64 protein-coding genes (1 of these 64 cut by a window edge) are annotated in these 85185 nt (G+C 66.2%); 28 read left to right on the top strand and 36 right to left on the bottom strand.

The annotated features are described in order from the left end of the window. The 6 genes from AC3WK8_RS19465 to AC3WK8_RS19440 all read right to left on the bottom strand — a co-directional run. The coding region (locus AC3WK8_RS19465; protein WP_146043273.1) for a YkvA family protein at positions 1-340 on the bottom strand (340 nt) is incomplete at its 3' end. Between the two features lie 118 nt (positions 341-458). Then, on the bottom strand, positions 459-878 hold the full coding sequence (locus AC3WK8_RS19460; protein WP_103325571.1) for a DUF6691 family protein: 420 nt from the start codon (positions 876-878) through the stop codon (positions 459-461). Next, complete coding sequence (locus AC3WK8_RS19455; RefSeq protein WP_103325570.1) at positions 875-1315, bottom strand: YeeE/YedE family protein; 441 nt, start codon at positions 1313-1315, stop codon at positions 875-877. The genes AC3WK8_RS19460 and AC3WK8_RS19455 overlap by 4 nt, the downstream gene beginning before the upstream one ends. Positions 1316-1385: 70 nt before the next feature. Next, on the bottom strand, positions 1386-2213 hold the full coding sequence (locus tag AC3WK8_RS19450) for a sulfite exporter TauE/SafE family protein (protein ID WP_053128943.1): 828 nt from the start codon (positions 2211-2213) through the stop codon (positions 1386-1388). Further along, positions 2210-3487, bottom strand: a complete 1278-nt coding sequence (locus tag AC3WK8_RS19445) for an NAD(P)/FAD-dependent oxidoreductase (RefSeq protein WP_103325569.1) — start codon at positions 3485-3487, stop codon at positions 2210-2212. The genes AC3WK8_RS19450 and AC3WK8_RS19445 overlap by 4 nt, the downstream gene beginning before the upstream one ends. 26 nt (positions 3488-3513) lie before the next feature. After that, on the bottom strand, positions 3514-4398 hold the full coding sequence (locus tag AC3WK8_RS19440; protein ID WP_068578323.1) for an MBL fold metallo-hydrolase: 885 nt from the start codon (positions 4396-4398) through the stop codon (positions 3514-3516). A gap of 253 nt (positions 4399-4651) precedes the next feature. On the opposite strand from AC3WK8_RS19440, the gene AC3WK8_RS19435 reads away from it, so the two are divergent. Next, positions 4652-5965, top strand: a complete 1314-nt coding sequence (locus tag AC3WK8_RS19435) for a sigma-54 interaction domain-containing protein (protein WP_103325568.1) — start codon at positions 4652-4654, stop codon at positions 5963-5965. A 105-nt stretch (positions 5966-6070) separates the two neighbouring features. Here AC3WK8_RS19435 and AC3WK8_RS19430 read toward each other — a convergent pair whose 3' ends face one another. Continuing rightward, the gene (locus AC3WK8_RS19430) at positions 6071-6601 is read right to left on the bottom strand and encodes a GNAT family N-acetyltransferase (protein ID WP_103325567.1); all 531 of its coding nucleotides are present in this window, start codon (positions 6599-6601) and stop codon (positions 6071-6073) included. Between the two features lie 179 nt (positions 6602-6780). On the opposite strand from AC3WK8_RS19430, the gene AC3WK8_RS19425 reads away from it, so the two are divergent. The 3 genes from AC3WK8_RS19425 (at position 6781) to AC3WK8_RS19415 (ending at position 8929) form a co-directional block, all read left to right on the top strand. Continuing rightward, positions 6781-8280, top strand: a complete 1500-nt coding sequence (locus tag AC3WK8_RS19425) for a helix-turn-helix transcriptional regulator (RefSeq protein WP_085598365.1) — start codon at positions 6781-6783, stop codon at positions 8278-8280. Between the two features lie 135 nt (positions 8281-8415). Further along, positions 8416-8667 carry a CsbD family protein gene (locus AC3WK8_RS19420; RefSeq protein WP_085598363.1) on the top strand — a complete coding sequence of 84 codons (252 nt, stop codon included), beginning with the start codon at positions 8416-8418 and terminating at the stop codon, positions 8665-8667. 1 nt (position 8668) lies between these two features. Continuing rightward, entirely contained in the window at positions 8669-8929 is a 261-nt protein-coding gene (locus AC3WK8_RS19415; RefSeq protein WP_085598361.1) for a DUF1652 domain-containing protein, read from the top strand. A gap of 408 nt (positions 8930-9337) precedes the next feature. On the opposite strand, the gene AC3WK8_RS19410 is transcribed toward AC3WK8_RS19415, so the two are convergent. Both AC3WK8_RS19410 and AC3WK8_RS19405 read right to left on the bottom strand, forming a co-directional pair. Next, positions 9338-10729 carry a sensor histidine kinase gene (locus AC3WK8_RS19410; RefSeq protein WP_103325565.1) on the bottom strand — a complete coding sequence of 464 codons (1392 nt, stop codon included), beginning with the start codon at positions 10727-10729 and terminating at the stop codon, positions 9338-9340. After that, a complete protein-coding gene (locus tag AC3WK8_RS19405) occupies positions 10707-11390 on the bottom strand; it encodes a response regulator transcription factor (protein WP_053128966.1) in 684 nt (227 codons plus the stop codon). The genes AC3WK8_RS19410 and AC3WK8_RS19405 overlap by 23 nt, the downstream gene beginning before the upstream one ends. A gap of 180 nt (positions 11391-11570) precedes the next feature. On the opposite strand from AC3WK8_RS19405, the gene AC3WK8_RS19400 reads away from it, so the two are divergent. The 6 genes from AC3WK8_RS19400 to hcnC all read left to right on the top strand — a co-directional run bounded on the left by AC3WK8_RS19400 (position 11571) and on the right by hcnC (position 16820). Next, on the top strand, positions 11571-11921 hold the full coding sequence (locus AC3WK8_RS19400) for a YdcA family protein (RefSeq protein ID WP_068578310.1): 351 nt from the start codon (positions 11571-11573) through the stop codon (positions 11919-11921). A gap of 40 nt (positions 11922-11961) precedes the next feature. Beyond that, positions 11962-12357 carry a hypothetical protein gene (locus AC3WK8_RS19395; RefSeq protein ID WP_103325564.1) on the top strand — a complete coding sequence of 132 codons (396 nt, stop codon included), beginning with the start codon at positions 11962-11964 and terminating at the stop codon, positions 12355-12357. A 189-nt stretch (positions 12358-12546) separates the two neighbouring features. Continuing rightward, positions 12547-13488 carry a hypothetical protein gene (locus AC3WK8_RS19390; protein WP_085598354.1) on the top strand — a complete coding sequence of 314 codons (942 nt, stop codon included), beginning with the start codon at positions 12547-12549 and terminating at the stop codon, positions 13486-13488. A 371-nt stretch (positions 13489-13859) separates the two neighbouring features. Then, the gene (gene hcnA / locus AC3WK8_RS19385; RefSeq protein ID WP_053128978.1) at positions 13860-14177 is read left to right on the top strand and encodes a cyanide-forming glycine dehydrogenase subunit HcnA; all 318 of its coding nucleotides are present in this window, start codon (positions 13860-13862) and stop codon (positions 14175-14177) included. Next, positions 14174-15583 (top strand): cyanide-forming glycine dehydrogenase subunit HcnB, encoded by a 1410-nt coding sequence (gene hcnB, locus AC3WK8_RS19380; protein ID WP_103325563.1) that lies wholly within the window; start codon positions 14174-14176, stop codon positions 15581-15583. Before hcnA ends, hcnB begins: the two co-directional genes overlap by 4 nt. Next, positions 15576-16820, top strand: a complete 1245-nt coding sequence (hcnC, locus tag AC3WK8_RS19375) for a cyanide-forming glycine dehydrogenase subunit HcnC (protein ID WP_053128984.1) — start codon at positions 15576-15578, stop codon at positions 16818-16820. Before hcnB ends, hcnC begins: the two co-directional genes overlap by 8 nt. Before the next feature lie 172 nt (positions 16821-16992). Here the strand turns inward: hcnC and AC3WK8_RS19370 are convergent, their stop codons facing one another. The 19 genes from AC3WK8_RS19370 to AC3WK8_RS19280 all read right to left on the bottom strand — a co-directional run bounded on the left by AC3WK8_RS19370 (position 16993) and on the right by AC3WK8_RS19280 (position 41726). Next, positions 16993-17973, bottom strand: a complete 981-nt coding sequence (locus AC3WK8_RS19370) for a 2-hydroxyacid dehydrogenase (RefSeq protein WP_103325562.1) — start codon at positions 17971-17973, stop codon at positions 16993-16995. 18 nt (positions 17974-17991) lie between these two features. After that, the gene (locus tag AC3WK8_RS19365) at positions 17992-19287 is read right to left on the bottom strand and encodes an MFS transporter (RefSeq protein ID WP_103325561.1); all 1296 of its coding nucleotides are present in this window, start codon (positions 19285-19287) and stop codon (positions 17992-17994) included. A gap of 74 nt (positions 19288-19361) precedes the next feature. After that, a complete protein-coding gene (locus tag AC3WK8_RS19360) occupies positions 19362-20318 on the bottom strand; it encodes a sugar kinase (RefSeq protein WP_103325560.1) in 957 nt (318 codons plus the stop codon). Further along, positions 20311-21093 (bottom strand): sugar phosphate isomerase/epimerase family protein, encoded by a 783-nt coding sequence (locus tag AC3WK8_RS19355; protein WP_103325559.1) that lies wholly within the window; start codon positions 21091-21093, stop codon positions 20311-20313. The genes AC3WK8_RS19360 and AC3WK8_RS19355 overlap by 8 nt, the downstream gene beginning before the upstream one ends. A 159-nt stretch (positions 21094-21252) precedes the next feature. Then, positions 21253-22278: a LacI family DNA-binding transcriptional regulator gene (locus AC3WK8_RS19350; RefSeq protein WP_085598342.1), complete on the bottom strand. Its 1026-nt coding sequence runs from the start codon at positions 22276-22278 to the stop codon at positions 21253-21255. A gap of 170 nt (positions 22279-22448) precedes the next feature. Continuing rightward, positions 22449-23090: a DUF1345 domain-containing protein gene (locus tag AC3WK8_RS19345; RefSeq protein ID WP_053129007.1), complete on the bottom strand. Its 642-nt coding sequence runs from the start codon at positions 23088-23090 to the stop codon at positions 22449-22451. 125 nt (positions 23091-23215) lie between these two features. Then, positions 23216-23830 carry a glutathione S-transferase gene (locus AC3WK8_RS19340; RefSeq protein ID WP_085598337.1) on the bottom strand — a complete coding sequence of 205 codons (615 nt, stop codon included), beginning with the start codon at positions 23828-23830 and terminating at the stop codon, positions 23216-23218. A 226-nt stretch (positions 23831-24056) separates the two neighbouring features. Then, on the bottom strand, positions 24057-27734 hold the full coding sequence (locus AC3WK8_RS19335; RefSeq protein ID WP_103325558.1) for an AAA family ATPase: 3678 nt from the start codon (positions 27732-27734) through the stop codon (positions 24057-24059). Beyond that, positions 27731-28975, bottom strand: coding sequence for an exonuclease SbcCD subunit D C-terminal domain-containing protein (locus AC3WK8_RS19330; RefSeq protein WP_103325573.1), 1245 nt, complete (start codon positions 28973-28975; stop codon positions 27731-27733). Before AC3WK8_RS19330 ends, AC3WK8_RS19335 begins: the two co-directional genes overlap by 4 nt. Before the next feature lie 135 nt (positions 28976-29110). Then, a complete protein-coding gene (locus AC3WK8_RS19325; RefSeq protein WP_103325557.1) occupies positions 29111-30082 on the bottom strand; it encodes an AraC-like ligand-binding domain-containing protein in 972 nt (323 codons plus the stop codon). Positions 30083-30172: 90 nt separating this feature from the next. Continuing rightward, positions 30173-32263 carry a caprolactamase subunit alpha gene (gene capA / locus AC3WK8_RS19320; RefSeq protein WP_103325556.1) on the bottom strand — a complete coding sequence of 697 codons (2091 nt, stop codon included), beginning with the start codon at positions 32261-32263 and terminating at the stop codon, positions 30173-30175. A gap of 18 nt (positions 32264-32281) precedes the next feature. After that, complete coding sequence (capB, locus tag AC3WK8_RS19315; protein WP_103325555.1) at positions 32282-34027, bottom strand: caprolactamase subunit beta; 1746 nt, start codon at positions 34025-34027, stop codon at positions 32282-32284. A gap of 226 nt (positions 34028-34253) precedes the next feature. Continuing rightward, entirely contained in the window at positions 34254-35888 is a 1635-nt protein-coding gene (locus AC3WK8_RS19310) for a BatD family protein (protein WP_103325554.1), read from the bottom strand. Beyond that, complete coding sequence (locus AC3WK8_RS19305) at positions 35885-37627, bottom strand: VWA domain-containing protein (protein WP_103325553.1); 1743 nt, start codon at positions 37625-37627, stop codon at positions 35885-35887. The genes AC3WK8_RS19310 and AC3WK8_RS19305 overlap by 4 nt, the downstream gene beginning before the upstream one ends. Then, on the bottom strand, positions 37624-38700 hold the full coding sequence (locus tag AC3WK8_RS19300) for a vWA domain-containing protein (protein WP_103325552.1): 1077 nt from the start codon (positions 38698-38700) through the stop codon (positions 37624-37626). Before AC3WK8_RS19300 ends, AC3WK8_RS19305 begins: the two co-directional genes overlap by 4 nt. After that, the gene (locus AC3WK8_RS19295) at positions 38693-39187 is read right to left on the bottom strand and encodes a DUF4381 domain-containing protein (protein ID WP_085598326.1); all 495 of its coding nucleotides are present in this window, start codon (positions 39185-39187) and stop codon (positions 38693-38695) included. The genes AC3WK8_RS19300 and AC3WK8_RS19295 overlap by 8 nt, the downstream gene beginning before the upstream one ends. Continuing rightward, positions 39184-40125: a DUF58 domain-containing protein gene (locus AC3WK8_RS19290; RefSeq protein ID WP_022644091.1), complete on the bottom strand. Its 942-nt coding sequence runs from the start codon at positions 40123-40125 to the stop codon at positions 39184-39186. The genes AC3WK8_RS19295 and AC3WK8_RS19290 overlap by 4 nt, the downstream gene beginning before the upstream one ends. 5 nt (positions 40126-40130) lie before the next feature. Next, entirely contained in the window at positions 40131-41090 is a 960-nt protein-coding gene (locus tag AC3WK8_RS19285; RefSeq protein ID WP_022644092.1) for an AAA family ATPase, read from the bottom strand. Between the two features lie 282 nt (positions 41091-41372). Then, positions 41373-41726 carry a hypothetical protein gene (locus tag AC3WK8_RS19280; RefSeq protein ID WP_085598324.1) on the bottom strand — a complete coding sequence of 118 codons (354 nt, stop codon included), beginning with the start codon at positions 41724-41726 and terminating at the stop codon, positions 41373-41375. Between the two features lie 521 nt (positions 41727-42247). Between AC3WK8_RS19280 and AC3WK8_RS19275 the strand changes: the two genes are divergently transcribed. From AC3WK8_RS19275 to AC3WK8_RS19260, 4 genes are all read left to right on the top strand, one after another. After that, positions 42248-47107, top strand: a complete 4860-nt coding sequence (locus AC3WK8_RS19275; RefSeq protein ID WP_103325551.1) for an NAD-glutamate dehydrogenase — start codon at positions 42248-42250, stop codon at positions 47105-47107. A 334-nt stretch (positions 47108-47441) separates the two neighbouring features. Further along, a complete protein-coding gene (locus AC3WK8_RS19270) occupies positions 47442-48860 on the top strand; it encodes an aldehyde dehydrogenase family protein (protein ID WP_207245080.1) in 1419 nt (472 codons plus the stop codon). 252 nt (positions 48861-49112) lie between these two features. Then, complete coding sequence (locus AC3WK8_RS19265; protein WP_103325549.1) at positions 49113-50252, top strand: NADH-dependent flavin oxidoreductase; 1140 nt, start codon at positions 49113-49115, stop codon at positions 50250-50252. A gap of 144 nt (positions 50253-50396) precedes the next feature. After that, positions 50397-51668, top strand: coding sequence for an MFS transporter (locus AC3WK8_RS19260; RefSeq protein ID WP_207245081.1), 1272 nt, complete (start codon positions 50397-50399; stop codon positions 51666-51668). 221 nt (positions 51669-51889) lie between these two features. Here AC3WK8_RS19260 and AC3WK8_RS19255 read toward each other — a convergent pair whose 3' ends face one another. From AC3WK8_RS19255 to AC3WK8_RS19240, 4 genes are all read right to left on the bottom strand, one after another. Next, positions 51890-52702, bottom strand: coding sequence for an META and DUF4377 domain-containing protein (locus AC3WK8_RS19255; protein WP_103325547.1), 813 nt, complete (start codon positions 52700-52702; stop codon positions 51890-51892). 376 nt (positions 52703-53078) lie between these two features. Continuing rightward, positions 53079-53489, bottom strand: coding sequence for a cupin domain-containing protein (locus AC3WK8_RS19250; RefSeq protein WP_085598312.1), 411 nt, complete (start codon positions 53487-53489; stop codon positions 53079-53081). A 105-nt stretch (positions 53490-53594) separates the two neighbouring features. Continuing rightward, complete coding sequence (gene pdxR, locus AC3WK8_RS19245) at positions 53595-55028, bottom strand: MocR-like pyridoxine biosynthesis transcription factor PdxR (protein WP_103325546.1); 1434 nt, start codon at positions 55026-55028, stop codon at positions 53595-53597. A 90-nt stretch (positions 55029-55118) separates the two neighbouring features. Further along, positions 55119-56483 (bottom strand): glycosyltransferase family 39 protein, encoded by a 1365-nt coding sequence (locus tag AC3WK8_RS19240; protein ID WP_404942582.1) that lies wholly within the window; start codon positions 56481-56483, stop codon positions 55119-55121. Between the two features lie 324 nt (positions 56484-56807). Here AC3WK8_RS19240 and AC3WK8_RS19235 point away from each other — a divergent pair, with 324 nt between their 5' ends. Next, on the top strand, positions 56808-57434 hold the full coding sequence (locus AC3WK8_RS19235; RefSeq protein WP_085598306.1) for an FMN-dependent NADH-azoreductase: 627 nt from the start codon (positions 56808-56810) through the stop codon (positions 57432-57434). A gap of 25 nt (positions 57435-57459) precedes the next feature. Here the strand turns inward: AC3WK8_RS19235 and AC3WK8_RS19230 are convergent, their stop codons facing one another. Continuing rightward, a complete protein-coding gene (locus AC3WK8_RS19230) occupies positions 57460-57774 on the bottom strand; it encodes a hypothetical protein (protein ID WP_085598304.1) in 315 nt (104 codons plus the stop codon). A 193-nt stretch (positions 57775-57967) separates the two neighbouring features. Here AC3WK8_RS19230 and AC3WK8_RS19225 point away from each other — a divergent pair, with 193 nt between their 5' ends. From AC3WK8_RS19225 to AC3WK8_RS19215, 3 genes are read left to right on the top strand one after another with little or no spacing between them, the layout of a single operon-like run. Next, positions 57968-58675: an STN domain-containing protein gene (locus AC3WK8_RS19225; RefSeq protein ID WP_404942581.1), complete on the top strand. Its 708-nt coding sequence runs from the start codon at positions 57968-57970 to the stop codon at positions 58673-58675. Beyond that, positions 58672-59217, top strand: coding sequence for a sigma-70 family RNA polymerase sigma factor (locus AC3WK8_RS19220; RefSeq protein WP_053129044.1), 546 nt, complete (start codon positions 58672-58674; stop codon positions 59215-59217). The genes AC3WK8_RS19225 and AC3WK8_RS19220 overlap by 4 nt, the downstream gene beginning before the upstream one ends. 38 nt (positions 59218-59255) lie before the next feature. Beyond that, positions 59256-60206 (top strand): FecR family protein, encoded by a 951-nt coding sequence (locus AC3WK8_RS19215; protein WP_085598302.1) that lies wholly within the window; start codon positions 59256-59258, stop codon positions 60204-60206. 108 nt (positions 60207-60314) lie between these two features. On the opposite strand, the gene gspJ is transcribed toward AC3WK8_RS19215, so the two are convergent. Continuing rightward, complete coding sequence (gspJ, locus tag AC3WK8_RS19210; protein ID WP_085598300.1) at positions 60315-60926, bottom strand: type II secretion system minor pseudopilin GspJ; 612 nt, start codon at positions 60924-60926, stop codon at positions 60315-60317. Continuing rightward, positions 60923-61384, bottom strand: a complete 462-nt coding sequence (gene gspH / locus AC3WK8_RS19205; RefSeq protein WP_022644106.1) for a type II secretion system minor pseudopilin GspH — start codon at positions 61382-61384, stop codon at positions 60923-60925. Before gspH ends, gspJ begins: the two co-directional genes overlap by 4 nt. Before the next feature lie 118 nt (positions 61385-61502). On the opposite strand from gspH, the gene AC3WK8_RS19200 reads away from it, so the two are divergent. Beyond that, a complete protein-coding gene (locus AC3WK8_RS19200) occupies positions 61503-61937 on the top strand; it encodes a type II secretion system protein N (protein ID WP_103325544.1) in 435 nt (144 codons plus the stop codon). Between the two features lie 3 nt (positions 61938-61940). Here AC3WK8_RS19200 and gspI read toward each other — a convergent pair whose 3' ends face one another. After that, positions 61941-62327, bottom strand: a complete 387-nt coding sequence (gene gspI, locus AC3WK8_RS19195; RefSeq protein WP_022644108.1) for a type II secretion system minor pseudopilin GspI — start codon at positions 62325-62327, stop codon at positions 61941-61943. A 247-nt stretch (positions 62328-62574) separates the two neighbouring features. Here gspI and gspG point away from each other — a divergent pair, with 247 nt between their 5' ends. The 9 genes from gspG to AC3WK8_RS19150 all read left to right on the top strand — a co-directional run. Next, positions 62575-63054 carry a type II secretion system major pseudopilin GspG gene (gene gspG / locus AC3WK8_RS19190; RefSeq protein ID WP_085598408.1) on the top strand — a complete coding sequence of 160 codons (480 nt, stop codon included), beginning with the start codon at positions 62575-62577 and terminating at the stop codon, positions 63052-63054. Positions 63055-63061: 7 nt separating this feature from the next. Continuing rightward, positions 63062-64045: a type II secretion system minor pseudopilin GspK gene (gene gspK / locus AC3WK8_RS19185; protein WP_103325543.1), complete on the top strand. Its 984-nt coding sequence runs from the start codon at positions 63062-63064 to the stop codon at positions 64043-64045. After that, positions 64042-65262 carry a type II secretion system protein GspL gene (gspL, locus tag AC3WK8_RS19180; RefSeq protein WP_085598294.1) on the top strand — a complete coding sequence of 407 codons (1221 nt, stop codon included), beginning with the start codon at positions 64042-64044 and terminating at the stop codon, positions 65260-65262. The genes gspK and gspL overlap by 4 nt, the downstream gene beginning before the upstream one ends. Further along, positions 65255-65821, top strand: coding sequence for a type II secretion system protein M (locus tag AC3WK8_RS19175; protein ID WP_085598293.1), 567 nt, complete (start codon positions 65255-65257; stop codon positions 65819-65821). Before gspL ends, AC3WK8_RS19175 begins: the two co-directional genes overlap by 8 nt. Beyond that, complete coding sequence (gene gspD, locus AC3WK8_RS19170; RefSeq protein WP_103325542.1) at positions 65818-68211, top strand: type II secretion system secretin GspD; 2394 nt, start codon at positions 65818-65820, stop codon at positions 68209-68211. The genes AC3WK8_RS19175 and gspD overlap by 4 nt, the downstream gene beginning before the upstream one ends. A 70-nt stretch (positions 68212-68281) precedes the next feature. Continuing rightward, a complete protein-coding gene (gene gspE, locus AC3WK8_RS19165) occupies positions 68282-69703 on the top strand; it encodes a type II secretion system ATPase GspE (protein ID WP_103325541.1) in 1422 nt (473 codons plus the stop codon). Then, positions 69703-70914 (top strand): type II secretion system inner membrane protein GspF, encoded by a 1212-nt coding sequence (gspF, locus tag AC3WK8_RS19160; RefSeq protein ID WP_053129059.1) that lies wholly within the window; start codon positions 69703-69705, stop codon positions 70912-70914. The genes gspE and gspF overlap by 1 nt, the downstream gene beginning before the upstream one ends. Positions 70915-71431: 517 nt before the next feature. Further along, positions 71432-72610, top strand: coding sequence for a substrate-binding domain-containing protein (locus AC3WK8_RS19155; protein ID WP_085598290.1), 1179 nt, complete (start codon positions 71432-71434; stop codon positions 72608-72610). Between the two features lie 349 nt (positions 72611-72959). Then, positions 72960-85185, top strand: the 5' portion of a protein-coding gene (locus tag AC3WK8_RS19150) for a filamentous hemagglutinin family protein (protein WP_103325540.1). Its footprint extends 302 nt past the window's final position; 12226 of the gene's 12528 nt are visible here — the first part of the coding sequence; its start codon is at positions 72960-72962; its stop codon lies off the right edge, out of view.

Genomic DNA, 85185 nt, shown 5'->3' with positions numbered 1-85185 from the left:
ACTCCCCAAACCACTCCCCCAACCGCCCAGCCGCTTGCTCCTTGACCTCCTGATTGATATGCGCCGCCACCGCCGCGATCGACAGGCTCAGCACGCCGAGGTCGTCGGCGTAGCCGATGCCGGGCAGTACGTCGGGGATAAGGTCCAGGGGCAGGACGAAGTAGCCCAGGGCCCCGTAGATGGTGCTTTTGGCCCAGGCCGGGGTTTCTGGGCGTTGGGCGGCGTAGTACAGCCACAGGGCCTTGGTGATCAGGCTGCGGCCGACATGCAGGGCGTAGCGGCTGATCTTGCGCCAGAGGCAGCGGTGGAAGCTTTGTTCCAGGATATGGCCGGTGGACATGGCGGGCTCCTTGCGGGTAACGGGCGCCAGGTCATGGTGGGCGTTGCGTGTGTGCGCTGGCAGCGGTGAGCTTTTCCCCGGGAACTGCTGGCGGCCATGGGCGTCGCGTGGGTTGCCCTCAGGCCTGGCGCCAACCTTCCAGGTAACTGAACAGCCGCATCCCCAATAGCATCGCCAGCACGAACACCCAGGCCTGCCAATGCCCGCTGGGCAGCAGTACCAGCGCCGGGCCGGGGCAGATGCCGGCAATGCCCCAGCCGATGCCGAACACCAGGCTGCCGCCGATCAGGCGGCGGTCGAGGGGGCGTTTGCCTGGCCGTTGCATCGGTGCGCCCAGCAGGGAGTGCGAGCGTTGCCGGGCCCAGCGCATGGGCCACCAGGCGCTGGCGATGGCGCCGAGCATCACCAGGGCCAGGGACGGGTCCCACTGGCCGGCGAGGTCGAGAAAGCCCAGGACCTTGGCCGGGTTGGCCATGCCGGCCAGCAGCAGGCCGAGGCCGAACACCAGGCCTGCGGCAAAGGCGCTGAGGCGCTTCATGGCAGTAGCCCCAGCAGGTGACGGGTGACCCACACGGTGGCGAAGCCGGTGGCCATGAAGCACAGGGTGGCGATGATCGAGCGTGGCGCCAGCCGGGAGATCCCGCAGACCCCATGGCCGCTGGTGCAGCCGCTGCCATAGCGGGTGCCGAGGCCCACCAGCAGGCCGGCGCCGATCAGGCCGAGCGTGTCGCTGTGGAATTCCACGGGCGGCAGGGCCACGAACAGCCCCCACAGCAGCGGCGCCAGCAGCAGGCCGAGGATGAACAGGGCCTTTTCCGCCCAGCCTTCGCCGGCCGGTTGCAGCACGCTGGCCAGCAGGCCGCTGATGCCGGCGATACGGCCGTTGGCGGCGATCAGCCAGCCGGCCGAAAGGCCGATCAACACGCCGCCGGCCAGGGCCGACCAGGGGCTGAAGTGCAGCAGGTCGATGGACATGCCAGGGGTCCTCACGTCAGGAAGAGGGCCAGCCCGCCACAGGCCATAACCCGTGGCGGGCTCGGATGCTTCAGTGGGGCAGCAGGCCCAGCGCGCCGCCGGCCAGGAGCAGGGCGGCGCAGATGCCCGTGACGGCGAACAGCTGTTGCAGCCGTGGCCCGGCCAGGTGGCTGGCGATCTGGCGGCCGAGCACCAGGCCCAACACCGCGCCGAGGGCGAAGGGCGCGCCCACCGCCCAGTGCATCACGCCGCTGAGGCTGGCGGTCACCACGCTGCCCAGGGACACCAGGGCGATCACCGCCAGGGAGGTGGCGACGATGCTCTTGCTGTCCAGGTTGGTGTAGCGGCTCAGCGCCGGGATGATCACGAAACCGCCACCGACCCCCAGCAGCCCCGACAGCAGCCCGGAGAGCAGGCCGGTGAAGGTCAGCGCCCGGGCGCAGGGCAGGGTCCAGCGCAGCCGGCCCTGGGCCGGGTTGAGCACGCAGGGCTGGAACGCCGGGCGCGGCGCCGGCCGGCCCTGTTTCAGCTCCAGGCTGGCCTTGCGCAGGATGCGCCCGCAGGCGTACAGCAGCACCAGGGCGAACAGCAGGGCCAGTGGCAGGTTCGGCAGGCGGTGGGCCAGCCACAGCCCCAGCGGCGCCATGAGGATGCCGATGCCGGCGACGAACCCCGCGGCGCGATAACGCACGATGCCCTGGCGCAAGCCGAGGATGGCCCCGACGCTGGCGGCCAGGCCCACCGCCAGCAGGCCGATGGGGGCGGCCTCGACCATGCTCAGGCCGAGGCCGAACACCAGCAGCGGCACCGCGAGGATGCCGCCGCCGGCCCCGGTCAGGGCCAGGATCGCGCCGATGATCGCCCCCAGGCCCGCACCCAGCAGACTGTGTTCATTCATGCTTGGGAGGTGTCCGTGGCCAGGGTCGGGTGCGCCAGCCATTCGTGGCCCTTGAGCATGCCGCGCCAGTACAGCGGCGGCAGGATCATCTCCTTCAGCCACCAGGCGCGCCGGGTCGGCTGGCGCCCGTCCAGCAGCCAGGCGGGAAAGCTGGGGGCCAGCTTGCCGCCGTAGGTGAATTCGGCGAGGACGATCTTGCCCCGTTCCACGGTCAGCGGGCAGGAGCCATAGCCGTCGTAATGGGCCAGCCGGGTCAGGCGCTTGAGGGCCACCAGCACGTTGTTGGCCACCACCGGCGCCTGCTTGCGCGCGGCCGCGGCGGTCTTGGCATTGCTGGTGTTGGTGGCGTCGCCCAGGCCGTGGATATTGGCGAAGCGCTTGTGGCGCAGGCTGTGGGGGTCGACGTCGACCCAGCCGGCGGCATCAGCCAAGGGGCTCTGGCGAATGAAGTCCGGGGCGCACTGTGGCGGCACCACGTGCAGCATGTCGAATGGCCGTTCCAGGGTTTGCTGGGTGCCATCGGCCAGGGTGCGGACGAAGGTCGCGCGTTTGGCCGGGCCGTCCACCGCTATCAGGTTGTGGCCGAAGTCCAGGTCGATGGCGTACTTCTTCACGTATTCCATCAGTGCCGGCACGTAGTCGGCGACGCCGAACAGCACGCCGCCGGCATTCATGAAGCGCGGCTTGATCGCGCCCAGGCGGCCCTGGCGCAACCAGTGATCGCAGGACAGGTACATGGCCTTTTGCGGCGCGCCGGCGCACTTGATCGGCATCGGCGGCTGGCTGAACAGCGCCTGGCCCTGTTGCAGTTGCTGCACCAGCTCCCAGGTGTAGGGCGCCAGGTCGTAGCGGTAGTTGGAGGTCACGCCGTGCTTGCCCAGGGCCTGGGGCAGGCCGTCGATGGCCGCCCAGTCGAGCTTGAGGCCGGGGCAGACGATCAACTGGTCATAGGCCAGCACGCGCTCGTCGGCCAGCACCAGGGCATTGTGCTCGGGCTCGAAGCGGCTGACCGCCTGGCGCAGCCACTTGACCCCCTTGGGCATCAGCGAGGCCATGTCGCGGCGGGTGGATTCGGCGCTGAACACGCCGGCGCCTACCAGGGTCCAGCCGGGTTGGTAGTAGTGGGTGTCGGCGGGGTCGATGATCGCCACGTCCAGGTGGGGATCGCGGGACAGCAGGCTGGCGGCGACGGCGATACCGGCGGCACCGCCGCCGACGATCAGCACCTGGTGGCTGCCGTCGACGGCACGCGGGGCAGGGTGGATGGGACGCATGGCAAGGTCTCCGTATGGAGTAATCGTTATAGGGTGTTCAGGGGGATCTTCAGGTAGCTCACGCCGTTGTCCTCGGGCTCGGGGAAGTGCCCGCTGCGCATGTTGACCTGCACCGAGGGCAGGATCAGCACCGGCATGTCCAGGGTCGCGTCACGGGCTTCGCGCATCTTCACGAAGCTGTCCTCGTCGACGCCCTGGTGGATGTGGATGTTGTTGGCCCGCTGTTCGGCCACGGTGGTCATGTACTGCAGCTCGCGGCCGTTGGGCAGGTAGTCGTGGCACATGAACAACCGCGTTTGCGGTGGCAGGGCCAGGATCTTGCCGATGGAGCGGTACAGGGTCCGCGCGTCGGCGCCGGGGAAGTCGCAGCGGGCGGTGCCGTAGTCGGGCATGAACAGGGTGTCGCCAACGAAGGCCACCTGCTCTTCGCCCACCTGCACCAGGTAGGTCATGCACGCCGGGGTGTGCCCCGGGGTGTGCATGGCCCGGGCGGTGAGCTGGCCAATGGCGAACTCGCTGCCGTCGGCCAGCAGCACGTCGAACTGGCTGCCGTCGCGGGCGAACACCGGGGCTTCGTTGAACAGCGCGCCGAAGACTTTCTGCACCCGGGTGATCTGGTCGCCGATGGCCACCTGGGCCCCGAGCTGCTCCTTGAGGTAGGCGGCGGCCGAGAGGTGGTCGGCGTGGACGTGGGTTTCCAGGATCCAGTCGACTTGCGCCTCAAGCTCCCGGACCCGGGCCACCAGGCGGTCGGCGGACTCGGTGCGGGTGCGGCCGGACTTGGGGTCGTAGTCCAGCACGCTGTCGATCAGGGCGCAGCGGCGCGTGGCGAGGTCCATCACCAGGTAGCTGATGGTCCAGGTGTGGCTGTCGAAAAAGGCTTCTACACGCAGCGTGTCGCTGATGATCATGGGGCACTCCGGCAATGAAGGGCGAGGGCAGTCTGCGCTGCCGCTCCTGCCTTGGATTGTCAATAAACGTGCCAACCCGACATAGCGCCGGCCGGCACCCGTTACTGGGTGTGCAAGCTTGCCAAGGCCCTGCTCCGGGGCTTTGGGCGGGGTGACTGTCACCCGGAAGTGGCAGTGAGTTGGCAGTAGGTGGCAGAAAATGGCAGTGGCGGGCGCCTTGCTTTAAGCTTTCGCCATTGCCCTGGAGCCTGTCATGTCCCTGATCGCCACCGACCTTGCCAATTCGCGGATGTCTGCCCTGGTGTCCTACCTGGAGCACGATCCTCAACCGAGCATAGTGCTGGACACCGACTACAACATCATTGCCGCCAACGCGGCCTACCAGCGCCAGTTCGGCGTGGCCGGCAAGCCCCATGTGGGCGCCAAGTGCTACCGGGTGTCCCATCAGTTCGCGGTGCCATGCGACCAGGCCGGCGAGCACTGCCCGATGCGCAAGGCCCACGACAGCCGGGTGCCGGAACGCATGCTGCATATCCATCACACCCCGCGCGGGCCGGAGCATGTGGATGTGGAGCTGCGGCCGATCATTGGCCAAGACGGCACGGTGGTGGCCTATGTCGAGCGCCTGAGTTCGGTGGCCGTTGCCTCGGTGCAGCCGCAGCAACATGGCCTGGTGGGGCGCTCGCCGGCGTTCAATGAAGCCCTTGGCGCCCTGCAACGGGCAGCGCCGGCGCCGATCCCGGTGCTGCTGCAAGGCGAATCGGGTACCGGCAAGGAGTTGTTCGCCCGCGCCCTGCATGACGGCAGCCCAAGGGCCGGCGGACCGCTGGTGGTGGTGGACTGCACCGGCCTGACCGAGAGCCTGCTGGAAAGCGAGCTGTTCGGTTACGAGAAGGGCGCCTTCACCGGGGCCCTGCAACGCAAGATCGGCCTGGCCGAAGCGGCCCACGGCGGCACGCTGTTCCTCGATGAGATCGGCGAAGTGCCGCTGGCAATGCAGGTCAAGCTGTTGCGGTTGATCGAGTCCGGCAGTTTTCGTCCGGTGGGCAGCCTGCGCACCGTGCATTCGGACTTTCGCCTGGTGGCCGCGACCCACAAGCCGCTCAAGGAAATGGTCGCGGCCGGCACCTTCCGCCAGGACCTGTACTACCGCATCAGCGCCTTCCCGATCCGCCTGCCGGCCCTGCGCGAGCGCAGCGACGACCTGCCGCTGTTGATCGACAGCCTGCTGCGCCGGCTCGACCCGGGGGCGATGTTGCGGCTCGATCCGGCGGCCCTGGAGCAACTGCGGCTGTACGCCTTCCCGGGCAATATCCGCGAGTTGCGCAATATCCTGGAGCGGGCACGGCTGTTCAGCGACGACGGGGTGATCCGCCTGCAGGACCTGCCGCCGGAGCTGCGCAGCTCCCAACCTGCGGCCCCGGTGGCCCGGCGTCGCGGCGGCAAGAACCTGGAGCAACTGGCCCACGCCCTGGAAGTGTTCGATGGCTCGCGCGCCGAACTGGCCAAGGCCCTGGGCCTGAGCGAACGCACCCTGTACCGCCGGCTCAAGGCCCTGGGCCTGTAGCCGCTAGATATCGTCTCGTGTAGCCGCGCCGCCAGAGGGCGGTTGGCCAGGCGCTGGCTGAAAGGCCCGGCGGGCCTTGGCGCAGCTTCGCAGGCGCAGCAGCGCCTACAGGGTGGGGGTGGGCAGGTCGCAGGCCATGACCCACATGCCGATCTGTTCCAGGTCGGTGCTGAAGGGTACTTCGCCGACCTGGCGCAGGCCGGCGCTTTCATAGAAGCGCCGGGCGCCGACGTTGCTCTTGAGCACGTCCAGCCACAGGCAGCGCGCGCCGCCCTGGCTGGCCCGTTGCAACACGTGGTCCAGCAGCAGCCGGCCATGGCCCTGGCCGGCCTGGGACTTGAGCAGGTAGATCTTCTGCAACTCGGCCCCGACCTTGCCGCTGCCGGGCATGGGCCGGTTCCAGTTGAGCTTGGCGAACCCGATGGGCACCTGCTGCGCGTTGAGGGCCAGCAGCCACATATGTTGGTGCCGGGCGGCCAGGGATTGCTCCAGCAACTGGGGCGCGAAGTCCTGGTCGAGAAAACGCTGCATGCCCTCGGCGCTCCAGATCGAGGCGAAATGTTCGCGGTAGGTGGCGCGGCCTATGGTCTGCAACGTTTCCAGATCGCGGTGTTCGGCTTCACGGATGGTGATCATGCTGCGTTCCTTGCCAGGTCGGGGTGGCGCAGCTTACTTCGAGCCTGCGTGCCAGGGCCAGAGTGATAGGGCCAGAGTGCCAGGGTGCAATGCCCGGGCACGATGGCGCCGGCCCGTGGTCGTAATGGCAGTTGCCCTTGTCCCTTGCCCGGCCATTGCCGTGGCCTTCAGGAGATGCCATGAGCCAGGCCGTACTTGCCACCGAAACCAATCGCCGCCAATTGCAGCAGATCATCTCGGGACTGTCCGACGGGGTGATCCTGATCGAAACCGACAAGGCCAGGAGCCTGCTCTGGGCCAATGAGGCGGCCCTGGCCATGCACGGGGTCAGCGAAGTCAGCCAGCTGGGCGCCAATGCCCGGGAATACGCCAAGCGTTATGCCTTGCGCTATCGCAACAACCATCCCCTGGCCCTGGACAGCTACCCCATCAGCCGGGTGGCCGCCGGCGAGACCTTCAGCGATGTGGTGGTGGAGGTCCAGGCCGAGATCGACGGCCAGTCCAGGCATTGGGTGCACCGGGTGCGCAGCATGATCCTCACTGATCGCAGCGGCGTCCCGGAATCGCTGGTGCTGATTCTCAGCGATGCCACCGACTGGGCCAGCGCCGAGCAGCGCTTCGAGAAGACCTTCAGCGCCAACCCGGCGCCGGCGGTGATCTGCCGCCTCAGCGACCTGCGCTACATCAAGGTAAACCAGGGCTTCCTGGAAATGACCGGCTACGCCCGGGACCAGGTGATCGGCCGCTCGGTGTACGAGCTGGATGTGCTGGAGGACGCCGAGCACAAGGACCTGGCCATCGAGCGCCTGGGGCAGGGCGCGACCATTCCGCAGATGCAGGCCGAGCTGCGCCTGCCCGAAGGCGGCAGCAAGCTGGTGATCGTCGCCGGCCAGCCCCTGGATATCAACGACGAAGACTGCATGCTGTTTTCCTTCATGGACCTGGAGCCGCGGCGCAAGGCCGAGATCGCCCTGCGCCAGAGCGAGGAGCGCTTCGCCCGCTCGTTCCGCCTGACCCCGGTACCGACCCTGGTGTGCAGCGCCGAGCAGCAGATCGTCGACGTCAACGAAGCCTTCCTCAACACCTGCGGCTACAGCAGCGAGGAACTGCTGGGCAAGACCATCGACAGCATCGGTTTCATCGCCGAGCAGGCGGCGGCCCGGCAGTTGTTCGGCCAGCTGGAGAAGAGCGGCCACGTCATGGGCCAGGACCTCAAGGTGCGCAAGAAGGGCGCCGAGCTGATCGACTGCGTGGCCTACGCCGACACCGTGGTGATCCAGGACCAGCCCAGCTACCTGCTGGTGCTGATGGATATCAGCGATCGCAAGCGTTCCGAACTGGAGCTGGTGGGCGCTATCGAGGAGGTGATGCGCGACGCTTCCTGGTTCAGCCAGACCCTGATCGAAAAACTCGCCAATGTCCGCAACAGCCGTGGCCCTGGCGCCCCGGGCCCGTCCTCGGCCGACCTGACCGCCCGCGAACGTGAAGTACTGGGGTTGATCTACCAGGGCCTGGCGGACAAGGAGATCGCCGCCCAGTTGCAACTGGCCCTCAATACCGTGCGCAACCACGTGGCGACCCTGTATTCCAAACTCGGCGTGCACAGCCGTGGCGAGGCCATCGTCTGGGCCCGCGAGCGTGGGTTGTTCGCTGGCGCCCTGGTGGGCGGGCCGCGTTGAGCTGGTGCACATGCACTAGTGCGGCTAGTGCATATGCGCCTTTTGCCAAGCGTCGCGGCTTCTTAGGCTGTGAGTGTGCGCAGGTCCGTTGGTGGAACCTGGCGCCCGATCAACCACAGCGAAAGGACAATCGACATGGCGAGCGAACAGCTCAAGGGCAAGGTGGACAAGGCGGCCGGCAAGGCCCAGGCGATGGTGGGCGAACTGCTGGACGATGAGCCGATGCAGGCTCGAGGCATGGCCCGGGAAGCGGCAGGCCAGTTGCAGGAGCACTACGGCCAGGTGCTGGACCGGGGCTTGCAGTGGGCCCGGGAGCGTCCGCTGGCCAGCGCGGCGTTGTTGGCGGGTGTCGGCCTGCTGGCCGGCCTGTTGCTGCGGCGTCGCTGAGATGCCCGGGGTGATTACCCAGGCGCAGCTACGGGCCTGTATCGAACAGCGCCTGGCGCCACTGGCTTGCAGCTTCACCACGGCGGGCGACGGCACCCTGACCCTGCGGGTGTTCGAGCCCCACAGCGGCCGGGTCGACCTGGTGGCCAGCGGGCTCAGCCTCAAGGCCCTGCGCAGCGAGGCCGATGTGGCGAAGATGATCGACGAGCTGCTCTATGAGCTGGACAGCAACTCCCTGGGGCGCATCGGCCTGACGCCCTGAGCCTTCTCGATGGCGGCGCCGCTGGCGCTGGACTATAAGCAAAGGGTCGCTGGCCGCGCTCGCGGCCGGCCTTGCGAGTCGGCTCCATGTCCGCAGTCTTTCCCTGCTCCGATCGTGGTGAACCGTGAACGCCCGGGTCCAGGGTGTGCCCGGTCGTTTGGACAATATCGTCCTGGTGGCGGATCTGGCCGGGACCGCGGTGTTCGCCGTGGAAGGCTGATCCTCGCCCGACGCCTGGGGCTGGCACCCATGGCTTGCGCCTGGTTGGCCGGCAGCGCGTGTTTCGCCCTGCGCATGCTCTCGGTGCACTACGGCTGGCAATTGCCCCGGGCCTGACTGGCGCAGACCGCTGCGTGTGGCCGCTGCCGCAGGCTGCGCATGGGCGCGCAGCGGCCACAGGGGCAGCGGCTATTCGGTGATCAGGTTGGGGTGGCAGTCCAGGCTCAGGCGGGCGCCGCCGCGTTCGCTGGTGCCGACGTCGAGCTTGAAGCCGTGCAGGTCGACGATCGCCGCGACGATCGACAGGCCCAGGCCAAAGCCGCCCTGGGCGTTGTTTTCGTCGACCCGGTAGAAGCGCCGGAACACCGCGGCGCGCTCCGCCGGGGGAATCCCCGGGCCGGAGTCGAGCACTTCCAGGCGCGGGCTGCCGCCGTCGTCCAGGCCACGCAGGATCACCTCGCCACCCGGTGGGGTGAACTTGATCGAGTTGCTCAACAGGTTGGCCAGGGCCTCGAACAGCAGCGCCCGGTCGCCGACCATGCGCGGCAGGCTTGGCGGCACCTCCAGCACCAGGCTCAGGCGGCCTTCCTCGGCCAGGGGCAGGTAGAAATCATGCAGCTCTTGCAGCAGCGGCAAGGGGTCGAGTTCGAGAAAACCCGAACGGCGCCGACGGTCTTCCAGTTCCGAGATCCGCAGCAACCCGCGAAAACGCGCCATCAGGGTATCGGCTTCCGCCAGCAACTGGTCCATCTGCAACGCCTGGGGCGAGCCTTCTTCGGCCTGCTGTTGCAGGCGATAGAGCTGGGCCCGCAGGCGGGTCAATGGGGTGCGCAGATCGTGGGCGATGTTGTCGCACACACCCTTGACCTCATGCATCAGCCGCTCGATGCGCTCGAGCATGGCGTTGACGATGGCCGCCAGCATGTCCAGCTCGTCGCGCCGATTGGACAGCGGCAGGCGCCGGGTCAGGTCGCCGGCGACGATGGCGTCGGCACTGGCCTGGATCTGCCGGATGCGCCGCAACGGCCGGCGCCGCAGCAGGTGCCAGCCGGCCGCGCCGGGAATGATGGTCAGGGAAATCCCCCAGAGCAGGGCGTGGAGGATGATGCGGGTCACCGCGAACAGCGAGCCGTTGTCGCGCACCAGCACCAGCCAGCGGCCGTCGCGGGTCAGGGTGGCCACCGCATCGCAACTGTCCCGGGGCAGGCTCGGGTCGTCGGAGTCGATGCAGTTTTTCAGCTCGTGGATCTGGCCATCCAGGGGCAGGTCCTCGGGGATCTCGCGGATCGGCCCGCTCAGTGGCCGGCGCTGGGCGTCGAACAGGCCGTAGGCGTCGATGGCGCGCATGTCGAAGGTCATGCTGGTGGCCAGGGCCTCCACCAACTGCTCGCCCTCGAAGCGGGCGAACAGGTGCTGGCGCTGCATCAGCGAGTGCTTGGCCAGGCTGTCCAGGTAGTTGGAGACCTCGTAGTACAGCACCCCCATGAGGATGCAGCTCCAGGCCACGAACAGCGAACTGTAGAGCGCCAGCAGGCGGCTGCTGGAAGAGCGCCAGCCCTTAGAGGGGTTCAGCGATGACATAACCCGAGCCTCGCACGGTGCGGATCAGCGGGGCCATGCCGGGTGGGTCGATCTTCTTGCGCAGGCGGCCGATGTGCACGTCGATCAGGTTGGTCCCCGGGTCGAAGTGATAACCCCAGACCTCCTCGAAGATCATCATCCGCGAGAGGATCTGCCCGGTGTTGCGCATCAGGAATTCCAGCAGCTTGTATTCGGTGGGCAACAGGCTCAGCAGTTGCTCGGCGCGGGTCGCCTCGCGGCTGATCAGGTTCAGCTCCAGGTCCGCCACCCGCAGGCTGGTGTCGAAATCCTTGACCGTGTTCTTGCGCCGCAGCAGCACCTCGACCCGGGCCGCCATCTCGTCGGAGGCGAAGGGCTTGGTCAGGTAGTCGTCGCCGCCGGCGCGCAGGCCGCGCACGCGCTCGTCGACATCGGACAGGGCGCTGATCATCAGGATCGGCGTCGACACGCCGATGGTGCGCAGGGTGGTGACGATGGCCAGTCCGTCCAGCTCAGGCAGCATGCGGTCCAGGGTGATCAGGTCGTAGTCGCCGCTGACGGCGCGCACCAGGCCTTCGCGGCCGTTGTCCACCCAGTCCACGTCCAGGCCGTGGCTGCTCAGTTCAGCGACGATTTCCCGGGCCGTCACGGCGTCGTCTTCAATGGTCAGAATGCGGGTCATGGGCGGAGCACCTGTTGCAAGGGTTCATGGCACAGGAGGGCATTCTGCCAAGAAACCGCGGCCTGGATTCTAAAAAAACTTTCATCTATCGCACTCACCCCATCATGGTCAGTGAAATCCAGCGTCACTGGGCCAGAACGCTGATATCATCTGGCCACTTTTTTGCCAGGAGGCACGAGCATGGGCAGGGTGATCCAAATGGGCAGCAAACCCGCTTCATTGCTGTGCCTGGGCCTGCTCCTTTTGCTGGGCAGCAGCGTTGCGCTGGCGGGCAACCAGCCCTGCTCCGGGCGCAAGGGCGGCATTGCCCGCTGCGATGGCGAGTTGTTCCTGTGCCGCGACGGCTCCATCAGCGCCTCGAAGAAAAACTGCGCGCTGATGTTCGGCGAACCTGCACCCAGCCCCCGGGCGCAACCGTTGCTGCGCGACGCCGAGGGCTGCAGTTGCGGCTCCGGCAGCTTCTGCACCGGGCCCAGGGGCGGGGTCTATTGCCTGACGCCCAGTGGCAATAAAAGCTACAAGCGGCGCTAGCCAAGCCGGCGCCGGATCCTTCCATTCCAGACTATCGACGATGAACAACACCTCCCGTTTCAAACGCCTGGGCTGGCTGCTGCTGGTGAGCCTGGTGCTCAACAGCCTGAGCCAGATCCTGCTGGCATTGCCCGTGGCCATCGCCCTGGTGGGCGCCGTGCCGCATCATGCCTGGAGCCTGTTGGTGACCACGGGCGTCAAGATCCTCCTGCTGACGCCGCTGACCGCCGTGATCCCGGGCCTCTTGATGCTCTTCGGCCTGCGCTTTGGCGCCTGGGCCTGCCTGCCGATGTGCATCCTGCTGATGATCCTGGGGCCCTGGCCTGGAACCAGCATCGGCCAGTTCCTGCTGGGTTACTGGATCATCGCCTTGCTGGGCCGCTTTGCCTGGCTCAAGGGGCGCGACCTGTACTACTACGTCCGGGCCAAGGCCTGAGTCTGACCGTGCAGAACGCCCGCCGGACAACCGATCCAGTGGGCAATCTGCCCGGCCCCTGGCGTTTTGTTCGCGCTGCAACCTACTGAAAAACAAAGCATTCATTGGTTTCGTGCAACTGGCATGACGACTGCAATCCCCTGATCGAGACTTGCTTCGTCACCTTCATCTGCCAGGAGCAGAACAACAATGAACAGACCTTCTGAACACCTGCTTGCTACCACCGATGTCTCCAGCCATGGCTCGGGGGTGTCATGGTCGGCGATCTTCGCCGGCGCCGCGGCGGCTGCGGCCCTGTCGTTGATCCTCTTGCTGCTGGGCCTGGGCCTGGGGTTCTCCTCGGTGTCGCCCTGGACCGGCAGTGGCCTGGGCGCCAAGGGCCTGGGTATCTCCAGCATCGTCTGGTTGGCTCTGACGCAGATTGTCGCTGCGGCCCTGGGCGGCTACCTGGCCGGGCGCTTGCGGGTGAAATGGGCCAACCTGCACGGTGATGAAGTGTATTTTCGCGACACCGCCCATGGCTTCCTGGCCTGGGCCGTGGCGACCCTGGTCACCGCGACGTTGCTGGTAGGCACCGTTGGCAGCCTGGTTGGCGGCGGCCTGCAGGCTGGTGCTCAGTTGGCCGGCGGCGTTGCAGGAGCGGCGACCCAAGTGGCCGGTCAGGCGGCCAGCCAGGGTTCCCGGGAGGATTATGGCTACTTCGTCGACAGTCTGTTTCGCGATGATCGCCCGGTGGCAGTGAGTGACGATGCGGCCCGGGGCACCGTGTCGCGCATCTTCGTGCGGACCCTGGGCAACGATGGTCAGTTGGCTACCGAGGACCGGGCCTACCTTGCGCAACTGGTGGCCCAGCGTACCAACCTCGGCCAGGCCGAGGCCGAGCGGCGGGTCGATGAAGTGTTCGCCAAGGCCCACCAGGCCGTGGAACAGGCCAAGCAAGCGGCCAGGGAGGCAGCCGATACCGCTGCCAAGGTCGCTGCATGGTCCTCGCTGTGGATGTTCATCGCACTACTGTGCGGCGCTTTCTTCGCCAGCCTGGCCGCGCTATACGGCGGCCGTCGTCGGGACGCGGTGGTCTGGGTCGAGACCGACCTCCAGCCACGTACCACAGCGCCCCTTGCCACCCATTGATCAGGAGATATCCCCCATGCGCTCATTACTCTTGTGGTTCCTCGGCGTACCTATCCCGGTAATCATCCTGATTGCCCTGTTCATGCATTGATGCCCGCGCGTTGATGCCACTGTGAACCGCTGCCGGCCTGTGCCCGCAGCGGTTTTTTTTGCCCCTGGCCCGAGACGTCGGGACACTGGCGGCATTTTCATGACGTTGCGCGGGCATTTGCTTGGCCCAAGTCAATACTCGTGTCCGACAAACCGACTAGATTGGCCCGCGCCTGGTTCTGGCAGAGTCTCCGGAACCGTGACGTTGCCACGTCCCCGCGCCGGGACCCGGACGGCAGGATGCCGGCAACCGCCTTTCACTTCTTCACGGATGAACCGCAATGCGTCAGATAGACCGCAACTTCGATATTCAGCCGCTGCAGCATGCGGACATGACCATCAGCCTCAATGGCCAGCCGGTCACCGCCGCGCTGGGCGAGACCGTCCTCAGCGTCATCCAGGCCACCGGCCTGCGCCAGGTGGCCCGCAACGACCATGGGCAATTGGTGGGTGCCTACTGCGGCATGGGCGTGTGCCATTGCTGCCTGGTGCAGATCGATGGCCGGCACAAGCGCCGGGCCTGCCAGACCCTGGTCAAGCCAGGCATGCAGGTGCAGACCCTGACCAACCGCATCAATGAAACGGAGCCCAGCCTATGAGCCAGAATCCGCTAATCGTCGGCGGTGGCCCGGCGGGCATGGCAGCGGCCATCGAGTTGGCCGAGCACGGCGTGCACAGCACCCTGATCGAAGAGGCTTCGCGCCTGGGCGGGGTGGTCTATCGCGGGCCACTGCGCGATGGCGTACAGCTGGATTACCTGGGGCCGCGCTACAGCGAGATGCTGGCCAAGCTGCACGGTGACTTCGGCGACCATGAACAGATGATCGACGTGCGCCTCAACAGCCGGGTGATCGGCGCCGAAGGCAGCCATAGCCTGATGCTGCTCGATGGCGAGGAACAAGTGCAGGAAGTGCCCTACGGGCAACTGGTGCTGGCCGCTGGCTGCCACGAACGCAGCGTGCCGTTCCCCGGCTGGACCCTGCCCGGGGTCAAGCTGCTCGGTGGCCTGCAATTGCAGATCAAGAGCGGGGTGGTCAAGCCCCAGAGCCCGGTGGTGATCGCCGGCACCGGCCCGCTGCTGCCCCTGGTGGCCTGCCAGCTGCATGCCGCAGGCGTGCGCGTGGCCGGAGTCTACGAGGCCAGTGCCCTGGGCAAGATCGCCAAGCAGAGCCTGGCCCTGCTCAACAAGCCGCAGTTGTTCCTCGATGGCTTGAGCATGCTGGCCTACCTGAAGCTACACGGCATCGCCCTGCGCTATGGCTGGGGCGTGGTCGAGGCCCAGGGCCAGGACGCCCTCAGCGTAGTGACTGTGGCCCCGTATTCCAGCGACTGGCAGCCGGACATGTCCCAGGCCCAGCGCATCGCCGCCCAGACCCTGGCCATCGGCTACGGCTTCATTCCGCGCACCCAGCTCAGCCAGCAGATGGACCTGGAGCACAGCTTCAGCGACGACGGCTACCTGCGGGCCAACGCCAACGTCTGGCAGCAGAGCAGCGAGCCGCATATCCACCTGGCCGGCGACATGGGCGGCATCCGTGGTGGTGAAGCGGCGATGCTCAGTGGCCGTATCGCAGCGTTGTCGATCCTGATGCAGCGCGATGTGTTGAGTAACGAAGCGGCCCTGCGCCGGCGCCAGGGCTACGAGCGCAAGCTGGCCTCGATCCTGCGCTTTCGCGGTGCGGTGGACCGCTACACCGCACGTGGTGTCGGACAGATAGAACTGCCCAAGGGCGACACCGTGATCTGCCGTTGCGAGCACACCACTCGCAACGATATCGAACGGGCGCTGGCCCAGGGCGTCGAGGACATGGCCAGCCTGAAGATGCGCACCCGGGTGAGCATGGGCGACTGCCAGGGGCGGATGTGCGTGGGCTATTGCAGCGACCGCCTGCGCCAGGCCACCGGGCGCAAGGATGTGGGCTGGATTCGCCCGCGCTTCCCGCTGGATCCGATTCCATTCTCCGCCTTTGCGCCGGCCGACCAGGAGGTCTCCAAGCATGACTAAGCACTATGACGTGGTAATCGCCGGTGGCGGCGTGATCGGGGCGTCCTGCGCCTATCAGCTGTCCAAGCGCAAGGGCCTGAAGGTGGCCTTGATCGACTCCAAGCGCCCGGGCAATGCCAGCCGTGCCTCGGCCGGCGGCCTGTGGGCCATCGGCGAATCGGTGGGCCTGGGTTGCGGGGTGATCTTCTTTCGCATGATGTCGGCCAACCGCAAGCGCGAGGCCCAGGGCTCGGCGGTGGTGGTGGACTCCAGCACCCCGCACATCCTGCCGCAATCGTTCTTCGACTTCGCCCTGCAGTCCAACGAGCTGTACCCGCGCCTGCACCGCGAGCTGATCGGCTTGCATGGCATGGACTTCAAGTTCGAGCACACCGGGCTCAAGTTCGTCATCTACGACGATGAAGACCGGCTGTACGCCGAGCATATCGTCGGCTGCATCCCGCACCTTTCGGAGCAGGTGCGCTGGCTCGACCAGGCGGCCCTGCGCGCCTCCGAGCCGAGCATCAGCCATGAGGCCCAGGGCGCCCTGGAGTTCCTCTGCGACCATCAGGTCAACCCGTTCCGCCTCACCGACGCCTACACCGAGGGCGCCCGGCAGAATGGCGTCGACGTGTTCTTCAACACCAACGTCACCGGTGTCTTGCACCAGGGCAACCGGGTCACTGGCGTGCAGACCGCCGAGGCCGGGGTGTTCCATTGCTCGACCCTGATCAACGCCGCCGGCGCCTGGGCTGCGGAACTGAGCCTGCAGGCCACGGGGATGGAGATCCCGGTCAAGCCGGTCAAGGGCCAGATCCTCCTGACCGAGCGCATGCCCAAGCTGCTCAACGGTTGCCTGACCACCAGCGACTGCTACATGGCGCAGAAGGACAACGGCGAGATCCTCATCGGCAGCACCACCGAGGACAAGGGCTTCGACGTGACCACCACCTATCCGGAGATCAACGGCCTGGTGCAGGGCGCGGTGCGCTGCATTCCCGAGCTGGCACAGGTCAACCTCAAGCGCTGCTGGGCGGGGCTGCGTCCCGGTTCGCCGGATGAGCTGCCGATCCTCGGGCCGATGGACGGGATCCAGGGTTACCTCAACGCCTGCGGGCACTTCCGCACCGGCATCCTGACCTCGGCGATCACCGGGGTGTTGCTGGACAAGCTGGTGCATGAGGAGGCGCTGCCGCTGGATATCACGCCATTCCTGGCCCGTCGCTTCGCCCTGGAGCCGCAGAAGAAACTGGCGTAGCGCGCCTGGCCTGAACGCCAGCCAAGCCGGCGGGCCTTTTTGTTTCTAGCGCAGTCGTTGTCGCAGGGGGGGCGATTGCTGGAAGGTCCTGCGGACCTTGGCGCAGCTTCGCAGGCTCAGCAGCGGCTACAGAGGCTGCGCACGGTCGCGCAGCGGCCACAGGGGCGCCGAGTTATTGGCGGTTCCAGGCCGCCGGGTTGACCAGGTTCGCCGGGCGATCGCCGGCCAGGGCAGCGAGGATATTGTCCACCGCGCAGCGCGCCATGGCCTCACGGGTTTCGAAGGTGGCCGAGCCGATATGCGGGGTGGCCACCACATTGGAGAGTTGCAGCAGCGGCGAGTGATGATCCAGCGGCTCTCGTTCGAACACGTCCAGCCCGGCGCCGCGAATGCGCCGCTCCTGTAGCGCTTGGATCAACGCCGCCTCGTCCACCACCTTGCCCCGGGAAATATTGATGAAGATGCTTTCGGGGCGCATCAGGGCGAATTCCCGGGCGCCGATCAGGCCCTGGGTCTGAGGGGTCAGCGGCAGGGTCAGGCAGATGAAGTCGGCCTCTTGCAGCAGTTGCTCGAGGCTGCGATAGCGGGCGCCGAAGCGTTGCTCCACGGCCGGCTTGGGGTGGTTGCTGTGGTAGATCACCGGCATGCCGAAGCCGAAGTGCCCGCGCTGGGCCAGGGCCTCGCCGATACGGCCCATGCCGATGATGCCCAGGGTCTTGCCGTGTACGTCGCTGCCAAAATGCGCCGGGCCGATGCTGTGGTTCCACTGGCCGGCGCGAACCATGCCGGCCAGCTCCACCACGCGCCGGGCACTGGCCAGGATCAACGCGAAGCCGGTGTCGGCGGTGGTCTCGGTAAGCACGTCCGGGGTGTTGCTCAGCAGGATGCCGCGCCGGGTCAGGTAGTCGATATCGTAGTTGTCGACCCCCACCGAGACGCTGGCCACGGCTTCCAGCCGTGGCGCCAGGTCCAGCAGCGGGGCATCCAGGCGCAGGCTGGCGCCCAGCAGGCCGTGGGCCTCGGGCAGGGCCTGGCGCAAGTGCTCCAGGCCGGTATCGTCGAGGTTTTCGATCAGGGTGACCGCCACCTGTTCCTGCAGGCGAGCCATCAGCGACGGCGAGAGTTTCTTGTACAGCAGCAGATGTTTTTTCATGGAAGTCTCTGTGGCGATTCAGGAATGGGCCAGGCGCCGGCGCAGCGCCAGGGGTTTGGCCTGCGGCGTGCTGGCGCCGGGCTTGAGCAACAGGGTGAGCAGCACCGACAGCAGCAGCGCGCCGCTCATCAGCAGGTAGGAGGCCGCCGGCGAACCGGTGGCGCTGTTCAGGTAGCCCACCAGGTAGGAGCCGCCGAACGAACCCAGGGCGCCCATGCTGTTGATCAGCGCCATGGCGCCGCCGGCGACGTTGGCCGGCAGGATCTCCGGGACGATGGCGAAGAACGGCCCGTAGGGCGCGTACATGCAGGCCCCGGCGATCACCAGCAGGCCGTAGGACCACCAGAAATGCTCGGCCCCCAGCAGGTACGAGCCATAGAAGGCGAAGGCGGCCACCAGCAGCGGTGGCCAGACGAAGCGCTTGCGCTTCTGGATCCGGTCCGACCCCCAGGACACCCCGAGCATGGCAATCACCGCCGCCAGGTAGGGCAGGGCCGAGAGCCAGCCGGCTTCGACCATGTCCATCTGCGCGCCATGCTTGAGGATCGATGGCAGCCAGAGAACGAAGCCATAGACGCCGATGCTCCAGCAGAAGAACTGCAAGGCCAGGATGATCACCTTGGGCGAGCGGAAGGCTTCGGCGTAGTTCTTCACCGCCTTGATGCCTTGCTGCTCGGCGGCCAGGGCGTTCTCCAGGTCTTGTTTTTCCTGCTCGCCCAGCCACTTGGCCTGGCTCGGCCGATCATCGGCCAGGCGCCACCAGATGAAGGCCCAGAGCACCGCCGGCAGGCCTTCGATGATGAACATCCAGCGCCAGCTGAAATGCTCCACCAGGTAACCCGACACTACCGACATCCACAGCATGGTCACCGGGTTGCCAAGGATCAGGAAAGTATTGGCCCGCGAGCGTTCGGCCCGGGTGAACCAGTGGCACAGGTAGACCAGCATCGCCGGCATCACCGCGGCCTCCACCACGCCGAGCATGAAGCGGATGCCGATCAGCATGTAGGCATTGGCGACGATGCCGGTGAGGGTGGCCAGGCCGCCCCAGAGAATCAGGCTGACGAAGATCAGCTTCTTCACGCTGCGCCGCTGCGCGTAGATCGCCCCCGGCACCTGGAAGAAGAAATAGCCGAGGAAGAACAGTGCGCCCAGCAGCGACGACAGCCCGGGGGTGATGTTCAGGTCGGCGGCCATTCCCGAGGCGGCGGCGAAGCCGTAGTTGGCACGGTCCAGGTAGGCCAGGCTGTAGGTGATGAAGACGATGGGCATGATGTACCACCAACGGCGGGCGGCGAGTTTGAGCGTATCCATGGCAGTTCTCCTGAGCTTGTTGTTCTTGTCGCAACAGGTGGTTGTTGGGTTCTTGGCCTCGAGGCCGGCCGGCTCTAGAGCGCGGCCGCCAGGCATGGCCGGTCGGTGGGCAGTTCATGGCGGTAGGGCAGGCCCTCCATGTCGCCACGGCTCTGCACCGCGCGGCTGCCGCTCCAGTTGGCCCGCTGCACCGCCTCGACCATGCCGCAGCTTTCCAGCAGGGCGCTGACCAGGCCCACGGCGAAGGCATCGCCAGCGCCCACGGTGTCCACCACCTGGGGCACCGGCACGGCGTCGACGAAGCCGGCATCCAGTTGGGTGCGGTAGTAGGCGCCATGGGCGCCGAGCTTGATCACCACTGCCTCGGCGCCCTGGTCCAGGTAGAAGGCGGCGATGTCCGCCGGATCCTCGTAGCCGGTCAGCAGCCGGCCTTCGCCCAGGCCCGGCAGCACCCAGTGGGCCAGGGCCGCCAGGCGGTTGATCTCGCGGATCATCAACGCTTCGCTGGCCCACAGGCTTGGGCGCAGGTTGGGATCGAACGACACGCTGCGCCCGGCGGCGCGCTGGGTGCGCATCAGGTAGTGGGTCAGTTCCCGGGTCGCATCCGACAGCGCCGGGGGAATCCCGGTGGCGTGCAGGTGCCGGGCGCGCAGCAGCGCAGGGGCGACGTCGCTGATGTTCAGGTGGCTGGCCGCCGAGCCGCGACGGAAGTACTCGACCCGGGGATCATCGCCGGTCTCTTCCCGGGACTTGAGCTGGAAGCCGGTCGGGTGCAGTGGATCGCAACGCACGAAGCGGCAGTCCAGGCCCTCGGCCTTGAGGGTGTCGAGCACAAAGCGGCCCAGGGAGTCGTTGCCGACCCGGCTCAGCCAGGCCACCTTGAAGCCCAGGCGCGACAGGCCGATGGCCACGTTGCTGTCGGCACCGGCGATGCGCTTGTGGAAGTGCTCGACCTGGGCCAGGTCGCCGCTGTGTTCGGCGACGAACATGGCCATGGTCTCGCCAAAGGACAGGATATCGATCTCAGACATTGGTGTTCTCCAGTCGCGACTGGCCCAGGCGGGCCAATTGCTCGACCTGGGTCGCGGTCACCCGCACCAGGTCGTCGCCCTGCAACGGGTATTCCACGGCCCGGGTAATACCTTGGGTCATGTGCCGCAGCAGTTGTTCCCACTGATGCAGTTCCGGGCTGCCGGGCGGTATCGCCACCAGCTTGCCGTCGACCCGCTGGCGCACCGCCTTGCAGTGCACGTAGCCGACATGCCGGCCCAGCACGCGCGCGGCGTTGACCGCCGATTGCTCCTGCCATTGCCAGTTGCCGATATCGAAAGTCATGCGCAGCGGCAGGTTGAGGGTTTCCACGGCGCTGAAGAACCGCTGGAACGGCTCGATGCGCCCGCCGTGGGCGGTTTGGTCGTTCTCCACCAGCAGTTGCAGCGGCTGGCGGAACAGCAGGCTGGCCAGGCAGCGCAGGTCGTGATGCTCATTGAAGTGGCCGAGGGATACCTTGAGCTGGCGGGCGCCGAACTCCCGGGCCCGCTGCAAGGTGGCGGACAGCTCCGGCGCCGGTTCGCTGCGCCCCGGCTGCCACAGCTCCAGGGGCGAGGAGTACACGCTGTCCAGCCCGTGTTCACGGGCGCCCTGGGCCAGCTCGGCGGGGTTCTCGCCGCTCAGCAGTTCTTCGCGCCATTCGATGCAGGACGCCCCGGCGGCGGCTACCAGGGGGATGAAGTACCCCTGGCCGTGCTGGCGCACCAGGTCCGCGCCGTAGCTGGACAGGCTGATGGAAACGGGTGATCTAGTCATGTTGCCTACCTCTGAAACCGGTTTCATTTTTGTTCGAGTCAATACTGTGTTGCTGTCTGTCCCTGTGCTTGCTGCACCTTGTGGCCGCTGCGCGCCCATGTGCAGCCTGCGGCAGCGGCCACACGCGATGCACCCAGCCTCGTACGGCCTTGCACAGCCTTATCCTCGGGCCTGGCAGGTAGAGCCGCGGACGATCAATTGCGCGGGGAAATCCACTACCCGGGCCGGGCCGCTGTCGCCACGCAGGCGCTTGAGCAGGCATTCGAAGGCGCTGGCGCCGATGGCCGCCGTGGGTTGGGCCAGGGCGGTGATGCCGTTGCCCACCAGCGGGTACCAGTCCAGATCATCGAGGGCGATCAGGCCCAGCTCGCCGAACAAGGGACGATCAAGCTGGCGCAGGGCATTGGTGGCTGCCAGGGCAGCCACGCCATTGGCGCAGAACAGCGCCTTGGGCCCGGCGCCGGGACTGTCGAGGAAGGTCTGCAGGCCGGCAGTGAGCCCGGCGCCGGTTTCCAGCACCTGGCCACGCAGGGAGGGGTGGCGGACGATCTCGGCGTGGAAGCTGGTGCTGCGCTCCAGGCGCGAGCTGGTGCCGTCATGGGGTTCGCTGACCAGCAGTAGGTCGCGGTAGCCCTGTTGTTCCAGGTGCTCGATGGCCAGGTGCACCGCCGCCGGGTTGTCCAGGCCCACGAGGTCAGCCTGCAACTGCGCCAGCTTGCGATCCACCAGCACCATGGGCATTTCCTCCTGCAATTGCTGCAATTGGTCCAAGTGGTGGCCCAGGGTGTTCACGATCAGGCCTTCGATGTTGTAGGCCCGCAGGTTGGCCAGGTGCCGGGCTTCCTGCTGGTCGTCGCGGTCGGTGTTGCACACCACCAGGCTGTAGCCGTGCAGGCGGCAGGCGGTTTCCACGCCGTGCATCACGGCAATCGAATAGGGGTTGCGGATATCGGCCACCAGCATGCCGATCAGGCGCGTGCGCCCGCGCTTCAGGCCGCGGGCCATCTGGTTCGGGCGATAGCCCAGTTCGCTGATGGCTTGCTCGATGCGCAGGGCGATGGCGTCGGAAAGCAGGGCGCGGTCTTCGCCGATGAAGCGCGACACACTGGCCTTGGAGACCCCGGCACGGTGGGCGACATCGAGCATGGTGACGCGGCTGCGCTGGGCGGCGGAAAACTGATTCACGGGCGCTGACCTTGTTCTTGGAATTATCGGTTCGCAGGATCTGTGAGGTTGCCCTGAAACCGGTTTCAGGAAACCGCAGAATCGGTTGCGCCGTCAAGTCTGTTGCAGGGGGAAAACAGCCCGCGTTCTTTGCCCAGCTGACCAGCGGTGGGCTGCGAGCCGCTGCCGGGCTAGCTGAACAGCCCGGCGGCGATATTGATGGAAAAGCCCAGGATCGCGGTGTTGAACAAAAAGCCGATCAGCGACTGGGCGAGGACGATCCTGCGCAGCTCGCGGGTGGCCACGCCGACGTCCGAGGTCTGCACGGCCACGCCGATGGTGAAGGAGAAATACAGGAAATCCCAATAGTCGGGATCCTTGAGGTTCTCGGCGAAGCGCAGGGCCGGTTCCGGGCCGTCCCAGGTGTAGTAGAGGCGGGCGTAGTGGACGCTGAAGATCACCCCCACCAGCAGCCAGGAGCCGATCACCGTCAGGCCGGTGAAACCGTAGTGCAGCAGGCGTCGGGTGGTGTCCAGGTCCTTGCTGCCCACCAGTTCCAGGGTGATGGCCACCAGGCTGGCGATGGCGGCGACGCAGACGATCAGCAGCACCAGCCCGGCGTTTTCGTCCTCGGCCTCGGCGATGCGCTTGACCTGGTCGGCCCGGGCCCGGACCGTGAGCCAGAACATCAACGCCAGGTAGGTCCAGACCGCCACGTTCCAGCCGATGAGGATCTTGCCGGTGAGGGTCTGGGCCGGCACCAGCAAGCCGGCGATGCAGCCGGCCAGGACACCGAAGGTCAGGCGGGGATGGGTACGGATCACGATGGACATGGCGACTCGCCGTTGCAGGACAGGTGCTGAACCTTAGCACGGCAGTTTTGCCGGTTTCGCCTGGTGGTAGCTGCGCAGGCCTGTAGATACCGTCATGCCCGTTACCGGGCAAGCGCAACTCGGTGTCAGGCGGGCTTGGCCATGATCGCGCTGAACAGCTCGGACTCCAGCCAGCCCTGCAACCAGGCTTGCAGCGCCGGGTAGGGCGCCTGGGCGAACCAGTCGCGGTCGACATGGGCGAACTGGCGGACGAAGGGCAGCAGGGCCGCGTCCGCCAGGCTTGGATGGCCGCCCAGCAGATAGCGCTGCTGGCTCAGTAGCCGCTCCAGGCGCGCCAGGAACAGTTCGCCCTGGGCCCGGTAATGCTCCATCGGTGCTTCGGGGTAACGCTCGGCGTACTTGTAGCGATTGAGGTGGACCTTGAACACCTGGTCGTTGTCCTCGATCAGCCCCGCCATCTGCGCCCGGGCTTGAGGATCGCCCAGCAGGCGCCAGTCCCCGGGGTCATTGTGTTCCAAGGCCCAGAGCATGATCTGCAGGCTTTCATCGATCACCTGCCCACCGACGTTGAGCACCGGCACCGTGCCCTTGGGCGACAGCGCCAGCATTTCGGGTGGCTTGGCCTTGAGGCTGACTTCGACTATCCGTGGTCTCACCCCGGCATAGCGCAGGGCCAGCCGGGCGCGCATGGCATAGGGGCAGCGGCGGAACGAGTAGAGGGTGGCCTGGGCGTCGTTCATTTCACCTCCGGGTGGCTTAGGGTCTGTTGCCGTTTCGCCGCGACCGCGCCGGAGCCGGTTTTAGCGCGGGGCTAGGCACGAGACGCGAGGTTTGGCCGTCCAAATGAGCGTTCGAGTAACGACGTACCGCGCTAAAACTGGCCCGTCCCTTCGGGTTGCGCGGCAAATGGCGCCATGCGTCGTTGCGGGACTTGGCAAGGGAACAACCATTGCCTGCGTTCCACGCCTAGCCTGGCGCCATTTGTCGCGGCAACGCGGCTTGCGGCGAAACGGCAACAGACCCTAGTCCATTGCCCTGGCGGCTGACCTGGATCTGCACCGCGATGCGCTCGTGCATCTCCTGCACGTGGGAGATCACCCCGACCTTGCGGCCCTGGGCCTGGAGGCCGTCGAGGGCGTCCATGGCCAGTTGCAGCGATTCGGGGTCGAGGCTGCCGAAGCCTTCGTCGATGAACAGCGATTCGATCTTCAAGGTGCTGGAGGCCATGGACGCCAACCCCAGGGCCAGCGCCAGGGACACCAGGAAGGTCTCGCCGCCGGACAGCGAATGCACCGAGCGCAGTTCGTCGCCCATCTCGGTGTCCAGCACCAGCAGGCCGAGCATGCTGCCGCCGCGCTTGAGGCGATAACGCCGCACCAGCTGGCGCAGTTGTGCGTTGGCGTGGTGCACCAGCAGGTCGAGGTTGTAGGCCTGGGCGATCTTGCGGAACTTGTCGCCCTCGGCCGAGCCGATCAAGGCGCTGAGCCGGGCCCAGCGCTGCCATTGCTCGTACGCCTGGGCGATGCCCTGGACCAGGGCCTGGTTGGCCTCCTGGCGGCGTTGATCTTCGCTCTGCCGGGCGCGCAGCTCGGCCACTTGCTGTTCGTCGGCCAGCGCTTGTTGCGAAGTGGTTTCCAGGGCTTGGGCCAGCTCCTCGGCTTCCAGGTTGCCGTTGTGCTGGGCCTGGTGCTGCTCCAGGCGTTGCTGGCGCTCCTCGAGCAGTACCCGGGCCTGCTCGATGGCCTTGTCGTTGGCCTGCAGGCGCTCGCGCAGTTGGCGGACCTGGCTGTCGTCCAGTTCCAGCAGCCCTTGCAGCCCGGCGTCGTCGAGTTGCGGGTGCTGGGCGCGCCACTGCTCGATGCTGGCGGCCAGTTGCTGCTGCTCGGCTTCCAGGGCCTGGCAGCGCTCCTGGCCGGCCTTGAGCTCGGCGGCCAGCTGGATCAGCTGCTGTTGCAGTTCCTGCGCTTGCTGCTGGGCCGCGGCCTGGGCCATGCGGGCCTGCTCGACGCCCTGTTCCAGCTGCTGCTGCCAGTGCTCGGCGCTGTCGTGGGTTCCCAGCAACTCGGCCAACCGCTGCTGACACGCCTGTTGCTGCTGGTGCAGGGCCTCGGCCTGCTGCCGGGCGTCGTGCAATTGCTGCTGGCGGGTCTGCTGGCGGTCTTGTTCCTTGTCCAGGGCCAGCTGGCGCTGCTGCTGTTCCTGGGTTTCATCCTGCTGTTCGCGCAGTTGCTCGATGCGTTGCAGCACTTGCTGGTCCAGCTGCATGAAGCTCGCCGCCGGGTCACGGCGCAAGCCGTCGAGCAGCTCGCCGGGCAGCCACTGGCTGAAGCCGCCGAGCTCTTCGTCCAGGCGCTGGCGATCGGCGTCCAGCTGCTCGCGCTGCTTCTCCAGTTGCTGGGCGGCCCGCTGGCTGGCATCGACGGCGGCCTGCAACTGGCCTTGCAGGCGTGCGGCATCCTTTTGCAGGGTCAACAGGGCGTCCTGGCGCTGCTCGTCCTGGCCGATGCTCTGTTGCAACTGCTCCAACTGCCGTTGCAGCCAGGCATCGCGCTGGGGCGGGTCCTGGTCCAGCAGCTGGGCGCCCAGGGGATGGGCTTGCAGGCTCGGGGCCAGGGCCTGTTGTTGGGTGGCCAGTTGTTCCTGTTGCTGTAGCAGGTCTTTCTGCTGGGCGATCAGGCCCTGGACCTGGGCACGCAGTTCGGCCAGTTGCTCCTTGAGCCCATCCACGACTTTCCGGGCGGCGGCTTCTTCGTTTTCGTCATGGCGCCCAAGGCTCTGCAGCAGGGCCTCGGGTTGGTGATACGGGTGCTCGACACTGCCGCATACCGGGCATGGTTGGTCGTCCTGCAATTGCGCGCGCAACTCTTCCACACTGGCGCTGCGGGCCAGGCGCTGGCGCTCCAGCAGGGCCTGGGTCACGCTCAGGGCCTGCTCGGCCATCACCAGCTCGGCCTTGGCCTGGATCCCGATCTTGTTCAGCTCCTCGCGCTGGGTCGCCGCGGTTTGTTGCTTGTCCTGCAGGGCCTGGGCACGCTGGTCCAGCTCCTGCTGCTGAGCCCAGAGCCGGGCTAGGTCCTCGAACGAGCGTTGCTGCCTGCGGTTGTCCTGGAGCAGGGTGCCCAGCAATTGGATCTGCTCGGCCACGGCCTGGGGTTCGGCGCCGGCTTCGCGGTACAGCAGCTCCAACTGCGACCGCTGCTCGCCCAATTGGCGGGCGGCGGTTTCGGCGCGCTGCTCCAGGCCCGGCAGTTCCGCCTGGCCCTGGTTCAGGCGATTACCGATCTGCACCAGCTGTTGCAAGCGCCCGCGATAGGCATCCCAGGCTTCGCTCAGAGGCGCGAGGGTGGCGCTGTGCTGCAGTTGCCCGGCGATCCGCTCCAGGCGCTCGGCCACCAGGCGTTGCTGTTCCTGCAAGTGCTGGATGTCCTGCTGGCCCTGGGTGTTGGCCTGCTCGGCGCGCTCCCGGGCCTGGGTGGCCTGGGCCAGCTCCTGCTCCAGGCGTTGCAGGTTGCCTTGTTCGGCAAAGGCTTCGCGCAGCAGCGGCGCCTTGGCGCTGGATTGCTCCTGGGCCTGGGCCAGGTTGGCGTTACTGTCCTGGACCTGCTGCTGTCGTTGTTCTTGTTGCTGCTGCAACTGCGCTTGTTGCGCCTGTTGCTGCTCGATCTGCCGTTGCAGAGGTGCGAGGGTCGCGGTCAGTTCGACCTGGCGCAGGAACTGATGGCGCTGCGGCGCCAACTGCTCCAGGCGCTCCAGGCGCAGGCGTTCGGGGGCCAGGACCTGCACCTCTGCCTCGGCTTCCTGCAACTGCTCGGCGGCACTGTGCCGGGCCTCCTGCCACTGGCGCAATTCCTTGAGCCAGCCGTGCTGGGCCTCCAGCTGCTTGAGTTGCAGTTGCCGGGCCTTGAGCTGGTCACGGGCGGCGCCCAGTTGCTGGTCCAGCTCGGCACGTTCCTCGGCTGGCAGCGGGGCAACGCCGCTGGCCTGGGCGGTGAGGGCCTTGTGCGCTTCGTCGGCTTCCTTGGCCTTGCTGAAGGCGCGCTTGCCCAGCTGGCTGTAGATTGCCGTGTTGGTGAGCTTTTCCAGCAGTTCGCTGCGCTCTTTGTCGTCGGCCTTGAGGAAGGCGCTGAACTCGCTCTGGGCCAGCATCACAGCCCGGGTGAATTGGGCGAAGTTGAGCCCCAGCTTGGATTCGATCAGTTGTTCGTAATCGCGCTTGCTACTGGCCAGCAATTGATTGTTGTCCAGATCGGTGAGGCTCTGTCGGCTGGCTTGCAGCTTGCCCGTGGCCTTGTCGCGGGCGCGGTTGGTTTCCCAGCGGGCGCGGTAGCGGTGCCCGTCAATGCCGAAAAAATCCACTTCGGCGAACCCGCTGCCGGTGCCACGGCGCAGCAGGGTGCGTGGGTCGCCGGTGGAGATATCGCTGTCGATTTCAGGAACCTTGTTTTCCTTGGCGATGTTGTTCAGCCGAGGCACGGCGCCGAACAGCGCCAGGCACAAGGCGTCGAGCAGGGTGCTCTTGCCGGCGCCGGTGGGTCCGGTGATGGCGAACAGGCCGGCGCTGGCCAGGGGTTCGGCGGTGAAGTCGATCTCGAACGGGCCGGCCAGGGAGGCCAGGTTCTTCAGGCGGATGGCCAGGATCTTCATGGCTGCTCACCTTCGTGCTGGACGTCCTGCAACAGCAGGGCGAAATCCTTGAGGGTCTGTTCATCCGCTTCATTGGCGTAGGCATCGCGCCAGGCCCGGCGGAACAGTTCTTCGGGGCTCAGTTGATCCAGTTCGATCAGCTGGCCGCCACTGTCTTGAGTGTCGTGCGCACCCTGGCCGGCGTATTCGGCCGCGATCCTCACCAGGCGCACGGCCTTGCCTTGCAAGGCGTTTTCCACCTGCTGGCGCAGGTCCGGCTGCGGTTCGTCCAGGCGTACCCGCACTTCCAGCCAGGGCTGGCGCTGCTCCTCGGCCAGCAGGTCGATGTCCGGCAGGGCGCCGAGCTGGGCCAGGATCTCGCCCAGCGGTGCCGGGCCCAGGCGTTGCAGGTTGACGGCCCGCGGGATCAGCCGCGGCTCGACGCTGAGCAACTGCTCACCGTCCAGGCGAATGTCGAGGATCTGGTGCTTGTAGTCGATCTCGGAGAACGACAGCGGGATCGGCGAGCCGCTGTAGCGGATGCGTTCCTCGCCGTTGACCTTCTGTGGCTTGTGCAGGTGCCCCAGGGCCACGTAGCTGATCTGCGGGCCGAACAGGCTGGCGGGCAGGGCCTCGGCGTTGCCGATCACCAGGCTGCGTTCGGAGTCCTCGGAAACCGCGCCGCCGGCCATGTGCGCGTGGCTCACGGCAATCAGCGCCTGGCCCGGTTGGCGGCGTTCCTCGGCGGCGGCAATCAACCACTCATGGACCTGGGCGATGCCCTGGAGGTAGTCCTCGCCCAAATGGCGGCCGGTGACTTCCGCCGGCCGCAGGAAGGGCAGGGCCAGGCACCAGGCCGCGACCTTGCCGCTGGCGTCGGGCAGCGGCAACAGCAGGCGCCCGGCATCCAGCTGGCCGTCATCGAGCCACAGCACCCGGCCCAGGGCATGGGCGCGCAGGCGGCGCATCAATGGCGCTGGCAGTTCGATGCGCGAGCCGGAGTCGTGGTTGCCGGCGATCATCACGATGCTCAGGCCCGGTTGCTGCTCGTGGGCGCTGACGATGAAGTCGTACAGCCGCTCCTGGGCTTTGACCGGTGGGTTGACGGTGTCGAAGATATCGCCGGCGATCAGCAGCGCGTCCGGCTGCTCGTGCTTGAGCTGGCGCAACAGCCACTCGAGGAAGCAGGCGTGTTCGAAGTCGCGCTCCTGGCCATGGAGGTTCTGGCCCAGGTGCCAGTCGGAGGTGTGAAACAGACGCAAGGCAGTCTCCGCATGCAAAAGGCTTGGCCGCATGGCAAATGATCGCGGCGAAAGGGCAGGGAGTTTACTGGCAAATGCGTGTTCATGCCCGGCGCCGTGGCAAATTCCCCGGCGCCGCTATGTGGGGGCCGGCGTTCAGTGGCGCGGTGCGGCGTTGCTCTGGCCGGCGCGCGCTTCGCTGGCGGTGCACCCGAACTGCTGGCGAAAGTGCCGGGCGAACTGGGCCTGGTCGGCAAACCCCCAGCGCGCGGCCAGCTCGCCGATCGACAGGCGGCAATGGGCGTCGCGCAGTTGGCGGTGCACCGCGTAAAGACGCTGCTGGCGAATCCATTCGCCCAGGCTGAAGGGGCTGTCGGCAAACAGCTTGTGCAGGTAGCGCAGGGAGATGCCGCAGGCGCTGGCGATCTGCCTGGGGTTGAGTTCCGCCGAGCCCAGGTGCTGGTCCACGTAGCTTTCGATGCGTTGCAGGTGCAGGGCAGCCAGGCTGGAGCTTTCGCTGCTGAGCACCCGTTCGTCCTGGCGCAGGGTCAGCAGCAGGGTCGCCAGGGCCTGTTCCAGCAGCATATGCCGCGCCGCCGGGGTGCATTCGTCGAAGCGCGCGGCGCACATGGCCAACTGGTCGGCGAAGATCCGCCCCAGGCCGCGCCGGGCATCGAAACAGAAACGGGTGTAACGCTCGGCGCCGCGCAACTGGCCGTGCAGGGCCTGTGCTGGCAGCTTGAACACCCACAGGTCGTTGTCGCTGGCGTAGCCGAAGCGGTAGGGCGCATCGCCCCGTTCGAAGATGAAGCTGCCGGGGCGGCAACGCAGTTCGCGGCCGTCCTGCTCGAACAGCACCTCGTGGCGTCGGGGAATGGTCACCAGGTAGCAGGCCTGGGCGTCGTTGCTGACCTGCGCCTTGCTCCGCGAATAGCCCAGGCGGCTGGAGCGTAGGCGCGACAGGGCCACGGCACTGCTGGGGGTTTCCCAGATCCGCAGGTTGCCCTGGAAGGGGCCGTCGCTGCTGAATTCAAGGGACAGGGGAAAGTAGGCGTTGCCAATGGCCTCGGCCCAGCGGGGCTGGCATTGGTGCACGGGCCAGTAACGGGTGGAAAGTTGCTGAACCATCATCACTCCTGCTTTTTTGTGTTTTTAGTCAGGACAGCACCGGGTGGTCAGCCACGGTGCCGGTGATCTTTGGGCAAAAGCGCGGGTCGGTCAATCGGCAGGCGTCAGCCGGTAGCAGGCCGAAGGCGCGAGTGTCGCCTGCCAGCCCGGTGGCACCACGATATTGGTGGTGGCTTCCTCGATCACGCAGGGACCCTTGAGGGTCTGCCCGGCCTGCAACTGCTCGCCCTGGTAGACCGGTGTCGGTTGCCAGCCGCTGGCCTCGTCGAACAGCATCGGGCGTTGTTCACGGGGCGTTGCCGGCACCTGCCGCGCGGGGATCGACAACTCCGGCATCGGTGGGTGCTGCAGCCTGGCGATCACCGAGCATTCAAGGTTCACCAGCTCGATGGGGCTCTGCGGCTCGCTGTAGGAGAACAGCGTCTCGTGCCGCCTGTGGAAGGCCTCGCGCAGGGCGTGGAGACCGGCCGGGTCCAGCTCGCTGCTGGCCAGCTCAACGCTGCATTCGTGGATCTGCCCCAGGTAGCGGATTTCCAGGTGGTACTGGGTGTCGATCCGGTTGCCGGTGCTGAAACCGTCCTGGCGTAGGTTCTCCAGGCCCTGTTCGCGCAGCCGGGCCAGGGTCCGGTTGAGTAGCGCCAGGTCCACGTGCTGGTCGTCCAGGCGCATGGGCAGGGTAGTCAACTGGTCGTACCGGATGTCCGAGAGGATCTGCCCGAAGGCACATAGCCCTGAGGCCACCTTGGGAATCAGCACCACCTGGCTGCCGATTTCCTCGGCCAGGCGGATCACGTGCATGCCCGCCGCGCCGCCGGCGCCGATCAGGGCAAACTGGCGCGGGTCGTAGCCGCGTTCCACCGAGACCCGGCGGATGCCGCTGACCATGTTCAGGTTGACCAGGGTGATGATTCCCAGCGCCGCGCGCTCGACGCTGATGCCCAGGGGCTCGGCAACCCGGCTGCCGATGGCCTCCAACGCCGCCTGGCGTGACAGGCGGATGCTGCCGCCGAGCAAGGCGCCGTCCGCCAGGTAGCCCAGCGCCAGGTTGGCATCGGTCACCGTCGGTTCGCTGCCGCCCTTGCCGTAGCACACCGGCCCGGGGTTGGCCCCGGCGCTGCGCGGGCCCACCTGGAGCATGCCGAAGGGGTCGAGGTGGGCGATGGAGCCGCCGCCGGCGCCCAGGGTTTCCACCTGGATCATCGGCACGCCGATGCGGTAGCGCAAAAAGTCGCTGTCCTTGCTGAAGTTGGTGCGCCCGCCCTGGCTCAGGGTGATGTCGAAGGAGGTGCCGCCCATGTCCACGGTGATCACGTTGTCGATGCCGAACGGCCGGGCCACGCACAGCCCGGCCTGGGGCGCCGAGGCCGGGCCGGAATTGATCGCATTGACCGCCCGGGTGCTCATGATCGCGCCGGGGGCCAGGCCGCCATTGGACTGGAAGTAGCGGGTCGGTTGCTGCGCCCCCAGCTCTTGGAACAGGCTGTCGATGCGTTCCACGTAGCGTTGCATCACCGGGCTCAGGTAGGCGTTGACCACGGTGCTGGAGGTGCGAGTGTATTCGCGGATCTGCGGGAAAACTTCATTGCCGGTGCAGACGAAGACCCCGGGCAGGGCTGCGCGCACCAGTTGTGCGGCGCGCTGCTCGTGGGCCGGGTTGCGTACCGACCAGACAAAGGAGATGGCCACCGCCTGGACCTCCTGCTCGCGAAAGTACTCGATGGCCCGCAGGATCGCCGGCTCGTCCAGGGGGGCGTGCTCCTGGCCGTCGCTGCGCATGCGCCCGCCGATGGGCCGGCGCAGGTGGCGCGGCACCAGCATGTGCGCCTGGGGGTAGCTGGCGTCGTAGCGGTGACCGTCTTCCTTGTGCCCCAGGCGGATCTCCAGGCTGTCTTCGTGGCCGTCGGTACACAGCAGGCCGACCTTGACCCCGGTCTTCTCGATCAGGGCGTTGAGGGCCACGGTGGTGCCGTTGATGCACAGGTCGCAGTCGCCGATGATCTGCGCCGGGCTGCGCCCGAGGGCGTCGGCCATCTGCGCCAGGCCGTTGCGGATGGCCAGGGTGCCGTCCTGCGGGGTCGAGGGGGCCTTGAACAGCTGCACATTGCCGAGCTGGTCGGCGAGGATGAAATCGGTGAAGGTGCCGCCGGCGTCGATGCCCAGGCGATAGTGTTGCTTGCTCATGGGAGATGCTCCGTGGGGTCAGGGGCGGGTGCGCAGGGCGCGGGTGGCGTCGTGGTTCAGGCGCTGTTCGGTGTCGAACACCACGCCGTAGTCCAGGCGCGCGCCTTCAAGGGAGACCAGGCCATTGCGCAAGTCTTCGGCCACTCGCTCCGGGGGCCGCAGGAAGGGGTCGCCATAGCCGCCACCGCCGGGATTGAGGTTGATCACCCGCTCCCCCGGCTGTGCGGTCAACTGGGCGTTGTGCTGGTAGGCCTGTTCCTGGCCGTCGGCGCGGCGATGGATCAGGCGTCCGAGCTTGGGCGCCAGCAAGCCGTTGCGCGCGCCCGCGGCGCCGGCGGTGGGCAGCTGCCGGCCTTCACCGAAACCCACCACGGTCATGGGGTGCTGCAAGGGTTCGATCTCGATGCAGGTGCCCGAGCCGCCGCGAAACTGCCCGGCGCCGCCGCTGTCGGTGATCAGGCTGTAGCGGTGGATGAGGACCGGGTAGGCGTATTCCAGCAGTTCGATGTCGCCGGACATCAGCGCGCCGAAGCAGCACAGCGGGCCGCAGGCCGGCCAGCCGTCCATGGCCTGGTTGGCCCCCGCCCCGGAGATGATCGAGGCCAGGACCATGGTCACGTACTCGGCGTTATCGTTGCGCGGGTCGTGGCCGGCGATGTTGATCCCGCTGGCATGGCCCCAGGATGCGGTGACCCGTTCCGGCGCGGCCTGCTCCAGGGCCTGGCGTACTGCGTCGGCGAGGGTTTCCATGGGGGTGGTGGTGCTGTTGACGTGGGGCGCGGGTTCGCTGGCGTTGCACAGGGTTCCGGGCTCCCCCAGGTCGACGCTGATGCAGCGATACAGCCCCTCGTTATAGGGCGGCGGCACCTGGGCGAACATCATCAGCCCAAGGTACACCCCGGACACCGAGTTGCCGGCGTAGGAATTGATGAAATAGGGCACCTGGGGCGGGCTGTCGATGCGCACCTGGGCCTGGTCGCCGCTGATCTGCACCTGGGCGGTGATGGTCAGCTGGCCCAAGCCGTGGCCCGAGTCCTCCAGCACCGCGCTGCCATGATAGAGGCCATCCGGCACCTCGCGCAGCAGCGCGCGCATGTGCCGGTCGGCCATGTCCTTGAGCTCGCCAATGCAGGCGCGCACCTGTTCTACACCGTAGCGCTCCAAAAGCTGCAGCAGGTGCCGTTCGCCGACGCTGCAGGCGCCGTACTGGGCATTCAGGTCGCCCTCCTGATAGACCCGGGCGCGCATGTTGGTCAGCAGCAGGTTGATCACATCCTCGCGGCGCTGGCCCCGCGACCAGAGCTTGACCGGCGGGATCCGCAGGCCCTCGGCGTAGATTTCCCTGGCGTCCGGGTTGTAGCCGGCGGGCACCGGGCCGCCAATGTCGGTGAGGTGGCCCTTGCATACGGCCCAGAACACCAGTTCGCCCTGGTAGAACACCGGTTTGTACATGCAGCAGTCCAGGATATGGCTGCCCTGGTAGGCCGGGTCGTTGTGGTAGATCACGTCCCCTTCGTGGATGTCGTCGCCGAAGAACCCGGCCACGCATTTCATCGCCGGGATCAGCGAGCCGAGGTGGATCGGGATGTCCTGGCCCTGGAGGACCATTTCCGGTAAGTGGTCGAACAACGCATTGGAGTAGTCGTGGGCCAGGTTGAAGACGCTGGAACGGCCGGTTTTCTCCAGGGTCAGGGTCATTTCACGCTGGGCGGTTTCCAGCGCCCCTCGCACCACGGCGAGGGTGATCGGATCTACTGTGCTCATGGCTCACCTGAGTTCTTGTTGTTCTCGGGGTGGGGCGCGACGGCTGTTGCGCCCACGGCCTTAAGCTACGCGCAGGCATGCGTCCCTGGCTTGTCGCCGGGCGCAGGGCTTTTTGCGTTCTGGTGCACTATCGCCGCTGCTGAATAAGGGGCGCTGTGGAAGCTGGCTTTCCTGCGAAAAGGCCCGTGAAATCGACTTCGCCGGCAAGCCTGCTCCTGGGGACGGGTTACTTGGGATAGAGCGGCGGCAGGCTGATGGTATCGGCCTGGGGCGCCTGGACCCGCTCGGCGGTGGGAATGGCACGGATCGCCCGCCACAGTTCCTCGCCTTGCCAGTACTGGCCGCTCTCGCTGTAGAGGGCACCGTTGAGGCCGTCCAGGGCATCGGACAGCGGGACGAAGCGTGCCGCCATCTCGGCCAGGGTCTCGGGCTGCTGGCGGGCCCAGGCGTCCAGGGCCTGGCGGGTGGCCTGGGGATCGTTGGCCTGGCAGGCGCGCTTGAGGTCGTCCAGCAGCGAGCGCGGGCTGGGGCCGCTCTGGACCACCCGGGCCACCGCCGGCTGCGAACGGGCACGCCACCACAAGCCGAAGCCCAAGAGGGTGGTGCAGGCCAGCAGCAGGGTACTCAGTTGCCACAACCACAGGCTGTCGCTGGCCGGGCCGACCTGGGCGGTACTGGCCGGGGCGTCCACCACCAGGCTCGGGTTGTCCGCCACCTGCAGGGTACGAGCCGGCAGGCTGCTGGTTTCCAGGCGATCGGCCTGGGTGTTCCACCAGGTGACTTCCAGGGCTGGCAGCTCGACGTTGCCGGTGCGGGTCGGCACCAGGGCCTGGCGCTCTTCGCGGATACCCAGCACGCCTTGCTCGACCTGCTGGTTGCTCAGCTGCGGCTGGTCCGGGTAGCTGCGCAGGCCGTTGATCTCGGCCATGGGCAGGGGCGGCAGTTGGGCGCTGGACAGGCCTCCGGCGCGCAGGGTCAGGCTGCGGGTCAGGGAGTCGCCGACCTGGGGATGTTCGGGCTCGGGGCTCCAGCTTTCGCCCAGGCTCAGGCTGCGCGCCGGCAGCCAGGGAACGTCGGCGGGATAGGCCGCAGGCTTGGCCATCACCGGCAATTCCATCTCGGCCGAGCTGACGTGGATCAGCTTGCCGGGCCGGGCAGCCTGGGGCGTGGCGTCCTGGCTGGTGCCGGGGTTGGCCAGGGTGGCGCTGAAGGTCAGCGTCGGGATCTGCAAGACGCCGCTGTGCTGGGGATAGATCGCATAGCGCATCTCGATCACGCCGTGGCGCACGCCGTTGATCAGCTTCTCGTAGGTGCGCGCTTCTCCCAGTTGCTCGACCCGGGCATCGCTCAGTTGCAATGGGCTGAGGCTGCTGTCGTCGAACAGCGGCACCGAGTGATAGACGTGCAGGGTCAGCAGGGCCTGGGCCTGGACATAGACCTTGGGCTGGTCCAGCTCGGCATCGATGAACACCGGCTCCAGGTGCGCCTGCTGGTCCTGCTCGGGGCTGGCGTTGACCTGCAGGCTCAGGGCCTGGCTGCGCAGCTCGCCCAGTTGCACAGGCTCGATGGCCAGGGTGCCGGTGTGGCGCGGCAGCAGGGTCACGATCCAGCGGGTGCTGGCGTGACTGTCGCCCAGGCTGTTGAGCTGGTTGACCTGGCGCGTGCCGCGGACTTCGAACTGCGCTTGCAGGGGCGCGAGGTCCGGCTTGCCGAACTGGGTGACATCGGTGGACTCCAGGGTCAGCTCGACGCTCTCCCCGGCGTTCACCTGGCTACGGTCCAGGCTGGCGAGCAGCCCGGCAGCCTGGGACTGCGCGGTCCAGCAGGCGAGGGCAAGCAGAAGGGCGGTGCAGCGGGTCATCGAGTTTTTCCCTGATCCTGATGGGTTTGCTGTTCGTACCAGAATTTACGCCTGAGCAGTTCTCCCGGGTCGTCCGGGATCTTGCGCAACCATTGCTCCAGTGCCTGTTGGTGCTCGGCGTCCAGGCTGTCGTCCACCGGGCGCAATGGAGTGGTGGTGTGGGCATCGTCCAGCTCGCTGCCGGGCACTTCGCTGTGGCCAGGCGCTTGCGGGTCGGCCTGGGTCGCGTCTCCAGGACCTGGTGGGTTGCTGGCGGACGCCGGTGGCGTCTCGCTGCCCGGTACTGGCGTGCTGGCGGTGCTGCCGGATTCGGGCCGGGCATTGTCCTCGGCATCCGGGCTCTGCGGTTTCACCTCTGGCAGGGGCTCCGCTGCCCGCCGCTGTTGCAGCAGTTGCTGGACCAGGGCCAGGTTCTGCTGCGCCGGTAGCAGCTCGGGTTGCAGTTCCAGGGCTTGCTCATAGGCGTCGATGGCCGCTTCCAGCTCGCCGCCATGGGCCAGGGCGTTGCCACGATTGTAATGGGCGCGGGCGTCGTTGCCTTCGGCGAAGCGCTCGGCGGCGGCATTGTAGTTGCCGGCCTCGTACAAGGCCACGCCCTGCCATTGGCGGTCCTGGAAATGCCGCGCGGCCTCGGCCGGGCGCTGTTGCTGCAGCAGGCGCTCGCCTTGCTGGTCCGGACGCAGCCACAGGTCGTTGAAGTCCAGGGCGTAGCTGGGTTGGGGCAGGCCCAGGCACAACAGCGGCAGGCAGAACAACCAGCCCCGGCGCCCGGCGCAGGCGGCCAGCAGCAACAGTGGCAACAGCAGCCAGTAGCCCTGGTCGGCCCAGGTGTCCAGGCGCAGGGTCTGGCCGTCGTCGCGCATGCCCCGGGGACCGCCCAGCAAGCCCAGGCCGCGCAGGTCGTTGTCGTCCAGGCGGGCCTGGCGGTAGCGCCCGCCGACTTCGCCGATGAATTGCTTGAGCCCGGGGCTGTCCAGGCGCGAGACCAGGATCGCGCCCTGGTCGTCCTTGAGGTAGCTGCCGTCTTCCAGCGGCACCGGGGCGCCATCGCGGCTGCCGATGCCGAGCATCAACAGTTGCGGGGCATCGCCGTCCAGGGCCTGGCGAATGCCCTGGCGCTCCTGTTCGCTGAGGGACGAGGCCAGCAGCAGCACCCGCCCCTGGCCGAGGGCGCCCTGGTCCAGCAGCTTGAGGGCCTTGCGCAGGGCCAGGTCGGCGCGCTGGCCGGCCTCGGGCATGATCGATGGCTTGAGGGCATCGAGCAGGTTGCGGCTGGTGGCCAGGTCATCGGACAACGGCACCAGGGTGTGGGCGCTGCCGGCATAGACCACGATGGCGGTCTGGGCGTCGCTGCGCAGGGCCAACAGGTCCAGCAGCTTGTGCCGGGCCTGGTCCAGGCGATTGGACGGCACGTCGCCGGCGAGCATCTGTGGCGTCAGCTCCAGCAGCACCACCAGCGGGTCGGCGGGTTTCTGGCTGGTCTGCTCGACCCGCTGCCAGCTGGGCCCCAGCAGCGCCAGTACCGCCAGCAGCCAGGCCAGGCCCAGGGCGACCCATGGCAGCTTGCTCTCGCGGCCGTTGCCGCCGCTGAGCAGGGCGGCATGGAAGGCCGGTGGCAGGATCATCTGCCAGCGGCCGGCGCGTTTCTGCCGGTGCCAGAGCTTCCACAGCAGCAGGGCCAGCAGTGGCAACACCAGCAACCACCAGGGCCGGAACCAATGGGGCCAGAGTCCGATCATCGACGCCTCCGCAGACGCAGGCGCTTGAGGCGTTGCCGCCAGTGAGGCAAGGGTTGCAGGAAATGCTCCTTGGTGAGGAAGCGTTGCAGGGGGTTGTGCGGCCAGCGTTCGCGCAACACCAGCAACACGCTGAGCAGCAGGGCCGCGGCCAGCGGCCAGTGATACAGGGCCTGGGCCGGACGGGCCTGGGTCGGTTGCTGGGCCACCGGCTCCAGCTGGTCGAGGGTGTCCTTGATGGCCGCCAGTTCCTGGCCGTCGCGGGCGCGGAAATAGCGCCCGCCGGTGACCTCGGCCAGCTCCTTGAGCGCCGGCTCGTCCAGGTCCAGGCTCGGATTGATGCCGAGGATGCCCAGGGTGGCGCTCTGGTCCGGGTCGGCGCCGATGCCGATCGGGTAGATCTTCACGCCTTCCTCGGCCGCCAGGCGCGCCGCGGTGATGGGGGCGATCTGGCCGCCATTGTTGGCGCCATCGGTGACCAGGATCAGCACCCGGCTCTGGGCCGGGCGCTGGCGCAGGCGCTTCAGGGCCAGGCCAATGGCGTCGCCGATGGCGGTGTTCTTGCCGGCGATGCCGATCTTCGCCTCATCCAGCCAGACCCGCACGGTGTGCCGGTCGAAGGTCAGGGGCGCCTGCAGGTAGGCCTTGCTGCCGAACAGGATCAGGCCCACCCGGTCGCCCTCGCGGTGTTCGAGAAAATCGCCCAGCAGGTGCTTGACCAGGCCCAGCCGGCTGACGTCCTCGTCCTGCCACTGCATGTCGGGGAAGTCCATGGAGCCGGAGACGTCCACCGCCACCAGCAGGTCGCGACCGCTGGCCGCCACCGGCAGTGGTTCGCCCAGCCATTGCGGACGGGCCGCCGCCAGCAGGAGCAGCACCCAGAGCAGGATGAAGCGCGCCTGCTGGCGCCAGGCCGGCAGGTTGGCCCGGGCGCGGCGCCGGGCCAGGCCCTCCAGGTCGCCGAGGAAGCTGACCTTGAGCGCCGGCTCGCCGCTGTCGGCCACCGGCAGCACCAGGCGCAGCAGCCAGGGCAGCGGCAACAGGGCGAAGATCCACGGCCAGGCGAACTCAAACATGCTTGCGAATCCAGGTGTCCACCGCCTGGGTCAGGCCGGCGATGGCTTTGTCGTCGAGCTTGCACTCGGGCTTGTAGGCGCCTTCCACCAGCACCATCCAGCGGGTCAGGCCGGCGGCCGGGCAGCGGTTGTCGAGGAACGCCAGCCATTTGCGGCCATTGAGGGTATGGCTCTGGCTGTTGGGGTAGTGGTTGCGGCACAGGCGCTTGAGCAGCCCGTTGAGCGCTTGCAGCCAGGCCCCGGCCGGGGCGCCGTCGTAGGGTTTGGGCAGCAGTGCCAGTTCCGCCAGGGCGGCCAGGCGCACCGGGTCCAGGGGCTGTTCGGCGCGGCTCGGGGCCTTCTTGCGTGGCCACAGGTGGCGCCAGTGCCAGAGGGCGAAGGCCAGGGCCGGCAGCAGCACGGCCAGCAGCCACCAGCCCGGCGCCGGCGGCCACAGGCCCACCGGTGGTGGCGGCAGCAGGGGTTGCAGTTGTTCCAGGCTGCTCATCGGCCGGCTCCCGGACGCTGCGGGTTGAGGTACTCGCGCAGCTGCTCGACCATCTCGCTCTGGGTGCTCAGGGGCATCAGCAGGACCCGCAGCTTCTGCGCCAGGCGCTCCCAGCGGGCGATGCGTGCCTCGCTCTGGGCGCGGTAGGCCTGGCGCAGTTCATAGCTCAGGGTATCGAGTTCCAGCTGTGCGCCGCGCTCGGCGAAACGCATCAGGCCGGCGGCGGGCAGGGCATGGTCCAGGGGGTCGGAGAGCGGCATCAGCAGCAGGTCGCAATGACGCGACAGCAGGCTCAGTTGTTGCTCGGCGGCATCGCTCAGGGCTCGCTCGTCGCAGATCACGATCACCAGGCTGCCGGGGCGCAGCACTTCGCGGCCGCGCAGCAGCGCGGTGCCCAGGGCGTCGCGCTGGGGCTGGGCGTCGGCGTGCAGCGACTGGTTGACCCGCACCAGGCGGTTGAGCAGTTGCAGCAGGCTCTGCTTGCTGCGCCGGGGCTTGATCTCGTAGTGCTCGTCGTCGCCAAAGACCAGGCCACCGACCCGGTCGTTGTGGCCCAGGGCGGCCCAGCCGATCAGGCTCGCGGCCTGGGCGGCGAGCACCGACTTGAACATCAGCCCGGAGCCGAAGAACAGCTGGCGGCTCTGCTCGACCATGATGAAGATCGGCCGCTCGCGCTCTTCGTGGAACAACTTGGTGTGGGGTTCCTGGGTCCGCGCGGTGACGCGCCAGTCGATGGTGCGCACGTCGTCGCCGGCCTGGTAGACCCGTACCTGGTCGAAGTCCACACCGCGCCCGCGCAGCTTGGAATGGTGCAGCCCCACCAGCGGGCTGCGCTGGCTGGGCGTGGAGAACAGCTGCACCTCGCGCACGCGGTGGCGCATCTCGATCAATTCACCGAGGGTGATGCGGATGCCGGGTTCGGCGCTGGCGTGGGTCATGGAGGTCAGGCGACGGCAACGACGTCGAGGATGCGCTGTACCACACGGTCCTGGTCGATGCCTGCTGCTTCTGCTTCGAAGGACAGGATGATGCGATGGCGCAGCACGTCGAACAGCACCGCCTGGATGTCCTCGGGGCTGACGAAGTCGCGTCCGGCGAGCCAGGCGTGGGCCCGCGCGCAGCGGTCCAGGGCGATGGAGCCGCGGGGGCTGGCGCCGTAGGCGATCCACTCGGCCAGCTCCGGGTCGAACTTGCCCGGGGTGCGGGTAGCCATCACCAGCTGCACCAGGTATTCCTCCACCGCGTCGGCCATGTACAGGCCGAGGATTTCCTTGCGGGCGGCGAAGATCGCCTGCTGGCTGACCCGGCGCTCGGGCAGGGTCTCGCCGTTCAAGGCCTCGCCCCGGGCCTGCTGGAGGATCCGGCGCTCTACCGCTGCGTCCGGGAAGCCGATCTTGACGTGCATCAGGAAGCGGTCGAGCTGGGCTTCGGGCAGTGGGTAGGTGCCTTCCTGCTCGATGGGGTTCTGGGTCGCCATCACCAGGAACAGCGGCGACAGTTCATAGGTGCTGCGTCCAACGCTGACCTGGCGCTCGGCCATGGCCTCCAGCAGCGCCGACTGGACCTTGGCCGGGGCCCGGTTGATTTCGTCCGCCAGCACCAGGTTGTGGAAGATCGGGCCTTGCTGGAACACGAAGCTGCCGGTTTCCGGGCGATAGATCTCGGTGCCGGTGATGTCGGCTGGCAGCAGGTCGGGGGTGAACTGGATCCGATGGAACTGTGCTTCGACGCCGTCGGCCAACTCCTTGATGGCCTTGGTCTTGGCCAGCCCCGGAGCGCCCTCGACCAGCATGTGGCCGTCGGCGAGCAGGGCGATGAGCAAGCGCTCGATGAGTTTGTCCTGGCCAAGGATCTGCGTTGAAAGAAAGGTTCGCAGCGCCAATAGCGCTTCACGATGTTCCATCGGTGACTGTTCCTGGAGAGGGTGCGCCCCGGGCGGTGCGAGAACGCCAGGGCTGGGGGCGATACTTTAATCCATAGCGGGCCCCGCCGACTAACGGGGAAAGAGTGATTTCGAAAAAATCCCGGCTTTTTCCCAAGGCGGCTGGCACGACGTGAGCCTGGTGCCCGCCAGGCGGGCATGCGCAGCGGCTACATGAAGCCCCGGGCTACCCGAGGTTGGGCGTGGCCCTGTAGCCGCTGTCGAGCTTGCGAGGCTGCGCCCGGCCGCTGTCCGGGGTGGGTATCAGAGCTGGCTGATGTAGGTGCCCGTACCCTTGAGGATGTTCTTGAGGGTCAGTTCCACTTCGGCCAGGTCGGCGGCGCTGGTGGCGTGGTGGATGTGCAGGTGGTCCGAGCCGTTGAGGGCATCGGCGTCGGTCGCGGCGATCTCGATCAGCAGGGTGGTGGGGCTGAGGGTCACCTTGACCCCGTCCAGGGTCGAAGGCTCGCCGTCGAGGGTGATCTCCAGCTCGTCCTCGTCCGGGTAACGGCTCATCAGGAACATCTCGCCCTGGGTGCTGTGGCAGCAGAGCATGGCCATGTTGTCTTCTTCGTCATCGCAAGGGTTGGCGATCAGGTGGGCGGTGGTCATCTGCATGGGCACATTCCTGGGGCAGGGCAAAAGAGAGGATTCTGCCAGCCCGGGGGAATTTCTGCTGGGTTGTCTGTCAGTACGGCAGTTGTGAACGCCTGGCGCGGATGAGTCATTTTGCGCACGCAAGTCCGGTCCGTGCATGGAAAAACCCAGGTTTTCCGCCAGCTGCTGCTAGTGTTGTTCTGGGCGTGACTGCCCGGTTGCGTGCCTTTGACCGAATATGTCGCAGCATCGCAAGCAGCTGTCGCATCGCACTCGTTAAGCTGCGCAGCGGACAATTTGTTCTCAAGTGCAATAGGTTGCGTCTGTTTTGTGATGATCACCTGCCAGGGCATTGCCCCGTTCGCCCTGGCCGATGCCCATCCCGGGAAGGAGTGAATGTGACCTGCGCGTCTCGTCCAGCTTCATTCACCAGGCATCCTGCAACCTCTGCCCGAGATTCAGGAACAGGATGCGCCGGCGCCCCCCCAGCGGGGCCGAACACGACGCTACCATCAATAACAAGCCCAAGCGGAGTACCACAGATGGCGTTCTTCACCGCAGCCAGCAAGGCCGACTTCCAGCACCAACTGCAAGCGGCACTGGCGCAGCACATCAGTGAACAGGCACTGCCACAAGTGGCGCTGTTCGCTGAACAATTCTTCGGCATCATTTCCCTGGACGAACTCACCCAGCGTCGCATGTCCGACCTGGCGGGCTGCACCCTCTCTGCCTGGCGCCTGCTTGAGCGCTTCGATCACGCGCAACCGCAAGTGCGCGTCTACAACCCCGATTACGAACGTCATGGCTGGCAGTCGACCCACACCGCGGTGGAAGTCCTGCACCATGACCTGCCATTCCTGGTGGACTCGGTCCGTACCGAGCTCAACCGTCGCGGCTACAGCATCCACACCCTGCAGACCGCGGTACTCAGCGTGCGTCGCGGCAGCAAGGGCGAGCTGCTGGAAATCCTGCCCAAGGGCACCCAGGGCGAAGGCGTGCAGAAAGAGTCGCTGATGTACCTGGAGATCGACCGCTGCGCCAACGCCGCCGAACTGAGCGTGCTGGGCAAGGAGCTGGAGCAGGTGCTGGGCGAGGTGCGTGTCGCCGTAGCCGACTTCGAGCCGATGAAGGCCAAGGTCCAGGAGCTGATTAAGAGCATCGACAACAGCCAGTTCGCCATCGCTGCCGACGAGAAGTCCGAGATCAAGAGCTTCCTCGAGTGGCTGGTGGACAACCACTTCACCTTCCTGGGCTACGAGGAATTCGTGGTCGGTGCCGACCAGGACGGCGGGCATATCGAGTATGACCCGAACTCCTTCCTGGGCCTGGCCAAGCTGCTGCGCGCCGGCCTCACCGGCGACGACCTGCATATCGAAGACTATGCCGTGAACTACCTGCGCGAACCGACGCCGCTGTCGTTCGCCAAGGCGTCGCTGCCCAGCCGCGTGCATCGCCCGGCCTACCCGGATTTCGTGTCGATCCGCCAGATCGATGCCGACGGCAAGGTGATCAAGGAATGCCGCTTCATGGGCCTCTACACCTCCTCGGTGTATGGCGAGAGCGTGCGGGTGATCCCGTACATCCGCCGCAAGGTCGAGGTCATCGAGCAGCGCTCCGGCTTCCAGCCCAAGGCCCACCTGGGCAAGGAACTGGCCCAGGTCCTGGAGGTGCTGCCCCGTGACGATCTGTTCCAGACTCCGGTGGACGAGCTGTTCAGCACCGTGATGTCCATCGTGCAGATCCAGGAACGCAACAAGATCCGGGTATTCCTGCGCAAGGACCCGTACGGCCGTTTCTGCTACTGCCTGGCCTACGTGCCGCGCGACATCTATTCCACCGAAGTGCGGCAGAAGATCCAGCAGGTCCTGATGGAACGCCTGCAGGCCACCGACTGCGAGTTCTGGACCTTCTTCTCCGAGTCGGTCCTTGCCCGCGTGCAGCTGATCCTGCGGGTCGACCCGAAGCAGCGCATCGACATCGATCCGCTGCTGCTGGAGCGCGAAGTGGTGCAGGCCTGCCGCAGCTGGCAGGACGACTACGCCAGCCTGGTGGTCGAGAGCTTCGGCGAAGCCCACGGCACCAACGTCCTGGCTGACTTCCCGAAAGGTTTCCCGGCCGGCTACCGCGAGCGTTTCGCCGCCCACTCGGCGGTGGTGGACATGCAGCACCTGCTGAGCCTGAGCGAAAGCAACCCGCTGGTGATGAGCTTCTACCAGCCACTGGGCCAGGTGACCGGCCAGCGCGAGCTGCACTGCAAGCTGTACCACGCCGATACCCCGCTGGCGCTGTCCGACGTGCTGCCGATCCTGGAAAACCTCGGCCTGCGGGTCCTGGGTGAGTTCCCGTATCGCCTGCGCCACAACAATGGCCGCGAGTTCTGGATCCACGACTTCGCCTTCACCGCCGCCGAAGGCCTGGACCTGGACATCCAGCAGCTCAACGACACGCTGCAGGACGCTTTCGTCCACATCGTCAGCGGCGACGCCGAGAACGACGCCTTCAACCGCCTGGTGCTGACCGCCGGCCTGCCATGGCGCGACGTGGCGCTGCTGCGTGCCTACGCCCGCTACCTGAAGCAGATCCGCCTCGGTTTCGACCTGGGCTACATCGCCAGCACCCTGAACAACCACACCGATATCGCCCGCGAGCTGACCCGGTTGTTCAAGACCCGCTTCTACCTGGCCCGCAAGCTGACCCAGGAAGACCTGGACGACAAGCAGCAGCGCCTGGAGCAGGCGATCCTCACCGCCCTGGACGATGTCCAGGTGCTCAACGAGGACCGCATCCTGCGGCGCTACCTGGACCTGATCAAGGCCACCCTGCGCACCAACTTCTACCAGCCCGATGCCAACGGCCAGAACAAGTCGTACTTCAGCTTCAAGTTCAATCCGAAGCTGATCCCCGAGCTGCCCAAGCCAGTGCCGAAGTTCGAGATCTTCGTCTACTCGCCGCGGGTCGAGGGCGTGCACCTGCGCTTCGGCAACGTCGCTCGCGGCGGCCTGCGCTGGTCGGATCGCGAGGAAGACTTCCGTACCGAAGTCCTGGGCCTGGTAAAAGCCCAGCAAGTGAAAAACTCGGTGATCGTGCCGGTAGGCGCCAAGGGTGGCTTCCTGCCGCGCCGCCTGCCGCTGGGCGGCAGCCGTGACGAGATCGCCGCTGAAGGCGTAGCGTGCTACCGCATCTTCATCTCCGGCCTGCTGGACATCACCGACAACCTCAAGGACGGTGGCGTGGTGCCGCCGGCCAACGTGGTTCGCCACGACGACGATGATCCGTACCTGGTGGTGGCGGCCGACAAGGGCACCGCGACCTTCTCCGACATCGCCAACAGCATCGCCATCGACTACGGCTTCTGGCTCGGCGACGCCTTCGCCTCCGGTGGTTCGGCCGGCTACGACCACAAGAAGATGGGCATCACCGCCCGTGGCGCCTGGGTCGGCGTGCAGCGCCACTTCCGCGAGCGTGGCATCAACGTCCAGGAAGACCCGATCAGCGTGGTGGGCGTGGGCGACATGGCCGGCGACGTGTTCGGCAACGGCCTGCTGATGTCCGACAAGCTGCAACTGGTGGCGGCGTTCAACCACCTGCACATCTTCGTCGACCCGAATCCGGATCCGGCCACCAGCTTCGTCGAGCGCAAGCGCCTGTTCGACCTGCCGCGCTCGGCCTGGAGCGATTACGACGCCAGCATCATGTCCGAGGGTGGCGGCATCTTCTCCCGTAGCGCGAAGAGCATCGCCATTTCGCCGCAGATGAAGGAACGCTTCGACATCCAGGCCGACAAGCTGACCCCGACCGAGCTGCTCAACGCCTTGCTCAAGGCGCCGGTGGACCTGTTGTGGAACGGCGGCATCGGCACCTACGTCAAGGCCAGCAGCGAAAGCCACGCCGATGTCGGCGACAAGGCCAACGACGCCCTGCGGGTCAACGGCAACGAACTGCGCTGCAAGGTGGTGGGCGAGGGCGGCAACCTGGGCATGACCCAGCTGGGTCGCGTCGAGTTCGGCCTCAACGGCGGCGGCTCCAACACCGACTTCATCGACAACGCCGGTGGCGTGGACTGCTCCGACCACGAAGTGAACATCAAGATCCTGCTCAACGAAGTGGTGCAGGCCGGCGACATGACCGACAAGCAGCGCAACCAGCTGCTGGCGAGCATGACCGACGAAGTGGCGGGCCTGGTCCTGGGCAACAACTACAAGCAGACCCAGGCCCTGTCCCTGGCTGCGCGTCGCGCCTACGAGCGGATCGCCGAGTACAAGCGCCTGATGGGCGACCTGGAAGGCCGTGGCAAGCTGGACCGGGCCATCGAGTTCCTGCCCAGCGAAGAGCAGCTCAATGAGCGCGTCGCCGCTGGCAAGGGCCTGACCCGTCCGGAGCTGTCGGTGCTGATCTCCTACAGCAAGATCGATCTCAAGGAGCAGCTGCTGGGCTCCCTGGTGCCGGATGACGACTACCTGACCCGTGACATGGAAACCGCGTTCCCGCCGACCCTGGTCAGCAAGTTCGCCGAAGCCATGCGCCGTCACCGCCTGAAGCGCGAGATCGTCAGCACCCAGATCGCCAACGACCTGGTCAACCACATGGGCATCACCTTCGTGCAGCGCTTGAAGGAGTCCACCGGCATGAGCCCGGCCAACGTGGCCGGCGCCTATGTGATCGTGCGCGACATCTTCCACCTGCCGCACTGGTTCCGCCAGATCGAGGCCCTGGATCACCAGGTCTCGGCACAGGTGCAGCTGGAGCTGATGGACGAGCTGATGCGCCTGGGTCGTCGGGCCACCCGCTGGTTCCTGCGTAGCCGTCGCAACGAGCAGGATGCCGCCCGTGACGTGGCGCATTTCGGTCCGCACCTGGCAGCCCTGGGCCTGAAGCTCGACGAGCTGCTCGAAGGTCCGACCCGTGAAGGCTGGCAGTCGCGCTACACCGCCTATGTCGAGGCTGGCGTACCGGAGTTGCTGGCACGCATGGTGGCCGGCACTACCCACCTGTACACCCTGCTGCCGATCATCGAGGCTGCCGACGTCACCGGGCACGACGCCGCCGATGTGGCCAAGGCCTACTTCGCCGTGGGCAGCGCCCTGGACCTGCCGTGGTACCTGCAGCAGATCAGCGATCTGCCGGTGGCCAACAACTGGCAGGCCCAGGCACGCGAAGCCTTCCGCGACGATGTGGACTGGCAGCAGCGGGCGATCACCATCTCGGTCCTGCAAATGGCCGATGCGCCGCAAGACATGGAAGCCCGCGTGGCCCTGTGGCTTGAGCAGAACCTGAGCATGGTCGAGCGCTGGCGCGCGATGATGGTGGAAATCCGTGCCGCCAGCGGCACCGACTACGCCATGTACGCAGTGGCCAACCGGGAACTGCTGGACCTGGCCATGAGCGGCCAGTCGGGCCTGTAAGCCACCGACCCCGCTGCAACGCAAAAGCCCCGTATCGCAAGATACGGGGCTTTTTTCATTTCACGATGGCTTCTGGCCTGGTAGTTCGCTGGGCTACGCCCAATCCTTCCCGTGGTGGTTCGCGGTAACCGGTGGCCGAGAGCAGATTGCAGGATCGGGTGAAAAACTCGGACGTTTGTTCGTTCCCAAGGCCAGCTCGCGCCCATAAAGTTCTAGGCAGTTCTTCACAGCCCTTGGCGGTCTCAGTCCGGAAATACTGCCTTCGGAAAATTGGATTCTTCTGAAGCGTCGCTGGAGTCCACACCACTGAACTTCGCACTCAAGGACTTCCATTATGGCCACACTCCATCCCGATATGACTTCTCGCCTGGCAATGAATAACTATCGCACGTTCAATCCTGCGACCGGCGAGCTACTTCAGGAATATGCGACCCTCAACGATGCGCGGGCACGCCTTCTGCTCGAGGAGGCGCACGAAGCATATCTGGCGTGGCGCAGCGAGCCGCTTTCACGTCGAATCGAACTGTTCCGGAATCTAGCCAACATCATCGATGCCAACATCGATCGATTGGCCAGGCAGATTACCGTCGAGATGGGGAAGCCGCTGGAGCAAGCGAAATTCGAGGTCAGAATGCCTTCGGCCATGCTCCGGTATTACGCCGATCATGCTGTGGAGCTCTTGTCTGATTCACCTGTGGCGGTCTCGGGTTTTTCCAGGGTCTACACACGACGCGAGCCTGTTGGCGCCATCGTTTGCATCGAGCCTTGGAATGGACCGCTGTACCAGGCCATGCGGGCGGCCGCGCCCAACTTGATGCTGGGCAACACCATCGTGCTCAAGCCTGCCGAGATCACTGCCGGATCGACCCTCATGCTGGAAGGGCTTTTTACCGAGGCAGGATTTCCCGAGTCGGTGTTCCAGGTTGCCCTTGCCTCCAAAGAGCAGATCTGGAACTACATCGCCGACCCTCGTGTGCGAGGAGTGACGTTGACCGGCTCGGACCGCGCTGGAGCGGTGATCGGCGAACAAGCCGGACGGCATATCAAACCGATGGTGCTCGAACTGGGCGGATCGGATCCGTTCATCGTGCTTGATTCTGCCGACGTGGTTGCCGCCGCCGCTACGGCAGCTATGTGCCGGCTGGCGCTGGGAGGGCAAATCTGCATTTCACCCAAGCGCGTCATCGTGACCGAAAAGGTGGCTGACGCATTCATCAATGCCTACAGCGAGATTTTCCGGAACCAGAGGATCGGTGACCCACTGGATCGGCAAACCACATTAGGCCCGCTGTCCAGTCCCATGGCCGTTGACACGCTGCAGGCGCAATACGATGACGCCATCGCCAAGGGGGCAAAGGTATTGGTCGAGGGTGGACGCATGTTCGGGGCGGGCGCCTACTTCAAACCAGCGGTCCTGGCCGGAATCACCCCCGACATGCGGCTCCATCGCGAGGAGGCTTTTGGTCCCGTCGGCATCATTTATCGCGTTGCCGGTGCCGAGGAAGCAGTCGCGCTGGCCAATCACAATCCATATGGCCTCGGTGGCACGGTTTATGGCCTGGATCTCGAGGAAGCAAACTGGGTCGCGCAGGCATTGGACACCGGGATGGTGGGCATCAACCAATATCTTGGGGCGCCGATCGAGATACCGTTTGGTGGCACCAAGGCCTCTGGCGTCGGCCGCGAACTGGGAAGCACCGGCATGGATGCGTTCTCCAATATCAAGACTTACGCGCTGGCCTGCCTGCGCTGAGCCAGGCCCATGCAGGAGCACTTGGGGCGCACCCTGAACGGTCGGGCAAGGCACAAGAAATTGCCCAGATACCAACCAATTTCTTGTTCCACCAGCAGGGCAGAGTCGGCTTGTTCGTATCGGCCGATGCCGTGCCAGAGCCCTGTCACGCTAGGTGCGCAGTGCTGCAGGAGGTCAGCATGCAACATGCCGGATGCGCCTTCGTTCAGGTGAATCTTCTAATCAATCGATTCCAGGTAAACAGAGAACACCATGAGTCGTTTACATTCCAAGTTGTTTGAACCTCTCGCACTTGCCGATGGCATCACGTTGCGCAACCGTGTCGTGATGTCGCCCATGACCACTTGGTCAGCCACTGAGGATCTACATGTCTCCACCGCCGAAGAAGCCTATTATCGACGCCGGGCGAAGGACATTGGCCTGGTCATTACAGGATGTGCACAGGTCACCGCGAGTGGCATCGGGTTCCCTAACGGTTTCTCAGCAACGGATGATTGCTTCATCCCTGGTCTGAGACGGCTTGCAATGGCGGCAAAAAGTGGTGGTGCCCCGGCGATCCTTCAGCTCTACCACGCCGGGAACAAGGCTCGACCGGAGCTCGTTCCCAATGGCGATGTGGTCAGTGCCAGTGCTGTTCCCACGATAGCTTCGTCGTTCAGCCTGGCGCTCACGCCGCGGGCATTGCAAGCCGATGAAATCGAGCAGATCGTAGAAGCCTTCGGCGATGCAACACGGCGGGCTATCGAAGCCGGGTTCGATGGCATCGAGCTGCATGCAGCGCACGGTCTCCTGATGCAGAACTTCCTCTCGCCCACCGCCAATATCAGGCAGGACAAATGGGGTGGCTCGTTGGAGAACCGGATGCGTTTCCCGCTCGCGATCGTGACGCAAGTGAGCCACGTGATCGCTTTGCATGCCGATCGGCCATTCGTGCTTGGGGTCCGTCTGTCTCCTGAAGAATCGGATGGTTACCGGATCGACCAGACATTTGCATTTGTCGATCGTCTTCTGGAGCAGGGGGTGGATTACATCCATGTCTCGCTTGCCAGTCTGCTGGATGATCGTCCTTATGATGATCCCGATGGGGCACTCACCATCACCCGTGTCGTCGAGCGGGTCGCTGGGAGGGTTCCTGTGCTGGCGGCCGGCGCGATTCAGACGCCCGAGCAAGCCGAGCAGGCGCTGGAAACGGGTATTTCCGGTGTTGCCATCGGCCGAGGGATTATCATCGACCCCGACTGGGTCGACTTGGCACACAGTGCTCGTGAAGTTGAAACCGAGCTCGATCCTGCAAAAATCAGCGCGCTTGAAATTCCGCAGAACCTTTGGGAAAAAATCCAGGACGCACCAGGCTGGGTACCTTTGAAGGATGTTCAGGTTGCATCGAGTTAGCTTGGCTCGGACGTCACTCCAAGTCTGGATTGTCGAAGACGAAAACCGTGCGGCACCGGGACAAGCGCTGCCTTGGAACACGCGGCGATGGCCTCGGATGGACAGCGGTTGATGTGCTGATCTCTAACCTGGATGAAAGGATGGTTGCATGAAAGTACTGTCGTTGAGTCGTCGACACTTTCGACGAAGCGCTGTCCGATTTTTCCTGGTCGCGCTTCGTTGAATAGCCCAGGTCTTTCCATTTCCGGCCAGTCGGTCCTGGTGTTCACCGCTCTTGCCGGAATCATGCCGATGACGGCCTTCGTTGCCTTGATCGTACCGATAGTACGCACCTTGGGGCTGGCCGAATGGCACGCAGGACTATCGGTGACCGCATCGGGCTTGTTGTGGATGCTGTCTGCGCGTGGCTGGGGCGCGCTTGGCGATCGTATTGGCCGCCGTCGGGTACTGTTGATCGTGCTGAGTGCCTATGCGCTGGTCTATGTGGTGATGGCGTTATTCGTGGACCAGGCGTTGCGTGATCCGCCGGCGGTTTTGGTCTCGGTTGCTGTGCTGGTGGCGACTCGCGGGCTGATCGGCTTGTTCTACGCTGGAATTCTACCGACCGCGACCGCGATCATCGCTGACCTGGTGCCTGCGGGACAGCGCGCCAGTTACATGGCCCAGTTGGGGGCGGCCAATGCACTGGGGATGGTGGTTGGTCCAGCAGTGGGCGGCTGGATTGCCTACGGTGGTTTGGCGTTGTCGCTGTACGTGGCTGCAGCATTACCTTTGCTGTCGTTGTTGACGGTGTGGTGGTTGCTACCAGCATCTGCTGCTGTTGCCGTGGAGAGGAGCGGGGGACGGCGCCTGTCGCTCAGTTGGAGCGATGAGCGGCTGCTGCTGTCATTACTGACTTCCCTTGTGGTAACGGCAGCGATCAGCATCGCACAGGTGGTGGCGGGCTTCTTCGCCTTCGACCGACTGCAGTTGTCGGCAGCCGAAGGCGCTCGGGTGACTGGGCTAGTGCTGGCTGCGCTTGGCGTCGGCATAGGTCTCGCGCAAGCACTGGTAATGAACTTGCGGAAGGTTTTGCCGGTACGCTGGATCATGCTCGGGTCACTGGTTTCGACGATCAGCTTTGCGTTGGTTCCACTGGTTCAGAATCAATGGCAGCTGCTGGCCGCACATGTACTGGCGGCCTTCGGAATGGGTTTGTTGTTTCCATCGTTTCAGGCGCTCACCGCTGACTCGGTCGAGGCTCATGAGCAGGGAGCCGCAGCCGGTACAGTCGCCGCAGCCCAGGGGTTGGGCATGGTGGTTGGCCCGCTGATCGGCACGCTGCTCTATCGCTGGTCGCCCAATGCTCCATATTTGCTGATAACGCTGGTGCTGGCGGCGTTGTTGCTGGTTGCGAGCATGCGACAGCAACGCTGAAGATCTCGATCGAGTTGGTTGTATAGCGGTTCCCCAGGAGCAGGTGCCTGGAGAGATGGGAGCAGTGACCGATTGATCGATTGGCGGGCGCCTGTTTGCGGCATTGGCTGCCAGCATGGGTTTGTTGCGATGCTGGGCCGGCCAGCTTCCATGGGGAGGGGTATCGTGATCGGCTGCTCAGCGATGACAGGCCGGAGCTACCGGCCTGTCCGGAACAGTGCTTACTTGGTCTTGCCCGAGGCGTCCTGCTCGACCACCAGGTCCAGCACATAGACCTGCGACGAGGCGTCGGCTGGCGGGTTCTTCCACTCGTATTGCTTGACCCGCAGCACGGTACGCACGCCGGCGTGGTGCTCGTAGCCCTGGATCGAGTCGTACATTGGCTCCCAAGTGCCCTGGGTCGGCAGTTGCAGGCCGGCGTCGTCATAGCGCCGCTCGCGCACTTGCAGGCACTGGTGGTTGGGGATCAGCGGGTGGCTGCACTTGACGGTCTTGGCGGCCACTTCCAGGAACTTGATCTGCCCCTGGCTGCCGTAGCGGGTCTCCGGGGTTTCTTCGCCCTGGAACTTGAGCACCGAACCGTCCTGGGTGGTCAGTTGCAGCGTCGGCTCGGGAGTGTCGCCGCTGACGGTGGTACGCAGGTCGCCCTTGAGCAGGCGACCGACCTCGCTGTCCAGGTCCATCAGGCTCTTGTCGCAGGCCATCATGGTCGAAGCCAGCTGTTGCACCTTCAGCACGCCGTTCTGGTAGCTGTAGCCACCGAACTGGCCGTTGCAGCCGCCGCTGATGTTCAGGTTCTGGTCGCCGAAGGTCAGGCGCAGCTTGCCCTGGGTGCCCTTGGCCATGGCTGCGATAGGCTTGCCCGAGGCATCGGTGGCCGATACCAGGTTCCAGTAATAGGCCGGGAGCGCCGGCTGGGCGGCGGTAGTCGAGGCGGCGGGCATGGAAGGCGATCCTTCATGGGAGGTGGAAGCCGGAGTGCAGGCCTGGAGCAGGGCGGCGCACACGGCAACGAGGAGAATATTCTGTTTCATGGTTCGCTCTTTCAGCCTTGATTGAGTAGGTGCGGCAGCCTGCGCAGGCAGGATGCGCGCGCCGGTAAACAGGGGTACGAGGTCGCTCGAAGAGGATAGCGCACTGCGCAATCCGATGGGCCCGAAGGCCGGATCGGGCGACCTCGACCGTTACCGATAGCGATGGGACAGCATGCTGGCGATTCGGTTTCACCTGGGTGTTTGCCCGGTAGTGTTACCAAATCTTGCAACATGCTGGGTGCGGCCGCCGCCGCAGGCTGTGCAGGGGCGCGCAGCGGCGTGGGGCGGGGGGATGGGATTGTCCTGTCGGACGGCGGGCCTTGTCGCAGTTTCGCCGGCTCAGCAGCGGCCACGGGTGGGTGTGGCCGCTACAGGATCAATGCTCCAGGGGCGTCAGCACTTCGTCCTTGGTGTCCATCAGCATGAACACCAGCAGCTTGGCCGGTTGGGTCTGGCTGGCGTTGGCCGAGACCGGATGCTGTGAACCGGCAGGCTCGAACCAGGACTGCCCGGCCTGGTAGGTGATGCTCGGGCCATCGTTGACCCGGGAGGTGATGGCGCCTTCGAGCACGTAGGCCATGGCCGCCCCGGCATGGCGGTGGGGCACGGTAGCCTGGCCCGGGGCGTAGTCGACGGTGAGCATCATGGCCTTCTTGCCCGGCAGGTTGGCCAGGGCCTGGTCCTGCAGGATCGCCAGCTTCTCCTTGCCGTACACCGGCTCGTGGGCGGTGGCCGCCACAGAGCTGATCAGCGCGAGAGTGGCGAGGGCGGCAGTCAGGGTTTTCATCTTCGGTTTCTCCAGCGGATCGGAATGTCCTTTCAGGCTAAGCCCTGGGCGCCGGGGGCCCTATAACCAATCCCGGCGAAGACACGCAGACCAATCCACCGCCCCTCAGGTGATCTGCTGCAGGATGTCGCGCACCTTGTCCAGGGCCGGGTCGATGTCCAGGGTCTCGATGGCGCCGAAGCCGATGAACAAGCCCTCGCGGACCGGGCTGTCGTGGAAGAACTCCTGCAGCGAATAGAGTCCCACCTCGACCTTCTTCGCCAGATCCAGCAGCAGCGGAATATCCACCGGCACCTTGCACAGCGCGGCCATATGGAATCCCGCCGTGCAGGGCACCGCTTCCAGCCAGGGCGCCAGGTCGCCCTGCAGGCGCAGCAGGATGCGCTCGCGGCGCCCGGCATACACCGCGTGGCAGCGGCGGATGTGCTTTTGCAGGTAACCCTCGTCGATGAACTTGGCCAGGGCCCATTGGGGCAGGGTCGGGGTATGGCAATCGCACAGCTGCTTGGCCTTGATCACCGCCGGCAGGATGGCCGGCGGCAGCACCGCATACCCCAGGCGCAGCTGGGGCAGCATGCTTTTGGAGAAGGTCCCGACGTAGGCCACCACGCCACGGCTGTCCAGGCTCTGCAAGGAGTCGGTGGGCCGGCCCTCATAGCGGAACTCACTGTCGTAGTCGTCTTCGATGACGATGGCCCCCAGCTGTTGCGCGCGCCCCAGCAGCGCCTCGCGGCGCGCCTGGCTCATGGGCATGCCCAGGGGGAACTGATGCGACGGGGTGACATAGATCAGCCGCACGCCATCGGGAATTCGCGCCACCTCGATGCCCTCGGCATCCACCGGCACCCCCACGACCCGCGCACCCTGGGCCTGGAACAGCAGGCGAGCCGGGGTATAGCCCGGGTCCTCCATGGCCACCAGGCTGCCTGGCTCGAGCACCACCCGGGCGATCAGGTCCAGGGCCTGCTGCGCGCCATTGCACACCACGATGTCCTGGGCGGTGCACACCACCCCGCGGGAAAACGCCACGTGCCCGGCTATGGCATTGCGCAAGACCGGCAGGCCCTCCGGCTGGCTGTAGAAGCCGCCGGCCTGGGCCATGCGCCGCAAGGCATCCTGGGTGCAGCTGCGCCAGTGGTCCTGGGGGAATTGCGCGCGGGTGGTGGCGCCACCGATGAATTCGTAGCGCAGGGTGCCTTCCAGGGTCGGGTGGCGCAGCGGCGAGGGGATTGTCTGCCAGCGCTCCAGGCTCTGGACGCAGGCCAGGTCCTGGGCACTCTGCTTGCGTTCGGCCTTGACTGGGCGCGGACTGACGAAAGTGCCCCGGCCGATCTTGCCCACCAGGTAGTTTTCATAGGTCAGCAGGGCGTAGGTATCGGATACCGTCTTGCGTGAGATGCCCAATTGCGCGGCCAGCAGCCGGCTGGGAGGCAACTGGGCGCCGGCGGCCAGGCGCCCGGAGTCGATGGCACCGCGCAGTTGCTGGTAGAGCTGCTCGGCCAGGTCCTTGCGGCCGTTGATCACTACGTGAAGTTCCATTGCCATGCCCGGGTCTGATTGATCGGCGCAAGGTTACTCGTCCCGTGGCCTTTCGTGTAGTTGCCCGGCCGCCAGCCAGCCGGGGCAAGCTCACCAGAACCAGTAGGGCAGGAACTTGGGGGTCGGCTCTATGGCCAGTTCCTGGTGGAACGTGATGGGGTTGAAGAAGAACGCATCCAGGGCAAGAAAGGCCGCGACACCATATGCCAGGACGATCAACTGGCGATGGGGATGTACGTAGTAGTTGCGGTCGATGAAGTAACGCACCACGGTGAGTACGACAAAGCTTGCGAATACGCCGAGATAGTTCGGTTGTAACGGCTTGGCACCGTAGAAGTTGTATATCCACACTGCCACGGCCAGCCCGGCGCCAATGGCGGGCAACTTCAGGCAGAACCCCAGTAGCCAGTTCCTGGCGCGGGCGAACATATCGTTCTTGTCGACGAAGATATAGGCGGCCAGCAAGGCGATGGCGGGGGTGATGGAAACGATATAGCGAGCCTTCTTCGAGTTGGGGATGGTGAAGAACAGGATCAGCGCCACGAACCATAGCGCCAGGTAGAGCAGCAACTCGCTATCGGCCTGGCGCTGGGCGCCGAAGAATGTCTTGTACTTCCTGCAGATAACATTCAGGGCGAAGAATACCGTGACGCCATAGGTGATCAGGCCGCCAGTGAAGTAGAAGTAGTAGCGGGGCTTGTGATCGCTGGCGACCCGCTCCAGGCCCTGCATCATCAGTACTTCATGCATGAAGGCCGGGCCGCCCTGCACATGGGCGGCAAACGCCAGCAGGGCCACGCCGACGATGAGCAGCAGGCCCGCGACCAGGCCGAACAGCAACAGCATGCGCCACTGCCGGCTCAGCAGGTAATAGCCGCCCACCACGATCGCCGGGCCGATCAGGCCGATGGGGCCGCGGAACATGAAGCCCAGGGCCAGCCCGACAAATACCAGGGCCAGGCGCCAGGGCTGGCGCTTCAACTGGCCGGAGTAGGCCAGGTAGAAGCACGCCACGCTGACCAATGCGGGATAGACATCCAGCGCCAGCGAGTTGACCGCATCCAGAAATCCCCAGGTCAGCAGTGCAAAGAGCACCCCGTACAGGCCCCATTGCTTGTCGTGCAGCGCTCCCAGCTTGTAGATGAAGACCAGGATCAGTGCCGCGCTGATGCAATAAGGCAGGCCCATCGACAGTATCGACAGGCGGCCGAAAGGCAGTGAGGACAAGTAGATGAGGAAAGTGTTGGCGATGGTGTAGTCAGGGTAGGGCTGCAAATCATCGGCAATGGGAAACAGCGTCATGCCGTGCTGGAGCATATAGTCGGCAAAGTCGACGAAGCGCGTGGTGTAGTTGAGAATTCCAGGCTTGTATTGCAAGCCCATGAACAGCGCAAGCGCTACTAGAAAGATACTCAGGCAAGGTCTTTGGCTGACCTGTCTCATCAAGTTGCTCATGCGCTCGTTACTTCCGGAATATACAAATATGCGGTGGCCATCGGTCCGACACCATAGAGCAACATGACTGTCTGCTTGCTGAACTGCTGCGGAACATGGTCGCGCAATCTAGTCGGCGCCAAGTTACAGGCGGGTATAAGTATCCGGCTTGAGAGTGGTCTGCCCTGAATCCCGTGGATTGGCTATAGGGCAATGTCGCGGCGACCGTTAGCCTGTTCGGCGCCGATACCGCACAGGGACTTGCCAGGATCGCCCGCCAGCGGGATCGGCCAGTCATCCAGCGTTCGCGCTGGCCTCCTTGTTTTCTGCGATACAGGTATTCCCATGAAGTTGCTTCACGTCGACGCCAGCGCCAAGGGCGAGCGCTCCAACTCCCGTGCCCTGGGCCGTTATTTCATCGAACAGTTGCAGGAGCAGGGGCTGGACCTGGAAATCGACTACCTGGACCTGGCCCGGGAGGCTCCGGCGGCCGTCACCGAGGCGTTCGCCATCGCTACCTATACCGCGCCGGCGGCCCGCACGCCGCAGATGCGCGAGACCCTGGCCGCGTCCGATGTCTTGTGTCAGCGCCTGCTGCAGGCCGATGCCTGCCTGTTCGCCATGCCCATGTACAACTGGTCGATGCCTTCGACCTTCAAGGCCTTCATCGATGCCATCACCCGTACCGAGCTGACGTACCTGAACACCCCGGACGGGATCGTCGGCCAGGTGAACCGGCAGAAGGTACTGTTCCTCACCAGCCGTGGCGCCGACCTGCGCCAGGGCACTCCCATGGCCTGGATGGATGCGCTGACCCCGGCGCTGCGGGCCGCCTTTGCCTTCATCGGCGTGCAGGATCCACGGTTCGTCGATGCCCAGCCGTTGCAGTTCGCCAACCCCGAGGCGCGCAGCGAAGCCCTGGAACGGGCTCGGCAAGAACTGCGGCAAGTAGCCGGGCAATGGGCGGCCTGAGCTACTGGCGCTAGCCTCTGGCCGTTCAAGGACGCTGTTGCGGGGTGACCGAGTTGCCGAAGGTGTTGCCCATGCGCACGCCGGTGGCAGCCGGGGTCGACAGGCCGAGCTGGTTCGGCGGGCGTTTTTCCACCGGTTTGCGCATCGCCTCGGCATTGGCCCGGGCGGCCTTGGCCGCTTGCGGGTCGTTGCCCATCTGCCGGCTCAGGCAGTTGTAGTCGGGGGCCTTGTAGCCGCCGACGCTGACCTCCACGCACCCCTCGCGTGCTTCCTCGGCCTGGGCCACCCAAGGCAGGACGCTGAGCAACAGGCTTGCGGCATAAAGACTGAATCGGTTCATGAGGGCCTCCTGGCTGGCCCGGGAAAGCGGGCTTCGATAGCGACCGAGTGTAGAGCAAAGGCCGTGCTGAAAAAGTGATGGTTTTTTTGCCGTGGCCGTAACACCAGATTCATAAACTGGCCTCAGGATGACGCTTTTCAGGGATTGGAAGGCAGTGCAGCGACGCAGAGCGCAGGTCGGGCGATGGACTTCATTGCACGGGAGCTTGGCGACCTGTGTGCTGGGGTTCGCGTTGTGGCTGCAGGTGCCCGAAAGCTGGGCCCAGGACAGTCCGCAAGGGCCGCCCCGGGTCGATTCCCAGGCCCTGCTGGCGCTGGATATTCCGGCCCAGGACCTGGCCCAGGCCCTGGAATTGTTCAGTCGTGCCACCGGGATGGCGGTACTGGTGGACCGGGAATTGGCTCGAGGCCGGCGCTCGGTGGGGGTCAAGGGGCGCTACAGCGCTCGCGAGGGGCTCGGCCGTTTGCTGGCTGGCAGTGGCCTGATGGCTCGTTACGCCCGTAGCGACGCCTTCACCTTGCAAGTGCCGCCGGCCAACCAGCCGGCGGCGCAACCTGCGGCGGGCGGCGGGCGCGGGGCGCGGCTCAACAGCAGCTATGCCACGGCCTTGCAGCGGGCGGTGGAGCGCAGCTTGTGCGCTTCGCCGCTGACACGGCCGGGCAGCTTCAGGGCGCTGTTGCAGTTGTGGGTGGGGGCCGATGGCAGGGTGCAGCACAGTCGCCTGGTCGGCAGCACCGGCGACTGGCAACGGGATGAGGCGCTGGTGCAGCGCCTGGCACAGATTCGCGTCGAGCGTCAGGCGCCCAGCTCGTTGAGCCAGCCGCTGACCTTACTCTTGGTACCGGACACGACAGGGAAACGCATGGATTGCAAGGAATGGGAAGGAGCTTCCGGGGTATGAAGAACACCGGGCACAGTGCGATGGTCAGGCTGTTCCTGACGTCCTACGAGGACTTCCGGGTGCGCTTGCGCAGGCGCCTGGGATCCGAGGACCTGGCCAACGATGTCCTGCATGAAACCTACCTGCGGGTCGACCGCATGGAAGAGCCGCCGAACCTCGCCCAACCCAACGCCTACCTGTATCGCATGGCCCTGAACATCGCCGCCGACCGGCGCCAGTCCGACGCTCGCCTGCTCACCGGCGAGGAGGTCGAGGAGCTGCTGCAGGTCGCCGACGAGGCCCTGGACCCTTCCCGGGTGGTGGGTGGCCAGAAGGAAATCCAGATCCTGCTCAAGGCCCTCTACGAGCTGCCGGCACGCCGCCGGCGGATCTTCATCGCTGCGCGCCTGGAAGAGGCGCCGCACCTGGAAATCTCCCAGCGCTTCGGCATTTCCACACGGATGGTGGAGAAGGAACTCAAGGCTGCCCTGGGCCATTGCGCCCTGCGTCTTGAAAGAAAAGTCATTCAGCGGTTCGGTCCCGGGGCCGGAAAACCGTCCTAGACAAAGAGTCCCTGATCAATCCGTGAGTATCTGCGCGCTTGAACATCTTTAGCATTTCTTCTCCCCGGGCCTCGGCGGACCAGCAACTGCTGAGCGAAGCCCGGGACTGGCTGGTCCTCCTGACGTCGGGCCGGGCCACCGCGGCCGACGCCCGGGCGCTGCGCCAGTGGTGCGCGCAGAGCCCGCAACACGCGGCTGCCTTCGAGCAGGCCAAGACGCTGTGGCATGGCTTGCAGCCGGCGGCCCAGCGCCTGGAACAGCAGGCGCGCTCCCGGACTTTCGGGCGCCGGGCCTTTCTCGGCGGCGCGCTGGCGGCCTCGGCGGCACTGTTCATGGTGCGCATTACGGTGCCCGGCGGTTTTGCCGGGCTCACGGCGGATTTTTCCACCGAGGTCGGCGAGCAGCGGCGGGTGGACCTAGCCGATGGTGTGAGCCTGGAACTCAACACCCAGACCCGTATCAGTCGCCGTGAACTGGCGGCGGGAGAGCAGGGCATCGAGTTGCTGGAGGGCGAGGTGGAGGTCTTCAGCCAGGGTGTGCAGGCGCTCAAGGTCCAGGCCGGGGACGGTTGGCTGAGCGCGCGCCAGGCGCGTTTCAACCTGCGCAATACCGAGCGCCAGGTGTGCGTGACCTGTATCGAGGGCAGCCTGCAGGTGGAGGTGGCCGGGCGCAGCATTCGCCTGGACAGCGGCCGCCAGCTGACCTACGACGAGCGTGGCGTGGGCCAGCCAGTGGCGGTGGACCCCCATGCAGTGCTCGCCTGGCGCGAGCAGGTGCTGGTGTTCGACAACGCCACGCTGGATACCGTGGTCCGCGAGATCAACCGCTACCGTCCCGGGATGCTGGTATTGCTCAATGCCGAGCTCGGCAAACGCAAGGTCCAGGCGCGTTTCAACCTCAATCAACTGGCCGGCGTGGCGCTGTTGATCCGCGACGCCTATGGCGCCAAGTGCACCGAGTTGCCTGGCGGCGTGGTCCTGCTCAGCTGATACCGTCTCCGCGCTCGGCCTGAGCTGCCGCCGATATCCGCTACGCGACCGTGGATCTCGACGGACCTGACCCACCGCCGGTGTCCGCCAAGTGCTCCAGGACCGGGCTCAATCCAGCGGCCCCAGTACCTGGCGGTAGCGTTCTTCGCCTTGGGGCGTCTGGCGCACCAGGCGGATCTCCAGGCCGGCGGGGTTGTCCTGGCGGTTGCCGCTAAGCTGGCGCCAGCCTTTATCCGGGTTCCACACGCGCACCTGCAGATCGCTGACCCGCTCCAGCACCGCCACGCCGTCGCGCGGCGCCGGCAACGGGTAGCGATCGCGGGCCTCGGCCTCCGCGCGGTACAGGGTGTCGCCCTTGAGCCACCAGCGCACCCTTTGCAGGCCTTCGCCAGAGGTGGCGGCGCTGCGGATCACCTCCAGGCGAAAACCCTTGCTGTCGGAGCTGCGCACGCTCAGGGGCGCCGGGGTCTCGGGTTCGGCATTCTCGCTTTCACCAAGCTGCGGCTCGCGCAACTCGATGGCGGCCCGCTGGGCCACGTCGCGGTCCAGCTGGTTGAGCGCCCGCAGCAACGCCTCGGTCTGCTCGGTGCCGGCCTTGAGGTGGGCGTCGGCCCGGCTCACGCTGTCCAGGCCGCGCCAGGCGATGAGGCTGACTAGCGCCATGAGCATGATCGCCACCATTACCTCGATCAGGGTGAAACCTTCCTGGCGACTGTTCATGGCTGCTCCACCACGCGCAACTGGCCGGCCGGCGTGCGCTCCACCCACAAGCTATGCTGACCATCGGACAGCACGACCCGAACCGGCGGATTGATCCATTCGGCATTGAGCACCAGGCGCTGGCGCGGCTCGATGCGCACGTCCATGGCGGCGGTATCCCAACGGCGCGGGCGCAGTTGGCTGTCATGGCGGAAGTCGTCGACGCCGCTGCCGCCATCGGCCGGACGGTCGAAGGCGAACCCCTTGGCATTGGCCCGCCAGGTGATGGGCCGGCCATCGGTGCGGGCTTCGGCCTGGGCCACTTGCAGCAGTTGCGCCAGGCGCTCGGCGTCCTTGCGCAGTTGTTGCAGCGGGTCGGGCTTGATGCTCAGGCCCACGGCGGCGCTGGCGATGCCAATGATCACCAGCACCACCATCAGTTCGATCAGGGTGAACCCCTGTTGCTTGCCGCTCTGCATCACGTTGCACTCCTTGGCGATGGGTCCAGACTGCCCGAGGCAGATGATCGTCCAGTGAAATAAAACCGTGAGAATTGAGCTGTAGGCTGCGGGGACGGACAAACAGGAGGTCCTGCCCATGCTACGCGCGATGCTCAACCCTTCTTCAGCCCCCCGGCTATCGCAGTACACGGCCCTGCTGGCGGCCCTGGCCGGTGTTGCCACCTGGTCGTCGCTGCTGCTGACCCCGGCCGAGTCCCAGACGCCGACGGCCGCGCCCCAGGTGCTCGCCGCACGTGCCGACAGCCCGGCCCTGCAGTGGTTCGCCAACCAGCCGGCGCAGGTGGATATCAAGGTCTGGGGGGTCATGGCCGGGGCCCGGGGGGCGGTGGCCATCCTCAGCCTCAACGACGGGCCTGCGCGCAGTTTCCTCGCCGGTGAACGGCTGACCCAGGGCGTGCGCCTGGCTGCCATCGAGGCCGATGGCGTGCTCATCGAGCGCGGCGGCGAGCAATCGCGGGTCAAGGTCAGCAAGCTGCCGGACTCGCCAACCCTGCCACGGTTGACCCGCTGAGCCTCACTGGCGCGGCGCCTGTGGCCGGCTGACCAGGCTCTCCAGCCGTGCCAGGGGTGGCGCCTCACGGCTGCGGTCGCGTACCTGCACGCTGACCCGCAGCAGGCCCGGCGCAATGCCGGGAACTATCGCCTGCTCGCAACGCAGCTTGAGCCGGCCCTGGTCGCATTCGAAATTCTTCAGGCCCGGATGCAGATTGCCCTCCAGGCGCAGCTCGGCCAGGCGGCTCTGGGCCGCCAGCAGGGCCAGGGACTTGTCGCGCAACAAACCGTTGCCCTGGGTCATGAGGCCCGCCACGCGCACTGCCGCCGACATCGCCACGGCGATGATGGCCAGGGCTACCAGGACCTCGATCAGGGTGAAGCCAGCTTGTTTGGACACCGCTCGCATGGGCTGCTCGAAACCGGGAAACAGCCTCGCAGACTAGCCCGCGGGCTTGACGGAATGGCGACCGAAACTCCCGAGGTTTTTCAATACCACTGACATATCTTCTTGCAACACTGCGCGACGAATCGAACTCAAGCCAAGGAATGTCGAGATGGATATCGCGCATGAAACGTCCCCACCCCAAGCCTGCGGAGCATTGCCGACAGGCCGGGAGATCGCCTCGCCAGGCCAGGAGCAGGAAGCTTGTGGTGTGGTATGCCAGGCCACCGGCCAAGACGCCGGCGGCAGTTCGGCATGGCGCTCGCGGACCCGGGGCAGCCGTGCCCAGCGCGGTTTCACCCTGATCGAGATCATGGTGGTGGTGGTGATCCTCGGGGTCCTGGCCGTCATGGTGGTACCCAAGGTCCTGGATCGTCCGGACCAGGCACGTGCCACTGCGGCCAAGCAGGACATCGCCGGTCTGATGCAGGCGCTCAAGCTGTATCGCCTCGATCATGGCAGCTATCCGAGCATGAACCAGGGCCTGAAGGTCCTGGTGGAACGCCCGGCCAATGCCAAGGACAGCAACTGGCGTTCCTACCTGGAGCGCTTGCCCAACGATCCCTGGGGGCATCCTTATCACTACCTCAACCCGGGGGCCAACGGCGAGGTGGACGTATTCTCCCTCGGCGCCGACGGCCAGCCCGATGGCGAAGGCGTGAATGCCGACATCGGCTCCTGGCAGTTGTAAGCCGGCCATGAACAGCCGTTCGCCCAGTGTGGCGAAGCAGCATGGCATGGCCATCATCAGCGCCTTGCTGATCGCCGCGGTGGTGGCGGTGATCGCCGCGGCGATGCTCACCCGCCAGGCGTCCTTCATGCGCACGGTGGAGGCCGAGCAGGGGCGGGTGGTGGGCAGCGCGGTGTTGCAGGGTGGGCTTGAGTACAGCCGGCAACTGCTCTGGGATGCGCGCCAGCGCGATGTCCTGACGCGCCTCGACCAGCCCTGGGCGCGGCCCATCGGCGACCAGGCGCTGGGTGGGTTCAACGACTCCTTCCAGGGGCGCCTGCAAGACCAGCAGGGCAAGTTCAACCTGCGCAACCTGGTGTTCCAGGGGCAGGTGGATGCGGTGCAGTTGCAGGGGTTCGAACAGCTGTGCCAACTGATCGGCATCGATTCGGCCCTGGGCCGGCGCATCAGCCAGCGGGTGATCGCTTCTTACCCCCAGCGCCTGGACAGCCCGGACAGTGCTGCCAAGGTCCGTGGCACCTTCGACAGTGGTCGCCTGACCTCGCCCGGCGCCGAGGCACGGGTGCTGCCGGCCCGCCAGCCGATGCTGCGCAGCGTGGAAGAGCTGCGGGGGCTGTCGGGCATGAGCGAAGCCTTGCTGCTGCGCCTGGCCCAGCACGTCAGCATCTTGCCGGGCAATACCTGGGTCAACGGCAATACCGCTACCGCCGAGGTGTTGGCCGCGGTGGTGCCGGGCCTGGCGCTCTCGCGGGCCAGGGCCCTGGTGGCCGAGCGCGACGCCGGGCACTGGTTCATCAACCGTGGTGATTTCGTCAACCGCCTGCGCATGCCGGAAGTGGCGGTGGAGCAAGTGCGGGTCGGCATCACCAGCGAATGGTTCCTGCTCCAGGGCCAGGCTCGCCGCGACCAGCGCCGGGTCAGCCTGCAAGCCCTGCTGCACCGCCCCGAGGACCGCATGCCCCAGGTTATCTGGTCGCGGGTGGGCGTATGAGCCGCTTGCGCATTGTCTTGCCGAGCCTGGCTGAGCTGGGCCAGGCCGGTTATCCGGTGCAGCACCCAGTGGATTTTGCCCGCCTGGACCGCCATGGCCGGGTCAGCGCCAGCGGACGTTGCCCCCTGGAGCAACTGGGGGCCATGGGCAAAGGCGCCAAGCCACTGCCGGTGGAGTGTTTCCTGCACCCCCAGGACAGCCTGTTGACCAGCATCGAGTTGCCGCAACTGCCGCCGGCGCGAATCAAGGCGGCGGTGGCTTGTGCCGCCCAGGCGCTGATCCTCGGTCCCATCGAGCTGATGCATATAGCCCACGGCCCGCGTGAGGCCGACGGCCAAGTGGCATTGGGCTGGCTGCCGCTGGAGCAGTTGCAGGCCCTGGGACGCTGGCTGGAACAGGCCGGCCTGAAGCTGCAGGGCCTGTACCCGGCGCCCTATGCCCTGGCGGTACCAGCGCCCGGACAACTGAACCTGTGTGCCGTGGATGGCTTGCTGGTCCTGCGGCATGGCTTGGCGCTGGGCAGCGTTCAACCGCTGTTGGCGCAGGACGCGGACGGCGCCTTGCCGGCCAGCCTGGAGCAGCTGCGCGGCACGGCTGGCGAATTGGCCTGGATCGGTGACCAGGCGCCGGCGGGGATCGCCCAGCAGCCGGCCGAGCAACGCTGGAACGGCGCTGTCCCGGCCTGGAGCCTGCATGCCGGGGCGTTGCCCGGGCGTGTCGCGGCCAAGGGCTGGGGCCGGGCCCTGGGCTGCTGCGCCCTGGCGTTGGCGGTCTGGGTGCTGGGCCTGAACCTGTATGCCGCACGTGAAGCGGAGCAGGGGCAACGACTCAAGACCCAGATGAACCAGAGGGTGCGCCAAGTGTTCCCCGAGTTGCCGGTGGTGCTCAATCCACTGCAGCAGGCCCGCCAGCAACTGGAGGCTCGGCAGAGCGGCTCGACGGGGGATCCGGCCCAGGGTTTTGCCAGCCTGTTGCAGCAGGCCGCCAGCGCCATGCCGTTCATGGTCGGCAGTGTCCAGAGCCTGAGCTATGCCCAGGAGCGCCTGCAGCTGGAAATGCTGCCCGATGCACCGCGAGTCACCGATGACAGCTGGCAGGGCGCACTGACCCAGGCCGGCTACAGCGTCCAGCGCGAGGCCAATGGCTGGACCCTGGCTCCTGCTGGCACGCGTTCCGCCGACGCCATGGAAACCCCGGAGGGCGACGATGATGAATAAAGCCCTGTTGGCACAGTACCGGGCTCGCTGGAGCGCGCTGCGAACCCGCGCCCGGGCCTATTGGAGCAGCCTGGCCCTGCGCGAGAAGCGCTTGCTGGCCGGCACCGCCGCCGGCCTGCTGGCCTTGCTGGGCTGGTCGCTGTTGATCCAGCCGGCCCTGCGCAAGATCGACTACTGGCAGGTCGAGACGCCCAAGCTGCGGTCCCAGGCCGAGGCCCTGGAGGTGCTGTTGCACGAAGTGGCGGCGGGCCCGGGCCAGGTGGCTGGAGCCGATCTGGAACAGGCCTTGCGCCAGACCCTGGACGGGGCTGGCCTCAAGGATCACTACCAATTGCAGCAGAGCGATGAAGCCGGCCCCGAGAGCTGGCGGTTGACCTTCGAGCAGGCCCCGGCGGATGCCGTGGTCGGCTGGTTGCTGGGCTCGCCCCGGCAGCTTTCGCTACAGGTGGTGGAGGCTCGCCTGCAACGCGCAGGCACGGCCGCCGCCGATGACTCGGCAGGCACACTGTCCGGGACCGTTCGCATGGATCAGGCGCAGGGCGCTAAGGAAGCTTCATGAAGTGGTCAGGTTCCAAATACGTGCGCCAGTGTCGCAAGGCCGCACCTTTCCTGCTGCTGGCGCTGGGGGCCTGCAGCACCACCCAGTCCACCCCGCCACAGCCGACGCTGGTGGACAGCGAACTGGGCCAGCCCCTGGCCGATACCCGGCGCGGTGGCGATGCCCTGGCCGACCGCCAGCGCCTGCAGGCCCAACAGGCCCAGCGGCCCAAGGTGCTGCATCCGGTCACCAACAGTCGGGCCCAGGCCACGCCGCGCAGCACCAGCGTGCCGCGCAATCCGCTGGGTGACCAGCCCGTGCAATTGAACTTCGTCGAGGCCGACATCCAGGCGGTGGTGCGGGCCTTGTCCCGCTCCACCGGCCAGCAGTTCCTGGTCGATCCACGGGTCAAGGGCAACCTGACCCTGGTCAGCGAGGGCCAGGTGCCGGCGCACCAGGCCTACGACATGCTGCTGGCGGCGCTGCGCATGCAGGGCTTCAGCATGGTGGACGTCGGCGGCGTGGCCCAGGTAGTGCCAGAGGCCGATGCCAAGCTGCTGGGCGGGCCGATCTACAGCGCCGACAAGCCGGCCGGCAACGGCATGCTGACCCGCACCTTCCGCCTGCAATACGAAAACGCGGTGAACCTGATCCCGGTACTGCGGCCGATCGTTTCGCCCAACAACCCGATCAATGCCTACCCGGGCAACAACACCATCGTGGTCACCGACTACGCCGAGAACCTGCAGCGGGTGGCGCAGATCATCAATGGCATCGACACCCCCAGTGCCATCGACACCGATGTGGTGGCGGTGCAGAACGGCATCGCCGTGGACATCGCCACCATGGTTTCCGAGCTGCTGGAAAGCCAGGGCAGCGACCAGACCCAGAAGATCAGCGTGATCGGCGATCCGCGTTCCAATTCCATCATCATCCGCGCCGGCAGCCCCGAGCGCACCGAGCTGGCGCGCAACCTGATCTACAAGCTGGACAACGCCCAGAGCAACCCCAGCAACCTGCATGTGGTCTACCTGCGCAATGCCCAGGCCGGCAAGCTGGCCCAGGCCCTGCGTGGCCTGCTCACCGGGGAAAGCGACAGCGGCGGCAACGATGGCGCCCGGGCCATGCTCAGCGGCATGGGCGCCGGCACCGGCAGCGGCCAGGGCAGCAGCCAGACCGGCAACAGCGCCAGCACCTCCGGCAATAGCAGCCTGGGCACCGGCAGCAGCGGCGCCACCAAGGGTTACGGCCAGGGTGGCAGCAGTAGCAGCGGCCTGGGTAGCAATGGCCAGCAGAGCGACCAGAACACCGCCTTTAGCGCCGGTGGCGTAACCATCCAGGCCGATGCCACCACCAATACCCTGTTGATCTCCGCGCCTGATCCGCTGTATCGCAACCTGCGGGAAGTGATCGACCAACTGGACCAGCGCCGCGCCCAGGTAGTGATCGAGAGCCTGATCGTCGAGGTCAACGAAGACGACGCCAACGAATTCGGCGTGCAGTGGCAGGCCGGCAACCTGGGGGGCAAGGGTGGTTTTGGCGGGGTCAACCTCGGCGGCAGCGGCGTGGTGGGCAACCCGGGCAGCAAGACCAGCATCGATGTGTTGCCCAAGGGGCTGAACATCGGTGTGGTCAATGGCACCGTGGACATCCCGGGGATCGGCAAGGTGCTGGACCTCAAGGTCCTGGCCCGGGCGCTCAAGAGCAAGGGCGGCTCCAACGTGCTGTCGACGCCGAACCTTCTGACCCTGGACAACGAGGCCGCGAGCATTTTCGTCGGCCAGACCATTCCTTTCGTCACCGGCAGCTATGTCACCGGGGGTGGCGGCAACAGCAACAACCCGTTCCAGACGGTGCAGCGCGAGGAAGTGGGGCTCAAGCTCAACGTGCGGCCGCAGATTTCCGAGGGCGGCACGGTCAAGCTGGATATCTACCAGGAGGTCAGCAGCATCGATGCGCGGGCCTCGGTGGCGGCCGGCACGGTGACCCAGAAGCGCGCGATCGACACCAGCATCCTGCTCGACGACGGGCAGATCATGGTGCTCGGCGGCCTGCTGCAGGATGGCTACACCCAGAGCAACGACGCGGTGCCGTGGCTGTCGAGCATTCCCGGGTTGGGAGCGCTGTTTCGCAACGAAAGCCGGAGCATCAACAAGACCAACCTGATGGTGTTCCTGCGGCCCTACATCATTCGTGACAGCGGCGCGGGGCGCAGCATCACCCTCAACCGCTATGACTTCATGCGCCGGGCCCAGGGCCAGTTGCAGCCCGAGCACAGCTGGGCGATGCCGGACATGCCGCTGCCGCAACTGCCGCCGGCGGCCAAGGCGATCCCCGGGGCGCAGCCGGTGTCGTTGCAGGACGCGCCCCAGGGCATACGGGCCACCATTCGCGCGGTACCAGTGCAATGAGCCAGGCATCAGGTCCGAATCATGGCCTGCTTCGCGCGGGGATTTTTTCTGGATGGATGGAGATTTGGCGATGACCTCCCAGCTCCCCTACGCCTGGGCCAAATCCCAGCGCATCCTGCTGCGCCACGACGAGCAAGGCGCGGTGCTGCTGGTGTGCCCCTCGACCCCTGGCTGGTCCATCGCCGAGGCCCGCCGCCAGTTCGGCCCGGCGCGCCTGGAGCAGGTGCGCGATGACGAACTCGATGGCCTGCTGGCCACCGCCTATGCCGACACCGGCAGCGCCGCGGCGGTGGTCGGCGCGGCGGAGAACGAGGTGGACCTGGACCGGCTGATGCAGGACATGCCGGAGATCACCGACCTGCTGGACACCCAGGATGGCGCGCCGGTGATCCGCATGATCAACGCCTTGCTCACCCAGGCAGCGCGGGACGAGGCCAGTGATATCCATATCGAGCCCTACGAGACCCACTCGGTGGTGCGCTATCGGGTCGACGGTACCCTGCGTGACGTGGTTTCGCCGCGCAAGGCGCTGCATGGTGCCCTGGTGTCGCGGATCAAGATCATGGCCCAGCTGGATATCGCCGAGAAACGCCTGCCCCAGGACGGCCGGATCGCCTTGCGCGTCGCCGGGCGGCCCATCGATATCCGCGTCTCCACGGTGCCAACCGGCCATGGCGAGCGGGTGGTGATGCGCTTGCTGGACAAGCAGGCCGGGCGCCTGCAACTGGAGACCCTGGGCATGGACCCGGCGCTGCTGGCCCGGCTCGACGGCCTGATCCGCCAGCCCCACGGCATCGTCCTGGTCACCGGACCCACCGGCAGCGGCAAGACCACCAGCCTCTACGCGGCCCTGGCCCGGCTGGATGCCAGCACCAGCAACATCCTCACCGTGGAGGACCCGGTGGAATATGACCTGCCGGGCATCAGCCAGATCCAGGTCAACGCCAAGATCGACATGACCTTCGCCCTGGCCCTGCGCGCCATCCTGCGCCAGGACCCGGACATCATCATGATCGGCGAGATCCGTGACCTGGAGACCGCGCAGATCGCAGTCCAGGCGTCCCTTACCGGGCACCTGGTGCTGGCCACCCTGCACACCAACGATGCCGTGTCGGCGGTCAACCGCCTGATCGACATGGGGGTCGAGCCGTTCCTCCTGGCCTCGTCGATGCTCGGCGTGCTGGCCCAGCGCCTGGTGCGGCGCCTGTGCAACCAGTGCAAGGAACCTGATCCGGCCAACCCCGGCACCTGGCGTCCGGTGGGTTGCCCGGCCTGCAACCAGATCGGCTACAGCGGGCGTACCGGGATCCACGAACTGTTCTGCATCGACGACGATATCCGCAGCCTGATCCACCAGGGCGCCGATGAGCAGGCGTTGCGCGCTTCGGCCCGGCGCGCCGGGATGTTCAGCATGCGCGAGGACGGCGAGCGCTGGGTGCGCAGCGGCGCCACCGCGCCGGAAGAAATCCTTCGTGTGACACGGGACGCCTGATGAATCGCTATCGCTACGAAGCTGCCGACAGCCTCGGCAAGATCGAATCCGGGCACCTGGAGGCCGACAGCCAGAGCGCGGCCTTCGCCAGCCTGCGCAGCCGTGGCCTGACGGCCTTGCAGGTGCAACTGGACGGCAACCAGGGCGCAGCCGGGGCAGGGGGCATGTTCAGCCCGAAGCTCTCGGACAACGACCTGGCCTGGGCCACCCGCCAGTTGGCCAGCCTGCTGGGGGCCAGCCTGCCGCTGGAGGCGGCCCTGAGTGCCACGGTGGAGCAGGCCGAGCGCAAGCACATCGCCCAGACCCTGAGTGCGGTGCGGGCCGATGTGCGCAGCGGTATGCGCCTGGCCGAGGCACTGGCGGCCAGGCCCCGGGACTTTCCGGAAATCTACCGTGCGCTGATCGCCGCCGGCGAGGAGTCCGGCGACCTGGCCCAGGTCATGGAGCGGCTGGCGGACTACATCGAGGAACGCAACGGCCTGCGCGGCAAGATCCTCACGGCCTTCATCTATCCCGGGGTGGTGGGCCTGGTGTCCATCGGCATCGTGATCTTTCTTTTGAGCTACGTGGTGCCCCAGGTGGTCAGTGCTTTTTCCCAGGCCCGCCAGGACTTGCCTGGGCTGACCCTGGCGATGCTCGCCGCCAGCGACTTCATCCGCGCCTGGGGTGGCCTGTGCTTCGCCGCCCTGGTGGCCGGGTTCTGGGGTTGGCGGATCTACCTGCGCAATCCCCAGGCCCGCTTGAGCTGGCATAGCCGGATCCTGCGCCTGCCCCTGGTCGGACGCTTCGTGCTGGGCCTGAACACCGCGCGCTTCGCCTCGACCCTGGCGATTCTCGGCGGCGCTGGCGTGCCGTTGCTGCGGGCCCTGGAGGCGGCACGCCAGACCCTGTCCAACGACCGTTTGAGCCAGAGCGTCAGCGAGGCTACCGCCAAGGTCCGCGAGGGTGCCAACCTGGCGGCGGCGCTGCGGGTGGAGAAGGTCTTCCCGCCGCTGTTGATCCATCTGATCGCCAGCGGCGAGAAGACCGGCGCCTTGCCGCCGATGCTCGAGCGGGCGGCGCAGACCCTGTCCAGCGACCTGGAGCGCCGGGCCATGGGCATGACCGCGCTGCTGGAGCCGCTGATGATCGTGGTCATGGGCGGCGTGGTGCTGGTGATCGTCATGGCGGTGCTGCTGCCGATCATCGAGATCAACCAGCTGGTGACTTGATCGGGGCGAGGGCGCTCGCACCGTTCGGCCGTGGCCGGCAAACCCATTGCACTGGTCTGCCGGCCATGGATGCCTGCTTGTTCCGAGGCATCAAGTTGCCCGGTACGAGTGTTCGCTCGCACCGCGAGGACCGGGCCGGCAGATTCTTTTTCCAGGCCGCTCCCCGCGCTCCCGACCCTTGCGACAGGCATTCTCGGGTTCCTCGTTCTGTCATGTTCCAGCCTCGCTCCCAGAGGCTACGGCGCCTGGCGGAAGATGCCGGTCCAGGCAGTGGAAACCTGGCTGTCATCTTGGGCGAAAGGGCCTTAAAAAAGCGCTGTGGACACCCGAGGATCTTTTGCAGGAACAGCCGGTTTCTCCCGAGCATTTTTCCTTTAACTGTCACCGGAAGCTGCGAACTTCTCTCCCCATGGCCTCACCCATCAAGCCCTCTGGATCAAGGCTTCTGGCCCGAGCGCCATGGCGTCATGCAAGAGCTATTCACCCAACGTACGAACACGACGAAAGGAGATTCTTCATGTTTAAGCGCAATGTTCTCGCGGCATCCCTGACCCTGGCCGCCCTGTGCTCGGCACAGGCTGCAATGGCTGACATCAACGGCGGTGGCGCTACCCTGCCACAACCGCTGTACCAGACCGCTGGCGTTCTGACTGCCGGTTTCGCTCCCTACATCGGCGTAGGCAGCGGCAACGGCAAGGCTGCCTTCCTGAACAACGACTACACCAAGTTCGTGGCCGGCACCACCGGCAAGAACGTGCACTGGGCCGGTAGCGATTCCAAACTCAGCGCCACTGAACTGGGCAACTACTTCACTGCCCACCAGGCTGCCTGGGGCAAGCTGATCCAGGTGCCTTCGGTGGCCACTTCGGTTGCCATCCCGTTCAACAAGGCCGGTACTGCGGCCGTTGACCTGAGCGTCAACGACCTGTGCGGCGTGTTCTCGGGCCGGGTCAACAACTGGAGCCAGATCGCCGGTGCTGGCCGTACTGGTCCTATCACCGTGGTCTACCGCAACGAAAGCAGCGGTACCACCGAGCTGTTCACCCGCTTCCTGAACGCCAAGTGCGCTGAAACCGGCACCTTCGCCGTGACCACCAACTTCGCTTCCAGCTACTCGGGTGGCTTGCCAGCCGGCGCCGTGGCCGCTGTGACCAGCCAGGGCGTGATGGACGCGCTGAACGCTGGCGACGGTCGCGTTACCTACATGAGCCCTGACTACGCCGCGCCTACCCTGGCTGGCCTGGACGATGCCACCAAGGTGGCCAAGGTCGCCGGTGTTTCGCCAGCTCCTGCCAACGTATCGGCTGCCATCGGCGCTGTTCCGGTACCTGCGGTGGCTGACCGTGGCGATCAGAACCTGTGGGTTCCGGTCTTCACTTCCCAGGCCAACATCGACGCCAACCCTGGTGACAAGAGCCTGCGCCTGTACCCAACCAGCGGCTACCCGATCCTGGGCTTCACCAACCTGATCTTCAGCCAGTGCTACGCCGACGCGACCCAGACTTCGCAAGTACGGGCTTTCTTCAGCCGTCACTACGGCGCTCTGGCGAACAACGACACTGCAATCAACAACAACCGCTTCGTGCCACTGCCAGCTGCCTGGAAAACTGCCGTACGTGACTCGTTCGTCACTGCTTCCAGCGGTCTGAGCATCGGTAACGCCAGCGTTTGCAACGCCATCGGCCGTCCGCTGTAACTGACGCGTTCGATACCCGCAACATCTGGATCAGCAACGGTTTCGACCGTTGCTGATCTTTTCATTCAGGGTCGCCTGGCCTGTTCATCGCCAGGCTCGCCACGCAGTTTTGGCGCTAACCGCTGTGACGGCAGCGCGGACTCGCTCCGAGCTTGCTCGCGGCCACCGGGATGGTCGACCAAGGGCGTCTTGGTCGCCGACGGGCGAGCGTTACACCCAAAACATGAATTTTCCATGACAAGCGTTCGGTCGTGTCCCTTGGCAACGGCCTATCCCTAGAGCAGTGACGCGCGCCCTGGGTCGTACAGCGTCGCGCACCCCTGGGCGTCATAACAAAGGATGAGTAGTAATGGTTCGCTGCAAACCACCGGTTAACACCCCTGGCCTGGATTCCCAGGTGTCGATCCTGCGGCTCAAGCCCCTGGCCCAGGCCATCGCCCTGTTGTTGATGGCCGGCAGTGCCAATGCTGCCCCGGCCTTCAGTTCCGGCTGGTTCGCCGACAAGGGCGCTTCCCAGGCGGCCACTGCCGCGCGTACCGGCAGCCAGATGCCGGGCATGCCGCCACCGCTGTCCCAGCAGGTGCGGGTCAACCAGCAATTGCAGCGTTCGCTGGGCAATCTCAACTCCACGGTGGCGGCCATCGCCGCGCAACAAGCGGCCCAGGCAGCGGCTCGCCAGGCTGCGTTCGGCAGTGTCAGCGCTATTCCCGACGGCCTGGGCCAGGGTGGGTTGAAGGTCGACAACAGCCTGACCCAGGGCTGGATCAACGCCAAGGGCCCGGTGCAGAGCCAAGCCGGTGGCAAGACCACGGTGACCATCGAGCAGACCGCCGACAAGGCCATCCTCAACTGGGAAACCTTCAACGTCGGGCGCAACACCACGGTGGATTTCCAGCAACAGTCCAACTGGGCGCTGATGAACCGGGTCAATGACCCCAATGGCCGACCCAGCGAGATCCAGGGCCAGGTCAAGGGCGCCGGCACGGTGATGATCATCAACCGCAACGGCGTGGTGTTCAGCGGCACCAGCCAGGTCAATGTGCGCAACCTGGTGGCCGCCGCAGCCACCATCACCGACGAGCAATTCAGCAAGCGTGGCTTGTATGTCGACGCCAACGGCAGCCAGCCGACCTTCACCGACGCCGCCGGCAAGGTCCTGGTCCAGGCTGGCGCCTTGATCCAGACCCATGCCCCGGCTACCTCCACCGATGCCGGTGGCTACGCCTTGCTGTTGGGCAGCGAGGTGCAGAACGCCGGGACCATCGTCACCGCCAAGGGCCAGACCGCCCTGGCCGCCGGCGACAGTTTCTACATCCGCCGCGGGGTCGGGACCGAGGGCAACCAGCGTTCCACCACCCGCGGCAATGAAGTGGCCACCTCGCTCAAGCCGGGTAGCAGTGCCGGCAAGGTCAGCAACAGCGGCTTGATCATGGCCGCCACCGGCGACATCACCCTGACCGGCCACCAGGTGCAGCAGAACGGCGTGGCCCTGGCCAGCACCTCGGTGGATACCCGGGGCACCATCCATTTGCTCAACTCCGCCAGCGACGGCACCGGTAGCGTGACCCTGGGGCAGGGCAGCACCACCGCGATTCTCCTGGATAGCAGCGGCAGCAGCGCCCTGGACAGCCAGCGCAACAGCGGCCTGGGCAATCTGGACGGCACCCCGACCAACCTGATCACCGGCCAGTTCAACAATCTCAGCAGCGTCGCCGATCGCACCGACCAATCCCGGGTGGAGATCGTCAGCGGCGGCACCGTGGACTTCCAGAAGGGCTCGATCACCCTGGCCACCGGTGGCCAGGTGGCGGTCAGCGCCGGGCAGCGCAGCCTGGTGCGCGATGGCGCGGTGATCGACGTCGCCGGCGCCGTCGGGGTCAAGGTGGCGATGGAATCCAACAACATCAAGATCAACGTCCAGGGCAACGAGCAACGCGATTCGGCGGGTAACCGTGACTCCGGCAAACTGATCAACAACGATGTGTGGGTCGACCTGCGCGAGCTGATCTTCGTCCCGGCGGGCACCAACGGTTACGCCAGCGACCGCTGGTATACCGCGGGCGGTCTGCTGGAGGTGGGTGGCTACCTGGGTACCCAGCGGCACAGCATCGGTGAATGGATGGCCCAGGGTGGAACCCTGACTTTCACTGGCAAGGATGTGGTGACCCAGTCCGGCGCCCAGTTGAACCTGTCCGGCGGCACCGTGGACGTACAGGGCGGCTATATCCAGCAGACCTGGCTCAAGGGGGTGGACGGGCGCTTGTATGAGTTGTCCCGGGCCCCGGGAGACTTGCTCTATGCCGGGATCTACAAAGGCTATGTGGACAGCAGCCCGCGCTGGGGGCGCACCGATTACTACTACAACCCGCTGATTGCCCAGCAACAGCGCTATGAGGCGGGTTACACGGTGGGCCGTGATGCCGGCAAGCTGGTGATCGGCACCGGCAACGCGGTGCTCGAAGGGCAACTGGTCAGCGATGTGTTCAAGGGCGACCGGCAGATCCAGGCGCCCAAGCCCAACCTCGATGGCTACCAGCAATCGCACAAGGCGGCAGCCCAGCGCGCGCAGCTGATCATCGGCAGCTACACGCCGATCTACAACAAGGCCAGCGGTGTCCTGCGCTATGCCTTGAGCCCCAGCGTGGACCAGGTGCTGATCGACGCCAAACAGCAGAAGATCGCCGACGGCCTGGACCTGGACAGCGCCTTGCCAGCCGACCGCCAGGGCCGCTTGGTACTCGACAGCGACCAGCTCAATGGCCTGCAACTGGGGGCGATCAAGGTCGGCGCCCGGCAGCAGATCCAGGTCGATGGCGCGCTGACCGTGGCCGACGGTGGCGACATCACCCTGTTCGGCCCCCTGGTCAAGATCAACGCCAACCTCAGTGCCCACGGCGGCAGCATCAACGCCGGCAACGTGCTGAGCCAGGTGGATGTGAACCGTAATTTCGTGGTTGGTGACGTGATCCTCGCGCCCACCGGTGGCGCCCAGGCCCGGGTCGATGTCGCCGGTGGAGTCAAGCTGGATGTGTCGGGGCGTTGGAACAACCTGGCCCTCGACCCGCTGAATAACGGCGGCGTACCGTTCAGCAACGGCGGCAAGGTGTCGCTGCGCAGCAGCGGCGATCTCAACCTGGCCAAGGGCAGCCTGGTGGATGCCAGCTCCGGCGCTACCATCGCTATCGACGGCAAGCCCAGCGGTGGCAAGGGCGGCGACGTGACCCTGGCGGCCGACGGCAAGCTGGACGTATCAGGGGAGCTGCGCGGCTATGGTGTCAATGGCGGCGGCACCCTGGCGCTGCAGGCACACAAGGTATTGATCGGTGCTGGCAGCAGCGTGCCCGAGGCGGGCACGCTGCAACTGGCGCAAGACTTCTTCAACAAAGGCTTCTCGGCCTACGACATCACCGGCAATGAAGGGCTGAAGGTGGCCGAGGGTGCCAAGGTCGATGTCACTGTCCCGGTCTATCGTTTTGGCGACCAGGCGAGCAATGCGGCCACCGGTAGCGCCCCGGCCAGCGTGCTGGAGCCCTGGCTGCCGGAGTTGTACCAGCAGGATGCGACCAAGAGCGTACTGACCCAGCGCCGTGGCGCCGGGCTGACCCTGACCGCCGGCAACCAGTACTCCACCGGCGCGCAACTGGCGACCACCGAGCTCAGTGTTGGCCAGGGCGCGGTGATCAATGTCGATCCGGGACAAGCCATCAACTTGCGCAGCGTCGGCCAGTTGACCATGAACGGCATCCTCAACGCCTGGGGCGGCAGCGTCAGTCTCGGTGGCCTCACCGTGGCCAGTTCCGAGGCGGCCAACGCTGCCGGCCATGGACGCTCGATCTGGGTCGGTGAGCAAGCGCTGATCGATGTCGCGGCCCGGGCAGCGAGCGCCGTGGACAATCGTGGGCGCAGCTATGGCCAGGTGCGCAATGGCGGCAACATCAGCATCGGCGGCGAGATCGACCTGGCCACCGGCATCGCCAAGGCCAGTGACCTGTTCGTGGTGGTGCGTGATGGTGCGCGGCTGGATGCATCCGGCACCCAGGCCGCCCTGGACATTCCCGGGCAAGGGCGGGTGCAGGTCGCCAGCAATGGCGGCAGCATCAGCTTCGCCTCCAACAATGGCCTGTACCTGGACGGCAATTTCGTCGCCCGGGCCGGTGGTGCCGGTGCGGCGGGGGGGAGTTTGTCCGTGGCCCTGGAAAGCCCGTACTACACCAAGAACGCGGTGACCGACCGGGTGCTCAAGGCTCGCGAACTGGTAGTCAGCCAGACTCACCAGGCCAACGTCCTGCCAGGATCGCCAGAATCTGCGGCCAGCGCTCTGGAGTATGGCCGTGGCCGCCTCGGTGCGGATCAGGTGGCGGCCGGCGGCTTCGATAACCTGGCCTTGCTGAGCAACGGCCTGTTGGGCTTCGATGGCAATGTGTCGCTGAACATGGGGCAGAGCCTGCGCCTGTACAGTGGCGCCCTGGGCCTGACGGAAGCCGCCGCGGCCAACAGCCAGGTCAATCTGTCGGCGCCTTATCTGTTGCTGGCGGGCATCCTCGCGCCGCCGGAGGCCAAGGACCAGTATGTGCGTGCGGTGGTCTCCATCGGCAGGCCGTCGGAACGCGTCACCCAGGCGCTGTTCAGCGCCGCTGGCAGCCTGATCGATGTGCGCGGCAATGTGATGTTCGGCAGCAAGGGCGACCTGCGCCAGGCCAACGGCAGCCTGGTGAACATCGAACGGCGAGGCTTCGATCACGTCCAGCTCGATAGCCAGGGCGACCTGCGCTTCCTCGCCGGCGCTGGCGCCGATGTGATCGCCAAGGGCATCAGCACCCAGCTTCTGACCCAGGGCGACATGACCCTGCGCGCCGCCCAGTTGTATCCGGGTACCGAGGTCGGGGCACGGGTGGTCGCCGGTTACAAGTACGATTTCGCAGGCCTCGCATTCGATCCGACCCGGACCCTCACTATCGCGCGTAATGGCAACGCTGACCTGGCCGTGCCGTACTCGGCCTTCGGCCGCCTGCAACTGGGCGCCGCCAATATCAAGCAGGGCGGCGTGGTGCGCGCCCCCCTGGGTTTGATCGAGATCGGCAACCTGGGCAGCAGCAAGGTCGAACTGTTGCCGGGCAGCCTGACCTCGGTCAGCGGCAAGGGCCTGGTGCTGCCCTATGGCGGCACCGTCGATGGCCAGGTCTACAAGTACAACGGCAAGACCGTGAACTTCGTAGGCCAGGGCGGGTTGGTCAATGAAAACAGCGAGCTTAGCGTCGGCGTGATCCTGGGTGGCAAGTCGGTGAAGGTACAGCAAGGGGCCACCCTGGACCTGTCCGGCGGCGGCGAGTTGCTGGGCGCAGGTTTCATCTCCGGGCGCGGCGGCTCCACCGATGCTCGCTACAGCCCACTGGTGCAGATCGGTGCCAACGGCGACCTGGTCCTGCCGGGCCTGGCCAGCAACCCGATCTACGCCATCGTTCCCGGTGCTCAACCCGGCTACGCGCCGGTGGCACCGGAGGGCGGCGCGGTAGACCCGCTGATCGGCCAGCAGGTGACCATCGGCGCCGGAGTGCCCGGGCTGGCGGCGGGTACCTATACCCTGATGCCGTCCACCTATGCCCTGATGCCGGGGGCCTTCCGCGTGGAGATCAACGGCCTGGCGGGACTTGGCAGCGAGGGCTCGGCCCAGCAGATGCGCAATGGTTCCTGGAGCACCGCCGGGCGCTTGTCCATCGCCAACACCGGGATCGGCAACAGCGTCGCCAGCCAGTTGATCCTGACCTCGGCCGATACCCTGCGCCATTATTCGCAGTACAACGAGACCAGCTACGCACAATTCGCCATGGCCGACGCGGCCAAGCTTGGCGTGCCGCGGCCCTTGTTGCCGGTGGATGCCAAGACCCTGAAGTTGGCGCTGGAAGCCGGCGCCGGAACCGACGCGTTCTCTTTCCAGGGCACTGGCCGCTTCGAGGCTGCAACGGGGGGCTTTGGCGGTACTGTTTCGGTATTGAACAGGAGCAACGGCAGCGGTATCGAAGTGGTCAAGGCCGGGCAGTCGGCCACTGACGGTTTTACCGGGATCACTCTGGATGCCGACAGTCTCAATGCCTTGGGTGCCGCACGCCTCATGCTCGGCGGCCTGACCCTGGTCAAGTATGGCCAGAGCGGTAACCTCATCACCCTGGCCGAGGGCACCAACACCAGCAATGGCTCGATCATCCTGCGCCAGGGCGCGGCCCTGGCGGCGCCGGAAGTATTCCTGGTGGCCAACACCGGCCAGATCCTGGTGGAGCAGGGCGCCTCGATCAACACCATCGGTCGTGGCAAGGCCAGTTATGACGCGCGAGACGGTTTCACCTATCAGGTGGGCAACATGCTGGCGGTCTCCAATGGCCTGCTCAATGTGGTGAGTGCGCCTGCAGCCCTGCAGCCCAGCAACGGTATCAAGGTGGGAAGTTGCGGCAGTGGCCTTTGCACCGGGCAGACCTCTTTGTACTCCGAGGGCAGCATCGTTGCCTTGACCGACAAGACCTTCGAGCTGGGGGACCAGGTGCGCTATGGCACCCGGCACCTGAACCTGGGCTTGAGCAGCATCAATGTGGGCAGCCCCGAGGCCCTGGCTGCGGCAGCCGCGGGTAATCGCCTGCCCGCCGGCATGACCCTGACCCAGCAAGTGCTGGATCGCCTGCTGCGTGGCGATAGCCAATTCGGTGCCCCAGCCCTGGAGACCCTGCAACTCTCGGCCCGGGACAGCTTCAACTTCTATGGCAGTGCGGGCCTGGATACCTACGATCCGGTCACCGGCAAATCGTTGCTGAGCAACCTCATGCTCTCGACTCCGGCCATCTACGGTTCCGGTGGCGCCAATGACGTGGCCAGCATCCACACCGCCAACCTGATCTGGCAGGGGGCTGTGAATCCGGCTGGGGCGGTGGTGGCCGGCGGCGCCGGGACGGGCAGTGGGCGCCTGGATATCAACGCCGAGCGCATCGAGTTCGGCTACGGTGCCTTCGCCCAGCCGAGCACCACCAAGACCTTCGATCGCCTGGCCCTGGGGTTCGCCAACGTCAATCTCAACGCCAGCCAGCGCATCACCGCCAACCACAAGGGCAGTCTCGCGGTGTACCAGAGCCAGGGTGGCTACGACCCACTCAAGGGTTTTGCCTATAGCGGCGGCAACTTGAATATCCGTACGCCGTTGATGACTGGCGAAGCCGGTTCGGTGAACCGCATCACGGCCGGTGGCGCCATCGATATCGGCGCCACGGCTGGCTCTCGTGGCCAGGCCAATGGCCAGGGGGCCGAGTTGTCCTTGAGCGGTGACAGCATCCGCCTGGCCAGCGCGGTGGTCCTGCCCAGCGGCAAAGTGACCCTGGATGCCCGTGGCGATGTGCAGTTGACCGATGCTGCGCTGATCGATGTGGCCGGGCGTGCCATCGCCTTCAACGATCTGACCAAGTACGGAGCCGGCGGCGAGGTGCTGCTGCAGAGCCGTACTGGCAATGTATTGCAGGCGGCGGGTTCGAGCATCGACCTGTCGGCGCAGAACAACCAGGCCGGCAAGTTGCGCGCCGTGGCCCAGGACAGTGGCGCGGGGCTGGTGGACCTGGCAGGCAAGATCCTTGGCACCAGCAGTGGTTCTTACGATGCCGGCGGCACCCGGGTGCCGTACCTGGGCGGCGCGGTGGAAATCCAGGCCCAGCGCCTGGGTGGCAGCGGTACCCTTGACGAGCAGTTCGCCGCTCTCAACCAGCGCCTGAACCAGGGCCAGGTATATGGCGCGCGCAGCTTCCAGCTCAAGCAGGGCGACCTGACCATCGGCAATGGCCTGAAGGCCAACAGCATCAACGTCTCCCTGGACAACGGCAGCCTGCGGGTCAACGGCCTGGTGGATGCCAGTGGCGAGCGGGTCGGCAGTATCAACCTGGCGGCCGGCAATGGCCTGCTCCTGGACTCCGGCGCGGTGCTCGATGCCCATGGCAGCAAGCTGCGGGTGGACAGCTACGGCAAGATCATCGATGCGCCCAACCGTGCCACCGTCGTCTTGGGTTCCGGCAAGGGCCAGTTGACCCTGGCCGATGGCGCGCGCATCGACCTGCGCCATGGGACGGATGTAGCGGTCGGTAGCGCTGCGGGACAGAACGACGGCCGCAGCCGTGGCACCCTGGAGCTCAATGCCCCACGGATATTCAAGCCCGATGGCAGCAGTGACGATATCGCCATCGATGCCCGGGGTCGCCTGGATATCCAGGGGGCGCGCTCGATCGCGGTCAACGGCATGGTCAGCTATGACGATGCGCCGCAGAAGAACGATGCCGCCAGCGGCCGTCCTTATCAGGAAATTACCCAGGACTACCTGGACCAGAAGCATCAGTTGAGCAGCGCCTTCATCAACGCCGCCCTGCAGAACAGCGACCTGATGCAGAACAAACTGGCCGGGTTGAACAACGCAGGGTATGCCGACGCCTTCCACTTGCGCCCCGGGGTCCAGATCGTCAGCAAGATCCCTGACGGCGACCTGGTGGTGCAGGGCGACCTGGACCTGTCCGGCTACCGCTATGCCAGCGTCAACCCCCACAGCCAGAAGACTTCGGTATATGGCTCGGGCGAGGTCGGCGCCCTGGTGTTGCGCGCTGGTGGCGAGCTGAGTATCTACGGCAGCATCAACGATGGCTTCGCCCCGCCACCGCAGACCGTGGACGACAAGGGCTGGGTGCTGTTGCCGGGCGTGGACTTCAGCGGTGGCAACATCATCGTGCCGGGCACCGGGGTGACCCTGGCCGATGGCACCAGCTTCCCCACCGGCGCGATCCTTAACTACGACCTGCCGATCAAGGGCCTGACCCTGGCGGCGGGTACCCGCTTGCCGGTGACCGCGATCCTCGACCAGAACCTGGTCCTGCCGGCCGGCACCATCCTCGCGGCGGCCATACGTGATGCCGCCGGCAACTTGCTGTTCGCCGCCGGAACCCTGTTCAGCGAAGCCCAGACCCTGGCCGTCGGTACCCAGCTGGAGGCCGGCAGCCTGCTTGGCCAGAATGCTCGGGTCAAGGCCATGACCTGGCCCAAGGGCGTGGGCCTGCCAACGGCCGTTGGCGGCCAGGTGTTGCTCGACGGCAGTCAGCCGTTGGCCAAGGGCGCGCTGATTCCGTCCGGCACCAACGTCAAGCTGCCTGACGGCGTCAGCTCCATCGCCTTGCGTACGGAGGCGGTGGGGCGCCAGGGCAAGCTCTGGGCCATTGCGCCGATGCTGGCCGAGGGTTCGCAGTCCTGGTCCCTGCGCCTGGTGGCCGGGGGGGATACCACGGCGGCCGACAGCCGTATCCTGCAAGCCAACCCGGGTAATGGCGACCTGCATCTGGCCGACAGCCACTACGGCATGTTCGCCAAGGAAATGCCGGCCAAGGGCGTGCAGACCTGGACCCAGCAGGCCGTGGACGATCTGGCTGGGGCCGGGATAGTGGTCAAGGCTGGCGAGCCGATCGATGAGCAGATGCTGATCGACCTAGGCCAGACCTCCATCGAACAATTCTGCCAGGACACTCCGGCTTATTGCGCGATCAAGGCCAGCTATGCCTGGACCCAGCAAGCGGTAGATGACCTGGCCGGGGCCGGGATAGTGATCAAGGCCGGTGACAGAATCGATGAAAAGATGCTGCAGGACCTGGGACAGTCTTCCGTCGAATCTTTCTGCCAGGACAACCCGGCGTATTGTGTTGCCATGGCGGACAAGGAGTATGCCCCCACGCCATCAAGCACCGGTTTCAGCGTGATTCGCACCGGTACTGGCGATCTGGAACTGCTCAGTGCCGGCAACCTGAGCATGGACTCGCTGTATGGGGTCTACACCGCGGGTACTTCCTCACTGGCCACTGCGCCAGGTTCTCCTTACAACCAGGCCAAGGCTCCAGGGCGGGGCACCACGGTGCTCAACGACGTGAACAGCTACTTCGAGAAGTTCGTCGATGGCGGTAGCGAAAGCCTGTACCGCGCCTGGTATCCCGATGGGGGTGGCAACCTGAGCCTGCGGGTCGGCGGCAACCTGACCGGCAACATCGTGGATACCGCCGCGCAGTCCCAGGCCCGGCCCAATCCCCAGGACAGCGGCCATGACTCGACCCAGGTCGGCAACTGGTTGTGGCGCCAGGGGGGAGGGCAATCCTTGCCGACGGCCTGGTGGATCAACTTCGGCAGCTACACCGCCACCGCCACTGCCGACCAGTTGGTGGGCTTTACCGGTTTCGGCACCCTGGGCGGTGGCAACCTCCATGTGCGGGTGAGCGGCGATGCCGGCGTGCTGAAGCCGCTGGCCGGCAGCGTGCTGGAACGATCGGCCAACCCACGCACCCAGGGGCTGGTGCTGGCGATAGGCAGCACCGGCAGGGTCACCGCCGATGGCGGACTGCAATTGACCGGTGGCGGAGACCTGCGCTTCGAGGTGGGTGGAGGCCTGAACCCAGGCAGCAGCCTCACCAAGCAAAGCCAGATTGACGGCGTACTGCTGAATCTGCGCGGCAATGCCCAGGTGCTCGGGGCTTCGGTGGGCAGCCTGGACCTGCACTATGGCAGCCGTCCGGAAGACCGCAGCGCGGGAGAAACCCGGGCCTTCGATCCTGTACGGGCCACCACCGCCCTGGCGGCAGGGGGGATCACCCTGGTGCCGGGCGATGCCACGTTCAATCTGTCGACCCGCGGTGACCTGGTACTGCAAGGGGTGATCGATCCGGGACGCACCTCGTTGATGAACGGTTATGCCCTGGAGGGTATCCAGGGTTCCGGGAAAACCTGGTTCTCCCTGTGGACCGACCGCACCGCTATCGACCTGTATTCCGCAGGCGGCAATGCCACGCCGATGATGACGGCGGTGGAAACCGACCTGGCCGTCGTTTATCCGTCGATCCTGCGGGTAACGGCCGCCAGCGGCAGCCTGTACTACGGCAGCGCGAAAGGGGTCGGTACGGTGAACAACAACCACTCGACCCTGGTGCTGGCGCCTTCGAACAACAGCCAGCTGCAGTTGTTGGCGGGGGATTCGATCTATGGCGGGAACCTGTCCATCAACCAGTCTTTCGCCGCGCCCACCACCCTGGCGACACCCTTCAACCCGGCCTATGCGGCATGGAATGGGAGCGGGGTGCTGATCCCCGGCATGGGCAACCTGTCCGCGGATGCGAACCTTGCCGGCGACAGCTATCCACTGTTCACTTTCGGTTCTCCTTCGGCCACGGGTGGCTGGCGACGCAATAGCGGCCCGGCGCGTTTTTATGCGCTCAAGGGCGACCTGCTGGCGGTCGGCAGTGGTCGTAGCCTGGTGTTCACCGATAGCGATCCGCGTTTTGGCCAGACTCGTTATGAGGGCGGCGGCGCGGTATGGATGATGGCCGGGCGCGATATCGTCAGCAGTGGAACCTCCCAGGACGGTGCTCGAGTAGATGGTAATAAGCTTGGCTATTACACCTTCACTGGCAACCTGTTCATTCACGACGACCCCAGCGATATCTCCATCGTCAGTGCCGGGCGCGACGTCCTCTACAGCAACTTCAACGTCGCCGGCCCCGGCACCCTGGAGCTCACCGCGGGGCGCAACATCCTGATGGAGGACAAGGTCAGCGTCACTAGCCTCGGCGCCGTGGCGCCGGGGGACAGCCGCCCGGGGGCGAGCATCGTGATGCAGGCCGGGGTCGGCGCCAGCGGGCCGGATTATCGGCGTTTCGTCGAGGCTTACCTCGACCCGGCCAACCTGGCCGGTAGCGGCGAATCCCTGGCGGGCAAGCGGGTGGCCAAGACCTACGAGGGCGAGTTGCTGGCCTGGCTGGCCGAACGCTTCGGTTTCGTCGGCAGCGCCGCCGAGGCTCGGGCCTACTACGCGGCCTTGCCGGCGGAACAGCAGCGGGTGTTCGCCCGGGATGTGTATTTTGCCGAGCTCAAGGCCGCTGGCCGCGAGTACAACGAGGAGGGCGGGGTACGCCAGGGCAGCTACGCCCGGGGCCGGGCGGCGATCGCCGCGTTGTTCCCGCAGACCGACGTGGCCGGCAACCCGATCACCTACAAGGGCGATATCACCCTGTTCGGTGGCTCCGGGGTGCATACCAACTTCGGCGGCAAGATCCAGATGCTGACTCCGGGCGGGAGCCAGACCTTCGGTATCGAAGGTAATGCACCGCCGGCCTCGGCGGGGATCATCACCCAGGGCGCGGGGGACATCCAGCTGTACTCCCAGGGCAGTATCCTGCTGGGCCAGAGCCGGATCATGACCACCTTCGGCGGGGCCATCATGGGCTGGTCGGCCCAGGGCGACATCAACGCCGGCCGGGGCTCCAAGACCACCGTGGTCTACACCCCGCCCAAGCGGGTCTACGACAATTGGGGCAACGTCAGCCTGGCGCCATCGGTGCCCAGCACCGGTGCGGGGATCGCCACCCTGGCACCGATTCCCGAAGTGCCGTCGGGCGATATCGACCTGATCGCACCTTTGGGTACGGTCGATGCCGGCGAAGCGGGGATCCGGGTTTCGGGCAGCGTCAACGTCGCGGCCTTGCAGGTGGTCAACGCCGCGAACATCCAGACCCAGGGCAAATCCTCCGGGATCCCGG

This window comes from Pseudomonas sp. FW507-12TSA, from assembly GCF_058781435.1.
Note: the sequence above shows the minus strand (reverse complement) of the source record. Positions and strands in the feature narration are given on the sequence as shown.

Coding starts and splice junctions, on each gene's coding strand:
- AC3WK8_RS19460 (WP_103325571.1), bottom strand. CDS start 878: ATGAAGCGCCTCAGCGCCTTTGCCGCAGGCCTGGTGTTCGGCCTCGGC.
- AC3WK8_RS19455 (WP_103325570.1), bottom strand. CDS start 1,315: ATGTCCATCGACCTGCTGCACTTCAGCCCCTGGTCGGCCCTGGCCGGC.
- AC3WK8_RS19450 (WP_053128943.1), bottom strand. CDS start 2,213: ATGAATGAACACAGTCTGCTGGGTGCGGGCCTGGGGGCGATCATCGGC.
- AC3WK8_RS19445 (WP_103325569.1), bottom strand. CDS start 3,487: ATGCGTCCCATCCACCCTGCCCCGCGTGCCGTCGACGGCAGCCACCAG.
- AC3WK8_RS19440 (WP_068578323.1), bottom strand. CDS start 4,398: ATGATCATCAGCGACACGCTGCGTGTAGAAGCCTTTTTCGACAGCCAC.
- AC3WK8_RS19435 (WP_103325568.1), top strand. CDS start 4,652: ATGTCCCTGATCGCCACCGACCTTGCCAATTCGCGGATGTCTGCCCTG.
- AC3WK8_RS19430 (WP_103325567.1), bottom strand. CDS start 6,601: ATGATCACCATCCGTGAAGCCGAACACCGCGATCTGGAAACGTTGCAG.
- AC3WK8_RS19425 (WP_085598365.1), top strand. CDS start 6,781: ATGAGCCAGGCCGTACTTGCCACCGAAACCAATCGCCGCCAATTGCAG.
- AC3WK8_RS19420 (WP_085598363.1), top strand. CDS start 8,416: ATGGCGAGCGAACAGCTCAAGGGCAAGGTGGACAAGGCGGCCGGCAAG.
- AC3WK8_RS19415 (WP_085598361.1), top strand. CDS start 8,669: ATGCCCGGGGTGATTACCCAGGCGCAGCTACGGGCCTGTATCGAACAG.
- AC3WK8_RS19410 (WP_103325565.1), bottom strand. CDS start 10,729: ATGTCATCGCTGAACCCCTCTAAGGGCTGGCGCTCTTCCAGCAGCCGC.
- AC3WK8_RS19405 (WP_053128966.1), bottom strand. CDS start 11,390: ATGACCCGCATTCTGACCATTGAAGACGACGCCGTGACGGCCCGGGAA.
- AC3WK8_RS19400 (WP_068578310.1), top strand. CDS start 11,571: ATGGGCAGGGTGATCCAAATGGGCAGCAAACCCGCTTCATTGCTGTGC.
- AC3WK8_RS19395 (WP_103325564.1), top strand. CDS start 11,962: ATGAACAACACCTCCCGTTTCAAACGCCTGGGCTGGCTGCTGCTGGTG.
- AC3WK8_RS19390 (WP_085598354.1), top strand. CDS start 12,547: ATGAACAGACCTTCTGAACACCTGCTTGCTACCACCGATGTCTCCAGC.
- hcnA (WP_053128978.1), top strand. CDS start 13,860: ATGCGTCAGATAGACCGCAACTTCGATATTCAGCCGCTGCAGCATGCG.
- hcnB (WP_103325563.1), top strand. CDS start 14,174: ATGAGCCAGAATCCGCTAATCGTCGGCGGTGGCCCGGCGGGCATGGCA.
- hcnC (WP_053128984.1), top strand. CDS start 15,576: ATGACTAAGCACTATGACGTGGTAATCGCCGGTGGCGGCGTGATCGGG.
- AC3WK8_RS19370 (WP_103325562.1), bottom strand. CDS start 17,973: ATGAAAAAACATCTGCTGCTGTACAAGAAACTCTCGCCGTCGCTGATG.
- AC3WK8_RS19365 (WP_103325561.1), bottom strand. CDS start 19,287: ATGGATACGCTCAAACTCGCCGCCCGCCGTTGGTGGTACATCATGCCC.
- AC3WK8_RS19360 (WP_103325560.1), bottom strand. CDS start 20,318: ATGTCTGAGATCGATATCCTGTCCTTTGGCGAGACCATGGCCATGTTC.
- AC3WK8_RS19355 (WP_103325559.1), bottom strand. CDS start 21,093: ATGACTAGATCACCCGTTTCCATCAGCCTGTCCAGCTACGGCGCGGAC.
- AC3WK8_RS19345 (WP_053129007.1), bottom strand. CDS start 23,090: ATGTCCATCGTGATCCGTACCCATCCCCGCCTGACCTTCGGTGTCCTG.
- AC3WK8_RS19340 (WP_085598337.1), bottom strand. CDS start 23,830: ATGAACGACGCCCAGGCCACCCTCTACTCGTTCCGCCGCTGCCCCTAT.
- AC3WK8_RS19335 (WP_103325558.1), bottom strand. CDS start 27,734: ATGAAGATCCTGGCCATCCGCCTGAAGAACCTGGCCTCCCTGGCCGGC.
- AC3WK8_RS19325 (WP_103325557.1), bottom strand. CDS start 30,082: ATGGTTCAGCAACTTTCCACCCGTTACTGGCCCGTGCACCAATGCCAG.
- capA (WP_103325556.1), bottom strand. CDS start 32,263: ATGAGCAAGCAACACTATCGCCTGGGCATCGACGCCGGCGGCACCTTC.
- capB (WP_103325555.1), bottom strand. CDS start 34,027: ATGAGCACAGTAGATCCGATCACCCTCGCCGTGGTGCGAGGGGCGCTG.
- AC3WK8_RS19310 (WP_103325554.1), bottom strand. CDS start 35,888: ATGACCCGCTGCACCGCCCTTCTGCTTGCCCTCGCCTGCTGGACCGCG.
- AC3WK8_RS19305 (WP_103325553.1), bottom strand. CDS start 37,627: ATGATCGGACTCTGGCCCCATTGGTTCCGGCCCTGGTGGTTGCTGGTG.
- AC3WK8_RS19300 (WP_103325552.1), bottom strand. CDS start 38,700: ATGTTTGAGTTCGCCTGGCCGTGGATCTTCGCCCTGTTGCCGCTGCCC.
- AC3WK8_RS19295 (WP_085598326.1), bottom strand. CDS start 39,187: ATGAGCAGCCTGGAACAACTGCAACCCCTGCTGCCGCCACCACCGGTG.
- AC3WK8_RS19290 (WP_022644091.1), bottom strand. CDS start 40,125: ATGACCCACGCCAGCGCCGAACCCGGCATCCGCATCACCCTCGGTGAA.
- AC3WK8_RS19285 (WP_022644092.1), bottom strand. CDS start 41,090: ATGGAACATCGTGAAGCGCTATTGGCGCTGCGAACCTTTCTTTCAACG.
- AC3WK8_RS19280 (WP_085598324.1), bottom strand. CDS start 41,726: ATGCAGATGACCACCGCCCACCTGATCGCCAACCCTTGCGATGACGAA.
- AC3WK8_RS19275 (WP_103325551.1), top strand. CDS start 42,248: ATGGCGTTCTTCACCGCAGCCAGCAAGGCCGACTTCCAGCACCAACTG.
- AC3WK8_RS19270 (WP_207245080.1), top strand. CDS start 47,442: ATGGCCACACTCCATCCCGATATGACTTCTCGCCTGGCAATGAATAAC.
- AC3WK8_RS19265 (WP_103325549.1), top strand. CDS start 49,113: ATGAGTCGTTTACATTCCAAGTTGTTTGAACCTCTCGCACTTGCCGAT.
- AC3WK8_RS19255 (WP_103325547.1), bottom strand. CDS start 52,702: ATGAAACAGAATATTCTCCTCGTTGCCGTGTGCGCCGCCCTGCTCCAG.
- AC3WK8_RS19250 (WP_085598312.1), bottom strand. CDS start 53,489: ATGAAAACCCTGACTGCCGCCCTCGCCACTCTCGCGCTGATCAGCTCT.
- pdxR (WP_103325546.1), bottom strand. CDS start 55,028: ATGGAACTTCACGTAGTGATCAACGGCCGCAAGGACCTGGCCGAGCAG.
- AC3WK8_RS19240 (WP_404942582.1), bottom strand. CDS start 56,483: ATGAGCAACTTGATGAGACAGGTCAGCCAAAGACCTTGCCTGAGTATC.
- AC3WK8_RS19235 (WP_085598306.1), top strand. CDS start 56,808: ATGAAGTTGCTTCACGTCGACGCCAGCGCCAAGGGCGAGCGCTCCAAC.
- AC3WK8_RS19230 (WP_085598304.1), bottom strand. CDS start 57,774: ATGAACCGATTCAGTCTTTATGCCGCAAGCCTGTTGCTCAGCGTCCTG.
- AC3WK8_RS19220 (WP_053129044.1), top strand. CDS start 58,672: ATGAAGAACACCGGGCACAGTGCGATGGTCAGGCTGTTCCTGACGTCC.
- gspJ (WP_085598300.1), bottom strand. CDS start 60,926: ATGAACAGTCGCCAGGAAGGTTTCACCCTGATCGAGGTAATGGTGGCG.
- gspH (WP_022644106.1), bottom strand. CDS start 61,384: ATGCAGAGCGGCAAGCAACAGGGGTTCACCCTGATCGAACTGATGGTG.
- AC3WK8_RS19200 (WP_103325544.1), top strand. CDS start 61,503: ATGCTACGCGCGATGCTCAACCCTTCTTCAGCCCCCCGGCTATCGCAG.
- gspI (WP_022644108.1), bottom strand. CDS start 62,327: ATGCGAGCGGTGTCCAAACAAGCTGGCTTCACCCTGATCGAGGTCCTG.
- gspK (WP_103325543.1), top strand. CDS start 63,062: ATGAACAGCCGTTCGCCCAGTGTGGCGAAGCAGCATGGCATGGCCATC.
- gspL (WP_085598294.1), top strand. CDS start 64,042: ATGAGCCGCTTGCGCATTGTCTTGCCGAGCCTGGCTGAGCTGGGCCAG.
- AC3WK8_RS19175 (WP_085598293.1), top strand. CDS start 65,255: ATGAATAAAGCCCTGTTGGCACAGTACCGGGCTCGCTGGAGCGCGCTG.
- gspD (WP_103325542.1), top strand. CDS start 65,818: ATGAAGTGGTCAGGTTCCAAATACGTGCGCCAGTGTCGCAAGGCCGCA.
- gspE (WP_103325541.1), top strand. CDS start 68,282: ATGACCTCCCAGCTCCCCTACGCCTGGGCCAAATCCCAGCGCATCCTG.
- gspF (WP_053129059.1), top strand. CDS start 69,703: ATGAATCGCTATCGCTACGAAGCTGCCGACAGCCTCGGCAAGATCGAA.
- AC3WK8_RS19155 (WP_085598290.1), top strand. CDS start 71,432: ATGTTTAAGCGCAATGTTCTCGCGGCATCCCTGACCCTGGCCGCCCTG.